The organism is Arthrobacter sp. LFS091 (genome assembly GCF_047977885.1).
Taxonomy (GTDB): Bacteria; Actinomycetota; Actinomycetes; order Actinomycetales; family Micrococcaceae; genus Arthrobacter.
The window spans coordinates 225,185-337,401 of the sequence record NZ_JBFPFP010000003.1; the positions used below are offsets into that span (position 1 = coordinate 225,185).

Annotated in this window: 110 protein-coding genes and 1 riboswitch (2 of these 111 running past the window's edge); of the genes, 73 read left to right on the forward strand and 37 right to left on the reverse strand. The window is 63.4% G+C overall.

The features are described 5' to 3' along the window. The 4 genes from ACNQOP_RS06695 to ACNQOP_RS06710 form a co-directional block, all read right to left on the reverse strand. Nucleotides 1-303, reverse strand: partial view of a class C sortase gene (locus ACNQOP_RS06695; RefSeq protein ID WP_416403736.1) — the 5' end (the start) only. Its footprint begins 654 nt before the window's first position; 303 of the gene's 957 nt are visible here — the first part of the coding sequence; the start codon lies at nt 301-303; its stop codon lies off the left edge, out of view. Nucleotides 304-412: 109 nt separating this feature from the next. Beyond that, nucleotides 413-1,897, reverse strand: a complete 1,485-nt coding sequence (locus ACNQOP_RS06700; RefSeq protein WP_416403737.1) for a SpaH/EbpB family LPXTG-anchored major pilin — start codon at nt 1,895-1,897, stop codon at nt 413-415. 89 nt (nt 1,898-1,986) lie between these two features. Then, entirely contained in the window at nt 1,987-4,617 is a 2,631-nt protein-coding gene (locus ACNQOP_RS06705; protein ID WP_416403738.1) for a SpaA isopeptide-forming pilin-related protein, read from the reverse strand. Nucleotides 4,618-4,888: 271 nt separating this feature from the next. Next, complete coding sequence (locus tag ACNQOP_RS06710) at nt 4,889-5,437, reverse strand: CGNR zinc finger domain-containing protein (protein WP_257369875.1); 549 nt, start codon at nt 5,435-5,437, stop codon at nt 4,889-4,891. A 71-nt stretch (nt 5,438-5,508) separates the two neighbouring features. Here ACNQOP_RS06710 and ACNQOP_RS06715 point away from each other — a divergent pair, with 71 nt between their 5' ends. Then, nucleotides 5,509-6,543 (forward strand): EamA family transporter, encoded by a 1,035-nt coding sequence (locus ACNQOP_RS06715; protein WP_416403739.1) that lies wholly within the window; start codon nt 5,509-5,511, stop codon nt 6,541-6,543. A gap of 68 nt (nt 6,544-6,611) precedes the next feature. Here the strand turns inward: ACNQOP_RS06715 and ACNQOP_RS06720 are convergent, their stop codons facing one another. Then, on the reverse strand, nt 6,612-6,875 hold the full coding sequence (locus tag ACNQOP_RS06720) for a WXG100 family type VII secretion target (protein WP_018779397.1): 264 nt from the start codon (nt 6,873-6,875) through the stop codon (nt 6,612-6,614). A 157-nt stretch (nt 6,876-7,032) separates the two neighbouring features. Here ACNQOP_RS06720 and ACNQOP_RS06725 point away from each other — a divergent pair, with 157 nt between their 5' ends. Further along, nucleotides 7,033-7,305, forward strand: coding sequence for a DUF2277 domain-containing protein (locus tag ACNQOP_RS06725; protein WP_416403740.1), 273 nt, complete (start codon nt 7,033-7,035; stop codon nt 7,303-7,305). A 26-nt stretch (nt 7,306-7,331) separates the two neighbouring features. Here the strand turns inward: ACNQOP_RS06725 and ACNQOP_RS06730 are convergent, their stop codons facing one another. From ACNQOP_RS06730 to ACNQOP_RS06740, 3 genes are read right to left on the reverse strand one after another with little or no spacing between them, the layout of a single operon-like run. Beyond that, complete coding sequence (locus ACNQOP_RS06730) at nt 7,332-9,611, reverse strand: heavy metal translocating P-type ATPase (RefSeq protein WP_416403741.1); 2,280 nt, start codon at nt 9,609-9,611, stop codon at nt 7,332-7,334. A 9-nt stretch (nt 9,612-9,620) separates the two neighbouring features. Beyond that, entirely contained in the window at nt 9,621-9,854 is a 234-nt protein-coding gene (locus ACNQOP_RS06735) for a heavy-metal-associated domain-containing protein (protein ID WP_026541102.1), read from the reverse strand. A 49-nt stretch (nt 9,855-9,903) separates the two neighbouring features. Further along, nucleotides 9,904-10,269 (reverse strand): metal-sensitive transcriptional regulator, encoded by a 366-nt coding sequence (locus tag ACNQOP_RS06740; protein WP_416403742.1) that lies wholly within the window; start codon nt 10,267-10,269, stop codon nt 9,904-9,906. A 279-nt stretch (nt 10,270-10,548) separates the two neighbouring features. On the opposite strand from ACNQOP_RS06740, the gene ACNQOP_RS06745 reads away from it, so the two are divergent. The 6 genes from ACNQOP_RS06745 to ACNQOP_RS06770 are packed head-to-tail and all read left to right on the forward strand — an operon-like array spanning nt 10,549 to nt 16,612. Then, nucleotides 10,549-11,841, forward strand: a complete 1,293-nt coding sequence (locus ACNQOP_RS06745; protein WP_416403743.1) for an extracellular solute-binding protein — start codon at nt 10,549-10,551, stop codon at nt 11,839-11,841. Between the two features lie 34 nt (nt 11,842-11,875). Further along, complete coding sequence (locus tag ACNQOP_RS06750) at nt 11,876-12,868, forward strand: carbohydrate ABC transporter permease (RefSeq protein WP_416403744.1); 993 nt, start codon at nt 11,876-11,878, stop codon at nt 12,866-12,868. Then, nucleotides 12,865-13,776 carry a carbohydrate ABC transporter permease gene (locus tag ACNQOP_RS06755; protein WP_416403745.1) on the forward strand — a complete coding sequence of 304 codons (912 nt, stop codon included), beginning with the start codon at nt 12,865-12,867 and terminating at the stop codon, nt 13,774-13,776. Before ACNQOP_RS06750 ends, ACNQOP_RS06755 begins: the two co-directional genes overlap by 4 nt. Continuing rightward, a complete protein-coding gene (locus ACNQOP_RS06760; protein ID WP_416403746.1) occupies nt 13,773-15,395 on the forward strand; it encodes a beta-N-acetylhexosaminidase in 1,623 nt (540 codons plus the stop codon). Before ACNQOP_RS06755 ends, ACNQOP_RS06760 begins: the two co-directional genes overlap by 4 nt. Continuing rightward, on the forward strand, nt 15,396-16,211 hold the full coding sequence (locus ACNQOP_RS06765) for an IclR family transcriptional regulator (protein WP_416403747.1): 816 nt from the start codon (nt 15,396-15,398) through the stop codon (nt 16,209-16,211). Then, a complete protein-coding gene (locus tag ACNQOP_RS06770) occupies nt 16,208-16,612 on the forward strand; it encodes a rhodanese-like domain-containing protein (protein ID WP_416403748.1) in 405 nt (134 codons plus the stop codon). Before ACNQOP_RS06765 ends, ACNQOP_RS06770 begins: the two co-directional genes overlap by 4 nt. Nucleotides 16,613-16,625: 13 nt before the next feature. Here the strand turns inward: ACNQOP_RS06770 and ACNQOP_RS06775 are convergent, their stop codons facing one another. The 3 genes from ACNQOP_RS06775 to ACNQOP_RS06785 form a co-directional block, all read right to left on the reverse strand. Continuing rightward, the gene (locus ACNQOP_RS06775) at nt 16,626-17,063 is read right to left on the reverse strand and encodes a VOC family protein (RefSeq protein WP_416403749.1); all 438 of its coding nucleotides are present in this window, start codon (nt 17,061-17,063) and stop codon (nt 16,626-16,628) included. Nucleotides 17,064-17,103: 40 nt separating this feature from the next. Beyond that, nucleotides 17,104-17,313, reverse strand: a complete 210-nt coding sequence (locus tag ACNQOP_RS06780; protein ID WP_257369858.1) for a hypothetical protein — start codon at nt 17,311-17,313, stop codon at nt 17,104-17,106. Between the two features lie 128 nt (nt 17,314-17,441). Then, the gene (locus tag ACNQOP_RS06785) at nt 17,442-19,484 is read right to left on the reverse strand and encodes a beta-galactosidase (RefSeq protein WP_257369857.1); all 2,043 of its coding nucleotides are present in this window, start codon (nt 19,482-19,484) and stop codon (nt 17,442-17,444) included. Between the two features lie 191 nt (nt 19,485-19,675). Between ACNQOP_RS06785 and ACNQOP_RS06790 the strand changes: the two genes are divergently transcribed. The 5 genes from ACNQOP_RS06790 (at nt 19,676) to ACNQOP_RS06810 (ending at nt 25,022) form a co-directional block, all read left to right on the forward strand. Next, entirely contained in the window at nt 19,676-21,001 is a 1,326-nt protein-coding gene (locus tag ACNQOP_RS06790) for an ABC transporter substrate-binding protein (RefSeq protein WP_284987382.1), read from the forward strand. 87 nt (nt 21,002-21,088) lie between these two features. Next, nucleotides 21,089-22,054 carry a carbohydrate ABC transporter permease gene (locus tag ACNQOP_RS06795; protein ID WP_284987470.1) on the forward strand — a complete coding sequence of 322 codons (966 nt, stop codon included), beginning with the start codon at nt 21,089-21,091 and terminating at the stop codon, nt 22,052-22,054. A 2-nt stretch (nt 22,055-22,056) separates the two neighbouring features. Then, nucleotides 22,057-22,956: a carbohydrate ABC transporter permease gene (locus ACNQOP_RS06800; RefSeq protein WP_416403750.1), complete on the forward strand. Its 900-nt coding sequence runs from the start codon at nt 22,057-22,059 to the stop codon at nt 22,954-22,956. A gap of 19 nt (nt 22,957-22,975) precedes the next feature. After that, nucleotides 22,976-23,986, forward strand: coding sequence for a LacI family DNA-binding transcriptional regulator (locus ACNQOP_RS06805; protein WP_284987384.1), 1,011 nt, complete (start codon nt 22,976-22,978; stop codon nt 23,984-23,986). 25 nt (nt 23,987-24,011) lie between these two features. Next, nucleotides 24,012-25,022 carry a YdcF family protein gene (locus tag ACNQOP_RS06810; protein WP_416403751.1) on the forward strand — a complete coding sequence of 337 codons (1,011 nt, stop codon included), beginning with the start codon at nt 24,012-24,014 and terminating at the stop codon, nt 25,020-25,022. Here the strand turns inward: ACNQOP_RS06810 and ACNQOP_RS06815 are convergent. After that, a complete protein-coding gene (locus tag ACNQOP_RS06815; protein ID WP_416403752.1) occupies nt 25,019-27,100 on the reverse strand; it encodes a glycoside hydrolase family 3 protein in 2,082 nt (693 codons plus the stop codon). The two genes, ACNQOP_RS06810 and ACNQOP_RS06815, sit on opposite strands and share 4 nt — an antisense overlap. A 75-nt stretch (nt 27,101-27,175) precedes the next feature. Between ACNQOP_RS06815 and ACNQOP_RS06820 the strand changes: the two genes are divergently transcribed. From ACNQOP_RS06820 to ACNQOP_RS06830, 3 genes are all read left to right on the forward strand, one after another. After that, nucleotides 27,176-27,712, forward strand: a complete 537-nt coding sequence (locus ACNQOP_RS06820; RefSeq protein ID WP_416403753.1) for a GNAT family N-acetyltransferase — start codon at nt 27,176-27,178, stop codon at nt 27,710-27,712. Between the two features lie 172 nt (nt 27,713-27,884). Next, nucleotides 27,885-28,409: an RNA polymerase sigma factor gene (locus tag ACNQOP_RS06825; RefSeq protein WP_257369847.1), complete on the forward strand. Its 525-nt coding sequence runs from the start codon at nt 27,885-27,887 to the stop codon at nt 28,407-28,409. Beyond that, the gene (locus ACNQOP_RS06830; RefSeq protein WP_257369846.1) at nt 28,406-29,071 is read left to right on the forward strand and encodes a hypothetical protein; all 666 of its coding nucleotides are present in this window, start codon (nt 28,406-28,408) and stop codon (nt 29,069-29,071) included. Before ACNQOP_RS06825 ends, ACNQOP_RS06830 begins: the two co-directional genes overlap by 4 nt. 68 nt (nt 29,072-29,139) lie before the next feature. Here the strand turns inward: ACNQOP_RS06830 and treS are convergent, their stop codons facing one another. Further along, the gene (gene treS / locus ACNQOP_RS06835) at nt 29,140-31,419 is read right to left on the reverse strand and encodes a maltose alpha-D-glucosyltransferase (RefSeq protein WP_416403754.1); all 2,280 of its coding nucleotides are present in this window, start codon (nt 31,417-31,419) and stop codon (nt 29,140-29,142) included. 278 nt (nt 31,420-31,697) lie between these two features. On the opposite strand from treS, the gene ACNQOP_RS06840 reads away from it, so the two are divergent. Continuing rightward, complete coding sequence (locus ACNQOP_RS06840) at nt 31,698-32,102, forward strand: DUF1801 domain-containing protein (protein WP_416403755.1); 405 nt, start codon at nt 31,698-31,700, stop codon at nt 32,100-32,102. 81 nt (nt 32,103-32,183) lie between these two features. On the opposite strand, the gene mtr is transcribed toward ACNQOP_RS06840, so the two are convergent. After that, on the reverse strand, nt 32,184-33,608 hold the full coding sequence (gene mtr / locus ACNQOP_RS06845; protein WP_416403756.1) for a mycothione reductase: 1,425 nt from the start codon (nt 33,606-33,608) through the stop codon (nt 32,184-32,186). Nucleotides 33,609-33,733: 125 nt separating this feature from the next. Between mtr and ACNQOP_RS06850 the strand changes: the two genes are divergently transcribed. Both ACNQOP_RS06850 and ACNQOP_RS06855 read left to right on the forward strand, forming a co-directional pair. Beyond that, entirely contained in the window at nt 33,734-34,711 is a 978-nt protein-coding gene (locus ACNQOP_RS06850; protein ID WP_416403757.1) for an NAD-dependent epimerase/dehydratase family protein, read from the forward strand. Between the two features lie 68 nt (nt 34,712-34,779). Continuing rightward, nucleotides 34,780-36,093 carry an LssY C-terminal domain-containing protein gene (locus tag ACNQOP_RS06855; RefSeq protein WP_416403758.1) on the forward strand — a complete coding sequence of 438 codons (1,314 nt, stop codon included), beginning with the start codon at nt 34,780-34,782 and terminating at the stop codon, nt 36,091-36,093. A gap of 84 nt (nt 36,094-36,177) precedes the next feature. Here the strand turns inward: ACNQOP_RS06855 and ACNQOP_RS06860 are convergent, their stop codons facing one another. The 3 genes from ACNQOP_RS06860 to ACNQOP_RS06870 are packed head-to-tail and all read right to left on the reverse strand — an operon-like array spanning nt 36,178 to nt 38,362. Next, nucleotides 36,178-36,582 carry a RidA family protein gene (locus ACNQOP_RS06860; protein ID WP_211710100.1) on the reverse strand — a complete coding sequence of 135 codons (405 nt, stop codon included), beginning with the start codon at nt 36,580-36,582 and terminating at the stop codon, nt 36,178-36,180. Further along, the gene (locus ACNQOP_RS06865; RefSeq protein WP_416403759.1) at nt 36,579-37,340 is read right to left on the reverse strand and encodes an IclR family transcriptional regulator; all 762 of its coding nucleotides are present in this window, start codon (nt 37,338-37,340) and stop codon (nt 36,579-36,581) included. Before ACNQOP_RS06865 ends, ACNQOP_RS06860 begins: the two co-directional genes overlap by 4 nt. Beyond that, nucleotides 37,337-38,362, reverse strand: a complete 1,026-nt coding sequence (locus ACNQOP_RS06870; RefSeq protein ID WP_416403760.1) for a sugar kinase — start codon at nt 38,360-38,362, stop codon at nt 37,337-37,339. Before ACNQOP_RS06870 ends, ACNQOP_RS06865 begins: the two co-directional genes overlap by 4 nt. A gap of 171 nt (nt 38,363-38,533) precedes the next feature. Here ACNQOP_RS06870 and ACNQOP_RS06875 point away from each other — a divergent pair, with 171 nt between their 5' ends. The 4 genes from ACNQOP_RS06875 to ACNQOP_RS06890 are packed head-to-tail and all read left to right on the forward strand — an operon-like array spanning nt 38,534 to nt 43,544. Further along, the gene (locus ACNQOP_RS06875) at nt 38,534-39,853 is read left to right on the forward strand and encodes an amino acid deaminase (protein ID WP_416403761.1); all 1,320 of its coding nucleotides are present in this window, start codon (nt 38,534-38,536) and stop codon (nt 39,851-39,853) included. A 6-nt stretch (nt 39,854-39,859) separates the two neighbouring features. Then, entirely contained in the window at nt 39,860-41,497 is a 1,638-nt protein-coding gene (locus ACNQOP_RS06880; RefSeq protein WP_416403762.1) for an N-acyl-D-amino-acid deacylase family protein, read from the forward strand. Continuing rightward, entirely contained in the window at nt 41,494-42,129 is a 636-nt protein-coding gene (locus tag ACNQOP_RS06885) for a bifunctional 4-hydroxy-2-oxoglutarate aldolase/2-dehydro-3-deoxy-phosphogluconate aldolase (protein WP_416403763.1), read from the forward strand. The genes ACNQOP_RS06880 and ACNQOP_RS06885 overlap by 4 nt, the downstream gene beginning before the upstream one ends. Nucleotides 42,130-42,152: 23 nt before the next feature. Continuing rightward, the gene (locus ACNQOP_RS06890; RefSeq protein ID WP_284987398.1) at nt 42,153-43,544 is read left to right on the forward strand and encodes a GntP family permease; all 1,392 of its coding nucleotides are present in this window, start codon (nt 42,153-42,155) and stop codon (nt 43,542-43,544) included. Between the two features lie 315 nt (nt 43,545-43,859). Here ACNQOP_RS06890 and ACNQOP_RS06895 read toward each other — a convergent pair whose 3' ends face one another. Continuing rightward, nucleotides 43,860-44,360, reverse strand: coding sequence for a universal stress protein (locus ACNQOP_RS06895; RefSeq protein ID WP_257369828.1), 501 nt, complete (start codon nt 44,358-44,360; stop codon nt 43,860-43,862). Between the two features lie 111 nt (nt 44,361-44,471). On the opposite strand from ACNQOP_RS06895, the gene ACNQOP_RS06900 reads away from it, so the two are divergent. Further along, nucleotides 44,472-44,672 (forward strand): hypothetical protein, encoded by a 201-nt coding sequence (locus ACNQOP_RS06900; RefSeq protein ID WP_235518290.1) that lies wholly within the window; start codon nt 44,472-44,474, stop codon nt 44,670-44,672. Here the strand turns inward: ACNQOP_RS06900 and ACNQOP_RS06905 are convergent. Together ACNQOP_RS06905 and ACNQOP_RS06910 are read right to left on the reverse strand one after the other, a co-directional pair. Further along, on the reverse strand, nt 44,669-45,703 hold the full coding sequence (locus ACNQOP_RS06905) for an LLM class flavin-dependent oxidoreductase (RefSeq protein WP_416403764.1): 1,035 nt from the start codon (nt 45,701-45,703) through the stop codon (nt 44,669-44,671). The genes ACNQOP_RS06900 and ACNQOP_RS06905 overlap by 4 nt on opposite strands. Before the next feature lie 95 nt (nt 45,704-45,798). After that, a complete protein-coding gene (locus ACNQOP_RS06910; RefSeq protein WP_416403765.1) occupies nt 45,799-46,140 on the reverse strand; it encodes a CBU_0592 family membrane protein in 342 nt (113 codons plus the stop codon). A gap of 179 nt (nt 46,141-46,319) precedes the next feature. Between ACNQOP_RS06910 and ACNQOP_RS06915 the strand changes: the two genes are divergently transcribed. Then, nucleotides 46,320-47,243 (forward strand): LysR family transcriptional regulator, encoded by a 924-nt coding sequence (locus tag ACNQOP_RS06915; protein WP_235518296.1) that lies wholly within the window; start codon nt 46,320-46,322, stop codon nt 47,241-47,243. Between the two features lie 59 nt (nt 47,244-47,302). Here ACNQOP_RS06915 and ACNQOP_RS06920 read toward each other — a convergent pair whose 3' ends face one another. Continuing rightward, complete coding sequence (locus tag ACNQOP_RS06920) at nt 47,303-48,082, reverse strand: isocitrate lyase/PEP mutase family protein (protein WP_416403766.1); 780 nt, start codon at nt 48,080-48,082, stop codon at nt 47,303-47,305. Nucleotides 48,083-48,602: 520 nt separating this feature from the next. Between ACNQOP_RS06920 and ACNQOP_RS06925 the strand changes: the two genes are divergently transcribed. Further along, entirely contained in the window at nt 48,603-49,622 is a 1,020-nt protein-coding gene (locus ACNQOP_RS06925) for a S1C family serine protease (RefSeq protein ID WP_416403767.1), read from the forward strand. 52 nt (nt 49,623-49,674) lie between these two features. Here the strand turns inward: ACNQOP_RS06925 and ACNQOP_RS06930 are convergent, their stop codons facing one another. After that, a complete protein-coding gene (locus ACNQOP_RS06930) occupies nt 49,675-50,880 on the reverse strand; it encodes a GGDEF domain-containing protein (RefSeq protein WP_416403768.1) in 1,206 nt (401 codons plus the stop codon). Nucleotides 50,881-51,135: 255 nt separating this feature from the next. Here ACNQOP_RS06930 and ACNQOP_RS06935 point away from each other — a divergent pair, with 255 nt between their 5' ends. Beyond that, entirely contained in the window at nt 51,136-52,362 is a 1,227-nt protein-coding gene (locus ACNQOP_RS06935) for a WD40/YVTN/BNR-like repeat-containing protein (protein ID WP_416403769.1), read from the forward strand. A 7-nt stretch (nt 52,363-52,369) separates the two neighbouring features. Next, nucleotides 52,370-52,657 carry a MoaD/ThiS family protein gene (locus ACNQOP_RS06940; RefSeq protein WP_211710084.1) on the forward strand — a complete coding sequence of 96 codons (288 nt, stop codon included), beginning with the start codon at nt 52,370-52,372 and terminating at the stop codon, nt 52,655-52,657. A gap of 23 nt (nt 52,658-52,680) precedes the next feature. Here ACNQOP_RS06940 and ACNQOP_RS06945 read toward each other — a convergent pair whose 3' ends face one another. The 3 genes from ACNQOP_RS06945 to ACNQOP_RS06955 form a co-directional block, all read right to left on the reverse strand. Then, nucleotides 52,681-52,917 carry a hypothetical protein gene (locus ACNQOP_RS06945; protein WP_235518305.1) on the reverse strand — a complete coding sequence of 79 codons (237 nt, stop codon included), beginning with the start codon at nt 52,915-52,917 and terminating at the stop codon, nt 52,681-52,683. A gap of 227 nt (nt 52,918-53,144) precedes the next feature. Beyond that, nucleotides 53,145-54,641, reverse strand: a complete 1,497-nt coding sequence (locus ACNQOP_RS06950; RefSeq protein WP_416403770.1) for a sensor histidine kinase — start codon at nt 54,639-54,641, stop codon at nt 53,145-53,147. After that, nucleotides 54,638-55,345: a response regulator transcription factor gene (locus ACNQOP_RS06955; protein ID WP_416403771.1), complete on the reverse strand. Its 708-nt coding sequence runs from the start codon at nt 55,343-55,345 to the stop codon at nt 54,638-54,640. The genes ACNQOP_RS06950 and ACNQOP_RS06955 overlap by 4 nt, the downstream gene beginning before the upstream one ends. 166 nt (nt 55,346-55,511) lie before the next feature. Here ACNQOP_RS06955 and ACNQOP_RS06960 point away from each other — a divergent pair, with 166 nt between their 5' ends. From ACNQOP_RS06960 to ACNQOP_RS06980, 5 genes are all read left to right on the forward strand, one after another. Then, complete coding sequence (locus ACNQOP_RS06960; RefSeq protein ID WP_416403772.1) at nt 55,512-55,997, forward strand: hypothetical protein; 486 nt, start codon at nt 55,512-55,514, stop codon at nt 55,995-55,997. Between the two features lie 225 nt (nt 55,998-56,222). Next, nucleotides 56,223-56,624, forward strand: a complete 402-nt coding sequence (locus ACNQOP_RS06965) for a DUF1214 domain-containing protein (protein WP_416403773.1) — start codon at nt 56,223-56,225, stop codon at nt 56,622-56,624. After that, nucleotides 56,621-57,283, forward strand: a complete 663-nt coding sequence (locus tag ACNQOP_RS06970) for a DUF1254 domain-containing protein (RefSeq protein ID WP_416403774.1) — start codon at nt 56,621-56,623, stop codon at nt 57,281-57,283. Before ACNQOP_RS06965 ends, ACNQOP_RS06970 begins: the two co-directional genes overlap by 4 nt. Before the next feature lie 210 nt (nt 57,284-57,493). Beyond that, the gene (locus tag ACNQOP_RS06975) at nt 57,494-60,208 is read left to right on the forward strand and encodes a VCBS repeat-containing protein (protein ID WP_349469340.1); all 2,715 of its coding nucleotides are present in this window, start codon (nt 57,494-57,496) and stop codon (nt 60,206-60,208) included. Nucleotides 60,209-60,432: 224 nt separating this feature from the next. Beyond that, nucleotides 60,433-62,214, forward strand: a complete 1,782-nt coding sequence (locus ACNQOP_RS06980) for an S-layer homology domain-containing protein (RefSeq protein ID WP_416403775.1) — start codon at nt 60,433-60,435, stop codon at nt 62,212-62,214. A gap of 135 nt (nt 62,215-62,349) precedes the next feature. Here ACNQOP_RS06980 and ACNQOP_RS06985 read toward each other — a convergent pair whose 3' ends face one another. Continuing rightward, complete coding sequence (locus tag ACNQOP_RS06985; protein ID WP_416403776.1) at nt 62,350-63,687, reverse strand: MFS transporter; 1,338 nt, start codon at nt 63,685-63,687, stop codon at nt 62,350-62,352. 203 nt (nt 63,688-63,890) lie between these two features. Between ACNQOP_RS06985 and ACNQOP_RS06990 the strand changes: the two genes are divergently transcribed. The 12 genes from ACNQOP_RS06990 to ACNQOP_RS07045 all read left to right on the forward strand — a co-directional run bounded on the left by ACNQOP_RS06990 (nt 63,891) and on the right by ACNQOP_RS07045 (nt 75,407). Then, nucleotides 63,891-64,661 carry an IclR family transcriptional regulator gene (locus tag ACNQOP_RS06990; RefSeq protein WP_416403777.1) on the forward strand — a complete coding sequence of 257 codons (771 nt, stop codon included), beginning with the start codon at nt 63,891-63,893 and terminating at the stop codon, nt 64,659-64,661. Between the two features lie 207 nt (nt 64,662-64,868). After that, nucleotides 64,869-65,786, forward strand: a complete 918-nt coding sequence (locus tag ACNQOP_RS06995; RefSeq protein WP_416403778.1) for a shikimate dehydrogenase — start codon at nt 64,869-64,871, stop codon at nt 65,784-65,786. Further along, nucleotides 65,786-67,657, forward strand: coding sequence for a bifunctional sugar phosphate isomerase/epimerase/4-hydroxyphenylpyruvate dioxygenase family protein (locus ACNQOP_RS07000; protein WP_416403779.1), 1,872 nt, complete (start codon nt 65,786-65,788; stop codon nt 67,655-67,657). Before ACNQOP_RS06995 ends, ACNQOP_RS07000 begins: the two co-directional genes overlap by 1 nt. 42 nt (nt 67,658-67,699) lie before the next feature. Beyond that, complete coding sequence (gene pcaH / locus ACNQOP_RS07005) at nt 67,700-68,569, forward strand: protocatechuate 3,4-dioxygenase subunit beta (RefSeq protein ID WP_235518331.1); 870 nt, start codon at nt 67,700-67,702, stop codon at nt 68,567-68,569. 4 nt (nt 68,570-68,573) lie between these two features. Further along, on the forward strand, nt 68,574-69,173 hold the full coding sequence (gene pcaG, locus ACNQOP_RS07010; RefSeq protein ID WP_284987418.1) for a protocatechuate 3,4-dioxygenase subunit alpha: 600 nt from the start codon (nt 68,574-68,576) through the stop codon (nt 69,171-69,173). Next, nucleotides 69,170-70,585: a lyase family protein gene (locus tag ACNQOP_RS07015; protein ID WP_416403780.1), complete on the forward strand. Its 1,416-nt coding sequence runs from the start codon at nt 69,170-69,172 to the stop codon at nt 70,583-70,585. Before pcaG ends, ACNQOP_RS07015 begins: the two co-directional genes overlap by 4 nt. Then, nucleotides 70,578-71,381, forward strand: coding sequence for an alpha/beta fold hydrolase (locus ACNQOP_RS07020; RefSeq protein ID WP_416403781.1), 804 nt, complete (start codon nt 70,578-70,580; stop codon nt 71,379-71,381). Before ACNQOP_RS07015 ends, ACNQOP_RS07020 begins: the two co-directional genes overlap by 8 nt. Then, on the forward strand, nt 71,378-71,824 hold the full coding sequence (gene pcaC / locus ACNQOP_RS07025) for a 4-carboxymuconolactone decarboxylase (RefSeq protein ID WP_416403782.1): 447 nt from the start codon (nt 71,378-71,380) through the stop codon (nt 71,822-71,824). The genes ACNQOP_RS07020 and pcaC overlap by 4 nt, the downstream gene beginning before the upstream one ends. A gap of 94 nt (nt 71,825-71,918) precedes the next feature. Next, nucleotides 71,919-73,139, forward strand: coding sequence for a thiolase family protein (locus tag ACNQOP_RS07030; RefSeq protein ID WP_257369787.1), 1,221 nt, complete (start codon nt 71,919-71,921; stop codon nt 73,137-73,139). A gap of 5 nt (nt 73,140-73,144) precedes the next feature. Further along, complete coding sequence (locus ACNQOP_RS07035; RefSeq protein WP_416403783.1) at nt 73,145-73,828, forward strand: 3-oxoacid CoA-transferase subunit A; 684 nt, start codon at nt 73,145-73,147, stop codon at nt 73,826-73,828. A gap of 2 nt (nt 73,829-73,830) precedes the next feature. After that, entirely contained in the window at nt 73,831-74,496 is a 666-nt protein-coding gene (locus tag ACNQOP_RS07040) for a 3-oxoacid CoA-transferase subunit B (RefSeq protein ID WP_416403784.1), read from the forward strand. A gap of 107 nt (nt 74,497-74,603) precedes the next feature. Then, entirely contained in the window at nt 74,604-75,407 is an 804-nt protein-coding gene (locus tag ACNQOP_RS07045; protein ID WP_416403785.1) for an IclR family transcriptional regulator domain-containing protein, read from the forward strand. A gap of 2 nt (nt 75,408-75,409) precedes the next feature. Here ACNQOP_RS07045 and ACNQOP_RS07050 read toward each other — a convergent pair whose 3' ends face one another. Then, complete coding sequence (locus ACNQOP_RS07050; protein WP_257369782.1) at nt 75,410-75,754, reverse strand: iron chaperone; 345 nt, start codon at nt 75,752-75,754, stop codon at nt 75,410-75,412. A gap of 45 nt (nt 75,755-75,799) precedes the next feature. On the opposite strand from ACNQOP_RS07050, the gene ACNQOP_RS07055 reads away from it, so the two are divergent. Then, nucleotides 75,800-77,206, forward strand: a complete 1,407-nt coding sequence (locus ACNQOP_RS07055) for a DUF2252 domain-containing protein (RefSeq protein WP_416403786.1) — start codon at nt 75,800-75,802, stop codon at nt 77,204-77,206. Between the two features lie 33 nt (nt 77,207-77,239). Here the strand turns inward: ACNQOP_RS07055 and ACNQOP_RS07060 are convergent, their stop codons facing one another. Further along, nucleotides 77,240-77,638, reverse strand: a complete 399-nt coding sequence (locus ACNQOP_RS07060) for a RidA family protein (protein WP_235518376.1) — start codon at nt 77,636-77,638, stop codon at nt 77,240-77,242. 135 nt (nt 77,639-77,773) lie between these two features. On the opposite strand from ACNQOP_RS07060, the gene ACNQOP_RS07065 reads away from it, so the two are divergent. From ACNQOP_RS07065 to ACNQOP_RS07095, 7 genes are read left to right on the forward strand one after another with little or no spacing between them, the layout of a single operon-like run. Further along, nucleotides 77,774-78,610 carry a fumarylacetoacetate hydrolase family protein gene (locus ACNQOP_RS07065; protein WP_416403787.1) on the forward strand — a complete coding sequence of 279 codons (837 nt, stop codon included), beginning with the start codon at nt 77,774-77,776 and terminating at the stop codon, nt 78,608-78,610. 18 nt (nt 78,611-78,628) lie between these two features. Next, nucleotides 78,629-79,111 (forward strand): cupin domain-containing protein, encoded by a 483-nt coding sequence (locus tag ACNQOP_RS07070; RefSeq protein WP_235518381.1) that lies wholly within the window; start codon nt 78,629-78,631, stop codon nt 79,109-79,111. 3 nt (nt 79,112-79,114) lie between these two features. Beyond that, the gene (locus tag ACNQOP_RS07075; RefSeq protein WP_416403788.1) at nt 79,115-79,987 is read left to right on the forward strand and encodes an acyl-CoA thioesterase; all 873 of its coding nucleotides are present in this window, start codon (nt 79,115-79,117) and stop codon (nt 79,985-79,987) included. A gap of 56 nt (nt 79,988-80,043) precedes the next feature. Then, complete coding sequence (locus ACNQOP_RS07080) at nt 80,044-81,732, forward strand: AMP-binding protein (protein WP_416403789.1); 1,689 nt, start codon at nt 80,044-80,046, stop codon at nt 81,730-81,732. 14 nt (nt 81,733-81,746) lie between these two features. Next, the gene (locus ACNQOP_RS07085; protein WP_416403790.1) at nt 81,747-84,137 is read left to right on the forward strand and encodes a bifunctional salicylyl-CoA 5-hydroxylase/oxidoreductase; all 2,391 of its coding nucleotides are present in this window, start codon (nt 81,747-81,749) and stop codon (nt 84,135-84,137) included. A 2-nt stretch (nt 84,138-84,139) separates the two neighbouring features. Further along, on the forward strand, nt 84,140-85,498 hold the full coding sequence (locus ACNQOP_RS07090) for an MFS transporter (protein WP_416403791.1): 1,359 nt from the start codon (nt 84,140-84,142) through the stop codon (nt 85,496-85,498). A gap of 8 nt (nt 85,499-85,506) precedes the next feature. Next, entirely contained in the window at nt 85,507-85,911 is a 405-nt protein-coding gene (locus tag ACNQOP_RS07095; RefSeq protein WP_416403792.1) for an acyl-CoA thioesterase, read from the forward strand. 61 nt (nt 85,912-85,972) lie between these two features. On the opposite strand, the gene ACNQOP_RS07100 is transcribed toward ACNQOP_RS07095, so the two are convergent. Further along, nucleotides 85,973-86,506 (reverse strand): hypothetical protein, encoded by a 534-nt coding sequence (locus ACNQOP_RS07100; protein WP_257369770.1) that lies wholly within the window; start codon nt 86,504-86,506, stop codon nt 85,973-85,975. 165 nt (nt 86,507-86,671) lie between these two features. Between ACNQOP_RS07100 and ACNQOP_RS07105 the strand changes: the two genes are divergently transcribed. Continuing rightward, nucleotides 86,672-87,571: a PaaX family transcriptional regulator C-terminal domain-containing protein gene (locus ACNQOP_RS07105; protein WP_349469321.1), complete on the forward strand. Its 900-nt coding sequence runs from the start codon at nt 86,672-86,674 to the stop codon at nt 87,569-87,571. Here the strand turns inward: ACNQOP_RS07105 and ACNQOP_RS07110 are convergent, their stop codons facing one another. Beyond that, nucleotides 87,572-88,354 carry a VOC family protein gene (locus tag ACNQOP_RS07110; protein WP_416403793.1) on the reverse strand — a complete coding sequence of 261 codons (783 nt, stop codon included), beginning with the start codon at nt 88,352-88,354 and terminating at the stop codon, nt 87,572-87,574. A gap of 232 nt (nt 88,355-88,586) precedes the next feature. Then, complete coding sequence (locus tag ACNQOP_RS07115; protein WP_416403794.1) at nt 88,587-89,228, reverse strand: NADPH-dependent F420 reductase; 642 nt, start codon at nt 89,226-89,228, stop codon at nt 88,587-88,589. A gap of 83 nt (nt 89,229-89,311) precedes the next feature. Here ACNQOP_RS07115 and ACNQOP_RS07120 point away from each other — a divergent pair, with 83 nt between their 5' ends. Together ACNQOP_RS07120 and ACNQOP_RS07125 are read left to right on the forward strand one after the other, a co-directional pair. Continuing rightward, nucleotides 89,312-89,623, forward strand: coding sequence for a hypothetical protein (locus ACNQOP_RS07120; RefSeq protein WP_416403795.1), 312 nt, complete (start codon nt 89,312-89,314; stop codon nt 89,621-89,623). Continuing rightward, nucleotides 89,613-90,311 (forward strand): HAD family hydrolase, encoded by a 699-nt coding sequence (locus ACNQOP_RS07125; RefSeq protein WP_416403796.1) that lies wholly within the window; start codon nt 89,613-89,615, stop codon nt 90,309-90,311. The genes ACNQOP_RS07120 and ACNQOP_RS07125 overlap by 11 nt, the downstream gene beginning before the upstream one ends. 79 nt (nt 90,312-90,390) lie before the next feature. Here the strand turns inward: ACNQOP_RS07125 and ACNQOP_RS07130 are convergent, their stop codons facing one another. Together ACNQOP_RS07130 and ACNQOP_RS07135 are read right to left on the reverse strand one after the other, a co-directional pair. Then, the gene (locus ACNQOP_RS07130; protein WP_235518435.1) at nt 90,391-90,780 is read right to left on the reverse strand and encodes a hypothetical protein; all 390 of its coding nucleotides are present in this window, start codon (nt 90,778-90,780) and stop codon (nt 90,391-90,393) included. Between the two features lie 121 nt (nt 90,781-90,901). Next, nucleotides 90,902-91,513: an NADPH-dependent FMN reductase gene (locus ACNQOP_RS07135; RefSeq protein ID WP_416403797.1), complete on the reverse strand. Its 612-nt coding sequence runs from the start codon at nt 91,511-91,513 to the stop codon at nt 90,902-90,904. A 185-nt stretch (nt 91,514-91,698) separates the two neighbouring features. Between ACNQOP_RS07135 and ACNQOP_RS07140 the strand changes: the two genes are divergently transcribed. The 5 genes from ACNQOP_RS07140 (at nt 91,699) to ACNQOP_RS07160 (ending at nt 95,366) form a co-directional block, all read left to right on the forward strand. Continuing rightward, nucleotides 91,699-92,865: an NAD(P) transhydrogenase subunit alpha gene (locus ACNQOP_RS07140; protein WP_416403798.1), complete on the forward strand. Its 1,167-nt coding sequence runs from the start codon at nt 91,699-91,701 to the stop codon at nt 92,863-92,865. Continuing rightward, on the forward strand, nt 92,865-93,197 hold the full coding sequence (locus ACNQOP_RS07145; protein WP_416403799.1) for an NAD(P) transhydrogenase subunit alpha: 333 nt from the start codon (nt 92,865-92,867) through the stop codon (nt 93,195-93,197). The genes ACNQOP_RS07140 and ACNQOP_RS07145 overlap by 1 nt, the downstream gene beginning before the upstream one ends. Beyond that, the gene (locus tag ACNQOP_RS07150; protein ID WP_416403800.1) at nt 93,194-94,567 is read left to right on the forward strand and encodes an NAD(P)(+) transhydrogenase (Re/Si-specific) subunit beta; all 1,374 of its coding nucleotides are present in this window, start codon (nt 93,194-93,196) and stop codon (nt 94,565-94,567) included. The genes ACNQOP_RS07145 and ACNQOP_RS07150 overlap by 4 nt, the downstream gene beginning before the upstream one ends. Nucleotides 94,568-94,658: 91 nt before the next feature. Then, the gene (locus tag ACNQOP_RS07155) at nt 94,659-94,913 is read left to right on the forward strand and encodes a hypothetical protein (protein ID WP_235518444.1); all 255 of its coding nucleotides are present in this window, start codon (nt 94,659-94,661) and stop codon (nt 94,911-94,913) included. Nucleotides 94,914-95,018: 105 nt separating this feature from the next. Next, the gene (locus tag ACNQOP_RS07160; protein WP_235518452.1) at nt 95,019-95,366 is read left to right on the forward strand and encodes a hypothetical protein; all 348 of its coding nucleotides are present in this window, start codon (nt 95,019-95,021) and stop codon (nt 95,364-95,366) included. 157 nt (nt 95,367-95,523) lie between these two features. Here the strand turns inward: ACNQOP_RS07160 and ACNQOP_RS07165 are convergent, their stop codons facing one another. The 4 genes from ACNQOP_RS07165 to ACNQOP_RS07180 all read right to left on the reverse strand — a co-directional run bounded on the left by ACNQOP_RS07165 (nt 95,524) and on the right by ACNQOP_RS07180 (nt 98,772). Continuing rightward, a complete protein-coding gene (locus tag ACNQOP_RS07165) occupies nt 95,524-97,344 on the reverse strand; it encodes an alpha/beta fold hydrolase (RefSeq protein ID WP_416403801.1) in 1,821 nt (606 codons plus the stop codon). After that, on the reverse strand, nt 97,341-97,940 hold the full coding sequence (locus tag ACNQOP_RS07170) for a TetR/AcrR family transcriptional regulator (protein WP_416403802.1): 600 nt from the start codon (nt 97,938-97,940) through the stop codon (nt 97,341-97,343). Before ACNQOP_RS07170 ends, ACNQOP_RS07165 begins: the two co-directional genes overlap by 4 nt. Before the next feature lie 122 nt (nt 97,941-98,062). Further along, nucleotides 98,063-98,527 carry a large conductance mechanosensitive channel protein MscL gene (gene mscL / locus ACNQOP_RS07175; RefSeq protein WP_416403803.1) on the reverse strand — a complete coding sequence of 155 codons (465 nt, stop codon included), beginning with the start codon at nt 98,525-98,527 and terminating at the stop codon, nt 98,063-98,065. A gap of 125 nt (nt 98,528-98,652) precedes the next feature. After that, nucleotides 98,653-98,772 (reverse strand): D-arabinono-1,4-lactone oxidase, encoded by a 120-nt coding sequence (locus ACNQOP_RS07180; protein WP_235518459.1) that lies wholly within the window; start codon nt 98,770-98,772, stop codon nt 98,653-98,655. Between the two features lie 3 nt (nt 98,773-98,775). On the opposite strand from ACNQOP_RS07180, the gene ACNQOP_RS07185 reads away from it, so the two are divergent. The 12 genes from ACNQOP_RS07185 to ACNQOP_RS07240 form a co-directional block, all read left to right on the forward strand. Continuing rightward, entirely contained in the window at nt 98,776-99,081 is a 306-nt protein-coding gene (locus tag ACNQOP_RS07185) for a helix-turn-helix domain-containing protein (RefSeq protein WP_416403804.1), read from the forward strand. A 74-nt stretch (nt 99,082-99,155) separates the two neighbouring features. Further along, a riboswitch (glycine riboswitch) is annotated at nt 99,156-99,254 on the forward strand. A 148-nt stretch (nt 99,255-99,402) separates the two neighbouring features. Continuing rightward, nucleotides 99,403-102,249: an aminomethyl-transferring glycine dehydrogenase gene (gene gcvP, locus ACNQOP_RS07190; protein WP_416403805.1), complete on the forward strand. Its 2,847-nt coding sequence runs from the start codon at nt 99,403-99,405 to the stop codon at nt 102,247-102,249. A gap of 12 nt (nt 102,250-102,261) precedes the next feature. Beyond that, complete coding sequence (gene gcvT / locus ACNQOP_RS07195; protein ID WP_416403806.1) at nt 102,262-103,398, forward strand: glycine cleavage system aminomethyltransferase GcvT; 1,137 nt, start codon at nt 102,262-102,264, stop codon at nt 103,396-103,398. Between the two features lie 209 nt (nt 103,399-103,607). After that, the gene (gene gcvH / locus ACNQOP_RS07200) at nt 103,608-103,991 is read left to right on the forward strand and encodes a glycine cleavage system protein GcvH (RefSeq protein ID WP_284987454.1); all 384 of its coding nucleotides are present in this window, start codon (nt 103,608-103,610) and stop codon (nt 103,989-103,991) included. After that, entirely contained in the window at nt 103,988-105,307 is a 1,320-nt protein-coding gene (gene glyA, locus ACNQOP_RS07205) for a serine hydroxymethyltransferase (RefSeq protein ID WP_416403807.1), read from the forward strand. The genes gcvH and glyA overlap by 4 nt, the downstream gene beginning before the upstream one ends. Nucleotides 105,308-105,678: 371 nt before the next feature. Then, entirely contained in the window at nt 105,679-107,079 is a 1,401-nt protein-coding gene (locus ACNQOP_RS07210) for an L-serine ammonia-lyase (RefSeq protein ID WP_416403809.1), read from the forward strand. 113 nt (nt 107,080-107,192) lie between these two features. After that, nucleotides 107,193-108,200, forward strand: a complete 1,008-nt coding sequence (gene lipA / locus ACNQOP_RS07215; protein WP_178995563.1) for a lipoyl synthase — start codon at nt 107,193-107,195, stop codon at nt 108,198-108,200. A 466-nt stretch (nt 108,201-108,666) separates the two neighbouring features. After that, nucleotides 108,667-109,119, forward strand: a complete 453-nt coding sequence (locus ACNQOP_RS07220; RefSeq protein ID WP_284987457.1) for a hypothetical protein — start codon at nt 108,667-108,669, stop codon at nt 109,117-109,119. A gap of 101 nt (nt 109,120-109,220) precedes the next feature. Continuing rightward, nucleotides 109,221-110,072 carry a hypothetical protein gene (locus tag ACNQOP_RS07225; RefSeq protein ID WP_416403811.1) on the forward strand — a complete coding sequence of 284 codons (852 nt, stop codon included), beginning with the start codon at nt 109,221-109,223 and terminating at the stop codon, nt 110,070-110,072. Nucleotide 110,073: 1 nt separating this feature from the next. Then, complete coding sequence (locus tag ACNQOP_RS07230; RefSeq protein WP_416403813.1) at nt 110,074-110,589, forward strand: hypothetical protein; 516 nt, start codon at nt 110,074-110,076, stop codon at nt 110,587-110,589. Beyond that, complete coding sequence (locus ACNQOP_RS07235) at nt 110,586-111,824, forward strand: hypothetical protein (RefSeq protein WP_416403815.1); 1,239 nt, start codon at nt 110,586-110,588, stop codon at nt 111,822-111,824. The genes ACNQOP_RS07230 and ACNQOP_RS07235 overlap by 4 nt, the downstream gene beginning before the upstream one ends. A gap of 168 nt (nt 111,825-111,992) precedes the next feature. Further along, nucleotides 111,993-112,217: the 5' portion of an FUSC family protein gene (locus tag ACNQOP_RS07240; protein WP_416404079.1), read on the forward strand. 849 nt of this gene lie beyond the right edge of the window; only the first 225 of its 1,074 coding nucleotides appear in the window; its start codon is at nt 111,993-111,995; its stop codon lies beyond the right edge, outside the window.

The window sequence follows — 112,217 nt, forward strand, 5'->3', positions numbered from 1 at the left end:
CTGCTCGCCGTTTTCATTCAGTGAGTAGGGATCACGGAGTGGTCCTGAAGGCAGTTCCTTATTGAACTGTCGTGCCTCATCCAGAAGGGCTTCCTGCGCGGACGGCGACATGCTTTCAACGGTGTTCACGTACCCGCTGATCTCCGTGGCGTGGACGCGGTCCGAGAACCAGGCGGCAGCAGTGGGATACAGAAGGATCCCGATGCCCAGGATCGCGGCCACAACGATGAGGATTCGCTGTGTGCTCCACGTGTCGCGGAGGGTACGCCGCGCCCGCGGCTTGGAGGTTTGAGGCTTTGACATGAAGATCCTGGGGAGGGTTGTGCTCTGGGGAAGCAAAGTGGGGAAGAGCGCTTAACCGGCGTTCTTCCCCACTTTGGTGTTCAGGCTGGGGACCCACGGTCCTCAGTTACTAGCTGTTATTGGTGCTCCGGCGTGAACGAACCAGCAGGAGAGCCGCGCCGACGACAAGGAGTGCGCCAGCGGCATACAGGACACCGGTACCGACGCCACCGGTCAGCGGCAGCTGGAAGCCGCCGTTGGATGGGATGTTCTTGACCTGCAGGTCAACGCCGACGGCGGTGGAAGCCTGGTTGATCAGGAAGGAGATCGGCTCAGCGAGCAGTTCATATCCTGCCGGGGCGGTGGTTTCAACCAGGTAGTAGGTCCGGTAATCGGCGGAACCCGGAGCTACAGCAGCGCCGTTGGCCCAGTCCGAGTAACGCAGGCCGGTCAGGGTCAGCGTGCCGTCAGCGGCCACGGTGAACGTGGTCTTGCCGCCGAGGTTGATGGGGTTGGTGCCTGCCTTGGCGTCAGCCTGGTTGGCGTACACCGAGAAGGAAGCGCCGGACAGGGCTGCCCCGTTCTGGTCGACCTTCTGGAGAGTCAGGGCACCCCACTTGGTGACAACCGGGGGAGTGACGATGGGGCCGCCGGGCTGGCCCGGGGTCCCGGTGAAGCTACCCGCATTGGGGTAGACCACAGCGACGTTTTCGATTTCACCGATGGTGTTGACGGTGGTGTTGACAACAACCTGAACGCTGGTGGTGTTGTGGGCTGCGAGGATCAGGCGGCCTGCGGGGGTGAACACAACCGAGACGGTGTTGGTGGCAGCGTCGAAAGCAACGGTGTAATCGGTCCCGTTGGTGATGACGGTTCCGTCAACCAGAGTGGCGGTAGCGCCGACGTAGGTCAGTTTGGAATCAAGCTTATCCGTGACCTTGTAGCCATCGATGACGGCCTCGTTGGGGATGTCACCTGTGATGGTGAAGTTGACCTGGTCGCCGAACTTGACCGCGGGGGCATCGGTGACGGTCTTCTGTGCACCGGTCACGGAGTTTTTCGGGTAGACGTTGACGTCGTAGATCCAGTTGTTCTTGTTGTTCGGGTCCGTCAACGGCACGGAAACCAAGAACGGAGCTGACGGCGTTACGCCGGCAGGGTAGTTGGTTTCAGTGACGAGGTAGAGGCCCAGCGGCAGGGTGCCGAATGCCGCGGTTCCCGCGGCGTCGGTGGTTTTGGCCTGAGCCGTGCCCAAGGTGTAACCCGCGCCGGTGATGGAACCTGTGGGGTTGGACGGGGTGAAGGAACCGCTCAGGTTGTTTGCTTTGTCCCAGCCAGCGTTGGTGGAGAGGTCGATGGTGTTGACCTGCTGGATGGTGAACTGGATTCCTGCCAACGGCTTGAGGCCGGTGGTGTCAACAGCCGTGCCATTGTTGGGGAGTCCGGTGGGCGTGGAAGGGCGCTCAAACTTGTGGACGGTGATTGAGCCGGTCTTGGTGTTGTCAACCAGTGGTGCCGCCGTTGCGGGAGCCACGGAGAAGGACATTGCCAACACCGCCCCGGCAATGGTGGCGGCGGCGGTCTTCCAAAGACGCCGGGAGCTGTGATTACTCACTTTTTCCTCTTTCTTGTGATGGTGCGATGCTCGGGAGCGAACATTCCGGGGTGGTGGCCACGCCTATCTGCGGCGGGCCGTGATTGAAGTCATGCTGAGTTGTGGATTCGGGTGCGGCGCAGGTTCCGGTAAGCCAGGGCGACGGCGACCAGAAGCAGGGACGCTCCGCCCGCAGTGAAGGGCCACCACCCAATCCCTCCTGATTCCGGCAGTTTCAGGGCGGGCACGTCCCGGACGGTTACCAGGTAGATGCCGTTGGCGTCGGTATCGCTCGCTGTAACGACACCGGATCCGCTGCCTTGGCCCAGCGTCACGGAACCGTTGGCAGCCACCGTGAACTGCACGGCCTCCGCCAGCAGGCTGAATCCCTTCGGGGCAGCTGTTTCTTCCAGCCAATAGACGCCTGGCTCGATGCCTTCGAGTTGGAATTGCCCGGTCTGGGCCGCGATGGGTGACACCGTGTAGCTGTTGATGACGGTGCCGGGAGCCCCGGCCGCGTCATTGAGGATGGCCCACGTGGAACCAGACATCGGCACCCACGTTCCAGCGGATGACTCGCCGACTTTCTCGATGAGGATCTTGGCTGGGGTGTGGTGCGTGGTGGAGCACTCAGGTGCCAAGGGGGTGCTGCCAGTGGCGCATCGGACCGGGGTGACGCTGCCTGACCCGGTGGCGAAGTTGACCAGCTGGGAGCTCCAGGCATCCTGCTTGACGGTCACCTTGTAGGTGAGAGTGGCGACCTGCCCGGCAGGAAGCGTGAACGGTTGTGTCGTCAGGGTGGTCGAAGGCGCTACCGGGTTTGCTACCGGCACCGGGGCGGCCGTACCGATGGTCAGGACAGCGGAGCCGGGAACAAAGGTTGCCTGGTCCAGGACATCGGCCAGGTTATCGGTGAGGACGACGTTGTTGATTTGCCCGCGGTTGCTGGTGGCGGTCACGGTGTACGTGATCGTGTCGCCGGGCTTCACGGACGGGTTGTCGGAGGTGGTTCCGTTGACGGTGGCCGTCTTAGCGATGGTCCACTGCGGATCTACCGGAGTGGTCACGGTCGCTGAACAGCCCACGCCGGGTGAAGGCGGGCAGGCGGTGTCGACTGTGGGAACGTTGGTGGTCGAACCCGCAACGGGAGTGGGGCCGCCGCCCGGCATGTTCGGCACGGCCGTCGTCGCGGCCGGAACAATCGTGGCTGTATTGGAAATGGTTCCCGTTGTGCCGGGTGCCACGGTTCCCTTGACGGTGTATGTCAGGGTTCCGCCGATGTTGATCCGAACCGTGCCGGAGATGCTGCCGGTGCCGTTGGGCGCATTGCAGGCTGTGGGACCGGCCGGCGGCAGGTTCGAGGTTCCTGCTGCCGTCACGGCACAGGTCCACGCAGCGCCGGTTATGGAAGCGGGCAGGGGATCAGTAAACACGGCGTTGACGGCATCGCTGGGCCCGTTGTTGTGGACAACAACGGTGTACGTGATGGGCTGGCCCGGGATGTATGCCGTCAGGTTGACGCTCTTGGTGATGGACAGGTCAACCACGGGAAGAACCGTAAGGGGCGCGGTTCCTGGGGAGTACAGCCCCGTGATGGTGGGGAAGTTGTTGGTGCAGTTGGGAACGGCGGAGCCGTTGTTGGCCACGCATCCGGAGTTGTTGTAAACGCCGGGGGTGTTGCTGGTGACCGTCACCGTAATGGTGCAGGAAGCGCTGCCCTGAGCCAGGTTTCCGGTCACATCGACGGTGCGGCCCGAGACGGTTCCGGCTGTGCGCACACAGGTGCCACCGAGCGAGCCAACAGCCGTCAGGCCGGTGGGGAGCGTATCAACGAAGTGCCAGCCGTTCTTGGCCATCAAGTCGCTGGTGTTGGTCACCGTGTAGGTCAAGGTGGTGTTTTGACCTTGGTACATGCTCGTCGGGTTGAACGCCTTGTCCAGTTGCGGCGTGACGTCAACCAATTGCGGGAGATCGAAGCCGACGTCGTTGCCGTTGCCGTTGGCGGTCAGGTTCCGCACCCGGATGCCCAGGGTGGGCGTGGTGCCGGTGACCGGTACCTGGATGGCCCCGGACTGGAGCTTCGCGATGCTGAAATCGGTTGCGTTGATGGTGATGGTCTGGCGGCTGGGGTCCGTGCAGGGGTCCAAGTTGGTGCCGACCACCGTGGCCACGCCGTTGACCAGGATGGAGAACTCCTGGCGGGCGTGGTTGGAGAAGCAATTTGTTTCGCCGAAGATGCCGGAGACCGCGTAGAAATGGCCGGCAATGGTGGGGATGCTGTTCTTGGTTGTTTGAAGCTGCAGGCCTGCGGTTTGGATGCCAGTGGTGCTGTTCGTGTACTCGCTGAGGATCTGGTTCTGGGCAGCCTGGGCGTCGGTCATGCCCTGGTACTTGCCCATGGCGAAGGCCATGTTGCCCAAAATAGTGAAGGCGCTGTTGCGCGCGCACTGGTCGTTCGTCAGGATGTTCAGGAGGCCGCCGTTGGTTGGCACGGGCGTACCTTGCCGCAGGATCCAGCCGTTACACGCCTGTGCCCCCGGAAGCCATGCCGCATCTGCCGTGTATTGCTCGTTACCCGCGGCAGTCCCGCCGGCATAGGAACCGAGGGGGATGGGGGCTGCGGCTGCGTTCTGGTTGGAAAAGTCTTCGCTGTAGATGAGGCTGCCCGGTTGGGTGACCCCGGGCGAGCCAGGGGCCGCCGACGCGGGCACGGACGGGTTGACCACTCCGTACGCTGTCATCCCTACAAGGACGAGAAGCAGGCAGGCAAGGAAGCCAAGCACCGCATGCGCAGTCTCACCACCCCACCTGCCCCGAACGCGAGCATGTGTGTGCTCCGATTGCTTCCGCATACGATTCCTTTTCCCTGGCACCCTCGCCGGGCTAGCTTTTGGGAGCCGCCCGAATTTTCTTTCTGAGGGGTAGGTAGGGCGGGGTGGGGAATCGTGATGCATTAATAAATGTGACCTTGGTCACAGGTGAGAGAGGGGTCGGTTTGACCCCCGCCGGGACCTAATCGCTTCCGGCGGCCTTACGCGCCCGGTACGCCGCAACATGGGCGCGGTTGGCGCAATTGCCCGTATCGCAGTAGAGCTTGGAGCGGTTGCGGCTAAGGTCCAGCACGGCAGCGTCGCAGTCCTCTGCTGCGCACACCCGCATCCGCTCCATTTCCTTGCTGCGGATCACATCAATGATGGCCATGGCGGCCTCGGTCCCCATTCGGTCGGCCAGGGGAGCTTCCGGGGTGGTGGCGTGGAGGTGCCAATCCCAATGGTCATGCTTCACCAGTTGGGGGAGTGCTTTGGCGTCGGTGAGAAGCTTGTTGACGGACTTGGCCGCCGTGTCTTCGTCGGAACTCCAGAGTGCAGCCAACTCACTCCGGAGCCGTTTGATGCTGCTCAGTTCCGCGGGTGAGTTGGTGCGGGAGCCCGTGAATTCTTCGGCGTCCAGGAACGCGTCGAGGTCCTCCAATGTAGCCAGCGCTTCTTCACCGTTGGCCGCGGTATTGATCAGATTGACGACGCTACGCAGGGCAACCTCGGTGTCAGGCGCAAAAAGCACTTTGACTCCTTACAAGGCTCGGGAGTACTGTCATGACCATAAGCCCACTTTACTCCTGACAGGAGGCTGCTGTGTCAGCTCCAACGACGAAGGCTGATGCAAAGGGATTCCTGGCATCAGGACTCGGCATCGCGCTCTTTTCTTCCGCCGTTTTCGGTACATCCGGATCGTTCGCGAAATCCATGCTGGAGACCGGATGGTCACCCGGGGCCGCGGTTGCCGTGCGACTGACCGGCGCCGCCCTGATCCTGGTGATTCCCGCCGTCGTGGTTCTTCGCGGTCGTTGGCACCAACTCAAGGACAACTGGCTCACCATCCTGCTTTTCGGGCTTATCGGAGTCGCAGGCTGCCAGCTTTTCTATTTCAACGCCGTTGCCCGCTTGTCCGTGGGGGTGGCCCTGTTGCTTGAGTACCTTGCCCCGGTGATGATCGTGCTGTGGTTGTGGATCGCCAGCCGACGACGCCCGCGCGCCCTCACTGCTGCGGGCGCCTTGTTGTCGTTGGGTGGCCTGGTTCTGGTACTCGACCTGACGGGTTCTGTGAAGGTGGACTTCATTGGTGTCCTCTGGGGCATGGCCGCCGCTGTTTGCCTGGTGATCTACTTCTTTATTACCGCCAAGGAAAATGACACACTCCCGCCGCTGGTACTCGCTTCAGGCGGGCTCCTGGTCGGAGCCATTGTGATGTGGCTGGTGGGCCTTTCGGGAGTACTCCCCATGACCTTCAGTGCTGCGGACACCACCCTGGGACCGTGGACCACGCCTTGGTGGGTGTCCGCCGTGGGCCTCATCATCCTGGCCACGGTGCTCGCGTATGTTTCCGGCATCATGGCCGCCCGCAGCCTCGGGTCCAAGGTGGCGTCCTTCGTGTCCCTGACCGAAGTGCTGTTCGCCGTGATTTGGGCCTGGCTGCTTCTGGGGGAGCTCCCCGGGCCAGTCCAGTTGCTGGGGGGAGTCCTCATTGTGGGCGGGGTAGTGCTTGTCCGCGTTGACGAGTTGCGTGGTGACCGCAGGGCGGCCCGCGCACAGTTGCCGTCCGCCCTGGACCATCCGAACGACGTCGAACCTGTTCCCTCCGGATCGGTCACCGAGTCGCCACGGAACTAACCGGAAGCACGTCGGCTTAAGAGCAAAAGGCCCGGACGCGTGTGCGTCCGGGCCTTTCTCCAACTGTCTTAGTTGGAAGCCTGCTGCTGCTGCTCAGCGTTCTTCTGAGCGCGATCGCCGGCTTCGCGAAGTGCGTCGGCGACCTTCTTCAGGTTCGAAGCGTGCTGGCTGTCCCACTCACCGCGGAACTTGTCAGCGTCCGGGCCCTTCCAGTCGGTGCCGTCAAGGGCACCCTTGAGCTGGGAACGCTGCTGCTCGATGTGCTCAGCACCGGCCTTCAGCTTGTTACCGAGCTGACGAAGCTGATCAACATCTGCACCCCAAATAGCCATGAGATTCTCCTTCATTGTTCGGACCCGAGCTCTTCGGCATCCCCAGCGGCCTCCGGCTCATCCGGAAGATCCAATAGCTAAAACCTATCCCGGCAATCGCAAACCCGTCGATGGGCACCCCTCCCCATGCAGCACTGCCCATAGTTAGCATGGGGTTATGTGCCGCAACATCAGGACCCTCCATAACTTTGAACCGCATGCCACGAGCGCTGAAGTGGAGGCCGCAGCGCTGCAGTATGTGCGCAAAATCAGCGGATCCACCAAGCCGTCCAAAGACAACGAGGAAGCCTTCGCCGAGGCCGTCCACGAGATCGCGCACATTACGCAACATCTTCTGGACTCCCTGGTGAGCCACGCCCCGGCGAAGAACCGTGACGAGGAAGCAGCCAAGGCGAGGGCCAGGGCAGCGGTCCGCTTCGGCACCGCGTAGCCCTGGATCCTGCCGCCTGCCCTGAACTACTTCCCGAAGGAGCGGAGCCGCAGGGAGTTGGCCACGACCAGCACGGAGCTGGCGGCCATGGCCGCGCCCGCGATCATCGGGTTGAGGAAGCCCAGCGCTGCCACCGGGATGCCGATCGCGTTGTAGAAGAATGCCCAGAACAGGTTGGTCTTGATGGTGGACAGGGTCTTTCGCGAGAGCTCGATGGCCTGAACCAGTTGGCCAAGGTCGCTTCCCATCACCGTCAGGTCAGAGGCCTCAATGGCGACGTCAGTCCCTGAGCCCATGGCGATTCCCAGGTCAGACTGCGCCAGGGCTGCAGCGTCATTGACGCCGTCCCCGGCCATGGCCACTGTTGCCCCCGACTCCTGGAGCTTACGAACTGCCTCGACCTTGCCCTGGGGCAGCACTCCGGCGTAAACATCGTCGGGTGAAATTCCGACGGCGGCAGCCACCTGCGCGGCTACGGCAGCGTTATCGCCGGTCAACAGAATGGGGCGGATGCCCAACTCCTTCAATCTCAGGATGGCTGCGGCCGAGCCCGGCTTGATGGTGTCGCTCAAGCTCACAATTCCGGCAGGCTGTCCATCCACTGCGACCCAAATTGCGGTGGCGCCGCCGTTTTCCTCGGCCAGCAGGACTTCCCGCTGATTCGAGTCGAGGGAGATGCCGTTCTCCTCGAGCCAGCCCGAGCGCCCAACCACCACCGTCCGGGTGGTGCCGTCGAGACCCACGGTTCCCCGGACTCCGCCGCCGGGAGCGGAACTGAAGCCGTCAACGCGTGGAAGTGCGCCGGCGTCGGACATTGCCTCCTTGGCTGCGGAGGCGATCGCATGGGCGATCGGGTGCTCGGACGCTGACTCAACTGCCCCCGCCAACGTGAGGATCGTTTCAGGGGAGTAGCCATTCAGGGCCACAGTGTGGTCCACGGAGAGCTTGCCACTGGTGACGGTGCCTGTCTTATCCAGCAGGATGGTGTCTACGTGCCGGGTGTCTTCAAGAACCTGCGGGCCTTTGATCAGGATGCCAAGCTGGGCGCCGCGACCCGTTCCGGTCAGGAGGCCCACTGGTGTGGCCAAGCCCAAAGCGCAAGGGCAGGCGATGACCAGGACGGCAACAGCGGCGGTGAAAGCTGCGTTGAGGTCGCCGGTGAAGAACAGCCACAGAAGGAATGTCACCAAGGCGATGACGAGGACAATCGGCACGAAGACCGAGCTGATCCTGTCGGCGAGCCTGGCTATGGGAGCCTTGCCCGTCTGAGCCTGGCTGACCAGGCGTCCCATCTGCGCCAGTGTCGTATCTGAGCCGACGCGCGTGGCCCGGACCAACAAGCGCCCTGATGTGTTGATCGTTGCGCCGGTTACTGCGCTTCCGGGCCCCACCTCGACCGGCACGGATTCCCCGGTCACCAGTGAAGCGTCAACGGCCGATGCGCCATCTGTGACAACGCCATCGGTGGCAATTTTCTCGCCGGGACGGACGACGATGACGTCACCCACAAGAAGCTGGTCCGCGGGTATCTTTTGCTCCCGGCCGTTGACAAGGATGGTTGCGTCCTTGGCGCCAAGATTCAGGAGTGCTTTCAGGGCATCGCCGGCTTTTGCTTTGGCGTTGGCCTCAAGGTACCGGCCCAGGAGCAGGAATGAGGTGACCACTGCCGCGACTTCGAAGTAAAGTCCCCCGCCCGACATGCTTTCCATGCCGGGGTGTTCGGTCATCCGCGGGTCAGCGAACAGCTGCCAGGCCGAGTACAGGTATGCGGCGATGACACCGATGGAAACCAAGGTGTCCATGGTGGAAGCGAAGTGCCGGGCGTTGATGGCTGCGGCCCTATGGAAGGGCCAAGCCGCCCAACTCACCACCGGCAGTGCCAGGGCTCCGACTACCCAACCCCAGTTGGCAAACTGAAGGGCGGGGATCATTGAGATCGCGAAGACGGGAATGGTCAGCACCGTGGCAACGATCAGGCGCGGGCGGAGCGTTGAGGCGGACGGACCATGCTCCATGTGGTTTTCGTGGGTGTCGTGATCCTCGGTGTGGGTATGCGGGGCCGGAGCCTGCCTGATGGTGGCTTTGTAGCCCGTTGCGTTGACCGTATCCACGATTTGCTGATCCGTCACCCCTGCAGGGACCGTCACGTGCGCCGATTCGAGGGGCAGGTTAACGGTGGCCTCGACGCCTTCGAGCTTGCCCAGTTTTCGTTCCACCCGGTTGACGCACGAGGCGCAGGTCATGCCCTCGATGTCCAGTTCGATAACCCGGGGTGCGGGTTGGTTGAAAGTCTCCTGGTGACTCAAAAGGGACTCCTAAGCTTCGTTGGCTACCACCAGGTAGCCGGCTTCTGCCACGGCCTCGCCTATTTCAGACGGCGAGAGCTCCTTGGTTGATGTGATGGTCACGGTGGACAATCCGCCGGGGTTGAGGTCAACGGCCACGTTTTCGACGCCGTTGAGCGACTCGAGTTCTTCGCTCACGCTTGAGACGCAGTGGCCGCAGGTCATGCCGGATACGTTGACGTTGGTCTGGATGGTCTGGCTCATGGTGCTCTCCCTGGTGACGAGTTGGATGGGATGGTGTTTGGTGCCGGAGTTAGCGCAGCAGGCGCCCGATGGCATCGGTGGCTTCCTTCACCTTGGCGTCAATCTGTTCGGCCCTGGTTTCGGGGTTTGGCTCGGAGGCGGCACCGACGACGCAGTGGCCGATGTGCTCCTCTACAAGCCCGAGGCTGACCGCATGGAGGGCCTTTGTGGCAGCGGCTACCTGGGTGAGGATGTCAATGCAGTACTTGTCCTCCTCAACCATGCGTGCGATACCGCGGACCTGCCCCTCAATCCTTTTCAAGCGTTTCAGGTACGCGTCCTTGTTGCTGGTGTAGCCGTGAGGTGCCACAGTTTCCAGATCCGCCTCGATGACGGGCGCATCCGGATGGCTCATTCTCAGATCTGGCGTGCTCATGAATCGAACCTATACCCATAGGGGGTATCTGGTCAAGTACCCCCCAGGGGTATAAGCGACGAAATTGGATTAAGGCTCTACGCGCTGGCCCCATGGGCAAAGGACTAGACCAACTACGTCGTTAGGTATAGACCAAAAGCCCAAAATCTGGATTCTTGTTTTGCAATGCAAACCATTCGGTAAATGTGCTTCCGCCCACACGCTGGCGTTCATAGTGTTTGGTCTCATAGCCGCGGAGGGGGAAGTCCCGCGGAACCCAACTTTCTCCATGGAGGACACTTGAAACTCGCACGCTCCGCCGCGGCAATCGCCATCGCAGCGCTCGCACTGACCGCCTGCGCTCCACCCACCTCGAACAACGCTGCATCAAGCTCGGACGAGCAGACCGGCACCGTCCGTGTCTGGCTGTTCTCCGAGGTCAACCAGGATCCCAAGTCCGCCGTAGTGAAGGAAGCCGTCACTGAGTTCGAAGCGGCACACAATGGTGCCAAGATCGACGTCCAGTACATCCCAGTGGACAGCCGTGCCGAACGTTTCAAGGCCGCGTTCAATGATCCTTCCAGCGCGCCGGATGTCGCCGAGTTCGGCAACACGGACCTGGCCAGCTATGTCGCCTCCGGCGGCTTGGCGGATGTCACGGAGGACATCAAGTCCTGGGATGAGGCCAAGGACCTTGACCAAAAGATCCTGGACACCACAGAAATCGACGGCAAGAACTATGGAGTTCCGTGGTTCGTCGGCGTCCGTGCCCTCTATTACCGCACGGATCTCCTGCAGCAGCTCGGCCTGCAGGTACCTAAGACCTTGGATGAGGTCGAAACCGTTGCCCGCGCAATCCGGGCAGCCAATCCGGACCTGCTGGGAATCTCCGTAGGTGGAGCCGCGCAGTTCTCCGCCATGCCGTACCTGTGGGCCAATGGCGGCGAGATCGCCTCCAAGGAAGGCGACAAGTTCGTCTCAAAGTTGGACTCCGCTGCATCCCGCGAAGGTGTTGCCGCTTATGCCCGCCTCCTCAAGGACGACATCTGCCCGGCCCAGACCTGCGCGGAGTTCGGCGGTAATGCCAGCGTCCAGCAGTTCATCGCCGGCAAGTCCGCAATGACCATCGGCGGCGACTTCAACTACAAGGCCGTTGCCGCCAGCGCCATCAAGGACAAGTTCGCCGTCGTTCCGGTTCCCGGCAAGACGGCTGGCTCCATCGCCCCGGCGTTCGCCGGTGGCAACAATCTGGGCGTCTTCAACAGCAGCGAACGGCGCACGCTCGCCGCCGACTTCGTGAAGCTGCTCGCCAGCAAGAAGTACCAGCAGAAGATGTTCGACTCCATGGGCAACCTCCCCACGTTCAGCGACGTCCAGAAATCAGTGGCGGAGAACAACAAGCAGGTTGAACCGTTCATCAACACCTTGGGCGCGGGCACCAAGTTTGTCCCGGTCACGGAGAACTGGTCCACGATCGATGCCCAGGGTGTCTTCACCGGCATGTACCAGAAGGTCGTGACGGGCAAAGCTGACGTCAACACCGCTACCACCGAGGCTGCATCAGCCATGAATACGGCATTCGGGTCAAAGTAATGCGCTGCATCCCATCACATCCCGGAGGCGCAGCATGACAGCGCTCACCCCGGTCCTGCCCGATGCGCCCCAGGGCGGTACACCGGAAAAAGGATCGACGACGGCGGCACGCAAGTCCCAGCGTTTCTCCAACGGAAAGCGTGGGCTGGAGCCTTGGCTCTACCTGGCCCCGGCCTTCATTGTCCTGATCGCACTGCTGGGCTATCCGATCTTCCAGCTGATCAACGTCTCGCTGTACGACTACCGCCAAGCCCAGGTCAGCGGCAAAGCACCACTGAACTTCGTTGGCCTCGGGAACTACCAGAAGCTCTTCGCTGATCCGCAGTTCTGGACCGTCCTGGGCAACACCGTGGTGTTCGCTACCGCCTGCGTGGTCTTCACGTTGTTGGTGGGCAGTTCGCTGGCTGTGCTGGCAACAAGGTTGCGTCCCTGGGTCCGTTCGATGCTTTTCGTAGTGTCGCTCGGGGCCTGGGCCACCCCTGCAGTTACGGGCAGTGCCGTGTGGTTGTTCCTGTTCGAGCCCACTCTCGGCTTGGTCAACAAGACGCTGGTCTCGATCGGCCTGACTCAGTTCCAGGGCTACTCGTGGACGTACGACAAATGGTCGGCTTTCGGACTCGTGGCCAGCGAAGTGGTGTGGTGCTCGTTCCCGTTCGTCCTTGTCACTGTCTACGCGGGCATCCAGGCAATCCCCACCGAGGTCATTGAGGCTGCCAGGATCGATGGTGCTTCAATGCCGCGCATTGCCCGCAGCATCATGCTCCCGATGCTGCGTCCGATCGTGATCGTGGTGACCATCCAGTCCATCATCTGGAACTTCAAGATCTTCTCGCAGATCTACATCATGACCAACGGTGGTGGCATTGCAGGCCAGAACCTGGTGCTCAACGTCTACGGCTACCAGCAGGCGTTCGCGGCGAGCCTCTATGGCCTCGGCTCCGCGCTCGGCGTGATCATGACCGCGTTGCTCATGGTCATCACGCTCGTTTACCTCCGCATCCTCAAGCGAACAGGAGAGGCCCTGTGACCGCCGTAGACATTTCATCGCCCGCACGCCGAAATACCAAGGCCGGCGCCCCGCAGAAGCTGCGCAAGCAGGGCAAACGCCGTTTCGGCGCCGATGCGGCCGCGATCGTCATCGCGTTGATCGTCGCCTTCCCGCTGTTTTGGATGGTGCTGTCCGCGTTGAAGCCCAAGACAGCGCTCGACGCCGGCGATGCAGCTCCGTACACGCTGGAACCGTCGCTGGACTCGTTCGGGCGCGTCCTGGGTGTCAACGATTTTGGTCAGTACTTCCTGAACAGCGTGATCGTTGCACTGGTGGTGGTCGTGCTGTCCACGGTCCTTGCGTTCCTCGCTGCGGTGGCCCTGACCCGCTACAACTTCAAGATGCGGACCAAGCTCCTGGTTATCATCCTGGTTTCGCAGATGGTGCCCGTTGAAGCCCTCACGATTCCGCTGTTTTTCCTGCTCCGCAATGCCGGCGAGGCCATCCCGTTGGTGGGCCTGAACCAGTTGGGTTCGCTGGTGCTGGTGCATGTTGGCTTCAGCATTCCGTTCGCCATCTGGATGCTGCGGGGCTTCGTGGCCGCTGTTCCACTGGAAGTTGAAGAGGCGGCCCGCTTGGACGGCGCCAGCAGCTTCCGATTTGTCCGCTCCATCCTGTTCCCACTGGTGGCCCCCGGTGTGGTGGCGTGTTCGGTGTTCTCGTTCATTTCCACGTGGAACGACTTCCTTTTTGCCAAGACGTTCATCATTTCCGCGCAGGAGAACCAGACGCTGCCCATGGCACTCCTGACGTTCTTCAAGCCCGACCAAAACGATTGGGGCGCCATCATGGCCGGTTCGGTCATCATGACCATTCCCGTGCTGATCTTCTTCGTGTCTGTCCAGCGCAAGCTGGTGTCCGGACTTGCTGGGGCGGTGAAGGGATGAGCGCGCTGCCTCAGCTGGTCCCTGCGCCGTGGTCCTTCTCCGCGGGGACCGGCGAACTGGTGCTCGACGCCGGAACAACGGTGGGTGCCGAGCCTGAACTGAGCGGGGCGAGGCGTTGGCTCTCGCGGGCTTTGGGGGCAGCCACCGGGTGGGACCTCGCACCTGTGTCGCCCTGTGATGCGGGCATCCGACTCCTGCTTGACCCCGCACTCGATGCCGAGGCGTACCGCCTGGAGGTGGGGGACGCCGTCGTGATTTCCGCCGGTGGCGCCGCTGGCGCCTTCTATGCTGCTCAAACCCTCCTGCAGCTGATGGGACCGGCAGCGTTGCGCCAGGCCCCGGTTGCTCCTGCCGAAGCGTGGCCACTGCCGCGGGTACAGGTGGAGGACAAGCCACGCTTCGGTTACCGCGGGACCATGTTGGACGTCGCACGGCACTTCATGCCCAAGGACAACCTGCTGCGGTTCATCGAGGTGATGGCTGCTCACAAGTTGAACATCCTGCACCTTCACCTGACGGATGACCAAGGGTGGCGGATTCAGATCAACCGCTATCCAAAGCTGACTGAGACGGGTGCTTGGCGCCGCGAGTCGTCGCTGGGATCCTGGCGTGCCGGTGTTTTCGACGGGCGTCCGCACGGCGGTTTCTATACGCAGGATGACCTCCGTGAGATCGTGGCTTTCGCCGCTGACAGGCACATCACGGTCATTCCGGAGATCGATGTTCCGGGGCACAGCCAAGCCGCTATCGCTGCGTACCCGGAGCTTGGGGCGGGCCCGGCCGAGGGTTCAGCGCCTGTGGAGGTCTGGCCGCGCTGGGGTATCAACGAGACGGTGCTGGAAGTTTCTGAGACCTCGCTGGAGTTCTACCGCAACGTCCTGGACGAAGTGGTGGACATCTTCCCCTCACCGTGGATAAGCCTTGGCGGAGACGAAGTGCCGCTCACCCAATGGCAAGCCAGCGCCCAGGCGCAAGCCAAGGCTGCCGCGTTGGGCCTGGAGGATGTTTCGGGCCTGCACAGCTGGTTCGTCGGGCAGCTCGCTTTGCACCTGCAGAGCCACGGCCGCGCCACCTCCGTCTGGGATGAAATCGGCGACGGCGGCCTCCCGGACGGCGCACTCGTGGCGTCCTGGCGGGGATACGAGGGCGGGATTGATGCCCTCCGCAAGGGCTATGACGTAGTGATGTGCCCTGAGCACAAGCTGTACCTGGACCACCGGCAAGCCGATGGCGACGACGAGCCGGTGCCCGTTGGTTTTGTGACGACGCTGCAGGCCGTCTATGAGTTCGAGCCGCTGCCCGGAGTTGGGAACGAGGACCTCCCCGGCCGCCTGCTGGGAGCGCAAGCCAACATCTGGACCGAGCATCTGGACTCACCGCGCCGCGTGCAGTTCGCAGCGTTTCCCCGCCTTAGCGCCATCGCCGAAGTGTTCTGGTCCAACCCGGAAAACCGGGACTACGATGAGTTCCTGAACCGGCTCACAGGTGCACACCTGGCACGGCTCGAGGCCATGGGTGTGGAGTACCGTCCTTTGGAGGGCCCCGCGCCATGGCAGAAGCGCCCTGGTGTTGAGGGCTGGAAACGCGATTACGACGCAGAGCAGCTCGTGAGGAACTGAGTGACTACTGAAGGCAAAGAGATCCGCAACTCCTCGGCCTCGCTGCGCAAGGCACTGGCCCTGCTGACGGTGGTGGCCGAGGAGCCCGGCAACGGTGATGGCCTTGCGTTGGTGGAGCTTGCCCGGCTATCCGGGTTGAATAAGAGCACCTTGCTGCGTTTGGCCGCTCCGCTGCTCGAGGAAAACCTGTTGGAGCGTGACCATGAGACGGGCAAGTTCCGGCTGGGCCACGGCTGCCTCCGCCTGGGGCAGTCCTACCTTGACCGGGTTGACCTGCGCAGCGTTGCCAACGGAGAACTCCGCGCCCTCATGCGTGCCACGGAAAGCACCTGCCACCTGGTGGTGCTTTCCGGGCATGACGTCGTCTACCTGGACAAGGTGGAGGACGAGGCCACAGTACGCATGGCATCGAGGGTCGGCGCCACCATGCCGGCGTACTGCACCGCCGTCGGGAAGGCCATGCTGGCGTTCAGTCCAGAAGAGGTGGTGGCTCCCATCATGGCGGGCGAATTGGTACCCCTCACAGACAAGACCATCACCGATCCGGTATTGCTTCGCGCTGACTTCGAGGCCATACGGCGCCGTGGATATTCCATTGACGATCGGGAAAACGAGCCGGAAGTCCGCTGCGTCGCCGCTCCGATCTTCGGACATGACGATCACGTAGTGGCTGCTCTCTCAGTTTCCTCGTTGTCCTCACGAATGACCGCCAAGCGCGTCCGGGAAGTTGGGCCCATGGCAGCGGAGACGAGCCTTCGCATCTCCGCCAAGCTGGGATCCCGCCGGGCAAGTGCCAAGCTGGCGAAGCTCGCATGAGCCTCGATCCCGCAGCGTACTTCCGCGCCAAGCTGCAGTGTGAGATTGACGTCATGGAAGTGGCTGAAGCCCCACCGGGATTCCTGGTGGTAGTGGATACCCGCCGGCAGTCGTCGTGGGACCACGGACATATTCCCGGTGCCGTACATATCCCTACCGCACGGATTCCGGAGCTGGCAGCCGAGCTGATCCCGGCCGGATCACAAGTAGTGGTCTATTCCTGGGGTCCAGGATGCAACGGCAGCACGTTCGCTGCGCTCGCGTTTGCCGAGTTGGGGTATCCGGTCAAGGAAATGATCGGCGGCATCGAGTACTGGATCCGGAACGGACTGCCGGTGGAAACAGCAGCGGGTGTCGTTCAGAATAAGCCGGATGCGCTGGTGACAGCACACAAGGTGTGAGTGGAAGCGAGCGTTAACTCGTCTTCAGTTCCTGGGCAAGCATCACGAGTATCCCACTGGGTCCGCGGAGGTACGTGAGCTTGTAGACGTCCCCGTAGGTGGCCACACCGCGAAGCGGAGTGCATCCGTGCTTGGCGGCGATCCTAAGAGCTTCGTCGATGTCGTCAACGGAGAAGGCCACCCGGTGCATTCCGATCTCGTTCGGCAGCGTCGGTTCCGTTTCGATCGCATCCGGATGGATGTACTCGAAGAGTTCCAGTTGTCCCTCGCCGTCCGGCGTTTGGAGCACCGCGATTTTCGCGTGGTTGCCGTCAAGTCCGACGGCGGTATCAGCCCACTCACCGCTGACCGTGTCACGGCCGACCACCGAAAGGCCGAGGTCCGTGAAGAAGGCGATGGTTTCTTCGATATCCCGAACCGCAATACCGACGTTTTCAAGTTTGATGGCCATAGGTCGAAGCTACCAACGCACTGCGACTAGCTCCAGGGCTTTAGCGTGTGCGCTCGCGGGTCACGCCGAAGGGGACCGCGTCGCTCACGGAGATGCTGAAGTGCCCGGGGTCCAGGCGAGTCACCAGAATGCCTTGGCGGCTCAGTGTGGCCATCGGCTGTAGCTTCTCGATGGCGGCCTCAAGCATGCTTTCGATCTGAGATGCGGTATCAACCCGGACTTCGACCGAAGCGTCATTGGCGTTATTCATGGGGCACCTTTCTTGCGACGGTGGTGCAGGCGGGCAGTGGAGCCCGGCGGGGATCGGATTTCCACGGTGGCTACTGGAGAGCCGGCCCGGACCGAGGTCCGGACCGGCGGCCTGTGGGTAAAGCGGAGCTAGTTCCGTTCGGCCGGGGTATGGATAGCGCAGATGGTGCCGGCGGGGATGTGGGCGATTCCGTCCACTGTTTCCCCCGAGAGGAGGTTGAGCCCGGTCGCCGGATATTCAGCATCTGTGTCAGCGTGATTGATGAGGAACGTGAAAGCTCCTTTCTCTGAGCTGCGTGATGCAATCTCCAACCCGGCAGGAGGCTGTGCTCCCAGTTCGATCCCCGCAGCCCGCACGGCGTCCAGTACGACGTCGGCGAGGTGACCGCCGTCGAGCTTTGTGGAGACATACCAAGCCAGCCCCTTGCCGAATGCGTTACGGGTAATGGCCGGGCCGGAGGCCGCTGGGCCATCAACGTAGCGGCTCAGGACCGAAGCGGTGACGGGACGGATTTCCTCAGACCAGACCGATCCCCTGGCGCCGTTCTCCAGGGTCACGATTTCCGACTTCCGAAGCGGAAGGAATTCGTGGATCTCGAGTCCAAGGACATCGCGGAGCCCACCAGGGGAAGCTCCGGAGGGGAGGGTGTCATTGACGTTCACGATCCCGGAAAAGTAGGAAACCATAAGATGGCCGCCGTCACCAACGTAGCGGCTCAGGTTGGCAGCGGCCTTGTCTCCCACCAGGTAGAGCGCCGGGGCCAGGACCAGGTCGTAGGCGGAGAGGTCTGCTTCGGGGTGGGCGAAGTCGACACTGATGCCACGGTTCCACAGCACTGAGTAGAAGGACTCAATCCGTTCGCGATGGTCGAGGTCGCTACTGGGGCGCCATTCAAGGTCCTGCGCCCAGAACGATTCGACGTCCCAAAGGATGGCCACCCTCGAGGACACGGTGGAGCCTTTGACCGGTGCGAGCTTTCGGAGGTCATCTCCCAAGTCCAACACCTCCCGCCAAATGCGGGTCCCTGTTCCGGCGTGCGGAAGCATGGCTGAGTGGAATTTCTCCGCGCCGTAGCGTGACGCACGGAACTGGAAGAACATCACAGCGTCCGCGCCGCGGGCCAGATGGGAAAGGCTGTTGCGGGCAAGCTCGCCGTGGCGCTTGGCGATGTTCCTGCCCTGCCAGTTCACGGCACCAGTGGAATGCTCCATCAGCATCCATGGCCGGTTGCCTGCCAATGAGCGGGTGAGGTCGGCGTCCATCGCGAGGAGGACGTGATTGTCCGTGCGCTGGGCAACGAGGTAGTGGTCGTTTGCAACGATGTCCACTTCTTTGGCCCATGCCCAGTAGTTGGGGGACAGGCAGTTGGTTGCCATGAAGTTGGTAGTCACCGGCAGGTCCGGTGTGTACTTCTTGATGACATCCCGCTCGGCAACGAAGCACTGCAGCATGGCGTCCGAAGTGAAACGGTGGAAGTCCAGGCGCTGGGTCTGGTTGCTGACGCTGGCTGAAAGCCGTGGTGCATCAATTTCGTCCCATTCCCCGTACTTCTGACCCCAGAAGAGGGTGCCCCACGCTTGATTGAGTGCATCCAGGGTCCCGTACCGGTTGCGAAGCCAGTCGCGGAAGGCCAAAACGGACTGCTCATCGTAGGAGTCGCTGACGGGTGCGCCGTATTCGTTGTGGACATGCCAGAGAACCAGGGCGGGGTGGGAGGCGTACCGGCGCGCGAGCTGTTCGGTGATGTTGGTGGCGGCGCGGCGGTACTCCGGCGAGCTGGGACTGGCCATGCCTCGCGATCCGATACCCAAGGTCACCCCTTCCCGGGTCACGGGCCGTGCCTGTGGGTACTTCTTCCAGAACCAGGCAGGGGGTGCTGCGGTGGGGGTGCCAAGGTCCACGCTGATCCCCGCATCGGCGAGCATGTCCATGAGGTGGTCCAGCCACTCAAAGTCGTATTCGCCCTCACGAGGTTCCAGGAGGACCCAGGAGAAGATGCCGACGCTGACCAGGTTGATCCCGGCCTCTTTCATCAGCGCGATGTCCTCCGTCCAGACCTCGCGGGGCCATTGCTCGGGGTTGTAGTCCCCGCCGTAGCAAAGGCCTGCCGGGCGCTGGAGCCAAGGCGCCGCCGCGCGTTGGACGGCGGGGGCCTGCAGGACGTCTGTCATCGAGTGATCTCCTTAGAACTGTGTGCGCTCCCAGTAATATCACAGACAAATTCTCTGCACCACAGAGAAAACATTGTTGACATGGATCACAATGCTGTGAATTACTGGAACCGCTCACAGTCATGCGACTCCAGTTCGGATGAGCGGTGAAACCAGTCAGACCCATTCAGCTTTTCGACAAGGAGGACGAAATGCGCAAGTCATTTCGTGCAGGCGCCGTAGCCATGCTCGCAGCGGCCACTATGCTCGCCGCAGGATGTTCCGGAGGATCCACCGCCGGCAGCCAGGAATCTGCTGCCAGCGACCCCAACCAGAAGGTGGAATTGACCTACTGGGCCTGGGCCCCGAACCTGGACAAGGTGGTGGAGCTTTGGAATGAGAAGAACCCCAACATCCACGTGACCGTCAACAAGCAGGACGGCGGCGACCCGGCCGTCACCAAGCTGCTCACCGCCGTCAAAGCAGGCAGCGGGGCTCCGGACCTCATCCAAGCCGAATACCAGAAGATCCCCACATTGGTGGCAGCAGATGCCCTCGCCGACCTTTCGGGTACTGCCGCGAACGAAACCAAGAGCCACTTCCCCGAAGGCGTGTGGAACTCCGTGACCCTGGGCGGCGAGGCGCTGTACTCGGTTCCGCAGGACACCGGTCCGATGGTCTTCTACTACCGTGCTGACATCTTCGAGAAGCTGGGCATCGCAGTCCCCGCTACGTGGGAAGAGTACGCTGCAGCCGCCAAAGCTGTTCACGCAGCCGACCCCGAGGCCTACCTGGGAACGTTCTCGTCCAACGACGCCGGCTGGTTCACCGGCATGGCACAACAGGCTGGAGCTTCCTGGTGGGGCGTTGAGGGCGACGCCTGGAACGTCAAAATTGCCGAAGAGCCCACCCAGAAGGTGGCAGGCTACTGGGGTGGCCTCGTAGAAGAGGGCATCATCGACAACAAGCCCATGTACACACCGGAGTGGAACACTGCGCTCAACACCGGCAAGCAGGTTGGCTGGCTGAGCGCAGCGTGGGGTCCGGGTGTTCTTTCAGGCAACGCGGGTGCCACGGCGGGCAAGTGGAAAGCAGCGCCCATGCCGCAATGGGATGCATCCAAGCCATCCACAGGGAACTGGGGTGGCTCGTCAACCGCGGTCACCTCGCAATCCAAGAACCTGGACGCCGCGGCCAAGTTCGCCACTTGGCTCAACACTGATCCCGAGGCCGTTAAGGCCTTGGTCAAGGAGACAGGGATCTATCCCGCGGACACTGCGGGCGCCGAATCTTCGCTCACTGAGGCCCCTGCCTTCTTCTCCAACCAGCCGGATTTCTACAAGGTGGTGGGCGAGGCTGCGCAGAACGTGGGTTCCTTCACCTACGGCCCCAACGTCAACGTTGCCTACAACGCCTACAACGACCAGTTCGCCAAGGCCGCCCAGTCGAAGCAGAAGAGTGCTTTCCTGGATGCCGTCGCCAAGATGCAGCAGGTCACCGTCGAGGACCTGAAGAAGACCGGCTTCACCGTCAAGTAGCCGCCTCAGCTGCGGGAGGACGGACAAACGTCCTCCCGCAGCAACGCTCGTCAACCTCTTCGAAAACAAGGAAGTGCACCCGTGGCAATGACCGCAACCAAGCCCGGTCCGGCGGCCGGCAGAACATCCGAAACCCCCAGGCGGGCCAAGAATTTCAAGTCCCGGGTGCTCATCCCATACGCGATGCTCGCCCCGGGCATCGTCCTGTTCCTTGTCTTTATGGCAGCGCCCATCATCTACACGCTGGTGCTCAGCTTCCAGAAAAAGAAAGTCAGCGGCCTGGGCCTCGGGAAAGGTTCGCAGAGTACGGCTTTCGCCGGCCTGGACAATTACGTCGGTGCTCTGACGGATCCTGAGTTCCTGGGAAGTGTTCTTCGTGTCCTGACCTACGGGCTCATCCTTATTCCCTTGATGCTCGGCTTTGCCTTGCTGTTCGCGCTCCTTCTCGATTCCCGCCGCACCAGGGCAAGTAGCTTCTCTCGCACGGCGATCTTCCTGCCGTACGCGGTCCCGGCAGTGATCAGCTCACTCCTGTGGGGTTTCCTTTACCTGCCCGGTGTCAGCCCTTTCCACTTCCTGGCCCGCCAATTCGGCATGGAACTGCCCTCGCTGCTGGATCCCAACCTGGTCACGTTCGCCATCTGCAACATCGCCCTGTGGGGCGGCGTGGGCTTCAACATGATTGTCATGTACACCTCGCTCAAGGCAGTTCCCAGCGAAATCTATGAGGCGGCCAAGCTGGACGGCTGCTCTGAAATCCAGACCGCCATCAGGATCAAAATCCCCATCATTGCCCCTTCCCTTGTGATGACCGCGCTGTTCTCGATGATCGCAACGCTCCAAGTCTTCGCCGAGCCCACCACGCTGCGTCCGCTGGCCAACAGCCTTTCCACGAGTTGGTCCCCGCTGATGCTCGTTTACCGTGATGCGTTCACACGGAACGATGTCTTCTCAGCTGCCGCCACCAGCATCGTGATCGCCCTGGCAACCTTCATCATTTCCTTCCTGTTCCTGCGCATTGTGCAGAAGCGGGCCTTTGGACAGGAGAACTGACCATGACTGCCCTGGCTACGCCCCCGAAAAGCCGCCGCGCCCTTGCCACGTCCGGCAGGGCGGAGTACGCCAAGGAAAAGCCGAGCTATCTGTCCACCGGCATCCTGATCCTTGGTGCGCTCTACTGCCTGTTCCCCGTGGTCTGGGTGGTGGCTGCCGCCAGCAAGGACGGCACCGAACTGTTCTCCACCTTCACATTGGCGCCCAGTACGCATCTCTGGGACAACATTGTGGAGCTCACCGGATACCGCGACGGCCTGTTCTGGCGCTGGATGCTCAACACTGCCCTCTACGCGGGCGTCGGAGGCATCGTGTCAACGTGGGTGTCGGCGCTATCGGGCTACGTCCTGGCCAAATACGACTTTCCCGGCAAATCCGGGGTCTTCAAGGTCCTGCTCATGGGTGTGCTGGTCCCGGGCGTGATCCTGGCCATCCCGCAGTACCTGATGCTCGCCCAGGCCGGGCTCACCAATACTTACTGGTCGGTGCTCCTCCCCCAGATCATCAGCCCTTACGGCATCTACCTGGCCCGCATCTACGCTGCTGCTTCGGTTCCGGGCGATGTCATCGAGGCCGCGCGGACAGAGGGTGCCAAGGAAATGTACATATTCAACCGCATAGCCGTCCCCATGATGCTCCCGGGCCTGGTTACCATCTTCCTGTTCCAATTCGTGGCGATCTGGAACAACTTCATGCTGCCGTACATCATGCTTGGCGACGACCACCTGTTTCCCATCACGGTTGGGCTTAACGGGCTGCTGAACCAGGGGGCCTCCGCGCCCGCGCTCTATACCTTGGTTCTTGCGGGTGCCCTGCTATCCATCGTTCCGTTGGTGATCATGTTCCTTCTCCTGCAACGCTATTGGAAGGTGGATCTTGCCGCTGGCGCCGTGAAGGCCTAGCGATAGGTAGGCTGTGGTCATGACTCACGCCACCCCCAAGCCGCGGCCCAAGATCGACGATGTGGCCGCAGAAGCCGGCGTTTCCCGAGGTACTGTTTCACGGGTTCTCAACGGTGGGCACTGGGTCAGCCCGTCAGCCCTCGCGGCTGTCAACGCAGCCATCAAGAAGACGGGATACCGGGTCAATCCCCATGCCCGGAACCTTGCAACCAACCGGGCCAATTCCGTGGCTTTCCTACTCACCGAGACCCAGGAACGGCTCTTTGAAGACCCCAACTTCGCTGTGTTGATGCGCGGTGCGGCGGACGCGCTGGCAGTGCACGATATTCCGATGGTCCTGATCCTGGCTGGCACCGACGACGAACAGCGCCGCGCCACGGACTTCCTCACAGCCGGCCATGTGGATGGTGTCCTGCTGGTCTCCTCCCATGGAAGCCGGAAGGGCATCATTGCCGACATCATTTCTGCTGGTATTCCGGCGATCGCCTGTGGCGTTCCCTTGGGGTTCGAAAAGAAGATGGGCTACGTGTCGGCCGACGACTACGAGGGCGCCCGGGACGTTTTGCGTTACCTGCGCGACGGCGGTCGGCAGCGGATTGCCACCATCGCCGGCCCTGCGGACACTTCGGGTGGAACCCGACGCCTGGAAGCGTACCGCGACCACCATGGTGAAGGTGTTGATGAGGCTCTCATCGCCCAGGGCGACTACAGCCGTGAAAGCGGAGCGAAGGCGATGAGCGAACTCCTGGCCCGGGCAAAGGACATTGATGCCGTCTTCGCCGCGAATGACCTCATGGCGCTTGGCGCGATGGACGTACTACGTGAAGCCGGCCTAACAACTCCGGGTGATGTCGCCGTCGTCGGCTTTGACGACATCAATGACTCCCGGGAAACAGCGCTCACCACGGTTCGCCAGCCGTTCGATCGCATCAGCGAAGAGATGGTCCGCCTCCTGCTGGACGTCATCAGCGGCAAACGGCCGGCCGCAGTCACGATTCCCACGGAGCTGATCATCCGCGAAACGGCCTAGCCACGGCACCGAATAGGCTTGGAGCATGCTGAACCTGGTCCTTGGACTTCTTTTCGCGGGCCTCTTCCTCGCCTCCTACCAGTCGGACCGCCGGAGGCTGCGTAATGGCGTGCTGCTGCTGGTATCCATCTGGTTCCTCCTCCAGACGATCCTGAACTTCCTGGTCGCCCTTAACCCTTGGTTCGAGTGGCTGAACCTCGTGGTTCTGGTGGTCCCCGTCGTGAGCATCTTCGTGTTCGCGTCCTTCCTGATCGCCAACGGAATCACGATGGTCCGCCGGGAAGGTCCGGGCATCACCAGCTTCCTCCCGATTGCCGTGGGACTCGCAGTTTTCCTGGCACCCGTTGTTGCTTTCCTTTTCGTTTTGAGCGGGCAACCCGTCCTGGCCGGTATCGCGGCCCTGGCGTTCTTCCTCTGCGCCTACCTTGGCTGTGCGTTCGTGGTGTTCCTTGGATACGCCTTGGTGTACTCGCGGATGCGTTTCAGTCCCAACCCGGCAGCTGTGATCGTCCTGGGTTCCGGCCTGATCGACGGCAAGGTCCCGCCGCTTCTCGCCGCGCGCTTGAACAAGGCCCTGGAAATCTACGACGGCGTCACTCCCGTCAGGCCTGTACTGGTGCCTTCCGGGGGCCAAGGCCCGGACGAACCCCGGCCGGAGTCTGCGGCAATGAAGGAGTACCTGGTATCGAAAGGTGCCGCGGACGGTGACGTCCTGGAGGAAAACCAGGCCACCACGACCCGCGAAAACCTGGCAAATTCCGTCGCACTCCTGGCGGCAAAGGGCATCCACGGACCGTTGCTGGTGTGCACCAACAACTACCATGTGCTCCGCGCGGCGCTCCTTTCCCGTCGGCAGAAGATCGACGCGGAAGTGGTGGGTGCCCCGACGGCCAGATACTTCGTCCCCAGTGCTTTCCTCCGGGAGTTCGTGGCCGTGATGAGGGACAACCGCCTGACAAACATGGTCCTTTGCCTGCCGATGTTCGGGATTGCCCTGCTCATCACGGTGGCACTGGCAAACTCTTCCGTGGTTTAGCTACGGGTTGGGCGTCCCGTGGTGAACGTGTGGTTCCACCGGGTCACGGCGCCCTCGGTAAAGACGTAGCCCTTCACGGGAACTGCCGTGACGGTCACCGTTCCGTCGGGCTTCCTGTAGGTCCCGGCGGCGATCACCTTGCCATCAATCACGTAGTTGACCCCCACCGCCGCGGGGATGGCGTAGGAGTCCTGTCCGCGACCGGGCTTGTCCGTAAACGTGACGGCTGCCGGCGTCGCGGTGTCGTAACTCAAACCGAAGCCCAGCGGCAGAAGGACGCCGCCGCCGTCGGCTGCTGGTATGTTGACCGGCAGTTTGCCGGCGGGGTTCACTGTGCCGGCGATGGCCCGCACCACCCCGTGGAAATTGACGTTCGTTGTCCCGTAGCTGTTCAGCACTGCCGCAGCTCCCGGAAAAACGCTGATGTCATAGGGATTACGGGTGGCGATGACGATGACGGGTTTACCGGTCCCGGCGAGCTCGGCCACCATCTGTTGCTGGGCCGCGTTGGACGTTGCGTTGTACGAGGTGAAGACGACTGCGTCCACCTTGTTGGCCGCCGCTACAGCCCGCGCCCTATATGCGTTGGAGGGCGAACTCCCGTTTTCGTAGTCTTCGGTGACAGCAAATCCCTGGTCCTTCAGTTTGGGCCCTACCAGTTCGGGCCAACCTGAACCGGACCCCACCATCAGTACCGAAGTGCCCGGGGCCAGCGGCAACACGCGATCCTGGTTCCGCAGCAAGGTAACGGCGCGGTCCGAGATCTGGTTGGCCGTTGCCAGATTCCCTGCCGTGCCGACCAGACTGTCCACGCTGGCGGTATCCGTAAGGGGTTGCTTGAACACTCCCCGCTTGACCTTCCATTCGAGGATCCGCCGTACGGATTCGTCGAGGCGGCTTTCGCTCAGTTCACCGGACCCGACGGCGGCGCGAACCCCTGCGAACGACGCGTCCACATCGGGGGAGTTCAGGAGGATGTCCGAGCCGGCCTGGATGGCTTTGACCGCTATTTCTTCCTGAGGCCACTCCGCTGCCATGGCTGCCATGTCCAGGGCGTCCGTGGTGACCAGGCCCTTGAACCCGAGTTCATCGCGGAGTAATCCGGTCAGTACCTTATGCGAAAGGGTTCCGGGCATGTCCGGATCGATGGCCTGGACGATGATGTGGGCTGTCATGACCATGTCCACGCCGGCGTCGATGGCCGCCTTGAACGGTTGAAGGTGCTTGTTCAGCGTTTCGCGGTTATAGGTGACCGTGGGAAGACCGTAGTGGGAGTCCACTGAGGTGTCGCCATGCCCGGGGAAGTGCTTGGCGGCAGCTCCGACGTCCTGCGATTGCATCCCATTGATTTGCGCGACACCCAAGGAGCTGACAAGGGCGGGGTCCTCACCCATGGAGCGGATTCCGATGACCGGGTTGTCGGGGTTGGAGTTCAGGTCAAGCACCGGGGCGAAGTCCACGTTGATGCCCATGGCACGCATCTCAGACCCGAGAATCGTCCCCTGTGCCTGGGCGAGGTCCTTGTCCGCCGTGGCGCCGAGGGCCATATTCCCGGGGAGGACTGTGGCAGGGGGTCCGATGCGTGCAACGGGGCCGCCTTCCTGGTCGATGGTTACCGCCAGGGGAATGCCGTTTCCGTCAGCTCCCATCGCCCGTTTCTGCAGGCCGTTGGAAAGTCCCGCGACTTGCCGGGGGTTGTTGGTGTTGCCGGACCACGCGAAATAGAGGACGCCGCCAAGGTTGTACTTTTCCACCACTTCGCCGGGGGTGTTAACGCCGTACCGTTCCTGGTTGCTTGCCGCCATGGACGTGTCATCCGCGGACGAGCCGTAGACGTGGGTCCAGGTCATCTGGCCGATCTTTTCGTCCAGGGACATTCGCGCAATCATCGCCTCGATGTCCGGTGCGGAGCTGGCCGCCGTCGTACGTGCCGCATTGGTGGGCACGGCCGCAACCGCGGTGCCTGCGGTCGTCATGAGCAGTACTGTGGTGGCCGCCGTCAAGAGGGTAGTTCCTTTTCCGGGCATCTGCATTCCGATCGGTTGGTTGAGCAGCGATGTGTTTACGGGATAAGTCATGTATATGACAAGAAAGTAGATTTGTCTCCAAAGGGCGGGTCGGCGCGGGATTGCTCTCCGTATAGAGTCGTCTGCATGTTCGAACTCGTAGCTCCCGACGTGTCCTTCCATCAGTCCTTCATTGAGTCCCACGGCGAATGGGACGGCGCCCACCAGGACGGCGCGGGACTGTTCCCGGACGACAACGTCAGCACCCGGGAAGGCTTTGCGGCATGGGTGAAACGGCTGACCGATGCCGAGCATGCACCCGAGAAGGACGGCATTGTTCCGTGCACCTACCGCTGGATTATCGAGGGCGAAAGGTATGTGGGAGCCGTTGCCTTCCGTCACTACCTCACCCCGTACCTCCTTAACTCCGGGGGCCACATAGGCTATGGCGTGCGGCCGTCCGATCGGGGGAGGGGAGCGGCGTCGTGGGCTTTGCGGGAGGTCTGTGACCGGTTGTCGGTGCAGGGGGAGCCGGAACGCGTCCTCCTGACCTGTGATGACGCCAACGAGGCTTCCGCCAAGACAATTGAGCGCTGCGGCGGAGTGCTTGAGGACGTTCGAACCGGAACGGACGGCCGCGACTTCCGGCGCTACTGGATCGGGATACCGGCGTCGCTCAGCTGATCCGGGGCCTGTTCACCCTCCCGTCACCCGGCGCTGTTAGGCTGCCCGGCACTACCCGGCTGACCAGGAGGACCGCATGACGGAGGCAATCCCACTGGGTGCCGACGTCGTGCCTTCCGCCTATTTTTCGGAAGTTGGTTACATTCTTCCTACTGCCGGACATTAACCGGGTATGAGCTCGCAAACGGAGCAGGGGGATCGTGTGGAGTCGGCCAGGCAAGAGCATTTCCTGGCAGCACACGCGGCCTGCCATGACCAGGTTTACCGGTACTTCCTTCGTCGAACGGAAGGGGTAGCCGCGGCGGAGGACCTATGCGCAGAGGTTTTTCGGATCGCATGGGAGAAGTCCCTTGACCAGGAACTATCCGTCCTGATGGTGTTCGGCATAGCCCGGAACGTCCTCCGCAACCACTACCGTTCAAACCTGCGCTCCCTTAACCTCACCCAGCAGCTGGGGCAACAGCGGATCCCCCTCCCGGGTTCTGAAGGCGGCGCCCTCACTGAGGCGTTGGACCAGCTCAAGCCGGAGGAGCGGGAGGTACTCCTCCTGACCTATTGGGACGGGTTCAGCTCGGTCGAGGTTTCAGCGCTCCTCGGTGTCAGTGGCACGGCCGTCCGGATGCGTCTCTACAGGGCGCGGAAGTCACTAGGCCAGCTACTTCGGACAGATCCAGCCATAGAGGATGTGCAGCAATGAACAGCAAGGAAACGCTGGCTCGCCTCTCCGCAGCCGACCCCGCCTTGGCAGTCACCGAAGAAGACCTGGCCCGAAGCCGGGAAAGAAGCCTCGCAGTCATGCGCACTGATGCGGAACAACTCGCCGTCGGCAGCTCCGGAGAGCAGTCGCCTTCCCGTCGGCTCAGGCTGGTGGCAGGGCTCGGCCTGGTAGCCGTTGCCGCTGCCGTGATCGTTGGGGTGGCGGTCACCGAGACATCCTCGCAAGTGGTCCAGCCGGCGGAGCCCGCCGTCAGCTCCCCCCTGCCTGAAGTCACGGGCGTCCGGATGCCGACTTTCGAAGCCCGGATCGTCACCGGCGCCAACGGCAACAAAGCGGCCGTGGCTACGGACCCGGAAGCGGAGAACCAGATGGATGCCCTCAACACGGGAACGCTCGGCCTGAACGGTGGCGGATGCATAGCCCGTGTGGACCCCGACGGCAGTTCCAGCGGCCTCATTTTCCCCCGCGGAACCCTCATCACAGGGACCGGGGTGGTTCTGCCCGACGGAACAGCCATCAGCCTTGGGCAGCAATTCGCATTCGGTGGAGGCAACTCACCGGAAAACACGGAGCTGGGAGAGTGCGCCCCAACCGGCACGGCTTTCCTGGTCCAGAACTGGGACGCGCTTCCCTCGAAGTAGGCTCGCGAAGTGGCAGTTAATGCCAATGTATTTGGGAAACATTGGCATTAACTGCCATCTCGGGCCTCCTATTCGGTGACTTCTTCCTCCACGGGGTCCTTCAGCAGCAGTGCCGTGCCTTGGAACGGGCGGAGTTCGAGGAAGAAGCTGCAGAGGTCATCGACCTGGCTGATGTCCTCGCCGCTGAACAGATCGTGGACAGTCGCGCCCGGAACAAGGTGTGAGGACTGAATGCTGCCCGCGATGTCCTGGTCCGAGAAGTTCAGGACCGTGACTTGCAGTGCATCGTCAGCGAGCTGGTTCACCAGGACCAGCAATCCCTTGTTCGACACGTCCGGCACGTCCAGGAGTGTGCTGGTGGCAATCCCCGACTCTTCCCGAACCGCGAGGATCTGCTGGAGCCGCCGCGCATAGGAGTTGGAGTCCTTCAGCTGCTCGGGAAGTGGACCGTAGAGGCTCCGGGCCCGAGGCATCCCCGCCAGCGAGGTTGTAGCGTCCGGGCTGGTGCCCATCAGGTCGTGGGCGCCACGGTTAATCCAACGGGTATCGCCCTGCGAGGTCAGCTCGCCCACTGTCTGGCGGTCCAGTGCCGTGACACCGGTGAGATCCCAGCCGGACAAAGCGAAAACACCCGGCTGCAGCGCGTTGTACATGGACAGGAGCACATGCGCGTCCAGGACCTGGGATTCCTGCTCGGGAGTGATGGCCTCCGGGTCCTTGACGCCCAACGCTGCCATCAGGAAGCTCACTGTGGTGCAGGCAATGCCGTTGGTGGTGAAGACCGCGTTGTACGGTCCGTTCTCACCTGTGAGGCGTTCCCGCATGGTGTTCTGGACCTTCTCGGCAACCTCAGCGCCCGTCAGCTCTTCGCCGCCGAGCTCAAAGACGTCGTCCCGGTGGCCGGCTGCGAAGTGAAGCAGCTCGTAGGTGAGTTCGTCGTGGTTCTGGAGTGCGTGGACCAATGAGGCCTGGTCCACGCCGATCTCCATGGCCAGCTTGAGCGTAAGGCGGAGGAACTCGGTGTCGCCGGTGACCAGCGCGTAGTGGTACGCGGGCCTGGTGATGAAGTCGTAGGAGAGGTCCGGGCCGGACTCAGACTGGGACTTGATGTCATCAATGGTGAGGTTGAGCTCCTGGAAGGAGAACCCGCCCACCTTGCGGATCATCGAGCCGATCAGCTGGTTGGCTGCCTCCGACAACGGGTGTCCTTCGGACCAGCCCGGCTCTTCCTCCGCGCTCTTCTCAACGCCAAGGAAGCCGTTGGCGTCAAGGCGCAGGGCACCGGTGCCCAAGTCCAGCAACGAGTGCAGGGCATCGCCCACCACCAGGCGCATGCCTGCGAACGTGGGGTCCAGCCAGTTGATGGAGGGTTGGCCGGACTTGAAGTAGTGGAGGTACACCCAACGGCGCTTCTTGCCTGTGGTGTCAATGATCGGCTTGGTGGCACTCCAGTTGGTTTCCTTGACCCCGGGCTCGTAGAAAATCACGCGCTGGAGCCGGCCGATGATGTAACCCGCCTCTTGGAGGGCCTTCTCCGCCTCAGGGCTGATGTTGACCGAATCCGCATTCTCCGGAACATCCGGCAACAGGTGCCAGTCTTCTTCCGGGATATCGACCATGTGGTAGATGCCCGGGTAGTCCCGGAAATTCATTTCGGCCAGCCGGAAGTCGGCGCCCTTACCGGTGTGACCGGGAACGATGTCGTCAATGACCGTGCCGCCGTGGTCCACGGCGACCTCACACATCTGTCGGAACTCCTCCTCGGTGCCGAAAGCGGGATCGATCGCCATGGAGATCCGGTCAAAGTGCCCGTCAACACTGGGTGTTTGCGACCAGCCGCTGATGCCGCCGGCCAACTTCACGGGCCCTGTGTGCAGTCCGCGGATGCCGATTTCCCGGAAGGCATCCCACAGCTCCGGATCACCGAGTGCCGACAGGAAAGACTGGCCGTCCTTGGTGATGAAGGACAGCGGATACGCCGTGAACCAGACGGGCGCGCGCTCCACAGCTGCCCGCGGATTGGGCCTTGCATAGGAGTTCTGCCACATGCTGGCCTGCCCGGAGAGCTGCCGTGCCATGGTGTTGGCGTCCCCCAGCATCGACTGGTTGCGCAGCCAATCCACATAGGTCTTGTTGAGGCCGTCGAATTCCAGCGACGGCCGGGCCGCGAAAAACTGCCGACGCCGGGCTATGGGCCTCAGCGCTTTGGGGCGGGCGGGGTAGAACTGCTCGTCGAATGTAATCTCGGGCTCAGGTGATTCGGTGACCGCTTCCTGTACTTCTTCCTGCGTTCCGTTGTGATCAGAGCCGACTTCTGCCGCGCTCTCGTTGACTACAGGCTCCCGCACAGCATTCTCCTTTACGTGGTCGCCGCAGCTGCGCCGACCGTCCGAGGGGTCATTCAAGAGGTCACGTACCCGGGCGTACCCGGCGTAATCATGCTAAGCATCCTTGGCAGCTGTTTGTCGACCTCGGGGAGAAGTGAGTCGCGCCGGTTGAGGCTCGACGGCGGATGGCGACCACCGGATCCAGCCCGGACTTCTGAGTTACTCCTGCAACCGTGGTTCAAATTCGAACGGCCCACGCACCCTTCAATTTCCCGAATTGCTGGCGCATACTTTCGGACATGGCTGACCCCCGCGTTGACAGCTACATCGAGTCCCTTCCGGAATGGCAGCAGGCAATCTGCCAAGCAGTCAGGGAGTTGGTGCTCGCCGCAGATCCGGACGTCCAGGAAACCATCAAACGCACCATCCAGCCGTATTTCGTCCTGGATGGCAATATCTGCGCCCTCCTCGCGGCCAAGGACCACGTCAACGTATTCCTTTATGACGGTGGCATTGTCCCGGACCCCCAAGGCATCATCACGGCCGGACACAACAACAAAACGGCCCGCACCGTCTCCTACCGCGAGGGTGAGGCAGTGAACGTCCAGGCACTTGGTGACATGTTCAGGGCCATCATCGCCAATAACCGTGCCGGTGGCTGGCGAAAGATCAAAGCCATCCGGCCGCCCGAAGCCACGCAATAGCGTCCGACTACGCACTGGATCGTGGCACGTTCAGTTCCTCCTGGGATCCACCGACCCGAATCGTTCAAGCCGCCACCCACATCACCCCGCTCCCGTCCCGTTGAACGTGAGGCCGAGCAATGCGTTTTCGGTAACTTCGGGCAGTGCGGGGTGGATCCAGTATTGTTTGGCGGCGAAGTCGCGCACGTCGAGGTCGAAGGCCAGGACGGTGATCATCTGTTGGATGAGGGTGGATGCCTGAGGTCCCATGTAGTGGGCGCCGAGGAGTTTGCCGCTGTTGCGGTCGGCGATGAGTTTGCAGATCCCGGTGGTGTCCTCCAAAGCCCAGCCGTATGCGACGTCTCCGTAGTCCTGGATCTTGACGGTCACGTTGTAGCCGTTTTCGCGGGCCTGGGCTTCGGTCAAGCCCACTGTGGCGATTTGCGGGTTGGTGAACGTGGCCGCGGGAACATGGTCGTGCGGCATTTTTTGGAGGTTGTCCGGGTTCAGCAGATTGTGGCGCACGGAGCGCATCTCGGCGTTGGCGACGTGTTTGAGCATGTAGGGGGAGGAGACGTCGCCAAGAGCCCAGACACCGGGGGCGGAGGTTGACCGCCCGTAGTCATCGACCTTGATGCGACCCTGCCCGGTCATCTCGATCCCGCCGGCGTCCAGGTCCAGCAGGTCCCCGTTGGGGATGCGCCCCGTGGCTACGAGCAGTACCTCCCCTGTCGCGGAGGTGCCGTCGTCGAGCCTGACTGTTATGCCGTGGTCCGTCTGCTCGGCCCCTATGGTGGTCCGGCCCGGCCGGATGTCGAAGCGTTTGGCGGCCAGGGCGTTGAACCGGTCGTGGAGGTCGTGGTCCAGATGCCGCAGGAGCGTTGAGCGGGGAATGATGGTGACGGCGGTGCCGAGGGCGTCGAACACGTGGCCGAACTCCATGGCGATGTAGCCCCCGCCAATGATCACCAAGGACTTGGGCAACTCCGGCAGCCGCATGATGTCCTCGTTGGTGTAATACCGCACGCGCGAAGCTGCGATGGCATCGGGAATCATGGGCCTGGAGCCGGCGGCGATGACTATCTGGTCACCTGAGATGGTTTTTTGGTGGGCGCCGTTGCCTATGCGCAGAGTACGTTCTCCGACGAAGACGGCGTGGTGGTCGTAGACGTCGATGTTGGGGCTCCGCGGGCCACGGCGGTAATCCTCGCCTGAAGCGGCAATGGGGTCGATCCGTTTTTCAAAGATCCGGTTGACTATGCCCGGCCAATCCACGGAGTTGACCTGGGCGTCGAGGCCCAGTTGCTTGGAGTCAGCAATGTCCAGTGCGGTGTCGGCAGTGTGAACGTACATCTTCGACGGGATGCAGCCGACATTCAGGCAGGTGCCGCCGAACGTCCCTTCTTCGATGATCGCGATCGACCGGTCTTCGAACTCCGGTCCGGGAATCGAGTTCCCGGACCCTGTGCCGATGATGATCAGGTCATAGTGCCGGTCCACGGCGATGTCGCTGGTAGGGCTGTCCATTTGGTGATCCTCACTCTGGGCTTCTCTCCACCCTAGTGAACCGATGGCGAATGGACCGGGGGATCGCGCGCCAAGATCCGGTCACGTACAGTGAACACCCACGCCCCACCCAGCGCAGGAGAACCATGAAAATCGTCGTCATCGGTGGCAGTGGCCACATCGGCTCGTTCCTCCTTCCCAGGCTGGTACGAGGGGGACACGAAGTGGTCAACGTCAGCCGCGGCACCAGTACGCCCTACACGGATTCCCCCGAGTGGCAGCACGTCCACCAGGTCACCGCGGACCGCGCGCAGGAGGACCGGGAGGGCACTTTTGGTGACCGGGTCGCGGACTTGAGTGCCGACGTCGTGGTTGACCTGCTGTGTTTCACGCTCGACTCAGCCATTCACTTGGTGAACCGGCTCCGCGGCGAGGTGGGGCATCTGCTGCATTGCGGGTCCATTTGGCGTTACGGCGCGAGCCGGAAGCTGCCCATCTCAGAGGGCTCGCACTCCACCGCGGAGCCGCTGGATGAATACGGTATCCAAAAACGCGACATCGCACGGATGCTGAAGGAAGAAACGGCCGACGGCGGTTTGGTCACCACGTCCCTGCACCCCGGACATATCGTAGGGCCGGGCTGGCATCCGGTTGGCCCGCTGGGGAATTTCGATCCCTCGGTGTGGGAAAGGATCTCCGCCGGACAGCCCCTCCAGATTCCGGGTGGGGGCACGGAGCTGATGCACCATGTGCATGCAGACGACCTCGCCCAGGCGTTTGAAAAGGCCATCGACCGGCGTGAGGCGGCGGCCGGGGAGGACTTCAACATCGTTGCTCCGTCCGCCCTGACGGTGCGCGGCTACCTGGAGATTGCGGCGTCGTGGTTCGGTCAGGAGCCACACTCGGACATGGTCAGTTGGGACGACTTCCGGGGGACGACGACGCCGGAACACGCGGACACCAGCTGGGCCCACCTCTCCCGCAACCACTGCGTCAGCATCGAAAAGGCCAAGGCACTGCTGGGCTATGCGCCAAGTTATGAACCGGAACAGGCTGTCCGCGAGTCCGTGCAGTGGCTCATCAAGAACAACAAGCTGCACGTTGAGAGCCCAATCATGGCCTAAACCCGCCCACCCCCCATGTACAACCCGTGCCCCAACCCCGAAGCTTAAGTAGCAAAAGGGGGAGCTGCATGGCTAAGACACCACGCCTCAACGTGACCGACAGCTGGCTGGATCACGCGTTCTTCGTCCTGGGCGGTGCGGCGACTATTTGGCTTGCTTTCCTGTTGGTGGGCGAAAGCTTCCAGCTGGGGTGGGGCCAGATCTGGTTCTACATCCTCTTCTGGGCGTTCCTTGCGTACTTGCTCTTGCCGCGGCTGCACCGCATCCTCACCACGATCTACGTTCCCGGCTATTTCATTGGGCGCGCCAGGACCAGCGACGGACTGCTGGGCGATCCCGTGAACGTAGCGTTATTGGGCACCGAACCCCAGATCCACGCCATCATGCGGGCCGCCGGCTGGACGAAGGCGGACGACGTCACGCTGCAGAGCAGCCGCCGCATCATCAGTTCGACGATCTTCCGGCAGAGCTACACCGAAGCCCCGGTGAGCCCCCTCTACCTGTTCGACCGCCAGCAGGACTTTGCCTACCAGCAGGAAGTGGACAACAATCCGGGCAAACGTCACCACGTCCGGTTCTGGCGCTGCCCCGAAGGGTGGCTCCTACCGGGAGGGCACAAAGTGGAATGGCTCGCCGCCGGAACCTACGACCGCAGCGTCGGCTTCTCGCTCTTCACGCTGCAGATCACGCACAAGATCGAGCAGAACACCGACGTGGAACGGGACCATATTGTCTCGACAGTTTCGGCTGCGTCGCCGGCCGTTGAGGTGCAGGTCATCGAGGACTTTTCCACGGGTTACCACTCGCGCAACGGCGGCGGCGATTCGATTTCCACGGACGGCGACCTTCCCATTGTCGACGCCCGCAACGTCCGGGCTCCCACCGATCAGCTGCCTCGTCAGACGGACAGCCGCGACAGGCGTCCCGCGCCAACCATGGTGGGCGCAGCGTTGGTTGTAGCGAGGTCATTGGCAGCCTTCGTGCTGGCCTTCATCCTGCTGGCCTCGGGCGGTGACGTTGACGGCATCACTTTTGATGACGGCTCAACAGACCCACAAACCACGACGGCGGCACTGGTCACCGTGGCGGTTGTGGTGCTGCTCTTCGGGCTCGGCGAAGTATTCCTTGCGTGGCGGATCTTCCTGGGCAGCAATGGTGCCCGTGTGATCGCGATGGGCCTGAGCTCGATCTCCATCCTGGCCCAGGCGGTCGACTACTCCACGGGGAGTGCCAACCTCACGCTCGAAGCCGGCCTGTCCGGCCTGGCAACGGACATCCTGGTGCTCCTGGCGTTATCCAGCCAGCGGGCCCGCGTGTACGCCAAACGGCAGCGGGTTCCGGCGGTCCCGGCGTCGGTGGTTGGGCGGCGCGTGCCTTCCTGACGGTGAGTGCCGCCGTCGGACGTTGCTGCCCCGCTGGTCCGTTGCTGGGCGACGACGGAACAGCGGGGCAGCAACGGAGTAGAGCTAGGCGGTGACGGCCAGGGCGTCGATCTCAACCAGCATGACCTCGTGCGGCAGGTCCACGAACACCGTGGTGCGGCTGGGCAGTTGGCCGGAGGGGACGTTCTCGCGGATGAACTCGCCGTAGACCTCGTTCATGGCAGCGAAATCGTCGCGGGTCGTGAGGTAGACGCGGAACATGAGGACGTCTTCAACGGAGGATCCGCCGGCTTCGAGGATGGCCTTGACGTTGTCCAGGGTGCGACGGGTCTGGACGCGGACGTCGCCTTCGCCGATGTACTGGTTGGTGGCGGGGTCCATGGGTCCCTGGCCGGAAACCTGGAACATGCCGCCCTTCTTGATGCCCTGCGAGAATACGTGCGCCGGGGCGGGGGCGTTTTCGGTCAGGACTACGGTCTTTTCACTCATGCTGAGTTCCTTTCGTGGCTGATCCAGCCGAGGTCGTTGGAGATGGCCTCGGTGCTGGCTTTGAGGTCGGGCAGCAGCTCAAGCAGGCCTTCATAGCTGAGCATGACTACCGGTACCGAACAAGATGCTGCGGCTACGACGGCTCCGCTGGCATCGCGGATGGGGGCCGCGATGCAGTGCACGAACGCTTCGTGCTCGGCGTTGTCGTGGGCCCAGCCCTGGTCCTTGACCCGCTCGAGTTCGGCCAGCAAGGCCTCCGGCGAAGTCAAAGTGTTCTCGGTAACTTTGATGTAGTCCAGCCCGGCCGCGATCTTTTCCTGCCGGCTGCGCGGCATGTCGGCGAGGAGGACTTTGGACACGGCGGCCGAGTGCAGCGATGCAGTCAGGCCGATGCGCGAGTACATGCGGACGGGGTGGTGCGACTCGAACTTGTCGATGTACACCACCTCGCTCCCTTCGAAGGCGGCGAGGTGCACAGTGTGCCCGGTTTTTCCGTTGAGCTCGGCCAGGTGTGGATGCGCGACCTTCCGGATGTCCCGTTGCTCCAGCGCCAGCGAGGATAGCTCGAACAGCTTGGAGCCGAGCATGAAGCGCTGGTCCTCGTCGCGGACCACGAAGCGTTTCTCTTCCATGGCGTGCAGGAGCCGCATCACGGTGGTCTTGTGCACGGCGGCCTTGGACGCGAGCTCGTCCAGGGTTGCAGGTTTGGCGGCGAGTTCGCCGAGCAGGTCGATGGCCCGCATGAGGCTCTGGCTCAAGGTGTCACGCTCCGTTTGCTGAATTGTCCGTCTTCAACATGGATAGCAGCCCAGGCGTCATCCGAAGAATCGAGGATGGCTGCGAGCTGGGCGGCGTCGGGGAGCGGGCCGCGGTCGCCGTGGACGGTCAGGGTGCAGGCCGCGGCGACGTGGCCGCGGCGAAGGCTCTCCTTTTGGCCGAGTCCGAACAGCATGCCGCTGAGGTAACCGGCGGCGAACGAGTCGCCGGCGCCTACGGGCTCGACGACGGCGACCGACAAGGCGGGCACCTCTTCCCGGATGCCGCCCAGGTCAGCGCTCGAACGGCTGAGCGCGATGGCACTGATCGCCTCGTTCTTGATGACCAACACGTCCGGATCCGGCATCATGTGGCGGAGTTCGGCTTCGTCGGTGGTGCCGAAGGCATGCTCGGCCTCGTCCTTGCCCACAAGCACGACGTCGGCGAGGTTCGCCAATCGTTGCAGGACTGAGCGGTCCTGGTCGGCCCACAGGGCGGAACGCCAGTTGACGTCGAAGCTGATGGTCCGGCCGTTCCGTGGTGCGGTCAGGATGGCTTCCAGCAGCGAGAGGCATTCGGGGGATAGGGCCGCGGTGATCCCGCTCAAATGAATGAGCGCGGCGTTCTCCAGCAGTGAGGACACGTTAGGGTTGGCGAGCGTGTCCCGTCCCATGGCCGAGGCCGCAGAGCCTTGCCGGTAGTACAAAACCGAACTGCCGCCGTCGGGCGCTGAGTCCTGGGCAGGCACTTTGACGTACAAGCCGGTGGGGCGCACGGGGTCAATCTCAACGCCGGAAACCCCGACGTAGTGGTCGCGGAGTTCGTCCAGGATGCGGGTGCCGAAGCCGTCGCGGCCCACGCGGCTGACCCAATGCGTGTCCAGGCCCATGGCTGCGAGGCCCATGGCGACGTTGGATTCAGCGCCGCCAATCCCGAAGTGCAGTTCGGTTGCGAGGTGCAGCGGAACGGCGTTGACAGGGGTAAGCATGGCCATGGTTTCGCCAACGCATACAGCTGAAAGCATCGTTCTCCCGCACTTGTTCGTGCCGCCAGGCGGCCTTGACTCTCGATCCGCCACCATGTTAGACATATCACCATCAGGTTTGCAACCAGCGTTGCAAAATACGCAACGCAAGAATCGGCGGCGACTATCCCAAAGCCGCACTGTCGCAGCACCGCGAAGGGAACGAAACGCGTGAACACTTCCGTAGCCATCTCGACAACCGCCGTGGCATCCTTGGCCGAGCGCCGGCTCGACTGGCGCCACAAAGCCGTGCCGGCAAGCGAAAACGGGACCACCCACGCGGAGTTCCTCGCTGCCAAGCACACACTGGCAGACCTCCAGACGCCGCTGCTGACACTCGATGCCGACGCGCTCACGGCCAACGCTGACCGCCTCGCGAACTGGTGCGCCGAAAAGGGTGTGCTCCTCGCCCCGCACGGAAAGACCACCATGGCCCCGCAGCTCTGGGCCGAGCAGCTGAACCGAGGCGCATGGGGCATCACGCTGGCCAATTTTGCGCAGCTTCGCGTGGCCCGCGAGTTTGGTGTCCGGAGCCTGCAGCTCGCCAACAGCCTCACGGATCCGCATGCGATTCAGTGGGTGGCAGAGGCGCCCTCGGACACCCGGATCCTGTCCTGGATCGACTCCCTGGGAACTGTCGACGTCATCAACCGGACCCTGGCCGGTAGCGATTCCGTGCTGGATGTCCTGGTGGAACTCGGCGCCCACGGCGGCAGGACCGGGGCCCGCGGTGTGGACGCTGCCATGGAGGTGGCCCGCGCCATTGCTGTTTCGCCAAACCTGCGCCTGGTGGGGGTCAGCGGCTACGAAGGCTCGCTCGCGCACACAGCGGACGACGCCGGACTGGCCGCCGTTCGCGGGTACCTCGCCCAGATGCGGCTGCTTCACGAGAACCTGCTCGCGGACGGGTTGTACGGCAGCGATTCCGTGATCCTCACGGCCGGCGGGAGCGCGTACTTCGACGACGTGGTGGCGGTCCTGTCCCCGTGCATCAGCGAGGGCTCGCCGTCCGCAGGCAAGCGCGTGGACCTCATGATCCGCAGCGGTGCCTACATCATCCACGACGACGGCTTCTACCGCGGGATCTCCCCGTTCTCCCGCGAAGGTGGTCAGCCGTTCACAGCCGGAATGCACGGTTGGGCGCGCGTCGTATCCCAGACAGAACCCGGCCTGGCCATCCTGGATGCCGGCAAGCGTGACCTCCCCTTCGATGAAGGCCTGCCAGAACCACAGCTCATCGGGCCAGCCTTGGGTGGCCCCATGACGCCGCTGGTCGGAGCTGACATCACGTCCGTCAACGATCAGCACTCCTTCATGACCTTTGATCCCAAAACCACCACCGTGCGTCCCGGCGACGTGGTGCGGATGGGCCTGTCCCACCCGTGCACCGCGTTCGATAAGTGGGCCATCATCCCGGTCCTCGCGGGCGCTGCATCCGCAGACAGCACAGGTGACCAAACCGTCGTCGACCTTATCCACACCTTCTTCTAGGACGCCATGAAGACCCTGATCAGCAATGCCACGTTGGTGGACGGCAGCGGAGCCGGCCGCCGCCCTGCCGACGTCTTGTTGGACGGTCCGGTGATTGCCAGGATCGCCGACGCCGGAAGACTCACCGCAGCGGAAGCGGACCGTGTCATCGATGCCACGGGACTGGTCCTCAGCCCCGGTTTCATCGACATGCACGCGCACTCGGACCTGCAACTGCTGGTCAACAGGGAGCACTACGCCAAGCTCAGCCAAGGCGTCACCACGGAACTCCTCGGCCAGGACGGGTTGTCCTACGCGCCGGTGGACGACGCCACGCTGGCAGGTGTAAGGGAGAAAATCGCTGGCTGGAACGACAACCCGGCAGGCTTTGACTGGAACTGGCGAAGCGTGGGGGAGTACCTCGACCGGCTCGACGCAGAAGAAGACGGTGGCCGCATCGCCACCAACGCCGCCTACCTCGTCCCGCAGGGAACTGTTCGTGCCATGGTGATGGGCTTCGCCGAGGGTGATCCCACGCCGGAGCAACAGCAGCAGATGCAGGACGTCATCCGCACGGCGATGCAGGAAGGCGCCGTCGGCATGAGCTCCGGGCTGACCTACACCCCGGGCATGTACGCGCAGACCGAAGAACTCACCGGGCTTCTCCGGACAGTAGGTGAGCTGGGAGGCTTCTACGCACCGCACCACCGCTCCTATGGCAAAGGCGCCCTGGAAGCGTACGCCGAGATGATTGCCCTCAGCCGGGACACGGGCTGCGCACTCCACCTGTCCCACGCCACCATGAACTTCGCGGAGAACAAGGGCCGCGCCGGCGAACTCCTGGACCTGATCGACTCCGCGCTCGACCAAGGCGTGGACATCACCCTGGACACCTACCCGTACCTTCCGGGTGCCACCACGCTGAGCGCCATCCTGCCCAGTTGGGCGTCCTCCGGCGGAACCGATGCCACCCTGGCCCGGCTGGCCGACCCGGAAACCCGTGCGCGAATCCGTGAGGCCGTGGAGATCTACGGATCCGACGGCTGCCACGGCGTGGTTGCCGAGTGGGACACCCTGGAAATCAGCGGCGTCCAGAACCCGGCGCTCGCTGGCTTCGTGGGCCAGACCATCAGGGACATCGCAACGGCAACGGGGCAGGAGCCTTTCGACGTCTTCGTGCACATCCTCATGGAAGACCGCCTGGGCACCGGCATCCTGCAACATGTGGGCCACGAAGAAAACGTGCAGGCAATCATGAAGCATCGCACCCACACCGGCGGCAGCGACGGCCTCCTGGTCGGCGCCAAGCCACACCCCCGCGCCTGGGGCACGTTCCCCCGCTACCTCGGCCACTACTCCCGCGATCTGGGACTGCTGGGCCTCGAGGAAATGGTCCATCATCTCAGTGGCCGACCTGCCGCACGACTCAAGCTCCACAACAGGGGACTTGTCCGCGAAGGCTACGCGGCCGACGTCGTGCTCTTTGACCCGGAAACAATCCGGGACGAAGCCACTTTCGAGAACCCCCGCCAAGCCGCCAGCGGCATCCAGTACGTCTTCGTGAACGGCGCGGCCGCGATCGACGGCGGCCAGCCTACCGGTGCCCGCGCCGGACGAGCCCTCCGCCGCCACAGCGACGGCCTCACCCGAGAAGGACAGCTATGACCCCCGAACAGTTCCTCCAGCAGCTTGAATCAGATCGCACCCTTGCCGTGGTTCGCGCACCCTCCATCACGGACGCGGCGGACCTCTGCAGGGCACTGGCCGACGGCGGCATCCGCAGTGTTGAGCTGACCTTCACCACCCCCGATGCGCTCAAGCACGTCACGCGCGCGGCGGAAACCGCGGCGGATCACGGTGCCGCCGTCGGAATCGGAACGGTGATGACCGCCGACCAGGCCCGTGCAGCGATCGACGCCGGCGCGCAGTTCCTGGTGACGCCGGGCCTGAGGCCCGAGGTCGCCGCCGTCGCCGCGGCTGCGGGAATCCCGTTCAGCCTCGGCGCCATGACCCCCACCGAGGTGGCGCAGGCCCTGGACCTGGGTTCTGCCGCCGTCAAGATTTTCCCCGCCCGGCAGCTCGGACCGGCGTATTTGAAGGACTTGCAGGGCCCCTACCCCGGGATCCGCCTGCTGCCTTCGGGGGGCATCGATGCCTCCAACGCCAAGAGCTACCTCGACGCCGGTGCTGCCGCAGTCTGCTGCGGCACCAGCGTAGTCCCGCCCGCGGCAGTTGCCGCAGGCGACTGGGCAGACATCGCGGCACGTGCCGCCGCCTTCACCGGCACCCTCAAGTAGGACTCACCCAGAAAGATACGCCCATGAATGAATTCCTTGAATGGCTGCGGCACGACACCGCCGGCCTGCTGCTCCTGGCGGGCGCAGGCATCGCCCTTCTGCTGTTCCTGATCATCAAGGTCAAGCTCGAGCCGTTCATCGCCCTGGTGGGAACGGGTGTGATCGTGGCCTTGGTTGGCGGGATCTCCGTGGAGGCACTGGTCGGTTCGGCCACCAAGAGCAGTGACGCCCTGATTGAAAAGGGTTTCGCGGGCATCCTCGGCCACATCACTGTGATCATTGGCCTGGGCACCGTCCTTGGTGCCATCCTGGAACGGTCTGGCGGTGCAGAGGTGCTGCTGGCGAGGCTCGTGAAGATCTTCGGCGAAAAGGGCACCCCGCTGGCCATGGGCATCACCGGCTTCGTGTTGGGTATCCCGGTGTTCTTCGATATCGGCATCTTCGTCCTGGCGCCGCTGGTGTACGTCGCGGCTATCCGCGGCGGCAAGTCCTTGGCCCTGTACGCGCTGCCGTTGCTGGCAGGGCTGTCAGTGACGCACGCTTTCCTGCCCCCGCACCCCGGTCCTGTGGCCGCTGCCGGGTTGTTCCACGTTGACCTTGGTTGGATCATCCTCATGGGCCTGATCTGCGGTATCCCTGCATGGTTCGCCTCCGGTATTTTGTGGGGCACCTACATCGGCAAGCGCGTCATGGTAAACGTGCCCGAGGACCGGATCGTTGCCGAATCGGACACCGCCAAGGGCGACGAACCGTCCATCGGCCTGGTCCTGCTTGCCATCGGCTTGCCCATGATCCTCATCCTCGGCGGCACGTTCGGCAACATCTTCGCTCCCGCCGGTGTTTTCCGGGACATCCTGCAGTTCTTCGGCAACCCGGCCATCGCTCTCACCGTCGCCGTGCTCCTGGCCATGTGGTTGTTGGGCATTCGCCGCGGGATGACCTCCGCCGAGCTCAGCGAAATTACGGGCTCGTCGTTGCGGCCCGTGGGCATGATCCTGCTGGTTGTTGGCGCCGGTGCGTTCTTTGGAGCGGTGCTATCGGCCACCGGTGTGGGCAAGGCCGTGGCGGATTCGCTGTCCCAGGCCGGCCTGCCGATCATCCTCTCTGCCTTCGTGATCAGTGCAGGGATGCGTATCGCACAGGGTTCGGCAACGGTGGCAATCGTGACCACTGGCGGCATCCTGGCGCCCAGCCTGGCCACCGGCTACTCGCAGCCGCAGCTCGCGCTGATCGTGGTGGCCATCTCCTCCGGCTCCATCATCGCCAGCCACGTGAACGATGGTGGGTTCTGGATCATTTCCAAGTACTTCAACATGTCCGTCAAGGACACCTTGAAGACGTGGACCGTGCTGGAGACCGTGCTGTCCATTGTGGGCTTCGGGATGGCGGCATTGCTGTACACCTTCGTGAGGTGACCTTTCCTCACCCAAGGTGGGTGCCGGCGTCGTGCTCTTCATCCTGCGAGCCTTGCCGGCCCCACCAACTTTGAGACCAAAACGGCCCCGACACACCTGCTCAAGCGTGTGTCGGGGCCGTTTCTGCGTCAAAGAAGGCGGTGGCCGCACGGGCAGAAAACCCGGGCTTAAACAAAAGAGCTCCGGAGTGCGTTATTGGGGGATACGCACTCCGGAGCAGCCTTTGAGCAGGGGCTTTCACCGACCTGCAGTAATTACTCTACGTTGCCCGGGACCCCATTGCCACCACCTCGAATAACTACTTTCGCTTTAGTTTCAACGGCCCCCTTCCGGCCTCTTTTTCTGCGGCACGATCAGCACCGGGCGGCGCTGGTGGTGGCTGAGCCAAGCGGCCACAGAACCGTTGAGGGCCTCGGAAATGCGGTGCCCCAAACCAGGCTCCGGGGTGCCCACAATGATCATCGACGCTTTGATGTCCTCCGCGAGCCGACCAAGGGCGCGGGCGGGATCCCCGGCAAGAAGGCGCAGGGTCCAGTCAGCGGTGCCACCGTCCAGCGCGTCGCCGATGACCTTGCCCAAGTCCCCGCGAACCGCCTCGACGTCGGCCTGGTCCTTTTCGGGGTGCAACGACATCCGGTGCGCGTCACGGGCCGGATCCCACTCGACGAGGTAGCTGGCCTCGTCCACGTACGCACAGACAAGCGGCACGCCGAGCTGTTCGGCCAAGGTCCGTGCCGTCTGGAGGACCTCCACATGCTGGTCCGGCAGCACTCCCACCACCAAGGGAATCGGTCCGCTGAAATCTTCCGCAGCCATACCCTCATTGTTGCGCCGCAGCGTGGCGTTGAACAGGTCACCCGGCCGCCGTTGGCTCTTGTAGACACTGTTTGCCCGGGCCTACGGTTAATTCTAGGAGGGTGGTCTGCGATGGAAATTTACATGTGGTGGCTTGATCTGCACCTGGACAGCAAGGAGTGGCTGCGCGAGAACCTGCGCGCCGACGAACTCCCCTTGCAGGTGCTGCAGCACATTGCCGAGGCGGGCGGCCCGCATCCGGACAAGGTGAGCGGAGTGCTCACCGACGCCGATTGGACGTTCATCCAGACGCAGTCGGAGTTCGTGGACTAGCCCTCCGGGCGCCATCCAAGTGCCGGGGCGAGCGTGCCTGCAATATCGGTGAGGATCTGGACATAGTCCTCGTGGTCGAAGCTGAATGGCAGGGCAAACGCGACTTCGTCGACTTCCTGGAAGCCGGCGTGCGCGTACAGCTGCTCGGCGATCTGCTCACTGGTGCCTATGAGGTCCTTCGCGAACAGCATGCCCTTGGGCCCTTGCGGCGCACTGGTGCGGGGTGTGCGCTCATCGACGTAGCGCTGGTATTTCTCCCGCTGCGTTGCCGATGCCGAATCGGTGGGGATTACCACCAGGCCCTGCGAGACCCGCGCCGGCTTGTGCCCCTGTGCCGCGGCGGCCTCACGGTAGGAGCGGATCTGCTTTTGCTGGACGCGGGCGAAGTCCGGCTCTTCATCGGGGGAGGGAAAGACCACGCTGCTGGAGAGCAAATTGAAGCCGTTTTCGCCGGCCCACAAGGCCGATTTCAGGCTGGCCGCTCCGTACCAAAGACGGTCCCGCAGCCCGGGGGAGTGCGGCTCCACCCGGTTGGAGAACTCCTCCACCACACCCTGCTTACCGGAGAACTCCCGGACCTTTTCCCCTGCGATCAGCCGGGCCAGCCGTTCGACGCGGGCATAGCTGAAGTCTTCGACGTCCGCAGAGTCGGGGTAGAGCTCATGCTTTATGGTGTCGTAGTTCATGGGTTCGCCCACGCTCAGCCCCGGATTGATGCGCCCGCCCGCGAGGATGTCCACAGTTGCCAGATCTTCAGCGAGTCGCAACGGGTTTTCCCACCCCAGCGGAGTGACGGCGGTACCGAGTTCTATCCTGGAGGTGCGCTGGCTGGCCGCAGCCATCACTGCGACGGGCGAGGAGATACCGAACTGCAGGTGGCGGTGCCGCAGCCAGGCACTGTCGAAGCCCAATTTCTCGCCCAGTTCGATGATGTCCAGCGTGGACTGGTGGCCTGCGGCCGGGTCCGCGGGATCGAACAGTCCGATGGTGAGGAATCCCAGCTTTTTCAACGGGCGTTCGGGGGCGGGCATGGGGCTCTCCTTAGCTGTCGGTCAGCGGTTATTGCCCACCTTATGCGGTGGACAGTACGACGACGGCGGGAGGTTACCTTGTGTGATGCCGCAAGCTAGGGGCAGTTCACCGCTGCTTGGGGGACCGGAATGACCAGGTGGGTGCCAGTGTCGGATGTCAGCGGTGATCGCTGCTCCGGAACCTCAATGCGGGCAGGCTGTTGCGCTGCCCGCAGGCGGTGCAGTGCCACCGCTGAGATGAGGAACCACGCCACGTTGGTGGCTACCGACGGCCAGGCTCCGTGCAGCGTGCCATTGATGATGAAAGCGCATGATCCGAAGAGGTTCGCGGTCTGGAAGCTGATGCCCGGCTTCAACCAACCCATGGACACCGACAGGTACGAACCGAGCATCGCGGCAGCGCCAGCCCAACCGGTCATTTCCCACAGCAGTTCCATCGGATTCCTTTCAGGATGAAGCGCCCGGCTGGGGTTGCCGGTGGCGTAATTTTTAGGATTTGGGGCTGCCCTGGTTCATCCTTCGTTGGGCTGAACAGCAGCTCTGAGATAGATATTGCTGGAGATTCTTCTTTAGATCAATTGCATTCCGCTGAATCCCGTATTTAGGATTTCTTAACATGGAAATGGACCCGCGTCGGCTGCTTGTCCTCCTTGCTGTTGCGCGCACTGGAGGCGTTCTTGCCGCTGCCGATGAACTGCGGATCACGCCGTCCGCAGTGTCCCAGCAACTCAGCAAACTTGAGAGCGAAGCAGGGCAGGCATTGGTCATGCGAACCCCCAAAGGCTCGGTCCTGACTCCAGCTGGACTGGCGGTGGCAGAAGCCGGCGAAGAGATCGAACGCGCGCTCAATGTTGCCCGGGCACGGATGCAAGGGGAAGCCCAGGTGGCAGGCGTGGTGCGCATCGGCGGATTCACCAGTTTCATGCGCACCGTGGTGATTCCACGCCTGCCCGAGTGGCGCAGCCAGTACCCCGAATTGCAGATCAGGATCGTGGAAGACAGTTTTCCAGCCCTCATGCGCCTGTTCAGGCAACGGCAGCTCGACGCGGTGGTCATCGAGCAGGATTCGGCGGCCGCCGTCCAGCACCCGCTTGCTGCCGGTATGGTCGAGGAGCCGTTGCTCGATGAGCCGTGGAAGTTGGTGGTGCCGGCCGGATCCTTGCTGGCCACGGACAGCATCGACCTCAGCCGGCTGCATCTGCCGTGGCTTGGGGTGGAGCCGTCCGCAGCCAACGATGCCGTGCTGGGGCGTCTTCGCCACACCACCGGGGCGCGTATTGAGACGGTCCATCAGTACCAGGACACACTCACCGCATTCGCACTGGTGGCCGCCGGCGAGGGTGTCGCGATTGTTCCCACTTTGGCACTGACCGGCGTGGTCCAGGACAACGTGGACATCCTGGATGTCCCTGGTTTGGGTACCCGGCACATTGCCTTGCGCAGGTTCGACCGGCGAAGGGCAACGAGTTTGCCCCTGGACACCGTTGCTCGACTTCTCCGGGAATCAGCGGCCGCTTTCGATACCCGGGCCGGCTCATAAAAACGGGTCCCGCCGCGTGGTGATGCGGCGGGACCCGGTTGTTGCTTTTGCTGCTGCGGTTAGTTCAAGGCAGGAGTGTCAGCAGGGATGACTCCCGATCCGTAGAGGTCAGTGGCCAGGTCCTGGAGAGCGCGCAACGCGACGCGTTGCGTGAACGGGCCGTAGGAGACGCGGGCAACGCCGAGCTCCTGCAATTCGTTCGCCGGAAGGGCTCCCGGTGCGCCAATCACGGAGAGCTTTCCGTGTCCCAGGCCTTCAACCAGGGGCTCGATGGTTTCACGGTTCAGTGCGCCCGGAACGAAAACCAAAGCAGCACCGGCGTCGAGGAACGCCCGGCCGCGCGCGATGGCGTCGTCGAGGCTGTCCTTGATGGGGCGGTCGCCGCCGCGGACGATCGCGTCAGTGCGTGCGTTCAGCTGGAAGGCGATGCCCTCCTCCTCGGCGGCCTTGATGATCGCCCGAACCCGGGCAACGGCGTCGTCGAAGGGGCGCAGCCGGTCCTCGACGTTCGCGCCGACAACACCAATGGCGATGGCCCGGCGGATCGTCTCGGCAGGGTCCTCGTATCCGTCGTCCAGGTCAGCTGTGACTGGAAGGTCCACGGCTTTGACGATCCGCTCCACCCCGCTGAGCGCCACATCCAGCGGCATGGTCCCATCGGCGTAGCCGTAGGCGGCGGCAATGGAATGGCCGGCCGTCGCGATGGCTTTGGTCTCCGGAAGGGCTGCAACTGTGGAGGCACTGATGGCATCCCACACATTGACAACACTGAGGATTTCCGGAGCCTCGTGCAGGGCCTTCAACTGCTGCGCACGTGAGTTGGTGGTTGTTTCTGTCATGGGTTTCCTCCGTCGTGGGCTGGGAATCTTGCCACGTTCAGCCTAGGCCTATGGCGTGGCGGTTTCTCCTTGGTTGGCTTTTCCGGCGTTACGATGTGCTTGCTGGGAAACACGAGTCGAGTAAACGGCCGTCGATTTGCATCATGGGTCTCGCATATCCATTCCATGATCAATCCCTTACGACGGCGGCTTACCCGACTTTTCTTTTGAGGGCGCAGTTGCAGGAGCGATCCGGAACGGGAACCCGCTCATGCCGCTGCTCGCCCTCAGCGTCAGGAGGTCCTTGATGAACAGCACCCCAAACCCCTTTGTCCGCTGCACTGTCATAGCGTCCCTAAGCCTGTGTCTTGTGGCAACGGGCTGTAACGCCGGCTCCAGTCCGTCCCCGCAAGCTTCTTCACCATCTCAAGCAACCAGCCAGGAAGTCCCCACCCCTTCCCCGAGCACGCCAAGCCCAAACGAAAGCGCTGCTGCCGACACCGGCACCAGTAAGTCTCCTGAGCCGAGGACTTGGCCTGACGTGGTTGCCCAAGTGCAGTCGGGCGTGGGGCAGTTGACCGTCACTACGTGCGACGCCGGTTACACGGGTACGGGGTTCCTTGTGGGCCCGGACCTGGTGGTCACAGCCGCCCATGTTGTTCGTGACGCATCCGCGATCAGCATCGCCTTCGGCCGGACCTCCGTAGATGCCACGGTTCTCGGCAAGAATGACGTGGCGGACATCGCGGTGGTTAAAACCCGAAGCCCTGTGGAAGGCCATCAGTTTCAACTACGAAGCAGCGAGCCCCCGGTCGGGAGCGATGTGGCCGCACTCGGATTCCCCCTGGGCCATCCGTTCACCTTGACCAGGGGAACGGTGAGCGCGCTCGACGTCGAGCAGCACATCGGTGACCGCACTCTCCCGAACCTTATCCAGACAGACGCTGCCATCAATCATGGCAACAGTGGAGGGCCGCTCATCACCCAGGACGGGAAGGTTTCCGGTGTGGTGGTCACCATTGAGCCCGAAGGCTACGGCAGGGCAGAAGGAATCGCCTATGCAGTTACAGCGCCCCGTGTTTCCGCAGCGGTCAACGAATGGAAATCCCGGTCCACACCAGTGGCCTTCGACGAATGCGGAAATGCACCGGCACCGGGCTCCGGGTTCTTCCCCTTCACTGTCTCGGCGAATCACGATCAGGCCCGCAGCGTAGGGCAGAGCCTGATTCTGCACGGGCAGGGCATTAACCAAGGTGCTTACGCCGCTGCGTTCAAGATTCTCACCCCCGAACTCCAGGCCACCTTTGGAGACTCGGTTAAGTGGAGCGAAGGGCTGGGTTCGTCCTACTGGACCAAGGCCGAGCTTTACAACGTCACCAATACACAGTCCCCGGATGACCTGAACGCCAATGTGGTCCTTCAGACCATCCAGGACGCGGCCCATGGCAGGAACGCCCAGACCTGCTCGAATTGGCGGATCCAGTATGCGATGCATTGGGACGGTTCCCTCTGGCGCATAGCCGGAACCTCACTGCCGTTCGGGGAACCGACTGCCTGCTAGGGCGGCGAACGGCGCGCATCCATGGGTGCGCGCAGCTCACCAGAGCCGATGCCTACGGTGTAGCCTTGTCCTCCGCCGATTCAGCGTCCAAGGGGTCCGCTCCCACAACCCGGTTCCTGCCTTGGGCTTTGGCGCTGTACAGGGCGGCGTCCGCCACGTTGATCATGAACGCCAGGTCCGGAGCCCCCGCTCCCGTGGAGGTAACGCCGTAGCTGACCGTCGGGAAGGGCAGGCCATCGGTGCCGTCCATCGCAGCCAGGCGCTCGCTGATATCCGAGGCGATGGCCTCGGCCCGTTGTTGCGAAGCTCCAGGCAGGAAAAGGATGAACTCCTCCCCGCCGTAGCGTCCAATAAGGTCCGTTGACCTGACGGCGGCTGAGCTGGCCTTGGCGAAGGCGCGGAGGGCGGCGTCCCCCGCCGAATGTCCATATTCGTCATTGACGGCCTTGAAGTTGTCCAGGTCGGCCAGGATCAAGGCAGCGCCGCGGTCCTGCGAAGAGCGGGCAAGTTCCCGGGCAGCCAAATCCAGGAAAGCGCCCCTGTTGAGCAGTCCCGTCAAATGGTCCCGTTCCGCGCGCTCGCGTAGGCGCCGGATGAGTTGCCTGTTGCTCAGGGTGTTCATGGTGGATGACACCGCTACCAGCAGCATGAGGTGGATCAAGGCGGCAGGAGCGTAACCGAAATATGTCCGGAACAGCCAGCTTTCAGCACCGTACAAAATGTAAGTAAGGGTGCGCAGCAGGTAATAGGCGGCCGTCAGCCCCGCCATGATGGACAGAAACCTGGTGATTCTGGACCGGGCTGATTTTGTGAACCACAGTTCAATTGCGGCAAAGGCGATTCCGGCGGTGGTCATCGCCAGGTAAGCCATCCCGCCGGACCACACGCTTGAAGCTGGGTCATCCAGAATGGAGGCCGCTCCTGCCAGCAGGGGTCCCGGGAGCAGCTGCCATAATGCGGCCTTTCGGTCGCGGAGGGTGCGCGCTCCTGCCCAGACGCAGAAGGCACCCGCCACCACCAGGAACTTACCCGCAGGGCTGGCCCACCATTGGAAAGGCGTGCCGTTCAACAGGAAAGCGCCGTTTCCCACGAAAAACAGGAAGAGGGCCGCCCGCCACCAGTCGGCGTAGGGGGTGCGTTTCCGTTGCGACGTAAGGCACGAGATGACAATTAGTGCCAAAGTCACCAAAGCAAGGACGACTCGGACGGCGAAGGGATCCAGGACGATGGTTCCCTCTTGCAATGCAAGCGAATTCATAAACGCCGTCCCGCTACCGGTCAGTAACCAAGGAGCTCCCAGTCAGAATTCTCATTGGCTGCCATCTCCGTGATTCATTTAATCCCCCAAGATTGTTGCTGCGACCGAATTCGGCCGCAAAGTCATCAGTCAAGCATGTTTTTCCCCAACAGTGAATAAGCCCGGCGCGCCGCTCTGTAGTTCCGCTGCCTGGAGAGGCGCCCTCCCTCCAAAAAACCATTGCCCTCCCCATCCAGCGGATGGTTGCATGGGTTCATGGCTACCCCAGAGAGATACCTCTTAGCGATCGGAACCAAGAAAGGCCTGTGGCTGGCAACCAGCACGGACCGCGAGGAATGGTCCCTCTCCGGCCCACATTTCCTGATGAGTGAGATACCAAGCATCGGAATAGACACCCGGGACGGCAAAACACGGATCATGGTGGGGGTGCGCTCCGAACACTGGGGTCCCACCGTCGTCCATTCCGACGACCTTGGCGCCACATGGACCGAGCCCGAACAAGGTGCCATCAGATTCCCCGAAGACACTGACGCGGCCCTGGAACGCATTTGGCAGATCCACCCCGACGCCGACTCCCGGCCAGGCGTCGTGTGGGCCGGTTGCGAGCCGATTTCGCTGTGGAAATCGACCGACGGCGGCCAGCACTTCGAACTGAACCGCGGACTGTGGGAACACCCCCACCGCAGTGAGTGGGGCGCAGGCTACGGTGGCGCGGCGGCACACTCGATCGTGGTGGACCCGAGCGGCGAGAAGGTCCACGTAGCCATGAGCACGGGTGGCGTTTACAGATCGCTCGACGGCGGTACGTCCTGGGAGCCCCGGAACAAGGGGATATCGGCCTACTTCATGCCCGACCCCAACCCCGAGTTCGGCCAGTGCGTCCACAAGATCGCTGCGGACGCCGCCGTCGACGGTCGTCTTTACGCGCAGAACCATCACGGCGTGTACCGCACTGATGATGACGGCGAAAACTGGAATTCCATTGCCGAAGGCCTGCCCGCGGACTTCGGGTTCGTGATGCTGACGCATCCCCGGCGCGAGGGTACGGCCTGGGTGATTCCCCTCAAAGCCGACGGCGAACGGATTCCACCGGACAGCAAGCTCAGCGTGCACAGGACGGACGACGCGGGCAATACGTGGACAGAACTCCACACCGGACTCCCGGACCACGAGTACAACGCCGTGCTCCGCGACGCCGCAGCAGTGGACACGGCTGAGCCCGTTGGCGTGTATTTCGGCACCCGCGGCGGCACCGTCTACGCCAGTGCCGACGAGGGCGAATCCTTTACTGAAGTGGCCGCTCACCTGCCGGACGTGCTCAGCGTGCGTGCCGCCGTCGTGGTTGGAAACCCGTCAGGGACGGAAGCCCCGCTGGCTGCCGCGGAAGCAACAGTGCTGGCGGAGGCCGCAGTCATTGTGGATGCGGCCGCCGAGACGGCTGTGTCTCCCGAAGACCAACCCGACGCCCCGGTACCTGGTTAGGTCGGCTGTGGCTGACTTTACGGTCCTGTTGCCTGGCGTCCTGCAGCCGCTGGTCGGCGGACAGTCCTATCTGACTGCGTCCGCCGACGGGGCTGTGACCGTGGGACAGTTGCTGGACTCAGTCACCGGAGAGTATCCGGTGCTGGCCAGGCGCTTGCGTGATGAGACGGGGGCGCTTCGCCGTTTCGTGAATATTTACGTGAACGGGGATGAAGTCCGGCGTCTGAAGGGGCTTGATACGGAGGTTGCGGCTGGCCAGGAGGTCTTGATTATCCAGTCCGTGGCCGGCGGCTGAGGAGAGTTGGGGTCCAGCCCTGTTCAGGCGACGCGCCAAACGCTGCATTCATCGGTATTGATTGCTTTTCTCATGCCTGAAGCGTGATCCATGATCCAAACGACACCGATTCCCGGTGCTGTTTCCTGGACCCGTCCGCGGCGGATGACCACGTCATCGTAAGCGGGGCCGACCGACAGGCGGGCTTCGATCTCGTCTCCGCGGTGGAGCTGGCTGATCGCGCGTATACGTGTTGTGTGAGTTGGGACTTCCTTCAGCATGGTGTCCTCCTGGCTGGAGCTGGGCGCCTGCACTTGCCGGCTATTCCAGTGTGGCGCGGCAATGTTGCCACGGTATTTCGGCGTGGTTAGGGTCCGGTTAGCATTCCGGGGTTGTTGCGTTTCGGGCGCTTCGAGCTCTGTGGTTTCTGGCGGGCAGCTCGTCGACCCCAAGGCGATCTGTGGGGGGCGGCAGCGTAAGGGCGGCGTTCAGGCGCGAGCCCCTGTGTTCAGGCACGTGCCCCGGTGCTGCCCTGGCCGGTTCCGGGTGCGAGGGGGATCCGGATGCAGAAACACGCCCCGCTCCCCGGGATCGTTGGTTCAACGTTAAGGCGCAGTCCCATGCGTTCGGCGAGGCGGGCAGCGATCGAGAGGCCAAGTCCGCTACCGGTGGGGCGCTGCCCGCGGTAGCGGCTGGAGAGGATGCCGCGTTCGAAAGCAACGGCAGCGTCATCCGTTGTCAGGCCCGGCCCGCTGTCTTGTACCTCGATGGCAATTGTCCCCGGCCCCTTGAACGGAAGCGGCGTTGTCCCGGCCGGGCTGGTTGGCTCGATTCTTGCGCGGAGGCTGATGGGGCCGCCGGGCGGGCTGACGCGCAGCGCGTTGCCCAGGAGACCGTCGATGATTTGGCGAAGCCGTTCGGGGTCGGCGGTGGCCACGAGCGGTCCGGCGGCGTCCTTCCCGGGGAGCTCGACGGCTATTTCCACCCCGCTCTGGGCTGCCGCCGCCTGCCAGGTTCGCTGCACCTGGTGCAGGAGCGCGCCGATGTCGACAGGGTGGACGTCCATGGTGAAGTCGTCCGCTTCAAGCCTGGCCAGGGCGAGGAGGTCGCGGACGAATCGGTCCAGCCGGTCCGTCTCGGTGGTGAGCGTCCGTCCGATCCCTGAAATTTCTTCAGGTTTGATAAGTCCGTCTTCGAGGGCTTCGGCGTATCCGCGTAAAGCGGTCAGCGGAGTTCGGATCTCGTGGGAGATGGACAGCAGGAACTCACGCTGCCTGGCTTCACTGGCGAGGAGGGCCCGGTCCAGGGTGTTAATCGCTTCGCCGACGTCATGGACTTCAGTCACTCCGTCAGGGTCCAGGGGCACAGTCCGCTCACCGGCTGCTATCCGCCGTGCTGCAGCAGCGGTCTTGGCCAGCGGATTGGCGATCCGGCGGGCCAACAACGTTCCGGCGAGCACCGCGATCACCACCCCAGCGGCCAGTGCCAGGAGCGTTCGCTGGAGAAGCTGGGCTGATGCGGCGTTGATCTCATCCAGGGACCGTGACAAAACGATGCCCCCGCCTCGTGAAAGCGGACGTGCCTCGACGAGGAACTGGACACCGCCCTTAGAGACCATGCGGGATACCTTCTGCCCGGTCAGGACGGGCCGGATGTCTGTGGCATCCAGCAGCTCACTGGCTGGCCCGTTGATGGTTCCGACGCTGGTGATAGCCGATAACTCGTAGCTGTCCGGCCCCAGGAGGTGCCGCTCGCGCAAGTCCAACGCCTGGGACGCAACGGGTGCTGCGGCGAAAGCGTCGGCCTGTCGGGTCAGCTGTTGTTTGGCCTGGTCGACGGCCGCGGATCGGATCAACGGAAACGCGATGCTGGCCGTCACGAGCACCGCCAGCACGGCGACGGCGGTGGTGACGATGGTGATGCGACCTGCCAGTGACAGCAGCCACGGTGCTGCCCGGCCCGCGGGTGTCTGTACCTCCGTGGAGGTCTGGTTGCGGTTGCTCATGGGCGTTCGACGGCGGAGTATCCCACGCCGCGCAGAGTCCGGATCGGGTTCCGGTCACCGAGTTTGGAGCGCAGCTGGGCGATGTGCACGTCTACCGTGCGACCACCGGTGTAGCTTGCCTGGCCCCAGACGGAGGAGAGCAGTTGTTCACGACTGAACACCCGGCCAGGGCTGGCCATGAGGAAGGCCAGGACGTCGAATTCCTTGGCTGTCAGCTCCACTGCGGAACCGTCCACGCTGATAGTGCGATGTTCCGGGTCAAGGGTTACCGCACCTACGCGCAGGATCCTGGCGTATTGGGGGCCGGTGCTGCGTCGTAGGACTGTTTTGATGCGGGTGACCAATTCGCGGGGAGAAAAAGGCTTGGTGAGGTAGTCATCTGCGCCCAGCTCCAGCCCAAGGAGCAGGTCCACTTCTTCATCCCGGGCGGAGACGAAAATGATAGGTGTCCAGTCGTTTCGGGCTCGCAGGCGGCGGCACACCTCAATACCGTCGATTCCGGGCAGCCCTACATCGAGAACGACGGCGACAGGACGCAGGTCCCGGACGCGGTCCAGGCCGGCTTCACCAGTGCTTTCTACATGCACACCGAAACCTGCCCGACTTAGATACAGTCGCTGCACATCGGCGATGGCCCGTTCGTCTTCGACGATCAGCACCAAGCCGCGGGAAGGCCCCTGATCCGAGACCACTGGTTGTTCCATGCTTCCATTGAAACGCGCCGAAGGCCCGGTAAGGGGGTACCCCGGGCAGACTTTACCGTGCGCTTACATTCTCTGAACCCCGACCGGACATGGACCGACCAGAGTGGAGACGTCAGCAACGGACAGTGGCACCCACGGACTGTGCCCGGCACCCAAGGAGAAATACATGAACAGCATGCCAGCACCAAATGGCCGGTCACGCCGGACGAAGATGATCCGCGGAGCCGCCGCAGCCGGAGCGGTCCTTCTGGGAGGACTTGCCATAGGAACGACCACCGCGGCGGCGGCCACGCCGTCCCCGTCTCCCACGGCCAGCGCACCGGCCACCGCAGGAGCCCAGGGCACAGCACCTGGCGCCCACAAATTTGGCCGAGCGCTGAGAACCGAGCTTCGGGTCGGTATCAAGGCCGAGACCGGGTTCGGGGACAAAGCGCACGAAGTGGCGTACATCCTGATCCACCACGACAAGGCATTCAGCAAACTGCCCGAAACGCTTCAGTCCGACCTGAAGACGCTCGAGGCCGCCCCGGCTGCCGAACGTGACAGCGACGCGCAAAAGATCAAGGACACAGCGCTGAACGGCGGCTACGGCGACAAGGTCCAAAAGATCGCCAAAGCCATACAAACAAAGCTGACAGCTCCTAAGTCGTGAGACCTTCTCCTCGCCCGGGCTGGCGCTGCGCGGAATTCGGACTAGATTTTCGTCCATGAATACGCAGGTCACCCTTTTCGTGATCGTGAAGGCCGGTGCGCTGTGATGCGGTGGCGATCGTGAGCGGAGACCGTTAACGGCTGGAGCGCAATTCGCGCGGCCGGCCGTCCCGGCAACGGACTACTGGTTCGTGCGGCTTCGCAGAAGGCACTGCCGGTAGTCAACGTGTTTGAAGAGGCGGCTTACTGGACAGCGAGCAGGGATCTCGCGGGGGAACGCCTCAGCGGCGAGCGTGTTTATCGTCTTCATTTCCCGGCGGGCCAGCTTCCCCCGAATGATGCCTTCTGGTCGCTTACTGCGACAGACACCGTGGGGTATCAGGTCAACACCACTACCGGGCGGGCAAGCGTAAACGGCCACTCTGGCCTGCTGGCGAACGCGGACGGCTCAATCGACATTCTGCTCCAATCAAATCCACCACCGTCAGCGGGGCTGAACTGGGTGGCGACACCTCGCGGTCTGTTTCGGCTCATGCTCCGCGCCTATTCACCCGGAGCCGCTATCGTTAGCGGTCGATACGAGCCTCCCCCGGTTTTGCGGGTGCCGTCCACGCCGGCGCCGTCATGAATCGCCTCATCCTGAAGTACGGCGCCACCATGACGATCTTGATCCTGGGAATCTTTGCGTGGGTCATCTACAGGCGAATAACCACCGAGGGGTGGGGCTCGATCACTCTGATGGTTGCTGAGGCCCTGGCCATCTGGGTAATCGGTACTTTTGTTTTGATCTACTTTTGGCCGCGGATCACAGTCAGCGGGTTCAAACGAATAATTGTCCGGCGAGGGCTGGGCGGCGGACCGATCCCGGTGAACACGCTGTACGCCGTCCCTGAGAGAGCATCTGAGTCCGCCTTGGCAGGGAGCGTCAACGCTACCGGCACAGATGAACTCCTTTACTTTGGTGGCTGGTTGGATGTCAGTGCCGGACCACAAGTGCTGCACGTGCCCGAGATGAGGCAGCGCTATTACAGTGTCCAGTTCACGGACGCGGCCAGTGGCTCGAACTTTGCCTACGTGGGCAAACGCACTACCGGAACGGCCACCGGCGACTTCTTACTCTGCGCAGCCAAATGGCCCGGCGGTACCCCACCAGGCATGACCCGGATCGACCTGCCCCACAACTCGGCGCTGCTCATCGGCCGGGTCTTCGCAGCCAACGACGAGGACCGCAACACAGCCTACGAACTCGCGAAACAGATCCGGCTCACACCGGCAAATAGGCCTTGAGCCGCCATACCCCATCCCGCGGGCCCCACGCGGGTCCAAGGATTGTCCCGGATCTCCCCCACCGGAGACCCTCAAAGCCCCCCGCCCGAAGCTACAAAGACTCGCCGACATTACGCGCGCATGTGCGCAGGGTACTGTCGAGCCGCCTGTAACCTGACTGTGGCTCTTGAGACTCACAGGAGCCACAGGCTCCGTTCCCCAGGAGAATCAATGGGAGTTTTGCGGCGATCCATCGCTTTGTCCACAGGTCTACTGGTTTTTGCCACTGGCCTGTTTTTCGTTCAGGCTCCGGCTACGGCCGTGCCGGTTCCAGGGCCGGATAATCCGAATGTCCGGTTCGTGGAGGGGACGCCGCACTCGGACCATACTTTCGAGGGACCCGACGCTTCGCCGTTGGACACCGCGCCGGACAACACGGTGGCGGCCACCGGGCCCAGCGGCGACATCCGTGTGCGGTTGGTGACGGCCAAGCTTGCGGACAACGGCAACCCTGTTTCCATGGCCGGCGCCGAGAAGGCCGTGGTGTCCACCAGTAATTACTGGAAGGCCATGACGGACAACAAGCTCTCCATGACCGTCAACAGCAGGGTGGAGGGCTTCCAGTCGAAGGCCCGCTCAACGGACAGCTACGGCACCATCATCTCCACCATCACCAGTGAACTTCAATGGTCGGCGAGTCCGTACACCGCGCTGGTCATCTTCATCCCCACGTCCACGCTGTCCGGCAACGCGTTGGGCGCCGGGTACAGCAGCGGAGCCTACAGTGGTCGGGTTCTCATGCCGCAGCTCAGCGACTTCTCGAACAACGTGATGAGCCACGAGTTCGGTCACGTCATCGGCCTGATGCACGCAGACGCACTGCAGTGCGGCAGTGGCGCATCCGACGTCGGCGTTAATAGCGACGGACGTTTCACGGACCCGTCCTGCTACATCCGCGAGTACGGCGACACCACCGACCTGATGGGCGCGGCGCAGTACGCCCAGCCCGTGGTCAGCTCAACGTTCTGGGATTACGCCAAGCTGGGGCGCGGCGATGAGATCAGGGACGTCGGAGTGGCAACGGGGGCCAAGACCTACACGCTGAAGCCGTGGGGCGGCACCGACGCGCAGCGTGCCATCAAGTTCACCGACCCCATCAGCAAAGAGGTCTATTACCTGGAACTGAGGGAACCCGCAGGCTACGACAGCTATTTGGGCGACGCCGGCAGGCCGCAGGGCAACATGGGCGTAAAGGTTGTCCAGCGGGGCGGTGCCACTATTGCCTCGTCGCTGATCCTGATGCCGTCAACGGTTCCCTTTACCGAGCCTTACTACGCCAAGAACCACGCATGGCAGGCGGGCAGCACGTTCACGACGTACACCGGCACTCAGGTGACCATTAACGCGGTCAGCAAGACATCGGCGTCGGTCACTATTTTTGCTGATCCGAGACTAACGGCGAAAGTCCGCTTCTCCGCGGGCGATTTCGACGGCGACAAACTGGCCGACGTGCTGTCCAGGGAGCCGGACGGGAGCCTGATGCTTTACGCGGGCTTGCCGGGCAACCGCTTGGACAATCCCCGCCAAGTTGGCTCGGGATGGAACATTTTCGACGCCATCACCGGAATCTCGGACTTCGATGGCGACGGCCGTGGGGACATCCTGGCGCGCACCAGCGACGGCACCTTGTGGCTGTATCCCGGCGACGGCAAGGGCGGATTCCTTGCCAGCAGGCAGGTCGGATCCGGCTGGCAGGGGTTCTCAAACCTCATTGGCGTGGGGGACTTCGACGGCGATGCCCGCCCCGACCTTATGGCCACCAAGCCCGATGGCACCCTGTGGCTCTACCCAAGCGACGGCAAGGGCGGATTCCGGCCTTGGTCGCAGATCGGTTCGGGGTGGAACGGCTTCACCAGCGTCACCTCTGACGGCTCCTTTGGCGGTGCCGGGGCCGGATTGCTTGCGCGCGCAAGCGACGGCACTCTTTACCTGTATCCCGGAAACGGCTGGGGCGGCTTCGCCCCGCGCGTGGCCGTCGGAAGTGGCTGGAACAGCGTGGGTGACTTGGTCGGTGGCCAGGATTTCACCGCCGATCGCCGCTCGGATGTCCTGGCAGTGACGTCGTCGGGGAACATGCGCCTGTATCCGGGCGATGGATCCGGCTTCGCCAACCGCATGCCTATCGGCGCCGGCTGGGGCCAGTTCGCCCAGGTCTGGGAGGCCGGCGATTTCGACGGCGATGCTGTCGCTGACATCCTCGCCCGGGGAACCGACGGCACACTGTGGCTTTACCCCGGCAACGGCTCGGGCGGCTTTTTGCCGCGCGTGCAGGTGGGCTCCGGCTGGAACGTCTTCACTTCCGTGGTCAGTGCCGGAGATTTCGACGGCGATGGCCACCCCGACCTTGTAGCCCGCACCGCCGATGGGGTGCTCTGGCTGTACCCGACGGATGGCAAGGGCCAGTTCCTGGCACGGCAGCAAATCGGCACGGGCTGGCAAGGCTTCACCCAGCTGCTCGCCCCGGGTGACTTCGATGGCGACGGCAAGGCAGATCTTGTGGGACGGGCGGCCGATGGAAACCTTTGGCTCTACCCGGGCAACGGTGTGGGCGGATTCCAGCCGTGGCGCCAAATCGGCACGGGCTGGAACATCTTCAACGCCGTGCTCCAGGGCGGCGACTTCAACGGCGACGGCAATGAGGACATCATGGCACGGGGAACGGACGGGTCGCTCTGGCTCTACCCGGGCAACGGATCAGGCGGCTTCCTGCCGAGAACAGCGCTGGGATCGGGTTGGAACATGTTCAGTTCCTTCACCGCCCTCGGCAACGCATTTACCGGTACCGGCAATCCGTCCGTAGTGGGCGTCGCCGGTGATGGTGCGCTCTTCCTGTACACCGGGACCGGGCGGGGCGCATTCCAGTCAGTGGTGCTCGATCCACGGTAACTCGTTGCCGGAGCTGAGACCCGGGTTCCATTTCTGTCCGGGGCGAACGTTAGCATTGCCATATTCGCTGCGGTAACGACGGCGATCCACTCTTGAATTTGGGGGAATCCGTGTCTCTTTTGAGGATCCGGCGTCGGCGCATGCCCGTCTTGGCGATGATGGCAACACTGCTTGCTTCGTTGGTGATGGGGATGGTTCCCGCGCAGGCCGTGGGCTTGACCCCTATGGCAGTTAGTACGGAGACGGTTAGCGGAACGACGGGTGGTTCGATCAGTGGGACCGTTACTGTCCGTTCAGATGTGGCCATGGGGTCGGTCTCCGTCTTTGCGACAAATCTCTATAACCCTTCCTCCAACGCTCCGTCCGGCATCGTGAACTCCGACGGTTCCTACACGCTTCCCAGCCTGCCGGCCGCAGAATACAAGGTCTATTTCTACTCCAGCGACCCCGGCTGGTCGCGCATGGAGGTCTATGGCGGCTCGGACCTGAGCACCTACACTCCTGTGCTGGTCAAAGAGGGCCAGGACGTTACCGGTATTGACCAAAACATGGGCGGCGGCCGGATCCAAGGCCGGGTGGACGTGCCCTACTATGTGGATACAACCACCGTTGTCGTCGAGGCGTTGGACTCCTCCGGGACTGTTGTCGCTTCAGAGTTTCCAAGCAGCGGTGGCCACTATGATCTCCGTGGACTCCCTGATGGCCTTTACCGAATCAGGGCCAGCGGCGGCGTCCTCACGAGTTGGCATGGAGGAGGAGCCTCCTTTGCTGAAGCAGCCACTATTTCCATCGTGGGCGAGCAGGATTTCTACAACGCAGATCTGGCGGGCGATCCTGGCTCCAGCATCAGTGGTTGGGTGTCCAATGCATGGCCGTCAACGGGTGGTGAAGGCATGCATAGGGTCTCTGTCCATGACCTAAGCGGCAAGGTAGTGAAGGATGTCCCCGTTAACAGCAGTTTTTACACCGTCAGCGGACTTCAGCCCGGACAATACAAGCTTGCGTTGGATATGGTTACCGTCGGGAGTGCCTACCAGGCCAAGAAGTCCTATGAGGGGCAGTACTACAGTGGCGTGAGCGAGGACAAGGGGCCCGGTCCTGCGCCTACCATCACGCTTACGGCGAATGAGCAGAAAACCCGCTTCGATTTCTCCGGCACGGATGGTGGGAGCATGAAGGGCTACCTTCGCGATGCCGAAGGTCATCCTTTGCCGTTCGCGGTAGTCGAGGCCTATACCCGGGATGGTTCGCTCGTGTCGAGGAAAGCAGTGACGGACGCTCAGGGAAACTTTTCCATCACCGGACTAACCACCGGGTCCTACCGTCTCCGCGGGAACACTACGAATGTTCGCTTTGCTGGCACCACCTATTCCGGAAACGTCGCAGAGCAATCCGAAGCCAAGGAAATCGCCGTCACCAGCGGCGGCCAGACCGACGTTGGAACAGTCACCTATTGGTCCCCGAAGCGGTTCGCCGACGTGTTCGAAGGACAACAGTTCGACCATGAAATCAGCTGGACAGCGTCAACCGGCATCTCCACCGGTTGGCCCGATGCCACGTTCCGGCCCTACCTCCCGGTGAACCGTGACGCCATGGCCGCTTTCCTCTATCGGCTCGCGGGACAACCCACTTTCACCCCACCGGCAGTGTCGCCGTTCGCGGACGTTCCAACAACCAGCCAGTTCTATAAGGAGATTGCTTGGCTGGCGTCCGCCAAGATCTCGGGCGGCTGGCCGGATAAAACGTTCCGGCCTCTGGAACCAGTGAACCGTGATGCGATGGCCGCTTTCCTGTACCGCTTCTCCAAGATTGCGGGCTACATTCCGCCTGCCACCTCGCCATTTGTCGATGTACCAGCCACCGCACAGTTCTACAAAGAAATCGCCTGGCTGGCATCCACGGAAATCAGCACAGGCTGGCCGGACAAGACTTTCCGCCCGGTGACACCTGTGAACCGTGATGCGATGGCGGCTTTCATGTACAGGTTCAACGAACTGGACAAGTAGCAGCAGGCGGGCGTTCCTTCCCGCCTGCGTCCGGTCGGCCACGTCGAGTCGCCGCTGAGCAGCGAAATGCCCGGCATGTCGCGAAACATGCCGGGCATTTCCTATCTGTGAAGCGTCCGGAAGGTACTTCCCCGGCTACGCGGGCTGGGCTTCCTTGTGCAGGCCAAGCTGCGAGGTGGGGATCTTGGCCGATTCGCGGGCAGTCATCGCGGAGACTGCTGCGATGGCGCAAATCACGGCGGTGAAGATGGAGATCTGGACCCACCCGCCGGGCTTGGTCCCGCCGAGCGCAGTCACGATCGCCGGAGCGAACCCTGCCATGAGGAAGCCGAGCTGGGTGCCGATGGCCAGGCCCGAGAAGCGGACCTTTGTGCTGAACATTTCACCGTAGAAGGAAGGCCATACGGCGTTCGCTGCCGCGTACCCGAAGGCGAAGTAGACCACGGAGACCACGAACATGAGTGGAACGTTGCCGCCTTCGAGGGTCAGCAGGAACACCGGGGTCATGATGGCGCTGGCGATGGCTCCGTAGATGAAGACGGGCTTCCGGCCGATTTTGTCTGCGAGCTTGCCTAACAATGGTTGGGTTCCGAGGGCTACGACGTTGGCCGCAACAACCAACCACAGCGTGATGGTGCTGTTGACGTGCGCCACGTCCTGGGCGTACTTGATGGCGAGGGTGCCGAAGACGGTGCTGACGGCGGCGATGAAGGCGCAGCAAACTACCCGGAGCACGTCGCGCCAGTGCAGGCGAAGGAGGTCGGCGACGGGAAGCTTGGAGATCTGGTTGTTCTTCTTGGCCTCGGCGAATGCCGGCGGCTCGTGCAGGGTGCGTCGGATGAAGAAGGCCACGATGACCACCACGGCGCTGAGCCAGAAGGGGATGCGCCAGCCGATGCCGTACTTGATCTCGTCAGGCAATGCCACCACGGGAATGAAGACCAGGGCCGCCAGGATCTGGCCACCCTGCGTACCGGTCAGGGTCCACGAGGTGAAGAAGGACCGGCGGTTATCGGGGGCGTGCTCAAGGGTCATTGATGATGCGCCGGCCTGCTCACCTGCTGCGGAGAGGCCTTGGCAGAGACGGGCGAGGACCAGCAGCACGGGTGCCCACCAGCCGATGGTCTTGAAGTCCGGGAGGCAGCCGATGACGAACGTTGCCGCACCCATGAGCACCAAGGTGAACATGAGGACTTTTTGGCGGCCGATCCTGTCGCCGAAGTGGCCAAGGATGATGGCGCCGATGGGGCGGGCGACGTAGGCGAAGCCAAAGGTCGCGAAGGACATGATCGCTGCGTTGGCATCGGCGTCCGGGAAGAAGACGTGCGGGAAAATCAGTGCTGCCGCCGAGCCGAAGATGAAGAAGTCGTAGTATTCGACGGCGCTGCCCAGGAAGCTGGCGAGGGCGGCTTTGCGGGGTGTTCCGGTGATGGTTTCAGTGCCTGGCGTCGCTGACGGCATTGTTTGGCTCATTGGGTGTTCCTTCTTTGACGACGATGTCGCGGATCTAGCGTCTGTGGGAGACCAGAGCGAGGTGCGGCCAGATCATCCCTCAAAGTAACCACATGGTGAGAGCTACTTGTGCAATACAGCAATAGTGGCTGTGAGTGTGGTCACTTGTCAATAGATGTCCCCACCATCTAGAAATAGCTCTCACCATGTGAGAGCATCGAACCATGAGTGTGAAAGACGACACAAAGACCGACATGGTCGGCAAGGCCCTGAGCCTGTTGGTATTGCTTGGCGAAGAACCACGTGGGGCCAGTGCAGCGGACTTGGCGAGGAGTGCGGGCCTACCGTTCAGCACTACCTACCGCCTGCTGGGGTCCCTGACCCGCGACGGTTTCGTCGATTACGAACCCGACGGAAGGCGGTATCACCTGGGCCTGCGGGTATTCCAGCTGGGCCAGCGGGTGTCGAACCACCACGGCTTTGCGGCCACAGCCTTGCCGGTGCTCCAGCGGGTCACCGAGCGCACCCATGAGGCCACCATCCTGTCCGTCCGGGATGGAAACCATCACCTGACGGTGAACAAGGTGGACGGACCCAAGACATTCCGCGTCACCAGCGACCCCGGCCATCTGGGTGCGCTGCACACAACCTCGGTGGGGAAGGCCATTGTGGCTTTCGAGGAGGAAATCGAACGCAAGCGACTCCTGGAGGAACTTCCGTTGGATCCCCTCACGGAGCACTCCATCACTGATCGCGACGCCTTCCGCGCTGAGATCGAGCAGGTGCGCCGCCAAGGTTATGCGGTGATGGACGAGGAAAACGAAATCGGCATGCGCGCCGTCGCCGTTCCCGTCCTCAATTCCCAGGGCCACGCTTTCGCGTCATTGGCCACGGCTGTGCCGGTCTTCCGGCTCACCATGGAGGAACTCATCGCGCACGTCCCCACATTGCAGGAGGCCGCGGCCGAACTCGCGGCACGCCTGCCGAGGCGCTGACCCCTCGTTGTGAGGCCTGCTTTGCGCGCTAAATCCCAGGAATACCGCGCAGAGCGGGCCCAACAATGCGAGCCGCAATCAATGTTTGTTCGCGATAAGAACAAGCGTGCGGAATATGAACATCTGTAGTAACGTAAATAACACCCGGCATGCGGCGCCCAGAAAACGCCATCTGTCCGCGGTGCTGAAGTTAGAAGGAGCTTGAGGATGAGCAACCGAGCCGAATCCGTTCTGGTGGGCCTGATAGGCGAAGGCGTCATGCCCTCGCTCACTCCGCCCATGCATGAACGCGAAGCCGATGTGCAGGGCCTTCGCTTGCTGTACCGCCCCGTGGACCTGCTTGAACTCGCATTGCCGGCCACCGCCGTCGGGGATCTCCTGACCGCCGCCCAGCGCATGGGCTTCAACGGCTTGAACATCACGCACCCCTGCAAGCAGCTGGTGATGAAGCACCTCGACGAAATTTCCGACGACGCCGCGCGCCTGGGTGCCGTCAATACGGTCCTGGTTCAGGATGGCCGGTTCATCGGACACAACACGGACTTCTCCGGCTTCGGCTCGGCGCTCGCCGACGGACTCCCGGATGCCAAACTCAACCGCGTCGTGCAATTGGGCGCCGGCGGCGCCGGGTCCGCCGTCGCCTACGCACTGCTTACGGCAGGCGTCAAGGAACTGGACCTGGTAGACATGGACGCTGAGCGGGCGGCTGAGCGCGCAGCGGAACTCGGCGAGCTCTTTCCGGAGGCGAGCGTCACGCCACGCACGCCGGACGAACTCCCACAGCTCATGCCCAGCGCTGACGGCTTGGTTCACTGCACGCCCATTGGCATGGCCGCCCACCCGGGCCTGCCGTTGGACATCGAACTCCTGGAGCCGCGGCACTGGGTTGCGGACATCGTCTATCGCCCCATCGAAACGCAACTGGTCCGCGAAGCCCGGGCCAAGGGCTGCGCCGTCCTGGACGGCGGGCGCATGGCGGTCGGTCAGGCCGCGGATGCCTTCCAGCTCATCACCGGCCGCGAAGCGGACCGGGAGCGGATGCGCGCCCACTTCCTGGAGCTGATCGCCTTGGAAGACACCGCCGCCACCCTTAACGAGGGCACCCTGGCGAAGGCGACGCACTGATGCGCACCGGAATCGCAACCGTCTGCCTGTCCGGCACGCTGAAAGAGAAGATGCAGGCCTGCGCCATTGCGGGCTTTGACGGCATCGAGATCTTCGAACAGGACCTGGTCACCTCATCCCTCAGCCCGGAGGAAGTCCGGAAGATGGCGGCCGATCTCGGCTTGGGCCTTGACCTCTACCAGCCGTTCCGGGATTTCGACGGCGTCACTCCGGACCTGCTGAAGGCCAACCTCAAGCGTGCAGAGGCAAAGTTCAACTTGATGGAACGCCTTGGCATGGACACCATCCTGGTGTGCTCCAATGTGGCCACGGCAACCATTGACGACGACCAGCTGCGGGCTGAGCAGCTCGCCGAACTCGCCGGACTGGCAGGGGACCACGGCGTGAAGGTTGCCTACGAAGCCCTCGCCTGGGGAAAGTACGTCAACGACTACGAGCACGCGTACCGCCTGGTGGACATGGTGGACCACCCTAACCTCGGCACCTGCCTGGACTCGTTCCACATCCTTTCCCGCGACTGGGAAACCGCCCCGATCGAGAACATCAACGCGGAGAAGATCTTCTTCGTCCAGGTTGCCGATGCCCCCAAGTTATCCATGGATGTCCTCTCGTGGAGCCGGCACTACCGGGTTTTCCCCGGGGAGGGACAGTTCGAGCTCGCCAAGTTCATGGGCCACGTGGTCCGCGCAGGCTACACGGGCCCGGTTTCCCTTGAAGTGTTCAACGACGTCTTCCGCCAGTCCGACGTTGAGCGGACCGCAGTGGATGCCATGCGCTCGCTGATCTGGCTGGAGGAGCAGAGCGCCAAGTGGCTCGCGAGCACCCCAACAGCAGCGGCACCGGAAGACCAAGCCGCCACCCGCCGTCGTTATCCCATGGAACTTGCCACGCTGCCCAAGGTGAACGAACCCGCAGGCTTCAACTTCGCCGAGGTCAAGGCTGACGACACCGCGCAGCTCGAGAAGCTCCTGGGCCAGCTCGGCTTCGAGTTCGAGGGCCGCCACCGCACCAAGGACGTCCAGCTCTGGACCATGGGCCAGGCCCGCGTGATCATCAACGAACAAGCACCGCACCACGCGGAACCGGCTATCGCCGCTTTGGGGTTCGACGTCGATTCGCCAGTGATTGCCTCCGCTCGCGCCCAGCAACTCAAGGCCCCTGTGGTGGCCCGCAAGGTCCAGGCCGACGAAGAGGTGTTCCAGGGCATCTCGGCGCCGGACTCCACGGAGATCTTCCTCTGCCAAGGCAGCCCGGACGGGACCGCCGCGTGGACGCACGAATTTGGTGAGGGGCTGGAGCATGCCGGCGCCGGCCAAACAGCGGTCATTGACCACGTGAACCTGGCCCAGCCGTGGCAGCACTTCGATGAGGCTGTCCTCTTCTACACCAGTGCGTTGGCCTTGGAACCGCAGCCCTTCGCCGAGGTTCCGAGCCCCAGCGGCCTGGTCCGCTCCCAAGTCATGCAGACTGGCAACAAAGCCGTGCGGCTGGTGCTGAACCTCGCGCCGGCGCAGCAGGCCGAAAAGGCACGCAAAACGTACCAGGAACACATCGCCTTCGCCGTGGACGACCTCGTGGCAACAGCCCGGTCCGCCCGCGCTCGGGGGTTGGAGTTCCTGCAGATTCCGGCCAACTACTACGAGGACCTGGATGCCCGGTTCGATCTTGAACCCGGATTCCTGGCCACCCTCAAGGAACTGAACCTCCTGTATGACCGGGACGCCAGCGGCGAATTCCTCCACTTCTACACCGCCACAGTGGGCAGTGTGTTCTTCGAAATGGTGGAGCGGCGCGGCAACTACGACGGCTACGGTGCGCCCAACGCCCCGGTGCGCCACGCCGTCCAATACGACTCGCTCCACCGGGCATAGCCGCCCGGACTAAACCGAAACCACAAATGAAAGGAGCCGGCTGTGCCGCAAGACCACACCGCACAAGCTCTCGAAACCGAGGAACTCGTGCCGCCAGCTGAGCCACACGCCGCGCACGACACCAAGAAGGTGGAAACCCAGGCAGATCTCAGTGCTGAGATCCAGGCCATCGGCAACCGCTACGCCCAGGCCGTCAAGGACGGTAAGGGCCCCGAAACCATGCCGCGGCTGGACTACGCGCCGTACCGCAGCAGCATCCTGCGCCACCCCACCAAGAGCCTGCACCACGCGGACCCGGAGACCATCGAGCTCTACTCGCCGGCGTTCGGCCACCAGGATGTCCACGCCCTGGAATCGGACCTGACCATCCAGCACAACGGCGAGCCCCAGGGTGAGCGCATCATCGTTGCCGGCCGTGTCCTCGATGGCGACGGACGCCCGGTTGCTGGGCAACTCGTGGAAATCTGGCAGGCCAACGCCTCAGGCCGCTACATCCACAAGCGCGACCAGCACCCCGCCCCGCTGGACCCGAACTTCACCGGCGTCGGGCGTTGCATCACGGGTGCGGACGGTTCCTACAGCTTCACCACCATCAAGCCCGGCGCGTACCCGTGGAAGAACCACCTGAACGCCTGGCGCCCGGCCCACATCCACTTCTCCATGTTCGGATCGGAGTTCACCCAGCGCATCGTCACCCAGATGTACTTCCCGGGTGACCAGCTCTTTCCGTTGGACCCCATCTACCAGTCGATCGTGGACCAGGACGCCCGCGACCGCCTCGTGGCCCAGTACGACCACGAGCTGACCAGCCCCGAGTGGGCCCTCGGCTACAAGTGGGACATCATCCTGACCGGGTCCAAGCGGACCTGGACGGAAAACGAAGCATACGGCGACGCCGGGGACGAGGAGTAAGCGCATGAGCAAGCTGGCACCCACACCGGGCCAAACCGTAGGCCCGTTCTACGGCTACGCCCTTCCCTTTAATAAGGACAACGAACTCCTGGCACCGGGCAGCCCGGGCAGCATCCGGCTTCAAGGAACTGTCTATGACGGCGCGGGCAACACCATCCCGGACGCCATCCTGGAAATCTGGCAGCCCGACTCCGAGGGCAACATTGTCCAGCGCACGGGCTCCCTGGTCCGCGACGGCTACACGTTCACCGGCTGGGGCCGCGGGGCCGTGGGCAACTCCGGCGTGTACACGTTCACCACGGTCAACCCCGGGCCGCTTAAGGCTGGAGCTGCACCGTTCATCTCCGTGGCGGTCTTTGCCCGCGGCCTCATGAACCGCCTCTTCACCCGCGTGTACCTGCCGGAAAATGAGGAAGCGCTGGCCAACGATCCGCTGCTGAGCTCCCTGGATCCCGAACGCCGCAAGACCCTGATCGCGCGCCGCGATCCCGACGGCGGCCTCACCTGGGACATCCGCCTGCAGGGCGGCGACGAAACCGTCTTCCTGGACTTCCAGCAGGACGGTTCGCTGGATCTGGCTTCCGGAGATCAGGCAACCCCATGACCGACGGTGACTTCGGCCTCCTCAGCCCCGTTTCGGCGTCGTCCGCTGTCACGGCCTTGACGGGCGACCGTGCCGTGATCGCGGCAATCCTCGACGTCGAAGCGGCTTGGACGGCTGTCCTCGAGGACGCCGGGCTGGCCCCGCAAGGGTCCGCCGCTGTGGTGGCCGAAGCCGCCGACGCCGGTCACTTCGACCTGGCCCTCATCGCCCAACGCGCGCAGGGTGGTGGAAACCCGGTCATTCCATTACTCGGAGAACTCCGTGCCCGCGTCAAAGCCCTGGACATCACGGGTGGTGGCGCCGCCAAAGCCGTCCACACCTCGCTGACCAGCCAGGACGTCCTGGACACCGCCCTCATGGTGCTCGCCAGCCGCACCGTCTCTGCGTTGCTGGCTGATGTCAGAGCAACGACGGCGGCGCTCGCCACCTTGGCAGAACAGCATGCGGACACGCTGTGCGTCGGGAGGAGCCTGACGCAGCATGCCCTCCCGTACACGTTCGGGCTCAAGGCAGCACAGTGGTTCCAAGGGGTTGCCGCAGCTTCCCGGCGGTTGGAATCGCTGGAGTTGCCGGTCCAGTTCGGCGGTGCCGGCGGAACGCTTGCTTCCGGGGCAAAGCTGACAGCGGGTTCGGGCACAACGGCCTTCGCTCTTTCCGATGCCCTCGCCGCCAAGCTGGGCCTGGCGTCCGCCCCGGCTCCTTGGCACACCAACCGCCTGTCTATCACGTCGTTGGGAGACGGGCTCGCCGCCCTGATCGACTCCTTCGGCAAGATCGCCGCGGACCTGTTGTTCCTCAGCCGCCCCGAAGTAGCCGAACTCGGCGAACCTCTGGCTGCCGGGCGCGGCGTTTCCTCGGCCATGCCGCAGAAGCAGAACCCTGTGCTGTCAGTGCTGGTACGCAGTGCGGCGCTGCAGGCTCCCGGCCTTGCCTCGCAGCTGCACCTCGCAGCGGCCACCTTCAACGACGAACGCCCGGACGGCGCCTGGCACAGTGAATGGCCGGCCTTGCGCCAGTTGTTGGCACTGGCTGCCGGTGCGGCCGGCCACGTCCGCGAACTCACGGAAGGCCTGCGCGTTTTCCCTGACGCCATGCGCCGGAATCTGGAGATTTCGGGTCCGCTGCTGCTCAGCGAAGGTGTGGCGGCCGCCGTCGCCCCTCTCCTGGGCGAGGACGGGAAGCAAAAGCTGCAGGCCGTCGTTGACGAAACCCTCACCGTGCCTGCCGCCGAGCAGGCGGACGCCTACCGCAAGCTGCTTCGCGAGGCCGTGCCGTCGGACAAGCTCTCCGACGCTGAACTTGAGGCGCTGCTCGATCCGGCAAGCTACCTCGGCGAGGCACGCGAGATCAGCCGCCGGATCCTCGCCGCCTACTCCGATGACACTTCCACGAAAGGAGCCACCCATGGCTAAGCCGACAGTCAAGGCAGTGCTGCTGTCTCCGCAGCGGGAACTGGGAGGCAAGCCGCTCTTGGTGGTTGGCCCGTCGCTGGGCACATCCACCGTGCTCTGGACAGAAACCGCAGCCCTTCTGGGCGATGAGTACGACGTCATCGGCTGGGACCTCCCCGGCCACGGCATCTCGCCGACCACCACCGAAGGTTTCGATGTCGCGGAACTGGCGGACGCCGTCGTCGATCTTGTCAATTCAGTGAGCCCTGGAGCCACGTTCCACTATGCGGGGGTCTCCCTGGGCGGTGCCACTGGGCTGCAGCTCGCCATCAAGCACAGCGACCGGCTCCGCAGCCTGTCCGTTCAGTGCTCCGGACCCAAGCTCGGCACGCCCGAGGGTTGGCTGGAACGCGCGGAAACTGTCCGCAAACTTGGCACGCCGGTGATGATCCAGGGTTCTGCTGAGCGTTGGTTCGGCCCTGGATTCATGGACCGCCAGCCGGAGATCAGCAGCCGGCTCCTGCACGCCCTCCGCGATGCCGACCGCTTCAGCTACTCATTCTGTTGCGAAGCCTTGGCTGCTTTCGATGTCCGCGAGCAGCTCGGGAGCATCACGGTCCCCACGCAGGCGATCGCCGGCGTCGAGGATACTGTGGCACCGCCGTCCATGGCGGAAGAGACCGTTGCCGGGATCCGGGCGGGTGGCGGTTTCGCCGTGGCGGAAGCGCTCGACGGCGTGGGGCACCTGGCTCCGGCTGAGGCACCGGCCGTGGTGGCCGGGCTGATGCGGACCTTCATGAAGGAGAACGGACTGTGAATTCTGTAAACCCCGAGGGCATCGGCGCAGCGCGGAACGGTGCCGTCCAACCGGATGCCACCGCCCAGGACATTTACGACGCCGGCATGGTTGTCCGGCGCGAAGTGCTGGGCGATGCGCACGTGGACCGGGCGAACGCCAACAAGGACTCCTTCACCGAGGACTACCAGGACATGATCACCAGGATCGCCTGGGGTGGCATCTGGACGCGGCCCGGCCTGAGCCGGCAGATGCGTTCCGCGGTCACCCTCACGGCCTTGGTGGCGCACGGTCACTGGGAGGAGCTCGCCATGCATGTCCGGGCGGCCCTCAACAACGGACTCAGCAGGGACGAGATCAAGGAAATCCTGCTGCAGACGGCGATTTATTGCAGTGTGCCGTCGGCCAATTCAGCGTTCAAGACGGCCCAAAAGGTGTTCGCCGAGATCGACGCCGCCAACTAGCCCGACAACCCAGCCACGGGACGAGCTCATGTCCCGCTGATGCCTCATAACGAGGCTGACCGTCCCCGAGTTGGGGAGATAGAGAGAGAAACCCATGAACCAGGCATTTGTGTACGACGCCGTGCGCACGCCCTTCGGCAAGTTCGGCTCCGGCCTTGCTGCTGTCCGTCCCGACGACCTTGCCGCCCACGTGGTCCGCGAGTCCGTGAAGCGGGCGCCCGGGCTGGATGTTGAGCGGATCGACGAGGTGGTGTTCGGCAACGCCAACGGTGCCGGCGAGGAGAACCGCAACGTGGCCCGCATGGCCACGCTGCTCGCTGGCCTGCCGGTCTCCATTCCGGGCACCACCGTCAACCGCCTCTGTGGTTCGTCGTTGGACGCGGCAATCATCGCGTCCCGGCAGATCAACGCAGGCGACGCCGAGCTGATGCTGGTGGGCGGCGCCGAATCCATGTCCCGCGCGCCGTGGGTGCTGCCCAAGACCTCCAAGCCCTACCCCGCCGGCGACATGACCCTGGCTTCGACCACGCTGGGATGGCGACTGGTGAACCCTGCCATGAACAAGGACTGGACCATCTCCCTGGGCGAGGCCACCGAACGGCTGCGCGAGAAGTACGGGATCACCCGGGAGCGCCAGGATGCTTTTGCGGCGGACTCGCACAACCTGGCTGATGCTGCGTGGAACGAAGGGTTCTACGACAACCTTGTGTCTGCCGTTCCGGGCACTGATCTTGTACGCGACGAAGGCATCCGCGCAGGTTCCTCCGCGGAGAAGCTGGCCGGCTTGAAGACAGTATTCCGGCCTGAGTCTGACGGGCCCGACGGCGGCACGGTCACCGCCGGGAACGCCTCGCCTTTGTCGGACGGTGCGTCGGCGGCGTGGATCGGTTCCGAGGCTGCCTCCTCGATCCTCGGCCTGGAACCGTTGGCCCGCATCGCAGGCCGCGGTGCGCACGGCAACGATCCCCAGTTCTTCGGGTACGCCCCGGTGGAGGCAGCCAACAAGGCGCTCGCGAAGGCGGGCATCGGCTGGGACCAGGTGGGCGCCGTCGAACTTAACGAAGCGTTTGCCGCGCAGTCGCTGGCGTGCGTTGATGCGTGGGGGATCGACCCCTCAATCGTGAACCGGCATGGTGGTGCGATCGCCATGGGTCACCCGCTCGGTGCTTCCGGTACCCGCATCCTGGGCACACTTGCCCGGTCCTTGCAGGCCTCCGGGCAGCGCTGGGGTGTCGCGGCGATCTGCATCGGTGTGGGTCAAGGCCTGGCCGTGGTGCTGGAAAACGTAACCTCTGGTGTTTCAGAAGGAGTCTAAGGGCGATGTTGAATTTCATTGACACTGTTGGCGAGGCCGTGGCCGGGATCAAGGACGGTTCCACTGTGATGATTGGCGGGTTCGGCAATGCCGGGCAGCCGTTCGAGCTGATCGATGCACTCATGGATTGTGGTGCCAAGGACCTGACCGTGGTTAACAACAACGCCGGCCAGGGCGACCAGGGTTTGGCGCTGCTGATCAAGGAAGGCCGGGTCAGGAAGATGATCTGCTCCTTCCCGCGGCAGTCTGATTCCTGGCACTTCGACGCGAAATACCACGCCGGGGAGATTGAGCTGGAGCTCGTGCCGCAGGGAAACCTAGCCGAGCGTATCCGTGCAGCCGGGGCCGGGATTGGCGGGTTTTTCACGCCCACCGGGTACGGCACCACCTTGGCTGAGGGCAAGGAAACCCGGTTGCTGGACGGGAAATGGCAGGTCTTCGAGACCCCGATCCACGCTGACGTCGCACTGATCAAGGCACTCAAGGCAGACGGCAAGGGCAACCTCGTGTACCGCAAGACCGCCCGTAACTTCGGGCCCATCATGGCCGCCGCCGCAAAGCACACGATTGTTCAGGTTTCGGAGATCGTGCCCACGGGTTCCTTGGATCCGGAGAACATAGTGACCCCGGGGATTTACGTGAATTCGGTTGTTCGCGTTGGTGCCGTTTCTGAAGGAAAGGTGGCCTGATCGTGGGCACGCAGACAACCATCCAGACGTCCGAGAAGCCCTTGGGACGCGATGAACTCGCCCAGCTGGTTGCCCGTGACATCACCCCGGGTTCGTTCGTGAACCTTGGCATCGGCCAGCCAACCCTGGTGTCGAACTACCTCACCGAGGAACAGAACATCACCCTCCACACGGAGAACGGGATGCTCGGAATGGGCCCGGCTGCTGAGGGGGACGAGATCGACGGTGACCTGATCAACGCCGGCAAGATCCCCGTCACCGAACTCCCCGGCGCCTCTTACTTCCACCACGCTGACTCGTTCGCGATCATGCGCGGCGGTCACCTGGACATCTGTGTCCTCGGCGCCTTCCAGGTCTCGGCCACGGGAGACCTCGCGAACTGGCACACCGGCGCCCCGGACGCGATCCCCGCCGTCGGAGGTGCCATGGACCTGGCCACCGGAGCCAAGGACGTCTTCGTGATGATGACCTTGCTGACGCGCGAAGGCGTGTCCAAGCTCGTGGAACAGTGCACCTACCCCCTGACCGGCGTCGGCTGTGTCACGCGCGTGTACACCGACAAGGCAGTGTTCCTCACTGGCCCCGAGGGCGTCACCGTCCGTGAAACCTTCGGCTGCACGTTCGAGGAAATCCAGGAACTGGTTCCCCTGCCGCTGAAGGCTGCATAGTAGGCCCCGCAAGTCGCACCGCTCCCGTTGTGGGGCCCGCTCTGCAGGGCATTTCGCGTGTGAACCCCGCAGAGCAGGCCCCGCAACGCAGCCTAGGATTGGTAACCATGACCGATTCCGCAGTAACCCCGCAGGCCAGCGACCAGTATGTCCAGTCACTGGCCCGCGGGCTCGCCGTGATCCGGGCCTTTGACGCGAACAACCCGGTGATGACACTGAGCGAAGTCGCTGCCCGGACGGACCTGACCCGCGCCACGGCCCGCAGGTTCCTGCACACCCTTGTTGAACTGGGCTATGTCCGCACCGACGGCAAAACGTTCGCGCTCACGGCCAAGGTGCTCCAGCTGGGCTACTCGTACCTGTCGGCCCTGTCGCTGCCGCAACTCGTCCAGCCGCACCTTGAGGAGCTGAGCCTGAAGCTGGGGGAGTCCACCTCGGCCGCGGTTCTCGACGGTCCGGATATCTTCTACGTGGCCCGCGTTGCTACGCGCCGGATCATGAACGTCGGGATCACGGTCGGCACCCGCTTCCCCGCCTACGCCACATCCATGGGTCGCGTCCTGCTCGCCGGATTGCCGCCAGCCAAGCTTGATGCCTACCTTTCGACGGCGGAACTCACCCCGCTCACGCCGCGGACCGTCGCCAGCGTGCCCGACTTGAGGGCCGCCGTCGAGCGTGTCCGTACACAAGGCTGGTGCCTGCTCGATCAGGAGCTCGAACTCGGGCTGATGTCCATCGCGGCGCCCGTGTTTAACCACAACAACGGGGACAACGTCGCGGCCATCAACGTGTCATTGCAAGCCCAGGCGGTAGCAGCGCAGCCAGACCCTGAGAAGTACCTCGAATCCGTGCGGCAGGAAGTGGTGGCCGCGGCCAACGCCATCTCGCAGGACGTTTCCGCGAAGCACTGAGGCTACTTCCGGATCGCCGCCAGCCGCGTTTCCAGGATCCGCCGGATCATCGAGTCGGGCACAGGATTGTCCGCGGAAAACCGCAGTGTGCCGGGAGACCACGAATATCCACCCAGCTCCTCCGACATCTCCGGCAGGATCTGCCCGCTGAACGGGTACAGGGCCAGGTGCTTCCTGGTTTCCATGACACTCACAAAGCCTTTGCCGTCCACCAGCAGCGCGGGCATGCCGTAGCTGACTCCTTCTTCGGCGTCGGGGGCCAACTCGCGGGCGATCCCAACGATCCGTTCCAGGATGGCGCGGTTGTCGGCGTTAACACTCTCCAGGTACTCAGTGACGGTTCCCATAGGGACATGGTTCACCCAAGAAGACCTGGATGCCACACTTGGGGCATGAGTCCGCTTGTCAGTGGTACGTGGAGTCCAGTCGACCAAGACCGCGCCAGGGGTAAAGCCGCCCGGGAGGCCTTGCCGCGGAGTGCCCAGGGAAAGTTCTCGATGCCGGACCGCAGCCCGGTATCGATTCTTGAGGAGCAGCACGCCTCCCGATTGCCGCACCTTGTCCCTGTGCGGGTTGGGCGAATGCTGCAGACGCCCTTCGCCTTCTTCAGGGGAGCCGCCGCCGTGATGGCCGGTGACCTGTCCACGGAGGCGACTTCCGGGCACCAAGTGGTGGCTTGCGGCGACGCCCATTTGGCCAACTTCGGTTTGTACGCGTCTCCCGAGCGCCGCTTGGTATTCGACCTCAACGACTTCGACGAGGTCTTCCCGGCGCCATGGGAATGGGACGTCAAGAGGCTCACCGCGAGTATCTGGCTGAGCGGACGCAACAGCGGCCACTCTGAGGAACCATGCCAAACGGCTGCTGAAGCTTCGGCGAGGGGGTACCGGGTGGCGATGCGGAGGTTGTTCGAGGGTACGGCAGCAGAGAGGTACTACTTCCACGTCGATATGGACGTGCTCATGGCAACCATGTCGTCCGGGAGGCTTTCCAGGAAAAACATCCTGGAGAAGGACGTCGAGAAGGCCAAGAGGCGGACCTCCGAACAGGTTCTGGCCAAGATGACTACGGAGACGGTCCAGGGGGAGCGGAGGATCGTCGACCAGTGGCCGTTGGTCTACCACCCTGAAACTACGACGCTGGATCGGGTGAGCGCACTTTTTGACCAGTATCGGGATTCGTTGCGCGCCGATACTGCAGTGCTGGTAAGCCAATACCGGCTGGTGGACGTAGCGTTGCGGGTGGTCGGAGTGGGTAGCGTCGGAACCCGTTGCTGGGTGATCCTGATGCTGGGCCCATCGGAGGAGCCCTTGTTCCTGCAAGCAAAAGAGGTGCAGCGCTCCGTGCTGGAGAGTCACGGAGGCTCCCGACCATCCTCAGATGTTGTCCGGTTGCTGACCAGCTTCGGCCAAGGCTACCGAACCGTGGCCGGCCAGAGGATCATGCAGGCACAATCCGATCCGTTCCTCGGATGGGTGGGCAACGCGGTGGAGGCCGATGGTCAGCCTCGGGACTACTTCGTCCGTCAATTCCGCGACATGAAGGGGTCCTTCGCCGTGGATCAGTTGGGCCCGGGGGCACTGGCCGACTATGCCCAGCTGTGCGGGGGTGTGCTCGCCCGCGCCCACTCCCAGACTCCCGGCACCGCATTCATCGCGGGCTACCTTGGCCGCTCAGAGCTGTTCGAAAAAGCAATGGCGGGATGGGCGAGACACTACGCCGACCAGACCGAAAAGGACCATGCGGAGTTGGCGCGCGCAGTCCGTGCGGGCCGCCTCGATGCCGAAAACGGCATCTGAACCCGCGCGTCCCACAGACTTGGCCTATCGGGCTTACCGCTCCGGGATCACCGCGATGCCCTGAATTTCGATCAAGGCCTCTTTCTGCCACAGCCGCGTGACGCCGATGCCGGCCATGGCCGGGTACTGCGATCCGGCCATTTCACGCCAGATGCGTCCGATTTCGCGGCCGTTGGCCATGTAGTCATCCACGTCCGTGAGGTAGATGGTCACGTTGACCAGGTCCTCGGGTTCTCCGCCGGCCTCGCGCAGGGTAGTCAGCACGTTGGTGAATGCCTGCGTGAACTGTTCCACGATGCCGCCGGGAACGATGTTCATGTTCTTGTCCAGGGCGGTTTGCCCACCCAGGAAGACGGTGTTGCCGGCCAGAATGCCGTGCGCAAAGCCCGATGGCTTGGGCAGGGACTCCGGGTTGATCGTCTGGTGGCTCATGCTGTTCCTCCTCGTAATGGCAACTGCAAAACTTTTGGAAAGCCTCTGTGCAGATCATTTCTGCCGTGCTACGTTGAGCATATGTGACGATCGTAAAAAAGTCGACACATCGAAAATTCTCGAAGGGAACCAGCAATGAAACTTGCCACCTTGCGCACGGCAAACGGAGGTACGACGGCGGCACTCGCCACGGGCGCCGACTCTTACCTGGCGCTTCCGGCCAGCGACGTGGGCGCACTCCTGGGCCAGGCCAACTGGCGGGCCGTGGTGGAAGCTGCGGACGGAGAGGCCATCAGCAACCCTGACTTCGCACCGCTGCTGCCCAACGCCGGCAAAGTCATCTGCTGCGGCCTCAACTACGGGGACCACATCCAGGAGATGGGCCGTGAACTCCCCGAGTTCCCCACCCTGTTCGCCAAGTACGCGGACACCCTGGTGGGTGCTACCGACGCTGTAGAAGTCCAAGGCAGCGGCCGCGTCGACTGGGAAGCCGAGCTCGCCGTCGTCGTTGGCTCTGAACTGTTCCACGCCGATGAGGACCAAGCCCGGCAGGGCATCGCCGGATATACGGTGGCGAACGACGTCTCCGTGCGCGACTGGCAGAACCGGACGCTGCAGTGGTTCCAGGGCAAGGCGTGGGACCGTACGACTCCCGTCGGTCCGGTCATGGTCACCACGGACGAAGCCGGAGAGCATTTCCAGGTCCGCGGCTACGTCAACGGGGAACTGGTGCAGGACGGGAACACCAGAACGCTGGTCTTTGGCCCCGCGCAGTTGCTCTCCTACATTTCACAGTTCACCATCCTGCGTCCCGGCGACCTGGTGCTCACGGGAACGCCCGGGGGAGTGGGTATGGGGATGACTCCGCCGCGCTTCCTGGCGGACGGCGACACCCTGGTGACCGAAATCGATGGAATCGGCCGGTTGGAGAACCGGTTCCGGATCCACGCACACGCTGAAGCAACCGTCTAACAACAAAGGAGAAATCCCATGAGCCAGACCACCACCGAATACCGCCTCGAAGGCGACAACTCCATCTACGCCCAGCCTGACGGCAAGGTAGTACCGGTCGTTACCCGCGCCGGCGCCGAGGATACCAACACCGCACAGTCAGGCGACTGCATCCGGGTTTCCGGCGTCAGCATCCAGCACACCCCGGCAACCAAGATCTGGTTCGGCCAGGTATCCAACACCCCCGGATACCGCTCCCTCCCGCACCACCACGGCGAGGCTGAGACCGGCGGCTACGTCCTCCGGGGCCACGGCCGCATCTACTTCGGCGAGAACTACTCCGAGTTCATCGACATGAAGGCCGGCGACTGGGTGTTCGTGCCGCCGTTCATGCCCCACGTCGAAGCCAACATGTCCATCACCGAAGAACTCGTCTGGTTGACGGCTCGCACGCCGGAAAACCTCGTGGTCAACCTCGAGGACGTCCCGGACGAGACCCTCGCCGACTACCGCCGGGCATAAGCGATGATCACTGGAACCCTGACGTCGGAGACGTTCCTTAAGGCCGTGGAGCTCACCCCCGTGGCCGCAGAGGTCTTCGACGAAGCGTATGAAGCAACCACCCAGTACGTGCCGTGGCCAAAAGCCTATGGTGGAGACATGGTGGCGCAGGCTGCGGCTGCGATGATGCGCTCGGTGGATGCTGACAGGCAACTCCACTCGATGCACAGCTACTTCATGCGCCCGGTGGATATTGGTTCCAGCGTCCGGTACGAGGTGGAGCGCTTGCGCGATGGGCGCGGGTACTCCACCAGAACAGTCCGCGGCTTCCAGAACGGCAAACCCGTCTACGCCGCCATGGGTTCCTTCCAGGTTCCCGAGGACGGTCCGGACTTCCAGCCCCAGGCTCCTGCCGCCGTCGAGCCTGAATCGCTGCGGACAGCAGCGGAAGCGCTGGACGGCGTGGATAGCACAGCAGCTGAGTACTGGTCCACGGGCCGCAGCTTCGATATGAGGCATATGCCCGGCCCGGTATATATCGATCTGGAAGGCGGCCCTGTACCGCAGCAGGCCATTTGGGTGAAAGCCTTCGATGCCCTGCCTGACGACGCCGACCTGCACCGCACGGCTCTTGCCTACGTGTGCGATTACACCATCCTGGAGCCCCTGCTCCGGGTCAACGGACTCAACTGGTCCAGCCCCGGACTCGCTACCGCGTCCCTGGACCACTCCATGTGGTTCCACCGGGACGGCCGCGCCGACGACTGGGTTCTCTACGCCCAGGACGCCATCTCCGGCCAGAGCAACAGGGGCCTCGCCATGGGCCGCTTCTTCGACCGGCAGGGACGACTCCTTGCCACGGTTGCCCAAGAAGGCATGATCCGGGCCGGCGCCTAACCAACTTCCCACTCCCCAACCATCGCTTCAACGACGCACCACTGAAAGGAACGGCCATGAGCATGACGCCATCGGCCCACGTGGACACGTTCACCCGCGACCACCTGCCGCCCGCCGACACCTGGCCGGCGCTTGAATTCACCCTCCCCGAACTCCAATACCCCGAGCGGCTCAACGCTGCGGCCGTTCTGATCGACGACGCTGTCGAACAGTTTGGCCCGGACCGTCCCGCCCTGTGGACGCCGGAAGGAACGGTTTGGACCTATGGTCAGCTCCAGACCCGCTCCAACCAGGTTGCCCAGGTCCTCACCGAAGACCTCGGCGTCCTTCCCGGCAACCGTGTGCTGCTGCGTGGCCCCAACAACCCCTGGATCGTGGCGGCCTGGCTGGGTGTCCTGAAAGCCGGCGCGGTAGTGGTCACCACCATGCCCATGCTGCGTTCCACTGAGGTCTCCACGCTCATCCAGCTCACCAAGCCGGTGGTGGCTATTTCCGACCACCGGTTCGTGGACGAGCTCGCGATCGCCGCCGGGGATGACGTCACCGTCCTGACGTACGGAGCCGGCAACGGGTTCGACGACGACGGCGACCTCGCCTCCCGTTGCGGGCATAAGAGTGGGAAGTTCACGGCTGTGGACACTGCTGCCGACGACGTTGCCCTGTTGGGTCCGACGTCCGGCACCACGGGTGTGCCAAAGGTGACCATGCACTTTCACCGGGACATCCTGGCCAATGCGGACACCTTTGCCCGCTATATCCTGCAGCCCACTGCCGAGGACGTGTTCGCGGGTTCGCCGCCGTTAGCCTTCACCTTTGGGCTGGGCGGACTGGTGGTGTTCCCGCTTCGGTTTGGTGCATCGTCGCTCCTGACCGAGAAGGCAGGGCCAGTGGAATTGGCTGAGCATGCCTCAAAGGCCGGGGCCACCATCCTGTTCACCGCCCCCACCGCCTATCGGGCCATCCTCAAGGAGAAGCGCGGGGACCTACTGCGCAGCCTGCGCATTGCCGTTTCGGCCGGTGAGCACCTGTCCAAGGAAACCTGGGAAGCCGTGCACCAGGCCACCGGGTTGCGTTTGGTCAACGGAATCGGTGCAACTGAGATGCTGCACGTTTTCATTTCCGCTGCCGGTGATGACATCCGCCCCGGCACGACGGGCCGCGCGGTACCGGGCTTCCGGGCGACCATCCTGGACAACGACGGCAACGAACTCGGCCCGGGCAGCATCGGACGGCTGGCAGTGATTGGTCCCACGGGATGCCGCTACCTGGACGATCCCCGGCAGGCTAACTACGTGGTGAACGGCTGGAACGTCACAGGTGACACATTCGCCATGGACGGCGACGGGTACTTCACCTACCAGGCCCGCTCGGACAACATGATTGTGTCCTCCGGCTACAACATCGGCGCTCCGGAAGTCGAAACCGCCATCGACCAGCACCCGGACGTGGTGGAAAACGCGGTCATCGGGATTCCGGATGAGGAGCGCGGCAGCATCGTCTGCGCGTTTGTGGTCCTCCGCGACGGCGTCGAAGGAGACGCCACCAAGCGCAAGGAAATCCAGGATTTCGTCAAGCAGACCATCGCCCCGTACAAGTACCCGCGCGATGTCCGTTTCGTCACCGAACTCCCGCGCAACCCCAGCGGAAAACTTCAGCACTTCAAGCTCCGCGACGGCTTCCTGAAGCCTGCGGCAAACGCGGACAAGAACGTACAACTTACCCCTGCCGGCCAGAGCCAGGCCTGAGAAGGAGCAACACCATGAAAATCGCAATCGTTGGAGGCGGCCCGGGCGGCCTGTACTTCGCAGCATTGATGAAGCAGCTGGATCCGTCCCACGACATCACCCTTTGGGAGCGCAACGCTGCCAGCGACACCTTCGGTTTCGGCGTCGTGTTTTCCGATGAGACCCTGGGCGGGATCGGCAACGCCGATCCAGTGGTGGCTGAATACATGAGCCGTCGTTTTGCCCGCTGGTCGGACATCGACATCCACTTCGGCGGCGAGACGATCACCGTTGGCGGCCAGGGCTTCGCTGCCATGAGCCGCAAGGAACTCTTGGAGCTGCTGCAGCGCCGCTGCATCGAACTCAACGTGGACGTTCGGTTCAGCACGGTGGCTCCGCCGGTGGAAGAGCTCGAAGCCAATTACGATCTGGTCCTTGCCGCGGACGGCATCAACTCGCAGATCCGCGCCAAGTACGCCGACGCGTTCCAGCCGGATCTGGACCCCCGCAGCAACAAGTTCATGTGGCTCGGCACCAACCAGGTCTTTGAAGCCTTCAAGTTCTTCGTGAAGGAAACCGAGTGGGGCGTCATGCAGATCCATGGCTACCCGTACTCGGATGAGGGCTCCACCTTCATCGTGGAGATGCACCAGGATGTTTGGCACGCCGCCGGCTTTGACGAGACCGCCAACGAGGTCTTCCCTCCCGGTGTTTCCGACGAGAAATCCATTGCAAAGATCCGCGAAATCTTCGCCGAAGAGCTGGACGGGTACGACGTCCTGACCAACAACTCCAAATGGATCAACTTCACCACGGTCCGGAACCAGAGCTGGCGCAAGGGCAACGTGGTGCTCCTGGGCGACGCTGCCCACACGGCACACTTCTCCATCGGCTCCGGCACCAAGCTGGCCATGGAAGACTCCCTCGCACTGGCGGCCTGCCTGCACGAGCACGCGGATATCGAGGCCGCGCTGGAAGCCTACGAAACCGAACGCCGGCCCGTGGTGGCATCCACGCAGCGCGCAGCCCAGGCATCCCTGGAGTGGTTCGAGCGCATCGGCCAGTACAAGGACCAGGATCCCACCCAGTTCGCTTTCAACCTGCTCACCCGCAGCCGCCGCATCACCCAGGAAAACCTGCGTCTCCGCGATCCCGAATTCGCCGACGCCGTGGACCGGGACTTTGCCCAGTCCCAGGGACTCACTGAGGTGGCTCCGGCCATGTTCCAGCCCTTCCGCATCGGGGAACTGGAGCTGAAGAACCGCATTGTGGTCTCCCCGATGGACATGTATTCAGCCACGGACGGCGTTCCCGGTGACTTCCACAAGGTCCACCTGGGCTCCAAGGCCCTGGGTGGTGCCGGGCTGGTCATGACCGAGATGGTCTGCGTCTCGGAAACCGGCCGGATCACCCCCGGCTGCACCGGCCTCTACACGGATGCCCAGCGCGATAGCTGGAAGGAGATCGTGGACTTCGTCCACGGTCGTTCCACCGCAAAGATCGGCGCGCAGTTGGGCCACTCCGGCCGCAAGGGCTCCACCAAGCTCATGTGGGAAGGCATCGACCAGCCGCTTGAGTCCGGCAACTGGACCGCCGTCGGCCCTTCTGCCTTGCCGTACAGCGCCGAAAACCAGACCCCCGTTGAACTGGATCGTACCGGGATGGACGCCATTAAGGCCGAGTTCGTCGCTTCTGCCGTCCGTGCCGAGGAAGCCGGCTTCGACCTCCTTGAAATCCACGCAGCCCACGGCTACCTGCTCTCTTCGTTCCTTTCGCCGGTGTCCAACAAGCGGACCGACGAATACGGCGGCAGCCTGGAGAACCGGCTGCGGTTCCCGCTGGAAGTGTTCGACGCCGTTCGCGCGGTGTGGCCTGCCGGCAAGCCGGTGACGGTACGCATCTCCGCGACCGACTGGATCGAGGGTGGCAACACCTCCGATGATTCCGTGGCGATCGCGAAGGCCTTCGTTGAGCACGGTGCCGCCGGCCTGGATGTCTCCACCGGCCAGGTCGCCAAGGAAGAGAAGCCTGCCTTCGGGCGCAGCTACCAGACCCCGTTCGCCGACCGCATCCGTCAGGAAGTCGCCGCTCCGGCAGGCGTGGCAGTGATCGCCGTCGGCGCTATCTCCAGCTACGACGACGTCAATTCCATCCTCCTGGCCGGCCGTGCGGACCTCATCGCGCTCGGCCGTACGCATCTCTACGATCCCCAGTGGACCCTGCACGCTGCGGCTGAACAGGAATACCAGGGCCCGGGCGCACAGTGGATCCCGCAGTTCCGTGCCGGACGCCGCAAGCCGCCGAGCTCACGCACCGACGCAGTCCGTCCGCGTCTGTCGCTGCTCAAGGAAGTAGACATTGAAGAGTCCTCCACACACCTTCGTTGGACTCCCCGGTCCGACGCAGCATCGGTCCTGGTGAAGTAGTCATGGCAACCGCACCCGTCAATGACTGGAATGTACCCACCAAAACCACCGGCATGGTGTTGTTCTGCTGCTGGATCGCGATCCTGGCCGAGGGATACGACGTCGGTGTCCTGGGCGCGGTGCTCCCGGCCCTGGCTGAGTACAAGGAATGGAACCTCTCGCCGCTGGCACTGGGCGGATTGGGGTCATATGCCTTGATCGGCATGCTTATTGGAGCGCTCTTCATCGGCACCCTGAGTGACCTGGTGGGCCGCAAGAGGATGCTGTTGGCCTCCATGGTCATCTTCACGCTCACCCAGGCAGGCGCAGCGTGGGCACCTACGCCGGAACTGTTCGACCTGTTCCGCCTGATCGGCGGGCTGGGCATGGGCGGCGTGATCCCCGTGGCTGCGGCCCTGACCATTGAGTACTCGGCCCCGAACAAGCGCTCCTTCAACTACGGGCTCATGTACTCCGGTTATTCACTGGGGATCGTCGTGGCGGCCCTAGCTGCCTTGTTCGTGCTGCCGATCGGTGGTTGGCGTGCAGTAATCGCCATCGGCGCCGCGCCCGTGGTGCTGCTCCCGATCATCTGGAAGTTCCTCCCCGAGTCCCTCGAATACCTTGAGTCCAAGGGGCGATCGCCTGAGGCCAAGGCTTTGGCCGCCAAACTGCAGATCTCCGAATACCGGCCGGTGGTTCCTGCCGCTCCTGTGGCCGGCGCCCAGGCGGACCCGTGGTGGAAGACGATCACCACGATGTTCTCCCGGAAGTACCTGCGTTCCACCGTCTTCTTCTGGATCTCCCTGTTCCTGGGCCTGCTGCTGGTTTACGGCCTGAACACGTGGCTGCCCAGCATCATGAAGAAGGCCGGTTACGACCTCGGCTCGTCGCTGACATTCCTGCTGGTCTTCAGTCTGGCTTCCGCGATCGGTGGCCTGCTTCTGGGCCGGGCCGCGGACAAGTACGGCAAGAAGCTCATCCTGGTGGTGTTCTACATTCTGGGCGGCCTGGGCATCATGCTGTTGGTCTTCCCCAACACCATGGTGGTCAACCTGCTCTTCGTGGCCTTCGCCGGTATTGGGTCAATCTCAACCTCACTGGTTCTGACCGGCTACATCGCCGATTACTACCCGGCGAAGGTCCGTGGAACGGCGACCGGCTGGGCGTTGAGCTTCGCCCGCCTTGGTGCCATCTCGGGACCGTTGATCGGTGGCTGGATTGCCGGCTCGAAGCTGCCCTTCGAAGCGAACTTCGCGATCTTTGCGGGTATCGCCGTGCTGGCGGCCGGTGCGGTAGCGTTGATTCCCAAGCCACAACCTGAGGTGCCGGTATCCGCCGTCGACGTCGACCCTGACGACGCCGCAGTCAGCGCCCGGTAGGAGCATAAGTGGATAGGTTTCCGGAGGCGTGCGTCGAGCGAACGGTGGAATGGGTGGACACCGACGCCTCCGGACACCAGCACAACTCGGCCATCCTGCGCTGGGTGGAAGCCGCCGAAGCTGAACTCTTCCGGTCCCTGGACCTGCCGGACTATTTCCCCAGCGCGCCCAGGGTCCAGCAAGTCATCAACTACAAAGCCAAGCTGTGGTTCGGCCAGCGCATCACCGCAACGGTGAAGATCAGCGCCCTGGGGCGCACCTCGCTCACCATGGCATTCGAGGTGACGTCCGACGGCGGTGACGTGGCGGCTTTCGGTACGGTCACCACCGTCCACGTACCCAGCGGAGCCCCCTCAGCGGAGCCGTGGCCGGAGCACTTCGTCCGCAGGATCACCGCGCGAGATGGCACCTAATGACAATGCCAGGGCCTGGGATTGTCATTTAGTGCCATCTCGGCGTGGGATTTGGGAGCCCTTAGCGGAGACCCTTCAGGATGTTCTTGGGCCGCTGCATCTCACCATGCTTGGCACCAAGGATGATCACCCAGGCCGCGAATGCGGGGATGGCCCACTGCAGTGCCTTCAGCTGGGTCTGGGCTGACTTGAGTTCATCGGAAGCGCCTGCGCGGGGCTCGGTGGCTCCTTCTGCGCCCTCTTCGGAGAGCTCATCGACCTTCTTGCCAACAACGCCCGCGTAGAGGGTGACGGCAGCTCCGGCCAATGTCACCACGGTCTTGTAGATAGTGTTGGCGGCGACGCTGTCCTGCTTCGCGATCCTGCCCTTGTTCTCCCAAGCGATTGCCAGGTCTGAGGCGAGGTGCCCGGCGAAGGCTGCCGTCTGCACAGGAGCCCACTTGCCCCAACCCTTGCTCGACAACCGGGTACGCTCCGTCGGATCTTTGGCTTCCGCAGCGGCCCCATTCAGCCCAATGGCCCCCATCAATGAGCCGCCAAACCAGGCCGCGGCCGTAAGGTCGTGAATGGAGCGTGCTACCAGGTTTCCTGCCATGATGTGCTTCCTATCGTTTGAACGGAAAGATCTCTCCGGGGCAGTAACAGCCCTGGAACAGCGTCCGTCCATAGTAAGCATGCTTAGTATGGCTCGGCTAGTCTCGGGTGGGGTGCGGCGCGGACCTATGATGAACTGGACTGGCGCCCAATGCGGGGCGCGGAAATGAGGATCCTTCCGATGTTCGCCGTCCCGGCACCCCCGGTGCGCCACCAACAGCTGCTCGTTACGATTTTCGGGCTCTATGGTCGGAACGCGGGTGATGCCCTGCCGGTGTCCGCACTGATTTCCATGTTGGGCTCACTCGGTTACGACGCTCCGGGCGTGAGGTCCTCTGTCTCCAGGCTCAAGGCAAAAGGCGTGCTGAAGAGCGTTCGCGAAGGCGGGATTGCCAAATACAAAATCTCGGAGTCGGTCAGCGACGTGTTCCGCGAAGGTGACCGCCGGATCTTTGCCCCCGAGCAGCCTGCGCCCGTGGATACCTGGGTGCTGGCTGTGTTCTCCGTGCCCGAGTCCATGCGGAACCGGCGGCATCAACTGCGTTCAGCATTGTCTGGCCTGGGCTTCGGCTCCGTAGCCAACGGCGTGTGGATTGCGCCGGCCCACAAGCTCGAGCAGGCCAAGGAGCGTCTCACTGCCAGTGGTTTGATCGAGTTTGTGGACCTGTTCCGGAGCGATTACGTCTTTGACGGACCCATGCGTCCCAAAATCTCGGAGTGGTGGGACCTCAAGGAACTCGATGAACAGTTCACCGAGTTCCTTGGACTCTATGGGGACGCGGAGCAGCAATGGATTGAGCGCGTGGGCGAGGACCCGAACGTTGCCCTGGCCCACTCCACAGAGGAGTTGCGGCGTGACGCGTTCCGCTACTACATCCCCATGCTGACCATGTGGCGCCGGTTTCCGTACCGGGACCCGAACCTGCCGACGGACTACCTGCCGCCCGAATGGCACGGCCCGGCCGTCCGCAGGACCTTCCAGGCCGTGCATCGCCTGGCCGCGCCCTTGGCTGCCGCCCACGCGCACGAGATCATCGCCGAAGCGCTGGACCCGGCAGCGGCCTGACTATTCGCTGGTTCGCGGTGCGTCGATGAGGCCGAACACCTCTCCCTGTGGACCCCGCACCACGGCCATGCGTCCCAGCGGGCTGTCCGTGACCGGTTCCAGGAGTGTCGCACCCAGTTCCACAGCCCGGGTGGCAGAGCCCTCCACAAAGTCGCTGGCGAACCAGGTCATCCAATGGTTGGGTGTGGTCCCGGAGAGCCCGGTGTCATGGTGGACCCCTGCTACTTCGCGGCCATCCAGCGGCCTGCGAATAGTGGAGTAGACCAAGCCATCCTCCGTGACGTCCTGGTAGCTGACGTCGAAGACTCCGGAGTAGAAGGCGCGGGCCGCTGCGTAGTCGCGGGTATGGAGCTCGTTCCAGCACAGCGCGCCGTGCTCGTTGACCCGCTCCGCGCCGATGTGGTTGCCTGCCTGCCAGACTCCGAACACTGCGCCGGCGCTGTCTACGGCCAAGGCCATGCGGCCGGAGTCCATGACGTCGAACGGCTGCGCAATCAGCTGTCCACCCGCGGCACTGATCTTCTTCGCGGTGACGTCAACATCATCCGATGCGAGGAACGTTGTCCACGTGGTGGGCATGGACGGATCCTGCTTGGGGCCCAGTCCTGCCACGGCACGCCCGCCAACACAGGCCAGGACATAGCCGCCCGCGTCCTGGTCACCGGAGATGAAATCCCAGCCGAACAGGCCAGAATAGAAGGATTTCGCCGCTTTGGGATCCTCTGCGCCGAGGTCCACCCACATGGGGGTTGCTGCAGGCCAGCTCGAGATTCGTGTGGACATGGGACTCCTCGCGTAGGGGCTTTTAGGGCGAAGCTGCCTCCCCGTAAGCCCATGCGCCGGGCCTGACGGAGAGGCAGCCACCCATAATGTGCGCGCCGCCGCCGATTCGTGACACCGTTTCGCCGTCCTTTTTTCGGCCTCCAGGGGGCCAATTGCCGGAACCAAAAGCACCCATGACAAAAGGCGGCGGGCAAGCATCAGCTGCTTGCCCGCCGTCGTGCGTAAACCGGATTTAGACGGTGCGGGTTGCCTTGGCGAGGTTGTCGCGGAGTTCGTCCGCATTCTGCCGTATGACGTAGGCGGGGCGGTCGCGCTCGACGCGCCAGCTGTCTTCCAGCGGGCCGATGTTGACGGTGTCGAAGCCGAATTCGTCGTAGAGCCTGGTGACAAGTTCTGCGGCTTCGGGGAAGTCGCTGGCGGTGGCCAGGGCGCGGCGGTTCGGCGTCCCTGCGGGGGTGCCGTCAGTGGTGATGTCCTTGGCAAAGATGTGGTTGAAGCCCTTGGCTACCTTGGAGGTGGGGAGGTGCTTCTGGAGAAGGCCTGATGTGGTTGCTTCGCCGTTGTCCAGCTCGGGGATACGGCCGTCGCGCTCCCAGTAGTAGTTGTTCGTGTCGATGACGACCTTGCCCTCAAGCGGCTCCGTGGGGATGCTTCGGTAGTTCTTCAAGGGAACGGTCACGACGGCGAAATCGCCTGCCGCTGCTGCTTCGGCTGCCGTGGCGGCCCGGGCCCTCGGCCCAAGTTCCGCGACCAGATCGCCCAGCGTCTCGGGACCCCGCGAGTTGCTGATCACGACGTCGTAGCCCAGTTCCACGGCCTTGCGTGCAACCTGGCTGCCAATGTGTCCTGCACCGATGATTCCAATTGTTGTCATGTCGGTGCCAACAAGATGTTGCAGGCGCGTATTTCCCGCGTTACGCCACATTTCTTAGGTGGCCTATACTAAGTAGTCTTACTATGCATTTCATCGATGGCGAGGAGGTTGGCGTGGCCGGGCACTTGGAGATGGTTGAAACGCCCGATGGGGGATATCGGATTCTGATGGTGGACGGCAGTGACGTCCTCATGGGCCTCTCAAAGCGGTTCTCTTCGATGGATGAGGCGGTGGAAGGCGTGGAGGCCATCCGGGAAGTGGCCGGCACTGGCCTGCTGCGGCAAGCCTCATCTGAGAGGTACGCGGTACTGATGTTGGAAGAGCCTGTCATTGATTCGGCACTCGCTGCGCAAGGTACCCACGCGGCGTCGGAAGTGGTGGGTTGTGGCAACTAAGGTGAAGTCCCAAAAGAAGCGCGCAGTCCTCTTTGATGTGGACGGTACGCTGATCGATTCCAGCTACTTCCATGCAATGGCCTGGTGGCAGGCGTTCAGGCGCGAAGGGCTGGACATCGAAATGTCGGCCATCCACCGCCGCGTAGGCATGGGAGGCGACAAGCTGATCCAGAGCCTGGTCCCGGACTGCACCGACGAAATGCAGGAAGATTTGAAGTCGGCCCACGGTGCCGTGTTCTCGACGTTCTGGCCGACGCTCCGGCCCTTCGATTCCGCGCGTGACCTTCTGGCGGCATGCTCCGACGCCGGTCTTGCGGTCGGATTGGCATCATCGGCGCAGCAACGCGACCTCGACGTAAGCCGCCACCTCCTCGACGCGGGCTCCTCCATCGACGCCTGGACCAGCTCCAACGATGCCGAGGAAAGCAAGCCCGCCCCGGACATCCTGGTGGCCTGCCTGGAGAAGCTCGGCGTGGACCCGGAGGACGCCGTCTTTGTTGGCGACGCCGTGTGGGACGTGAAGGCCGGCGCTGCGATCGGAGTGCCGGTGGTTGCCCTGACCTGCGGTGGAATCAGCGAAGCGGAACTTCGGGACGCAGGAGCCGCGGAAGTCTATGACAATCCGCAGCACCTGCTGGAGCACTTGGAGACGAGCCTTATTGGCAAGTTGAGCGGCCGGGCCAGCTGAGCGACGGGCCAGCTGACCGCTAGGGTCACCTGACCGTCACGGGGCGCCTGGCTCCTTGAGGTGAGGCGCCCCCGCCCGGTTACCGGCCGTCGTCGTGTTGGATGCCTTTGTCCCGACCGCGGCGGTTCCGCAGCGTCCAGATGATGAGCGCGATGATGATGACGGCGGCTACCCCAGCGAGGACCCACGGAACGACGTCTGTCCGGGTTTGCTGTTGCTGGCCGGTTTCGCTGGTGCCGGGGTTGGCCGGGCCTGTGCCCGCTGGGTTTGGAGCGTCGGATGTTGGCTCCGCCGTGGGGGTTGCGGTGGAAGGGCCGGAGGGGTTGCTCGGCTCGGGCGATGGGCTCTGTGTGGTTGCGGCAACGCTGCCCTGAAGGCTTGTGGCCGCGCCAGCGGCTCCGGCAGTGGAGGCGGCGGTGCCGACGAAAAGGGTCACTGCCAAGGCGGTCATAGCTACTCTACGAAGCATCTTCTTCTCCTGGGGTAGGCCTGTTCCTAAATCCTCGTAGTAGTAAGCATACTGACTAAATCGCAGACCGAGGGTACCGGGTGTCGCCCGTTCAGATCCGGGCGACACCCAACCCGCGGTCCTAGCGGTTCAACTTGTCGGCATCCGGTTCCGGGTCGCCGATGTGGCCCGGTGCGTTGGCGGCAAGGACGCGCTGCACGAACGCGCTGTACTCCTCCATGTAGTGCCGCAGGAGGCCTGCGGTGCCTTCATCCTTAACGGAACCGTCGTCGTCGTAAGCGTCCGCGACAAAACGGATGTACGCCTCCGGTGCGTTCAACTGCGGCGCGTCCAGGAAGCTCAGCACGCTCCGCATCGAGGACTGCATCACCGCAGTGCCGATACCGCCCGGCGACGCTCCGATGATTCCGGTGGGCTTTCGGGCGAAGGAATTAGTACCCCACGGGCGCGAGCCCCAGTCGATGGCGTTCTTCAGCGCGCCCGGAATGGAGCGGTTGTACTCCGGCGAGACGAACAGGATGCCGTCCGAGGCCGCGATGGCATCCTTCAACGCCTTGCCGGCCGGCGGAAAGTCGGCGTCGTAGTCGGAGCTGTAGAGGGGGAGGTCCTTGATTTCGATCTCATGGAACTCGAGTTCCGGCGGCGCCACGCTGATCAGCGCCTTGGAGAGGGTCCGGTTGATGGAGGTACTTGAAAGACTTCCTACGAAATAGCCGATTTTGAACGTGTCCATAGCGGCGTTCCTTCCCGACGGCACGGCCGGAACCGGCTCGTCGACGGTGTGGTGGCTGGTTGCCACCAGCTTCCACCGACCCTAGTGGACTTGTGCACATAGCGCAGCCCCCTACTCCCGCCCGGACCCTTGCGGTCATAGACTCATGCCAACTGGTTTCTGGCGAGTTCCGGAGAGGGGTGGCGTTGAAAGCAGGGATTGGGCGCGAGAGGCTCGACGGTGAGCGGCGGGTGGCCGCTACGCCGGAAACGGTCAAGCAGTTGGCGGGCCTTGGACTCGACCTTGAGATCGAGTCAGGCGCCGGCGCTGCCTCCGGCCACAGCGACGACGACTACCGGGCCGCCGGAGCGGCCGTCGTCCAGGCCCTGGACCTTGGGACACTCGACATCTACTGCCACGTGCGCCCCATGGACCCGACGACGGCGGGATCCCTCCAGCGTGGCGCGGTCACCGTGGGACTGGGGTCGCCGTCGTCGGAGTTGCCAACCGTGCGGGCCCTCGCCGCTGGCGGCATCACATCGTTCGCGCTGGAGCTGGTGCCCCGGATTTCGCGGGCCCAGTCCATGGATGCACTGACTTCCCAGGCCCTTGTGGCCGGGTACCGGTGCGTGCTCGAGGCAGCAATGCGTTTGCCCCGGTTCTTCCCGCTCTACATGACGGCGGCCGGAACCATCCCGCCGGCCCGGGTGCTGGTCCTTGGAGCTGGCGTGGCTGGACTGCAGGCGATCGGAACAGCAAAAAGGCTTGGCGCCCGCGTCTCCGCAAATGACATCCGGCCCGCGTCGGCAGACGAAGTAGCGTCCATGGGCGGAACGTTCATCAAGCTTGACCTCGAAACGGCGGAAGCCTCGGGTGGCTACGCCCGGGAACTGAGCGCCGACAGGGGAGCCCTGCAACGGGCACTCCTTGCTCCACACGTTGCCCAGGCCGATGTCCTGATTACTACCGCCGCTGTTCCCGGAAGGCGGGCACCGCTCCTGGTGAGCCGCGAGATGGTCCAGGGCATGCGGCCTGGGTCGGTGGTGATTGACCTGGCGGCAGAGTCCGGAGGCAATGTGGAAGGGAGTATTCCGGGGCAGGATATCCCCGTCCCCACCGGCGACGGCCAGGGCACGGTGACCCTGGTGGGAATCAAGGACCCGGCCTCCGCCATGCCCGCGGACGCCTCGCGCTTGTACGCCAAGAACGTGGCCAACCTTTTGGCGCTCATGACGAGCGAGGGCGTGGTTTCACCCGACTTCTCCGACGAGGTGGTGGCGGGGGCGTGCCTAACGCACGACGGCGCCATCCGGCACGCGCCCACCGCGGAAGCACTTGCAGCACTTTCCCCCGGATCCGAAGGAGCACCCTGATGGACGGCATGAGCCTGTTGACGATTACGGTCCTGGCTGTCTTTGTGGGCTTCGAGGTTGTTTCCAAAGTCTCCAGCACCCTCCACACGCCCCTCATGTCCGGTGCCAACGCCATTCACGGCATCATCCTGGTGGGTGCCATCATCGTCGCCGGGCAGGCTTCTGATCCGTGGGTCCTGGCGGTCGGCCTGCTGGCTGTCGTCCTTGCCACGGCCAACCTGGTGGGTGGGTTCGTGGTGACCGACCGCATGCTGGAGATGTTCCGGGGACGGCCGCGGCCGCCGTCGAGCGCTGATGCCGGGCAAGCCACGGGCAGGGAGGGGCATCGGTGACCCTCCTCAGCCCCACTTGGACTGCGCTGCTGTATCTTGCAGCGGCCGCCTGCTTCATCCTTGCCCTAAAGGGGCTGAGTTCGCCGAAGAGCGCGCGCCGCGGCAACCTGATCGGTGCGTTCGGAGCCGTTGTGGCCGTGGTGGCGGTGTTCTTGTCCGTGAAGCTGGACAACATTCCCTGGATCCTGGGGGCGATAGTGGTGGGTGCCGGTGTTGCCGCCCCGGTGGCCCGCAGGGTGCAGATGACCCAGATGCCCCAACTCGTGGCCCTGTTCAATGGTGTGGGCGGTGGTGCGGCGGCCCTGGTTGCCCTGCTGGAACTGCCGCATACGGAGGATGCCTGGGTTCGCTTGGCCATTGTGTTCACCCTGTTGGTGGGTGCTGTGTCCTTCGCGGGTTCGGCGATCACCTTCGCCAAGCTGCAAGGGCTCATGACCACACGGCCCGTGACGTTTCCCGGGCTGCCCGTCCTCATGGCTGTGGTGCTCCTGGCCGCCGTCGCTGCCGGTGTGGTGGTTATCGCCAGCGGCGCGCCCGGCTGGGCTTTGGTGCTGCTGGTCCTCGGGCTCGGGGCAGGCGTCCTCCTGGTGCTGCCGGTGGGAGGCGCTGACGTGCCGATTGTCATCTCGCTCCTGAATGCCTTCACGGGCCTGGCGGTCGCGGCGTCGGGCCTGGTGCTGGGGAACGTCCTCCTGGTCGTTGCCGGAACACTGGTGGGAGCATCCGGCACCATCCTTACCCGCGCCATGGCATCGGCCATGGGGCGCAGTGTTGCCGGCATCATGTTCGGTGCCTTCAAAGGTGGCTCCACCGCTGGTTCAACGACAGTGAGCGAACGGCCGGTCCGCTCCTCGAGCGCGGAGGACATCGCAGTGCTGCTCGGCTACGCGCAGCGTGTGATCATCGTTCCGGGGTACGGACTCGCCGTCGCCCAGGGGCAGCACACCGCGGCGGAACTTGCCTTGGCTTTGGAGGCCCGGGGGATTGACGTGGACTTCGCCATCCACCCTGTTGCGGGACGCATGCCCGGGCATATGAATGTGCTCCTCGCCGAGGCTAACGTTCCCTACGAGTCGCTGAAGGAAATGTCGGACATCAACTCTGAGTTCAAAACCACGGACGTCGCATTGGTGGTGGGTGCCAACGACGTCGTGAACCCCGCGGCCAAGACCACGTCGGGCTCGCCCATCTACGGAATGCCAATCCTGGAAGTGGCCGACGCCCGGCAGGTGGTGTTCCTGAAACGCTCCATGAGGCCGGGGTTCGCCGGCGTCGAAAATGAGTTGCTCTATGAACCGCAGACCACGTTGCTGTTCGGGGACGCGAAAGACTCGCTGACCAAGGTGTTGGGCGCCGTAAAAGCACTCTGATGAATGCGGACAGCATAACCGCGTCATTTATGCGCCGTTGATGGCACACGTCATGTACAGGAACTGTGTACACCAGGCTAGGAGTCATCGAGTGAAAGACCGTGGGAACGAATCGTTGTTTGGATCACGCCTCGAAACAGCGCGGGGAAAGCGGGTGTCCAACTGGAAACTGCTGGTGGGCCAGGCCGTCCAGATCTGGCGTGGGAACGAGATCGTTGACCAGGGCCAGGTGGAAGCCGTCACTGCTGACGGCAGCGTCCTGTGGCTGACCCAACGGGGAGCGATCGGACGCCGGATGGTCACGAAGGAGCGGGGCGCGGGCCTCTGGGTCCAGCTCATGAACTGACCCCAGAGGCTCGCCCTGTGCGCTCGCCGTCGGGTATTCCGGGCCGTCCGTCCGCGCCCTAAGCTGGGGCGTACCAGCCCAAAGCCTTAACTGAGAGGTTGCGACATGACCGTGAAGCTCAACAAGAAGGCCTTCGAGCACGCCAAGGCCCTGATCCGTGATGGCAAGGTGGCTAAGGACACCCGGGACGACTGGAGTGAGCATGCCCCCTCAACCAAGGACGAGAATGCGTTCCTGGATAAGCATGGCCATGCCGAGTACTCCAAGTGGTTCCTCGGCGTCGACGACGAACACCCGGATGACCAAAAGGGCCACTACAAGTTCCCCATCGGAGACTTCACAAAGATCCACCGCTGCGGTGTCATCGCCGCTGAAAGCCGCGCCGGCCAGAACGATTACGATGACATCCGCGATGCCCTGGGGAAGTTGCTGGACCGGATCGACAAGGACTAGCCGGCAAGCAACCTGCCCCATGCGGGGTCAAGCAGCGGCGCGCCGGCCAGCCTCAGGGCGTGCCAGAGGGTGACCGCCACGGAATCGAGAACGGGTACTCCGGTGCGGGCCTCCACCTCCGCCGTGATGTTTGCGCCGTAGAGGTTGCCGACCGTCGTTAGCAGCTGTAGCTGCGGGTGCCCTGCTCGCGCGAGTGATTCTTGAGGAGGCTGGCGAGAGCGTCGCCGTGGGTCAACTGCGGGTGGTGCCCGGCGCCCGGCACCACAATCAGCTCGACGTTGGGAAGGGACTTGAGCTGCCCGCCCGCATCGGCGGCGAGCGGGTCCTCGCTTCCCGTGATGATCCGGACCTGGCCGCTGAACCGCCCCAGGGCGCCCTGGAGTTCGCTGCGCCACTGCTTGGATCCCGTCAGGGCGAGATGCTGGGCCACCCTCGTGGCACTGCTTCGCTTGAGGTCGGCCACGCTGGATCGGAGGGCATCCGTGCTCGCATCCGTGCCGGTCAGTTGCTGTGACAACCTTGCCGGTCCGACACGTCGCAGGTAGGAGCTGACCAGCGGCCGAAACCTGGACAACGCGGGTGTCGCCGGCTGGAGGAAGAATGGCGCGATCAACGTAAGGGACGTGACCTTCGCGGGCACCCGGTCTGCTGCGAGCACTGCTGCAGCGGCCCCGATCGAATGGCCGATAAGGTCGACAGGTTCCCCCTCCAGCAGGGCGGGCAGCCACCCTTCCCAGTCCTGAACGCCCGCTCCTCCGCTGAGTCCGAGGCCGGGGAGGTCCACGACGCGCGCCCCGATATCAGCCGCCACTCCAGCCCACGTGTCTGCGTTGACCGGCAGGCCGGGAAGGACCAGCCTGTTGGACCCGGCGACGCCCAGTTCGAATGTCCGTATGCCGCCGACGTCCACAAGCCGACGGTCCTCGGCCATGATGGCCCCGAACCGACGCGCGGCCAGGTAATCGGCCCACCGTTCCAAGGACAGCAGCACGTCCGGCATCCGGATTCCGTGTTTGTCGGCGAACTCGATTGCTGACTGCGTTGGATAGCGGTCGGAGGACATGAAGGTAAGCGTCTCGGGATCTGCCTTGGTGATCCGCTCGGGGAGCCGCCTGATGACCCCAACCGGCAGCCTTAGCCGTGGGACCTTCGCGCCAAGATGCCGGCCGACATGCGTGAGCAGGTCCGCCAGTGGCGGGGTGGCGTCGTCGAGAATCCAATAGGCCTTGCCCGCAGCAGCCGAGTCGACCGCGGCAGCCGTCATGAAAGCCGCAAGATAGTCGACCGTAACGACCGGGAGGAACGTCGTTTCGTCTCCTGGCAACGCCGCAACGCTGCCTTCCCAGATCTGTTCGATAGTGGTGGGCAGCCCGATGAGCTGGTCGGATTCCCCGGTCAGGCTGTCGCCGATCAGGCTGGACGGATTGACGATTGTCCAGGGGATTCTGCGTTCCATGGCCAGGGCCTGGAAGATCGCGTCGGATTCCACCTTTGAGGCTTCGTAGGCACCAAGTTCCTCGTAGGCCGCAGCGCGGTAATCCTCTGACCATGGAATGGTGGTTGGGTCCTGTCCGCCGACGCGGTATCCCGACACATGGACGACGCGCTGCAGTTTGGGGAGATCCGTGGCGAAGTCCATCAGCTTCTCGACGATGCCGACGTTCGCGCTGCGTGCCTCGTGGGCGGTCATTCCGAACCGGTAGGTCCCGGCGCAGTTGTGGATCTCGGTGATGTCCGGGAATGCCGAGGGGCCTCCAGTGACGATCCCGGGGGACTCGAAATCGACGATCGTCGTGTTGATGCTCCGTGCCAGGCCGTGCTCCCGCACCCATCGCTCGACACGGGCGCCGGACTCGGCGGTCCGTACAGCCGCCGTGACGTTCGCGCCAGCTTGGGCCAGGGCCAGGACGAGATGCCTGCCAACCAATCCCGAGGCCCCGAAGACCAGGGCGTGGCGGGGGCCTTTAGGTGTTGTCATCGGGTCCTCCCAGTGGTCTCGAGGCGCTGGTTGATGAGCTCTGCCACGACATCAGCGGCCGAAGCCAGGGGTTGGGTGTCCTGCATGGCGCGGGAGACGATCACCGCGCCCTCGATTGTCGACACAATGACCGTCGCCAAGGACCGCGCCTCCTTTGCGTCAATGCCGCTTGCTTCGAGCAGTGCCGACGTGGGTACGATCCACGACTCGAAGGCAGTGGCACATGCCTGCCGCAGCCGCTCGCTCTCAGCGCCCATCTCCAAGGTGACGACGGAGACAGGGCAGCCCAGTTGGAAGTTGCCCTCGCTGACGATCGTCGCCAAAGCCTCAATGGCGGCGCGGGCAGCTTCAGCCGGGCCGCCCGCGGAAGATGCCGCCTCCGCGATCAGGGCCTGGAATTGCGTCGCGGCGAGGTCGACCGCTGCGACTCCCAGGTCCTCCTTCCCGCCGGGGAAATGGAAGTAGACAGACCCCTTGGGTGCGGCGGCATGTTCGATCACAGCGTTCAGGCCTGTGCCGCTGTAGCCGCTGGTCTGGATGAGCTGCAGCATGGACTCTGTAAGCCGTGCCTTCGTCAGGTTTCCTTTGATAGCCACAGGGAAATAATAGACCGGTCTATATATTTTTGTAAATCCGCGCAAGCCCAACGCAAAAACCCGGCCCCTCGTGTGAGGGAGCCGGGTTTTGGGCGGAGCTACTTGTAAAGGCTGTGCTGGCCCTAACGGACGGGGTCGGAGCCGGGCCCTGGGTTGGGCGCGGAAGCGGTACCTGCGTTGCGGGCCGCGGCTGCGTCCTTGAGGAGGTCACGGATTTCGGCGAGGAGCGCCGTATCGGCGGGGAGCGGCTCTTCCTCGGGTTCCTCGGTGGAGAGGCGGTCCTTGACCAGGGAGTTGATCTTGTTCATGGGCGCCACGAAGATGAAGTAGACCACGGCAGCCGTGATCACAAAGGTGATCAGGGCGGTCAGGACGGCCCCGAAATCGACGAACGTGGCGGGGTTGTTTTCCCAGATCTTGAAGCCCAGGCCCTCGGCGTTCATGCCACCGGCAGCGGCGATGACCGGGTTGATGATGTGGTTGGTGAAGGCCCCGACGAGGGCGGTGAAAGCACTGCCGATAACCACGGCGATGGCCAGTTCGATCACGTTGCCGCGAAGGATGAAGTCTTTGAAACCCTTAAACATGGAGTGTCCTCAGCTTGGGTGGGGATGTCTGCCTCAGCAGTGAACAAACTACCATCCCCATGTTTCAACCCGGTGTAACGGGGTAGGGGAGTGCATCACGCCTGCTCCCCTACCCCGTGATGTGCTCAGCCGAACAGGGACCGGGTGTGGTCGTTCAGGAACATTCCGCGGGGATCGAATTCGCGGCGGACCTGGAGGAAAGTGTCCAGTTCCGGGTAGAGGCGTTCCAGGCGGCTGCGGGTCATGAAGTGGATCTTCCCCCAGTGCGCCCGGGGCTCGAATTCCTGGAGCACGCGGCGTTGGTGCGGCGCCTGCTGGGTCCGATTTTCGACTATGAGCAGAGCCAGGACGGTGATCTGACCCGGACTCTGAGGACATATTTGGATTCTCAACGTTCCTGGCAAAAGACGGCTGCGGCGCTGTTCGCGCACCGGCAAACCATCATCTACCGGATCCGGAAAATCGGTGAGTTGACGGGGCTGGACATGGGCGAAACGTCCACGGTTGCGCAGTTGTGGTTCGCACTGCAGATCCACGAAGCGATGCATCAGTAGCCACAGCTTGCTTGCGCTTTTTCAAAACAACCCGCTATGGTGTGAAGCGTGTCACTCACGTGATGCAACGCTTTTGATCTGCGGCGGGAGAGTCCTGCCGGTACATCCAGTCAGGCGCCGTAGGAGCAAATCCTCCCCAGGAATCTCTCAGGCCCATGTACCGCCGCGGTTAGGCAACTCTGGAAAGCAGTCCGGGAAACCGGGCTCACCGACGGTGCAAGCAGGCAACCATTCCTGCGGAATCTCTCAGGTCCAATACAGAGCGGGGAGGAACCCACATCATCGTGGCGCTCAGCAGGCGCCTGAATCATGGAGTTCCTCTTGACTGTTCAATCAACCCCCACCGCGTTCGCGGACCGGCATATCGGCGCCCGCCGCCAGGCCGATGTTGACACCATGCTCAAGGCCATCGGCTATGACTCCGTCGACGGCATGGTGGACATTGCTGTCCCAGATTCCATCCGCCAGGACACTGCGCTGAAGTTGCAGGACGCCCTCACCGAGGTGCAGGTCCTCACTGAGCTGCGCAAGCTGGCTTCCAAGAACAGAACCGCCGTGCAGATGATCGGCCAGGGCTACTACGACACCGTGACCCCGCCCGTCATCCGCCGCAACATCCTCGAATCCCCGGCTTGGTACACGGCCTACACCCCGTACCAGCCGGAAATTTCCCAGGGCCGCCTCGAAGCGCTGCTCAACTTCCAGACCATGGTCCAGGACCTCACGGGACTTCCCGTGGCCAACGCCTCGCTGCTGGACGAAGCTACCGCCGTTGCCGAGGCAGTGCTGCTCATGCGCAGGGCGAACAAGACTGTGAAGGACGGCAAGACCGTCCTGGACGCAGACCTCCTCCCGCAGACCATCGCAATCGTGAAGGGCCGCGCCGAGGCGCTGGGGTTTGAGGTCGAGATAGCGGACCTCTCGGCCGGCCTGCCCGACGGCGACATCAACGGTATTGTCCTGCAGCAGCCTGGCGTTTCGGGCCGCGTTTTCAACCATGCCCCGGTGATCGCCGAAGCCAAGGAACGTGGCGCCTTGGTTACTGTCGCAGCCGACCTGCTGGCGCTCACCCTCATCACGCCCCCGGGCGAGCAAGGTGCCGATGTCGCCGTCGGAACCGCGCAGCGTTTCGGTGTCCCGCTGTTCTTCGGCGGCCCGCACGCCGCGTACATGGCCGTCCGCGACGGCATGGAGCGCACGCTCCCGGGTCGAATCGTCGGCGTCTCCAAGGACAACGCGGGCGTCCCCGCCTACCGCCTGGCCCTCCAGACCCGCGAGCAGCACATCCGCCGCGAAAAGGCCACGTCCAACATCTGTACAGCCCAGGCATTGCTGGCCATCGTGGCCTCGATGTACGCCGTCTACCACGGCCCGGAAGGCCTGAAGTCGATCGCCGAAACCGTTCACGGCCATGCACGAACGCTGGCGACGGCGCTGAAGGCGGCCGGCCGCGAACTCGTGACCGAGTCCTTCTTCGACACCCTCACGGTCCGCGTCCCCGGCAAGGCTGACAAAGTCATCGCCGCCGCCGAAGCCCGCGGCATCAACCTGCGGTTCATCGACGCCGACACCGTGGGCGTCTCGATTGATGAAACCACGACGCCGGAGGTCCTCTCCGCCGTTGCCGTCGCCTTCGGTGCCGGTCCGGTGAAGGACGCGGCGGGCTTCGAGCTGCCCTCGGACGTGGTCCGGACCAGCGATTTCCTGCAGCACCCGGTGTTCAACACGCACCGTTCCGAGACGCAGCTGTTGCGCTATATCCGCAAGCTGTCCGACCGGGACCTCGCTCTGGACCGCACCATGATCCCACTGGGTTCGTGCACCATGAAGCTGAACGCGACCGCTGAGATGGAAGCCATCTCCTGGCCGGAGTTCGCCTCCATCCACCCCTTCGCACCGGACCACCAGACGGCGGGCTGGCGCGAACTCATCGAGGACCTGGAAGCCGACCTCACGGAGATCACTGGCTACCATCAGGTCTCCATTCAGCCGAACGCTGGTTCCCAGGGCGAACTCGCGGGCTTGCTGGCGATCCGCGGCTACCACCTCTCCCGGGGTGACGAGCAGCGCACTGTCTGCCTGATTCCCGCTTCCGCGCACGGCACCAACGCTGCCTCCGCAGTGCTGGCCGGCATGAAGGTGGTTGTGGTGGCGACGGCTGCTGACGGGACCATCGACCACGCGGACCTTACGGCCAAGATCGAAGCCAACAAGGACGTCCTGTCCTGCATCATGATCACCTACCCGTCCACGCACGGTGTCTACGACGCCGACGTCGTTGAGGTGTGCGACGCCGTTCACCAGGCCGGTGGTCAGGTGTACGTCGATGGCGCGAACCTCAATGCCCTGGTTGGCCTTGCCCAGCCCGGCAAGTTCGGCGGCGACGTCTCCCACCTGAACCTGCACAAGACCTTCTGCATCCCGCACGGTGGCGGCGGCCCCGGTGTTGGACCCGTTGCTGCGAAAGCCCACTTGGCCCCGTTCATGCCCGGCGATGCCAACAAGGCCGCCCACGAACCGGGTCATGGCGTGGCGATTTCCGCTTCGCGATACGGATCCGCGGGTGTGCTGCCGATCTCCTGGGCTTACGTGAAGCTCATGGGCGGGCAGGGCCTCACTGAAGCCACCAAGTCGGCCCTGCTGGCCGCGAACTACATCGCTTCCCGGCTGGATGAGCACTTCCCGGTTCTCTACACCGGTGAAGGCGGCCTGGTTGCGCACGAATGCATCCTGGACCTCCGCGAGCTGACGGCACGCACGGGTGTTACTGCTGAAGACGTGGCCAAGCGCCTGATCGACTTCGGTTTCCACGCTCCCACTCTCGCCTTCCCGGTTGCTGGGACCCTGATGGTGGAACCGACCGAGTCCGAGGACCTGACCGAAATCGACCGTTTCATCGAAGCCATGATCACCATCCGTGCCGAGATCGAGCAGGTGGCCAGCGGTGATTTCACTGTCGAGGAGTCGCCGCTGCGCAACGCGCCGCACACCGCTGCCGCCGTCGTGAATTCCGACTGGGTCCGCTCCTACCCGCGCGAGCAGGCCGCCTTCCCCGTCCACCACCTCAAGCAGGACAAGTACTTCCCGCCAGTGGGCCGCATCGACGGCGCAGCCGGCGACCGCAACCTGGTGTGCTCCTGCCCTCCGATCGAATCATTCGAGAACTAAAGGATCCCGATCATGACTGAGAACTACACGGCTCTGTACGAGCAACACAAAAAGGCGGGCGCCTCCTTCACCGACTTCGGTGGCTGGCAGATGCCGCTGAAATACGAGTCCGAGCTCGCCGAGCACCACGCAGTCCGCAACGCCGCTGGCCTGTTCGACCTCTCCCACATGGGCGAAGTCTGGGTCACCGGGCCGGAGGCTGCGGCGTTCCTGGACTACGCGCTGGTGGGCAAGTTGTCCGCGATCGCGGTGGGGAAGGCCAAGTATTCGCTCATCTGCGACACCGACGGCGGCATCATCGACGACCTCATCACGTACCGGCGCCCCTCGCCCGAAGAAGGCGTGGACCAGTACCTGGTGGTTCCCAACGCGGGCAACGCCAAGATCGTCGCGCAGGCACTTCGCGAACGTGCAGCCGGTTTTGACGTTTCCGTGGAGGACGCCTCCGCCGAAACTTCACTGATTGCCGTGCAGGGACCCAACGCCGAGGGCATCCTGCTGAAACTGGTCCCCGGTGAGCAGCACGCGCTGGTCACCGAGCTGAAGTATTACGCGGCCGTTGAGGTTTCGATCAACGGGCAGGACCTGCTGCTGGCACGCACCGGGTACACCGGCGAAGACGGCTTCGAGATATATGTCCCGAACGTCGACGCTGCCGTACTGTGGGAAGCCCTCCTTGAAGCCGGTGAAGGCCAGGGTCTCATCCCGGCCGGGCTCGCCGCCCGCGACTCCCTGCGCCTCGAAGCCGGAATGCCCCTGTACGGGAACGAGCTCTCCCGCCATCTGAATCCCTACGCCGCCGGACTGGGACCCGTGGTTTCCCTGGCCAAGGAGGGTGATTTCGTGGGCAAGGAAGCACTCGCCGCGATCAAGGCTGCGGGTGTCGGATCCGCTCTCGGCCAGAAGCTCGTGGGGCTCAAGGGTGCAGGCCGTCGTGCCGCCCGTGGGCACTACTCGGTCCTCAAGGACGGTTCCCTGATCGGTGAGGTGACCTCGGGGCAGCCCAGCCCGACGCTCGGTTACCCGGTCGCTTTGGCGTATGTCGACGTCGAACATTCCGTCGTTGGCACTGTGGTGGACGTCGACCTGCGCGGTAAGGCCGAGCCGTTTGAAGTCGTGCAGCTGCCCTTTTACAAGCGTCACAAGTAGCCCCGATCTTCGGGACCGCCGACCTCTGCATGCTCGGTCGCATGGGCGCCCGCTGGGCGGACGCGACGCTCCCTTGGACGCATGCTGCCGGTCGCCGGACCCGAACCGTTGTGGATGGTGGCGCTGTTTGAACCCCTAAGCGCTGGTTGATGTGTCAACCTGCTGCGGGTGATCTTGAAAAGTTTCAGTTAGTGAGAGAAGGAACCGGAATGAGCAAGGTAGTTTCTGAATTGAAATACTCGGCTGAGCACGAGTGGGTTGCCGCCGATGGTGGCGGGCCGGTAGGCATTGGGATCTCCGCCGTCGCTGCGGACGCACTGGGCGACATCGTCTACGTTGACCTGCCCGAGGTCGGTTCCACTGTGACCGCAGGCGAAACCTGTGGCGAAGTTGAGTCCACCAAGTCGGTCTCCGATCTGTACTCGCCCGTCACCGGCGAGGTCACCGAAATCAACGACGCCGTTGTTTCCGACCCCGCCCTTATCAACAACGATCCCTACGGTGCAGGTTGGCTGTTCAAGGTGGCCGCCACCGAGGAAGGGCCGCTTATGTCGGCCGAGGAATACGCTGCAACGAACGGTGGAGAACTGTGAACCCTGTAACTGTCACTGAATACCAGCAGGTTGTATCGGCGTCGTTGGATGCCCAGCTGTCCGAGCTGGACCCTGAGATTGCGGTAAAGATCGACGCCGAACTGGGTCGCCAGCGTGACGGCCTGGAAATGATCGCCTCCGAGAACCACACGGCCGTAGCCGTGATGCAGGCCCAGGGCTCGGTGCTGACCAACAAGTACGCCGAGGGCTACCCTGGCAAGCGTTACTACGGTGGCTGCGAGCACGTCGACGTGATCGAGCAGCTCGCGATCGACCGCATCAAGTCCCTGTTCGGCGCCGAGTTCGCGAACGTCCAGCCGCACTCCGGCGCGCAGGCCAACGCTTCGGTGATGCACGCGCTCATCAAGCCGGGCGACACCATCATGGGCCTGAACCTCGCCCACGGTGGCCACCTGACGCACGGCATGCGCATCAACTTCTCCGGCAAGCTCTACAACGTGGTCCCCTACGGCGTACGCGAGGACACCCACACTGTGGACATGGCCGAAGTTGAAGCGCTGGCGCAGGAGCACAAACCGGCACTGATCGTAGCTGGCTGGTCCGCATATGCGCGGCAGCTGGACTTCGCTGAATTCCGCCGGATCGCTGATTCCGTCGGGGCGTACCTGATGGTGGACATGGCTCACTTCGCTGGCCTGGTGGCCGCGGGGCTGCACCCCTCACCCGTTCCGCACGCCCACGTCACCACCTCCACCACGCACAAGACCCTCGCCGGTCCGCGCGGCGGAATCATCCTGTCCAACGACGCCGACATCGCCAAGAAGATCAACTCTGCCGTGTTCCCGGGCCAGCAGGGCGGACCGCTGGAGCACGTCATCGCCGGCAAGGCTGTTGCGTTCAAGATCGCTGCCTCGGAGGAGTTCCGTGAGCGCCAGGAACGCGTCCTGGCAGGTTCCAGGATCCTCGCCGAGCGCCTGGTCCAGGACGACGTTGCCGCCAAGGGCATCTCCGTGGTGTCCGGTGGAACCGATGTGCACTTGGTGTTGGTGGACCTGCGCAACTGCGAGCTCGATGGCCAGCAGGCCGAAGACCGCCTCGCCGCGATCGACATCACCGTCAACCGCAACGCAGTTCCCTTCGACCCGCGCCCGCCCATGGTCACCTCCGGACTGCGGATCGGAACCCCGGCGCTGGCAACGCGCGGATTCGGGGAAGCTGCGTTCCGGGAAGTTGCCGACATCATCGCCGAAGCGCTCATGGCCGACGCCGATGCGGACCTTTCGGGGTTGCGTCACCGCGTCGATGTCCTCGCGAAGGGACACCCGCTGTACCCGGGAGTTGCGAACCTGGGCTGAGCCTCGCGGGTCCCGTGGGGTGCCGACATCCTCCGCGTGCTCGGTCGCGAAAACGCCCGCTGGGCGGACGTGACGCTCCCTTGGACGCACGCTTCCGGATGCCGCCGCCCCAAAGGGCCCATGGTCTAGGCACCGGTTTGGGGGCCGGACAAGCGGGTTCGTTTGTTTGGAAAATGGGTCCACCTGCCGGGGGTGGGCTCGTGATGATCTCCCGGGTGTGGCATTTGCTGGGAACGAATGCCACACAGCTATACCGGGTTTGGGGGTTCGCACTGGGACCTCCACGGGGGCCGGGCCGGCCTTGGCTCGGGATTTGGCCCGGCCCCACCTTGTTGTTTGTTTTCTTCTCCTCCCTGAAAGGGATCACGGCTATGGCTGTTGGTGTTTTCGATTTGTTCTCCGTGGGCATTGGTCCGTCGAGTTCGCATACGGTGGGCCCGATGCGTGCCGGGGCGGTGTTCGCCCGGGAACTTCGTGAATCCGGCGTGCTGTCCTCTGTTGCAGGGTTGCGCGTTGATCTCTACGGCTCCTTGGCTGCCACGGGCAAGGGGCATGGGACGTTCACTGCGACCCTGTTGGGGCTTGAGGGTTTTGAGCCGGAGTTGATCCTTCCCGATGAGGTGGAGGCACGGTTGGCGTCGATTGCGGAGACGGGGAAGCTCAACCTCGCCGGTGAGGTTCTGTTGCCGTATGCGGTGGAGGATATGGTGTTGCATCCGTTGACGGTGTTGCCGCGGCATACGAACGGGATGAAGTTTGCTGTCTCCGATGCCGGGGGGAACGTGCTGAAGGAGGCGACGTTTTTCTCGGTTGGTGGTGGGTTCATTGTCCGTGAGGGTGAGGAGTCCGCGGCGCAGGCGGAGTTGGAGGAGTCCAAGAAGGAGTTGCCGTTGCCGTTCCGGACGGCGGCGGAGTTGTTGGGCCGGTGTGCGTCCAAGAGTTTGGGGATCAGCGACATCATGTTCATCAATGAGCGGGCGTCCCGGTCCGAGGAGGAGATCCGGGAGGGTCTGCTGCATATCTGGGCTGTGATGGAGGCTTGTGTTGAGACCTCGTTGAAGCGTGAGGGTGTGTTGCCGGGTGGGTTGAAGGTCCGTCGTCGTGCGCCGGATTGGTTGGAGCGGCTCCTGAAGGAGGACAAGGACCGGAACGATCCGAAGTACTGGCAGGAGTGGGTGAACCTGATCGCGTTGGCGGTCAATGAGGAGAACGCTTCCGGTGGGCGGGTGGTGACGGCTCCGACCAATGGTGCTGCGGGGATTATTCCGGCGGTGTTGTATTACGCGTTGAATTACGCCCCGGGCATGGACAAGGCCACTCAGCAGGACCGGGATGATGTGGTGGTGAAGTTCCTGCTCGCTGCCGGTGCGGTGGGTGTGTTGTATAAGGAGCAGGCCTCGATTTCGGGTGCTGAGGTGGGTTGTCAGGGTGAGGTGGGGTCGGCGTCGTCGATGGCTGCTGCGGGGTTGGCTGAGGTGATGGGTGGTTCCCCGGGTCAGGTGGAGAACGCGGCGGAGATCGCGATGGAACATAATCTGGGGTTGACGTGTGATCCGATTGGCGGGTTGGTGCAGATTCCTTGTATTGAGCGGAACGCGATCGCTGCGGCGAAGGCGATCAACGCGGCGAAGATGGCGTTGTGGGGTGACGGGACGCACCGGGTCTCGTTGGACGAGGTGATCGTGACCATGCGTGAAACGGGCAAGGACATGTCCCACAAATACAAAGAAACAGCGATGGGCGGCCTCGCCGTCAACGTCGTCGAATGCTGAAAAACGCCCGTTGTGAGGCCTGCTTTGCCGCCTAAAACCCAGGCAAAGCACGCAGAGCAGGCCCCGCAACGCACTGCCGCAAGAAGATTGAAACCCAAGAACGAAGGAACGTCATGACACTCGCACCTGAAGGCCGTAAGTTGCTGCGCGTTGAGCAGCGTAACTCGGCGGTACCGGTTGAACGTAAGCCTGAGTGGATCAAGGCCAAGGTCCAGATGGGTCCTGAGTTCGTTCAGCTCAAGAACCTGGTGAAGAAGGAAGGCCTGCACACGGTCTGTGAAGAGGCCGGCTGCCCGAACATTTTCGAGTGCTGGGAAGACAAGGAAGCGACGTTCCTGATCGGCGGGTCCGAGTGTACCCGCCGCTGTGATTTCTGCCAGATCGATACCGGCAAACCTTCCCCGGTGGACATGTTCGAACCCACGAAGGTGGCCCGCTCGGTGCAGGCCATGCAGTTGCGGTACGCCACGGTGACCGGTGTGGCCCGTGACGACCTGGCCGATGAGGGTGTGTGGTTGTACGCCGAAACGGTGCGGAAGATCCACGAACTGAACCCGGGCACCGGGGTGGAGTTGCTGATCCCGGACTTCTCCGGCAAGCCCGAGCACATCGCGGCGATCTGTGATTCCAAGCCCGAGGTGTTCGCGCACAACGTCGAGACGGTGCCGAGGATTTTCAAGCGGATCCGGCCGGCGTTCCGGTATGAGCGGTCGCTGGATGTCATCACGCAGGGCCGGGATCTGGGCATGGTGACCAAGTCCAACCTGATCCTGGGCATGGGCGAGACCCGTGAGGAGATTTCCGAGGCCCTGCGTGACCTGCACGCCGCCGGGTGTGACCTGATCACGATCACCCAGTACCTGCGCCCTTCCGAACGGCACCTTCCGGTGGACCGGTGGGTCAAGCCGCAGGAGTTCGTGGACCTGCAGCACGAGGCCGAGGAGATCGGCTTCCTCGGCGTCATGTCCGGCCCGCTGGTCCGCTCCTCCTACCGTGCCGGGCGTCTGTGGGCCACCGCGATGCGCAAGAAAGGCTGGGAAATCCCCGCCGCCCTGGCCCACATCGAGTCCTCCGGCACCACCCGCCAGGAAGCCTCCACCATCCTCGCAGCCCACAGCTAACCCCCCCCGGACGCGCTCCCTTGCCGGCACCCGTCGTGGCTATTTAATGCCGTGACATAGGGGAGTAGTGTCGCGCCAGCGAAGAAAAAGGTTCGAACACCAGCGCAGTTTTTGCTCAAGACAGCCACAAAGTTTGCGCACCCACGCTTAAGCGGCTTCCCAAAGAGGCGTCAGGGCGCCTGTCCGCACTGTGGACAGCGGCCCCCGGAAGCAGGTACCTGTCCCTTGCGCTGCCAGCGATCGCGCGAGGGACAGCAAGTAGTTCACCACTGAAAACTGAGTACCTGCATGGCTCGTGTGGGTATTCCGGGGCCGATGTTCGGATGAAAAAGAGGCGTACACCGGATCGTAGCCGCGGGGCGTGTGCGGCATGAAGCATGGGTGACATCGCTTCATCCGCCACCCTCGGCCGGATGGTGGGGGTTGCCCAGCGGCTCCCGAAACCGATCAACCAAGGAGCTACATCATGCGCAAACTTTCCAAGAAGAGCCGGGTCACCGCCGCAGTCGCAGGCGTCGCGTTGGTGGCGGTGGGTGGCGGAGCTGCCTACGCCTACTGGACCACCACAGGTTCGGGCAGCGGCGCGGCAACCAACTCGGCCGGTGGCGGTACCGTCACCCTTCACGCGACCTTCGCAGGCGGACTCGCTCCGGGCAACTCCGTCCCGGTTTCCTACACCGCGGACAACTCGACGACGTCCAGCACCGTGGTGGGTGCCCTCAGCGCGAATGTGACCACCAACGTGGCGGGCTGCCTTCCCGCATGGTTCGAGGTCACCGCTGTAACGACCAACAGCCCCGTCGCAGCAGGCGCCACCGGAACTTCCGTAGGCAGCGGCGTCCTGAAGTTCAATGACAATGCCGTCAACCAGGACGCCTGCAAGTCCGCGATCGTCACGGTCAACGTCGGCAGCCTCTAGGCCGTCACGAGCCGGGGGCCACGTTTCACACGACGGCCCCCGGCTCACCTTTGCACCTCAACGCCTCCAACGCCCCAAGCAATCGTCCGAAAAGAGCCTCCATGGACCACCGGCCAGAGCGCACCGCACCGTTCCAGCGAGCAGGAATCCCACTCCGTGCCCTGCTGCTTGCACTGGTGGTGGCCGTGGTACCCGTTGCGGCCCTGGCAGCGAGCAACGGGCAGGGCAATAGCCAGGGCAACGCCGCAGCCAGCGTCAAGGGGATCACTGTCACGCTGTCCCCCTCAAGCCGCACCGTGGACCAAGGACAGTCCGCAACCTTCACGGTGTCCGCCACCTCAACGGGGGGCTTCACTGGTCCGGTGACGTTCACCGTGACCGGACTGCCGGCTGGAGCGGCAGCCAGCGCCGCGCCGTCGTCGGTTAACCTCACATCAGGGAGCACTGCCCAGACGACCCTGACCGTATCCACCGCGACTACCACTCCGGCGAACAAGACGGATTTCACTGTCAAGGGAACCAGCGGAGCAACGGTGTCGAACGCGGCGCCCGGCCAGTTGCAGGTGCTGGAAGTTAAACGCACTTTCGGGGTGACGGGGACGGTGAACGGGCTTCTGGCCCCGGGCATTTCCCGCGCTGTGGACCTCCAGATCTCCAACCCGCAGAACAAGAGCATCGCGGTGACGGACCTGTCCGTGGTGATCAGCCAGGTGGTCCGGACACCGGCAGCCGTGGCGGCCAACCTGCCGTGTACGACGGCGGACTACCAAGTCACCCAGTACTCGGGGGCGTACCCATTGACCGTGGAACCGGGCACCCGCTCCCTGTCAGGCCTTGGCGTGGCCCAAGCCAAGTGGCCCCAGATCAAGATGCTCGACACCAACAAACTGCAGGACGGTTGCAAAGGCGCGACCCTCCAGCTCACCTACACAGGCACGGGACAGGCGAACTGACATGAAGACGACAGTCCGAATCCCCCGCACCCCCAGCACGGGGCGCCTTGCACGAACGGCAGCGGCCACCGTAGCGCTTTGCCTCCTGGGCGGTGCCGGCTCCGCCTACGCCTACTGGGCGACTACCGGGGCTGGATCCGGCGCAGCAACCAACGGCACCATGCAGACCGTTACGGTGAGCGCCCTCGTCGCGGGCGATACCCTGCAAACCAGCTTGGTGCCCGGTGGAACCGCCGACGTCATCCTGAGGGCCAGCAACCCCAACCCTCACCCGGTGACCATCTACGGAGTCTCCGGCAACGGCCCCGTGACCGCCGATTCCAGCCACTCCGGCTGCACCACCACCGGCGTTACCTTCACGCCACCCGCGGCACCGCTGACGCCGACGGTCACTATTCCCGCGAGCAGCTCAATCCTGCTCACGCTGCAAGGCGCCGCAAAGATGGACGTCACCTCCATGTCGGCCTGCCAAGGAGCCCAATTCGGCGTTCCCGTCACGTTGGAGGTACGAAAGTGAACCGGAAACGCACAGTCCCTGTCACTGCCTTCGGCAAGTGGAACCGCCTTGCCCTGGTGATGGCGGGAATCCTCCTCGTCTCGTGGGGCGGCCCGGCAGCCAGTGCATTCTGGGGTTCCGTAGGCACTGGTTCCGGCGCATCAGTAGCCGACGCCGTAGCCCAAGGAGCCAAGCCCACCACCGCAGTTTCAGGCGCCAACGTCACCGTCTCCTGGGCGGCCAGTACGACGGCGGCAGGCCGGCCCGTGGGCGGCTACAGCATCGCCCGCTATGGAACAGCAACCGGCGGAACCAAGGTGCCAGCGACCGGTGGCTGCGGCTCCAGCGTCGCAGGACTAAGTTGCATTGAAAGCAATGTTCCTGCGGGGACCTGGTACTACTCTGTGACGCCGATGCTCTCCCTCTGGCAGGGCACTGAAAGCACACGAAGCGTTGGTACCACCCCGGTCACCGACACCACTCCGCCCCTTGCTCCCGTGGTGACGGCTCCGACCTACGTACATCAGGGCAACGTCACCAACGTTCCTGTTGGTGGCACCGCGGAAGCCAATTCAACAGTGGTCCTCACTGTCACAGGCAGCGGGGCCGCAGCAATCACCCAAAACATCACCACCTCCGGGGCCGGTAACTGGAACGCTGCGCCGTTGAACCTCAGTGCTTACAACCCGGGCACCATCACCTTCTCCGCCAAGGCAACTGACGCGGCGGGCAATACGGGACCGGCGGGCACGGCGACATCAACCAAGGACGTTTCGTCTCCCACGGTCACGGGAGTGCTGTTGACCAACGGTGGGACTGCGGGGACCGTGGACAAGGGTGACAAGGTGACACTGACGTTCTCTGAGCGTCTCAGTGGAAGCTCGATGTGCAACACCTGGGCCAACGCACCGGCGACTTTGACCGGCAATGGAGTCGTTACGGTAAAGGTTGACGCGGACAGCAACCTCACCGTGACCAGCACCGCCTGCACCGTCAATCTGGGAAGTGTCTACCTCGGCGCAAGCTACACCACAAAGGACCTGACCTTCTCCGGAAACGGCCAGGGCGGCAACATGTCCACCGTGGCTTGGGATGGTAACGGCACCATCGTCATCACGCTGGGCACAGCGAGCGGTAGTGGAACCACGGGACTCGCGAACGCCGTCCCCGTCTACACCCCGGCAACGAACATCACGGACATCGCAACGAACCCGGTTGTCCCCGGCGGAGTCAGCGGCACACCCTCCCGTTTCTGATCCCTCCATCGATCCAACGCAGTACGTCACAGATAGTGCCCCTCAGCGTGATGAGGGGCACTATCTGTGCCTGATCCCCGGGTAGCCCAGCGCTCGGAGCGTAACCTTGAAGCGGACGCCAGTGCCGCCGTCGTACGTTTGATCCTGCGACGAAAGGCGAGCCGCCCTTTGAAGGCTGTAGCGGAAATGTTCACGATGGGTCCGGGGAACAAGGACCACCATCCCGCCCTACGCTGCGCCGTAGGGGTGTTCGTGCCGCTGATCGTTTTGACGCTGCTGGGGCGGCTGGATCTGGCCGTGTTTGCGTCGTTTGGGGCCTTCACCGGAATCTATGGGCGCAATGAACCGCACAGCGTCCGTTTCCGCAGCCAACTCCGGGCTGGCGGCTTCATG

Excerpts from the sequence above, each read along its gene's own strand:
- ACNQOP_RS06855 (WP_416403758.1), top strand. The coding sequence starts at position 34,780 with ATGGCTAAGACACCACGCCTCAACGTGACCGACAGCTGGCTGGATCAC.
- lipA (WP_178995563.1), top strand. The coding sequence starts at position 107,193 with ATGACACTCGCACCTGAAGGCCGTAAGTTGCTGCGCGTTGAGCAGCGT.
- ACNQOP_RS06985 (WP_416403776.1), bottom strand. The coding sequence starts at position 63,687 with ATGAGCCAAACAATGCCGTCAGCGACGCCAGGCACTGAAACCATCACC.
- ACNQOP_RS07060 (WP_235518376.1), bottom strand. The coding sequence starts at position 77,638 with ATGAGCCACCAGACGATCAACCCGGAGTCCCTGCCCAAGCCATCGGGC.
- ACNQOP_RS06895 (WP_257369828.1), bottom strand. The coding sequence starts at position 44,360 with ATGGCTGCGGAAGATTTCAGCGGACCGATTCCCTTGGTGGTGGGAGTG.
- ACNQOP_RS06920 (WP_416403766.1), bottom strand. The coding sequence starts at position 48,082 with ATGACAGAAACAACCACCAACTCACGTGCGCAGCAGTTGAAGGCCCTG.
- ACNQOP_RS06820 (WP_416403753.1), top strand. The coding sequence starts at position 27,176 with ATGTTCGAACTCGTAGCTCCCGACGTGTCCTTCCATCAGTCCTTCATT.
- ACNQOP_RS06910 (WP_416403765.1), bottom strand. The coding sequence starts at position 46,140 with ATGGAACTGCTGTGGGAAATGACCGGTTGGGCTGGCGCTGCCGCGATG.
- ACNQOP_RS06740 (WP_416403742.1), bottom strand. The coding sequence starts at position 10,269 with ATGAGCACGCCAGATCTGAGAATGAGCCATCCGGATGCGCCCGTCATC.
- ACNQOP_RS07130 (WP_235518435.1), bottom strand. The coding sequence starts at position 90,780 with ATGCTTCGTAGAGTAGCTATGACCGCCTTGGCAGTGACCCTTTTCGTC.
- ACNQOP_RS07045 (WP_416403785.1), top strand. The coding sequence starts at position 74,604 with ATGACCGATTCCGCAGTAACCCCGCAGGCCAGCGACCAGTATGTCCAG.
- ACNQOP_RS06995 (WP_416403778.1), top strand. The coding sequence starts at position 64,869 with ATGAGCAACCGAGCCGAATCCGTTCTGGTGGGCCTGATAGGCGAAGGC.
- ACNQOP_RS06945 (WP_235518305.1), bottom strand. The coding sequence starts at position 52,917 with ATGCTGAAGGAAGTCCCAACTCACACAACACGTATACGCGCGATCAGC.
- ACNQOP_RS07050 (WP_257369782.1), bottom strand. The coding sequence starts at position 75,754 with ATGGGAACCGTCACTGAGTACCTGGAGAGTGTTAACGCCGACAACCGC.
- ACNQOP_RS07020 (WP_416403781.1), top strand. The coding sequence starts at position 70,578 with ATGGCTAAGCCGACAGTCAAGGCAGTGCTGCTGTCTCCGCAGCGGGAA.
- ACNQOP_RS07115 (WP_416403794.1), bottom strand. The coding sequence starts at position 89,228 with ATGACAACAATTGGAATCATCGGTGCAGGACACATTGGCAGCCAGGTT.
- ACNQOP_RS06705 (WP_416403738.1), bottom strand. The coding sequence starts at position 4,617 with ATGACAGCGTACGGAGTGGTCAACCCGTCCGTGCCCGCGTCGGCGGCC.
- ACNQOP_RS06830 (WP_257369846.1), top strand. The coding sequence starts at position 28,406 with ATGAACAGCAAGGAAACGCTGGCTCGCCTCTCCGCAGCCGACCCCGCC.
- ACNQOP_RS06805 (WP_284987384.1), top strand. The coding sequence starts at position 22,976 with ATGACTCACGCCACCCCCAAGCCGCGGCCCAAGATCGACGATGTGGCC.
- ACNQOP_RS06840 (WP_416403755.1), top strand. The coding sequence starts at position 31,698 with ATGGCTGACCCCCGCGTTGACAGCTACATCGAGTCCCTTCCGGAATGG.
- ACNQOP_RS07135 (WP_416403797.1), bottom strand. The coding sequence starts at position 91,513 with ATGGACACGTTCAAAATCGGCTATTTCGTAGGAAGTCTTTCAAGTACC.
- ACNQOP_RS07225 (WP_416403811.1), top strand. The coding sequence starts at position 109,221 with ATGGACCACCGGCCAGAGCGCACCGCACCGTTCCAGCGAGCAGGAATC.
- ACNQOP_RS07145 (WP_416403799.1), top strand. The coding sequence starts at position 92,865 with ATGGACGGCATGAGCCTGTTGACGATTACGGTCCTGGCTGTCTTTGTG.
- ACNQOP_RS06825 (WP_257369847.1), top strand. The coding sequence starts at position 27,885 with ATGAGCTCGCAAACGGAGCAGGGGGATCGTGTGGAGTCGGCCAGGCAA.
- ACNQOP_RS07030 (WP_257369787.1), top strand. The coding sequence starts at position 71,919 with ATGAACCAGGCATTTGTGTACGACGCCGTGCGCACGCCCTTCGGCAAG.
- ACNQOP_RS07180 (WP_235518459.1), bottom strand. The coding sequence starts at position 98,772 with ATGACCCGCAGCCGCCTGGAACGCCTCTACCCGGAACTGGACACTTTC.
- ACNQOP_RS06970 (WP_416403774.1), top strand. The coding sequence starts at position 56,621 with ATGAATCGCCTCATCCTGAAGTACGGCGCCACCATGACGATCTTGATC.
- ACNQOP_RS07110 (WP_416403793.1), bottom strand. The coding sequence starts at position 88,354 with ATGTCCACACGAATCTCGAGCTGGCCTGCAGCAACCCCCATGTGGGTG.
- ACNQOP_RS07165 (WP_416403801.1), bottom strand. The coding sequence starts at position 97,344 with ATGACAACACCTAAAGGCCCCCGCCACGCCCTGGTCTTCGGGGCCTCG.
- ACNQOP_RS07055 (WP_416403786.1), top strand. The coding sequence starts at position 75,800 with ATGAGTCCGCTTGTCAGTGGTACGTGGAGTCCAGTCGACCAAGACCGC.
- ACNQOP_RS07035 (WP_416403783.1), top strand. The coding sequence starts at position 73,145 with ATGTTGAATTTCATTGACACTGTTGGCGAGGCCGTGGCCGGGATCAAG.
- ACNQOP_RS06860 (WP_211710100.1), bottom strand. The coding sequence starts at position 36,582 with ATGAGTGAAAAGACCGTAGTCCTGACCGAAAACGCCCCCGCCCCGGCG.
- ACNQOP_RS06780 (WP_257369858.1), bottom strand. The coding sequence starts at position 17,313 with ATGAATAACGCCAATGACGCTTCGGTCGAAGTCCGGGTTGATACCGCA.
- ACNQOP_RS06750 (WP_416403744.1), top strand. The coding sequence starts at position 11,876 with ATGACAGCGCTCACCCCGGTCCTGCCCGATGCGCCCCAGGGCGGTACA.
- ACNQOP_RS06885 (WP_416403763.1), top strand. The coding sequence starts at position 41,494 with ATGACCCCCGAACAGTTCCTCCAGCAGCTTGAATCAGATCGCACCCTT.
- ACNQOP_RS07090 (WP_416403791.1), top strand. The coding sequence starts at position 84,140 with ATGGCAACCGCACCCGTCAATGACTGGAATGTACCCACCAAAACCACC.
- ACNQOP_RS06795 (WP_284987470.1), top strand. The coding sequence starts at position 21,089 with ATGACCGCAACCAAGCCCGGTCCGGCGGCCGGCAGAACATCCGAAACC.
- ACNQOP_RS07220 (WP_284987457.1), top strand. The coding sequence starts at position 108,667 with ATGCGCAAACTTTCCAAGAAGAGCCGGGTCACCGCCGCAGTCGCAGGC.
- ACNQOP_RS07085 (WP_416403790.1), top strand. The coding sequence starts at position 81,747 with ATGAAAATCGCAATCGTTGGAGGCGGCCCGGGCGGCCTGTACTTCGCA.
- gcvT (WP_416403806.1), top strand. The coding sequence starts at position 102,262 with ATGACTGAGAACTACACGGCTCTGTACGAGCAACACAAAAAGGCGGGC.
- ACNQOP_RS06720 (WP_018779397.1), bottom strand. The coding sequence starts at position 6,875 with ATGGCTATTTGGGGTGCAGATGTTGATCAGCTTCGTCAGCTCGGTAAC.
- ACNQOP_RS07075 (WP_416403788.1), top strand. The coding sequence starts at position 79,115 with ATGATCACTGGAACCCTGACGTCGGAGACGTTCCTTAAGGCCGTGGAG.
- ACNQOP_RS07210 (WP_416403809.1), top strand. The coding sequence starts at position 105,679 with ATGGCTGTTGGTGTTTTCGATTTGTTCTCCGTGGGCATTGGTCCGTCG.
- ACNQOP_RS06890 (WP_284987398.1), top strand. The coding sequence starts at position 42,153 with ATGAATGAATTCCTTGAATGGCTGCGGCACGACACCGCCGGCCTGCTG.
- ACNQOP_RS06975 (WP_349469340.1), top strand. The coding sequence starts at position 57,494 with ATGGGAGTTTTGCGGCGATCCATCGCTTTGTCCACAGGTCTACTGGTT.
- ACNQOP_RS06960 (WP_416403772.1), top strand. The coding sequence starts at position 55,512 with ATGAACAGCATGCCAGCACCAAATGGCCGGTCACGCCGGACGAAGATG.
- ACNQOP_RS06950 (WP_416403770.1), bottom strand. The coding sequence starts at position 54,641 with ATGAGCAACCGCAACCAGACCTCCACGGAGGTACAGACACCCGCGGGC.
- ACNQOP_RS07070 (WP_235518381.1), top strand. The coding sequence starts at position 78,629 with ATGAGCCAGACCACCACCGAATACCGCCTCGAAGGCGACAACTCCATC.
- ACNQOP_RS06900 (WP_235518290.1), top strand. The coding sequence starts at position 44,472 with ATGGAAATTTACATGTGGTGGCTTGATCTGCACCTGGACAGCAAGGAG.
- ACNQOP_RS06735 (WP_026541102.1), bottom strand. The coding sequence starts at position 9,854 with ATGAGCCAGACCATCCAGACCAACGTCAACGTATCCGGCATGACCTGC.
- ACNQOP_RS07230 (WP_416403813.1), top strand. The coding sequence starts at position 110,074 with ATGAAGACGACAGTCCGAATCCCCCGCACCCCCAGCACGGGGCGCCTT.
- pcaG (WP_284987418.1), top strand. The coding sequence starts at position 68,574 with ATGAGCAAGCTGGCACCCACACCGGGCCAAACCGTAGGCCCGTTCTAC.
- ACNQOP_RS06775 (WP_416403749.1), bottom strand. The coding sequence starts at position 17,063 with ATGGCCATCAAACTTGAAAACGTCGGTATTGCGGTTCGGGATATCGAA.
- gcvH (WP_284987454.1), top strand. The coding sequence starts at position 103,608 with ATGAGCAAGGTAGTTTCTGAATTGAAATACTCGGCTGAGCACGAGTGG.
- ACNQOP_RS06815 (WP_416403752.1), bottom strand. The coding sequence starts at position 27,100 with ATGACTTATCCCGTAAACACATCGCTGCTCAACCAACCGATCGGAATG.
- ACNQOP_RS06955 (WP_416403771.1), bottom strand. The coding sequence starts at position 55,345 with ATGGAACAACCAGTGGTCTCGGATCAGGGGCCTTCCCGCGGCTTGGTG.
- ACNQOP_RS07080 (WP_416403789.1), top strand. The coding sequence starts at position 80,044 with ATGAGCATGACGCCATCGGCCCACGTGGACACGTTCACCCGCGACCAC.
- ACNQOP_RS06790 (WP_284987382.1), top strand. The coding sequence starts at position 19,676 with ATGCGCAAGTCATTTCGTGCAGGCGCCGTAGCCATGCTCGCAGCGGCC.
- ACNQOP_RS07000 (WP_416403779.1), top strand. The coding sequence starts at position 65,786 with ATGCGCACCGGAATCGCAACCGTCTGCCTGTCCGGCACGCTGAAAGAG.
- ACNQOP_RS06935 (WP_416403769.1), top strand. The coding sequence starts at position 51,136 with ATGGCTACCCCAGAGAGATACCTCTTAGCGATCGGAACCAAGAAAGGC.
- ACNQOP_RS06850 (WP_416403757.1), top strand. The coding sequence starts at position 33,734 with ATGAAAATCGTCGTCATCGGTGGCAGTGGCCACATCGGCTCGTTCCTC.
- ACNQOP_RS06725 (WP_416403740.1), top strand. The coding sequence starts at position 7,033 with ATGTGCCGCAACATCAGGACCCTCCATAACTTTGAACCGCATGCCACG.
- ACNQOP_RS07015 (WP_416403780.1), top strand. The coding sequence starts at position 69,170 with ATGACCGACGGTGACTTCGGCCTCCTCAGCCCCGTTTCGGCGTCGTCC.
- ACNQOP_RS07160 (WP_235518452.1), top strand. The coding sequence starts at position 95,019 with ATGACCGTGAAGCTCAACAAGAAGGCCTTCGAGCACGCCAAGGCCCTG.
- ACNQOP_RS06770 (WP_416403748.1), top strand. The coding sequence starts at position 16,208 with ATGAGCCTCGATCCCGCAGCGTACTTCCGCGCCAAGCTGCAGTGTGAG.
- ACNQOP_RS06980 (WP_416403775.1), top strand. The coding sequence starts at position 60,433 with ATGGCAGTTAGTACGGAGACGGTTAGCGGAACGACGGGTGGTTCGATC.
- ACNQOP_RS06870 (WP_416403760.1), bottom strand. The coding sequence starts at position 38,362 with ATGCTTTCAGCTGTATGCGTTGGCGAAACCATGGCCATGCTTACCCCT.
- ACNQOP_RS06905 (WP_416403764.1), bottom strand. The coding sequence starts at position 45,703 with ATGCCCGCCCCCGAACGCCCGTTGAAAAAGCTGGGATTCCTCACCATC.
- mtr (WP_416403756.1), bottom strand. The coding sequence starts at position 33,608 with ATGGACAGCCCTACCAGCGACATCGCCGTGGACCGGCACTATGACCTG.
- ACNQOP_RS06880 (WP_416403762.1), top strand. The coding sequence starts at position 39,860 with ATGAAGACCCTGATCAGCAATGCCACGTTGGTGGACGGCAGCGGAGCC.
- ACNQOP_RS06915 (WP_235518296.1), top strand. The coding sequence starts at position 46,320 with ATGGAAATGGACCCGCGTCGGCTGCTTGTCCTCCTTGCTGTTGCGCGC.
- ACNQOP_RS07100 (WP_257369770.1), bottom strand. The coding sequence starts at position 86,506 with ATGGCAGGAAACCTGGTAGCACGCTCCATTCACGACCTTACGGCCGCG.
- ACNQOP_RS07120 (WP_416403795.1), top strand. The coding sequence starts at position 89,312 with ATGCATTTCATCGATGGCGAGGAGGTTGGCGTGGCCGGGCACTTGGAG.
- ACNQOP_RS07105 (WP_349469321.1), top strand. The coding sequence starts at position 86,672 with ATGAGGATCCTTCCGATGTTCGCCGTCCCGGCACCCCCGGTGCGCCAC.
- ACNQOP_RS06785 (WP_257369857.1), bottom strand. The coding sequence starts at position 19,484 with ATGACAGACGTCCTGCAGGCCCCCGCCGTCCAACGCGCGGCGGCGCCT.
- ACNQOP_RS06760 (WP_416403746.1), top strand. The coding sequence starts at position 13,773 with ATGAGCGCGCTGCCTCAGCTGGTCCCTGCGCCGTGGTCCTTCTCCGCG.
- ACNQOP_RS06990 (WP_416403777.1), top strand. The coding sequence starts at position 63,891 with ATGAGTGTGAAAGACGACACAAAGACCGACATGGTCGGCAAGGCCCTG.
- ACNQOP_RS06930 (WP_416403768.1), bottom strand. The coding sequence starts at position 50,880 with ATGAATTCGCTTGCATTGCAAGAGGGAACCATCGTCCTGGATCCCTTC.
- ACNQOP_RS06800 (WP_416403750.1), top strand. The coding sequence starts at position 22,057 with ATGACTGCCCTGGCTACGCCCCCGAAAAGCCGCCGCGCCCTTGCCACG.
- ACNQOP_RS07065 (WP_416403787.1), top strand. The coding sequence starts at position 77,774 with ATGAAACTTGCCACCTTGCGCACGGCAAACGGAGGTACGACGGCGGCA.
- ACNQOP_RS06810 (WP_416403751.1), top strand. The coding sequence starts at position 24,012 with ATGCTGAACCTGGTCCTTGGACTTCTTTTCGCGGGCCTCTTCCTCGCC.
- mscL (WP_416403803.1), bottom strand. The coding sequence starts at position 98,527 with ATGTTTAAGGGTTTCAAAGACTTCATCCTTCGCGGCAACGTGATCGAA.